Origin of the sequence: Limnobacter sp. (assembly GCF_036405155.1) — a bacterium.
Lineage (GTDB): Bacteria > Pseudomonadota > Gammaproteobacteria > Burkholderiales > Burkholderiaceae_B > Limnobacter.
The window spans coordinates 169,733-283,214 of sequence record NZ_DASWYD010000003.1 but is presented as its reverse complement, the minus strand read 5'-3'; the positions used below and the strand labels follow the sequence as shown (position 1 = coordinate 283,214).

The 113,482-nt window shown below is 56.2% G+C and carries 110 protein-coding genes, 3 tRNA genes and 1 other RNA gene (2 of these 114 cut by a window edge); 52 read left to right on the top strand and 62 right to left on the bottom strand.

The window, feature by feature from the left end:
* Nucleotides 1-925, top strand: the 3' portion of a protein-coding gene (locus VGE55_RS03895) for a hypothetical protein (RefSeq protein ID WP_331130400.1). 245 nt of this gene lie to the left of the window's left edge; the window shows 925 of its 1,170 coding nt (coding positions 246-1,170); its start codon lies beyond the left edge, outside the window; it ends in the stop codon at nt 923-925.
* Nucleotides 926-936: 11 nt separating this feature from the next.
* The gene (locus VGE55_RS03890) at nt 937-3,048 is read left to right on the top strand and encodes an ATP-binding protein (protein WP_331130399.1); all 2,112 of its coding nucleotides are present in this window, start codon (nt 937-939) and stop codon (nt 3,046-3,048) included.
* Here the strand turns inward: VGE55_RS03890 and VGE55_RS03885 are convergent.
* The 4 genes from VGE55_RS03885 to VGE55_RS03870 form a co-directional block, all read right to left on the bottom strand.
* A complete protein-coding gene (locus VGE55_RS03885; RefSeq protein WP_331130398.1) occupies nt 3,045-3,554 on the bottom strand; it encodes a PIN domain-containing protein in 510 nt (169 codons plus the stop codon). The two genes, VGE55_RS03890 and VGE55_RS03885, sit on opposite strands and share 4 nt — an antisense overlap.
* Nucleotides 3,535-4,614 carry an XRE family transcriptional regulator gene (locus tag VGE55_RS03880; RefSeq protein WP_331130397.1) on the bottom strand — a complete coding sequence of 360 codons (1,080 nt, stop codon included), beginning with the start codon at nt 4,612-4,614 and terminating at the stop codon, nt 3,535-3,537. Before VGE55_RS03880 ends, VGE55_RS03885 begins: the two co-directional genes overlap by 20 nt.
* Before the next feature lie 216 nt (nt 4,615-4,830).
* A tRNA-Asn gene (locus tag VGE55_RS03875) sits at nt 4,831-4,906 on the bottom strand.
* A 120-nt stretch (nt 4,907-5,026) separates the two neighbouring features.
* Nucleotides 5,027-6,214 (bottom strand): pyridoxal phosphate-dependent aminotransferase, encoded by a 1,188-nt coding sequence (locus VGE55_RS03870; RefSeq protein ID WP_331130396.1) that lies wholly within the window; start codon nt 6,212-6,214, stop codon nt 5,027-5,029.
* A 276-nt stretch (nt 6,215-6,490) separates the two neighbouring features.
* On the opposite strand from VGE55_RS03870, the gene uvrB reads away from it, so the two are divergent.
* Nucleotides 6,491-8,551, top strand: coding sequence for an excinuclease ABC subunit UvrB (gene uvrB / locus VGE55_RS03865; protein ID WP_331130395.1), 2,061 nt, complete (start codon nt 6,491-6,493; stop codon nt 8,549-8,551).
* An 80-nt stretch (nt 8,552-8,631) separates the two neighbouring features.
* Nucleotides 8,632-9,123 carry a low molecular weight protein-tyrosine-phosphatase gene (locus tag VGE55_RS03860; protein ID WP_331130394.1) on the top strand — a complete coding sequence of 164 codons (492 nt, stop codon included), beginning with the start codon at nt 8,632-8,634 and terminating at the stop codon, nt 9,121-9,123.
* Between the two features lie 595 nt (nt 9,124-9,718).
* Here the strand turns inward: VGE55_RS03860 and dnaJ are convergent.
* From dnaJ to hrcA, 5 genes are all read right to left on the bottom strand, one after another.
* Nucleotides 9,719-10,840: a molecular chaperone DnaJ gene (gene dnaJ / locus VGE55_RS03855; protein ID WP_331130393.1), complete on the bottom strand. Its 1,122-nt coding sequence runs from the start codon at nt 10,838-10,840 to the stop codon at nt 9,719-9,721.
* Between the two features lie 124 nt (nt 10,841-10,964).
* Nucleotides 10,965-12,920 (bottom strand): molecular chaperone DnaK, encoded by a 1,956-nt coding sequence (gene dnaK / locus VGE55_RS03850; RefSeq protein ID WP_331130392.1) that lies wholly within the window; start codon nt 12,918-12,920, stop codon nt 10,965-10,967.
* 111 nt (nt 12,921-13,031) lie between these two features.
* Nucleotides 13,032-13,610 carry a nucleotide exchange factor GrpE gene (gene grpE / locus VGE55_RS03845; protein WP_331130391.1) on the bottom strand — a complete coding sequence of 193 codons (579 nt, stop codon included), beginning with the start codon at nt 13,608-13,610 and terminating at the stop codon, nt 13,032-13,034.
* Nucleotides 13,611-13,730: 120 nt separating this feature from the next.
* A complete protein-coding gene (gene hemH / locus VGE55_RS03840; protein WP_331130390.1) occupies nt 13,731-14,852 on the bottom strand; it encodes a ferrochelatase in 1,122 nt (373 codons plus the stop codon).
* A gap of 108 nt (nt 14,853-14,960) precedes the next feature.
* Entirely contained in the window at nt 14,961-15,977 is a 1,017-nt protein-coding gene (gene hrcA / locus VGE55_RS03835; RefSeq protein WP_331130414.1) for a heat-inducible transcriptional repressor HrcA, read from the bottom strand.
* A 79-nt stretch (nt 15,978-16,056) separates the two neighbouring features.
* On the opposite strand from hrcA, the gene VGE55_RS03830 reads away from it, so the two are divergent.
* Together VGE55_RS03830 and recN are read left to right on the top strand one after the other, a co-directional pair.
* Nucleotides 16,057-17,004 carry an NAD(+)/NADH kinase gene (locus VGE55_RS03830; RefSeq protein ID WP_331130389.1) on the top strand — a complete coding sequence of 316 codons (948 nt, stop codon included), beginning with the start codon at nt 16,057-16,059 and terminating at the stop codon, nt 17,002-17,004.
* Nucleotides 16,994-18,649: a DNA repair protein RecN gene (recN, locus tag VGE55_RS03825; RefSeq protein WP_331130388.1), complete on the top strand. Its 1,656-nt coding sequence runs from the start codon at nt 16,994-16,996 to the stop codon at nt 18,647-18,649. The genes VGE55_RS03830 and recN overlap by 11 nt, the downstream gene beginning before the upstream one ends.
* A 2-nt stretch (nt 18,650-18,651) precedes the next feature.
* On the opposite strand, the gene fur is transcribed toward recN, so the two are convergent.
* The gene (gene fur / locus VGE55_RS03820) at nt 18,652-19,083 is read right to left on the bottom strand and encodes a ferric iron uptake transcriptional regulator (RefSeq protein WP_331130387.1); all 432 of its coding nucleotides are present in this window, start codon (nt 19,081-19,083) and stop codon (nt 18,652-18,654) included.
* 134 nt (nt 19,084-19,217) lie between these two features.
* Here fur and VGE55_RS03815 point away from each other — a divergent pair, with 134 nt between their 5' ends.
* From VGE55_RS03815 to VGE55_RS03795, 6 genes are all read left to right on the top strand, one after another.
* A complete protein-coding gene (locus VGE55_RS03815; protein WP_331130386.1) occupies nt 19,218-19,751 on the top strand; it encodes an outer membrane protein assembly factor BamE in 534 nt (177 codons plus the stop codon).
* Nucleotides 19,752-19,769: 18 nt separating this feature from the next.
* Nucleotides 19,770-20,591, top strand: a complete 822-nt coding sequence (dapB, locus tag VGE55_RS03810) for a 4-hydroxy-tetrahydrodipicolinate reductase (protein ID WP_331130385.1) — start codon at nt 19,770-19,772, stop codon at nt 20,589-20,591.
* A 100-nt stretch (nt 20,592-20,691) separates the two neighbouring features.
* Nucleotides 20,692-20,919, top strand: coding sequence for a hypothetical protein (locus VGE55_RS03805; protein WP_331130384.1), 228 nt, complete (start codon nt 20,692-20,694; stop codon nt 20,917-20,919).
* Nucleotides 20,920-21,246, top strand: coding sequence for a cell division protein ZapA (locus VGE55_RS03800; protein ID WP_331130383.1), 327 nt, complete (start codon nt 20,920-20,922; stop codon nt 21,244-21,246).
* A 5-nt stretch (nt 21,247-21,251) separates the two neighbouring features.
* A non-coding RNA gene (ssrS, locus tag VGE55_RS15050) (6S RNA) lies at nt 21,252-21,434 on the top strand.
* A gap of 128 nt (nt 21,435-21,562) precedes the next feature.
* Entirely contained in the window at nt 21,563-22,375 is an 813-nt protein-coding gene (locus tag VGE55_RS03795; protein WP_331130382.1) for a sulfite exporter TauE/SafE family protein, read from the top strand.
* On the opposite strand, the gene lgt is transcribed toward VGE55_RS03795, so the two are convergent.
* Nucleotides 22,372-23,178, bottom strand: coding sequence for a prolipoprotein diacylglyceryl transferase (lgt, locus tag VGE55_RS03790; protein WP_331130381.1), 807 nt, complete (start codon nt 23,176-23,178; stop codon nt 22,372-22,374). The two genes, VGE55_RS03795 and lgt, sit on opposite strands and share 4 nt — an antisense overlap.
* Nucleotides 23,179-23,494: 316 nt before the next feature.
* On the opposite strand from lgt, the gene VGE55_RS03785 reads away from it, so the two are divergent.
* Nucleotides 23,495-23,803 (top strand): c-type cytochrome, encoded by a 309-nt coding sequence (locus tag VGE55_RS03785; protein WP_256764434.1) that lies wholly within the window; start codon nt 23,495-23,497, stop codon nt 23,801-23,803.
* Nucleotides 23,804-23,893: 90 nt separating this feature from the next.
* Here the strand turns inward: VGE55_RS03785 and VGE55_RS03780 are convergent, their stop codons facing one another.
* Nucleotides 23,894-25,048 (bottom strand): branched-chain amino acid ABC transporter substrate-binding protein, encoded by a 1,155-nt coding sequence (locus tag VGE55_RS03780; RefSeq protein ID WP_414674950.1) that lies wholly within the window; start codon nt 25,046-25,048, stop codon nt 23,894-23,896.
* Here VGE55_RS03780 and VGE55_RS03775 point away from each other — a divergent pair.
* From VGE55_RS03775 to VGE55_RS03755, 5 genes are read left to right on the top strand one after another with little or no spacing between them, the layout of a single operon-like run.
* Nucleotides 24,981-25,235, top strand: a complete 255-nt coding sequence (locus VGE55_RS03775; protein WP_331130379.1) for a hypothetical protein — start codon at nt 24,981-24,983, stop codon at nt 25,233-25,235. The two genes, VGE55_RS03780 and VGE55_RS03775, sit on opposite strands and share 68 nt — an antisense overlap.
* Before the next feature lie 58 nt (nt 25,236-25,293).
* Nucleotides 25,294-26,259, top strand: a complete 966-nt coding sequence (locus VGE55_RS03770) for a branched-chain amino acid ABC transporter permease (protein WP_331130378.1) — start codon at nt 25,294-25,296, stop codon at nt 26,257-26,259.
* Nucleotides 26,259-27,362 carry an ABC transporter permease subunit gene (locus VGE55_RS03765; protein ID WP_331130413.1) on the top strand — a complete coding sequence of 368 codons (1,104 nt, stop codon included), beginning with the start codon at nt 26,259-26,261 and terminating at the stop codon, nt 27,360-27,362. The genes VGE55_RS03770 and VGE55_RS03765 overlap by 1 nt, the downstream gene beginning before the upstream one ends.
* On the top strand, nt 27,359-28,135 hold the full coding sequence (locus tag VGE55_RS03760) for an ABC transporter ATP-binding protein (RefSeq protein WP_331130377.1): 777 nt from the start codon (nt 27,359-27,361) through the stop codon (nt 28,133-28,135). The genes VGE55_RS03765 and VGE55_RS03760 overlap by 4 nt, the downstream gene beginning before the upstream one ends.
* Nucleotides 28,136-28,163: 28 nt before the next feature.
* Nucleotides 28,164-28,883 (top strand): ABC transporter ATP-binding protein, encoded by a 720-nt coding sequence (locus VGE55_RS03755; protein WP_331130412.1) that lies wholly within the window; start codon nt 28,164-28,166, stop codon nt 28,881-28,883.
* On the opposite strand, the gene VGE55_RS03750 is transcribed toward VGE55_RS03755, so the two are convergent.
* Entirely contained in the window at nt 28,865-29,905 is a 1,041-nt protein-coding gene (locus VGE55_RS03750; RefSeq protein ID WP_331130376.1) for a CDP-6-deoxy-delta-3,4-glucoseen reductase, read from the bottom strand. The two genes, VGE55_RS03755 and VGE55_RS03750, sit on opposite strands and share 19 nt — an antisense overlap.
* A 177-nt stretch (nt 29,906-30,082) precedes the next feature.
* Here VGE55_RS03750 and VGE55_RS03745 point away from each other — a divergent pair, with 177 nt between their 5' ends.
* A complete protein-coding gene (locus tag VGE55_RS03745; protein WP_331130375.1) occupies nt 30,083-30,862 on the top strand; it encodes an SDR family NAD(P)-dependent oxidoreductase in 780 nt (259 codons plus the stop codon).
* Here VGE55_RS03745 and VGE55_RS03740 read toward each other — a convergent pair.
* From VGE55_RS03740 to VGE55_RS03730, 3 genes are all read right to left on the bottom strand, one after another.
* A complete protein-coding gene (locus VGE55_RS03740; protein WP_331130374.1) occupies nt 30,842-31,117 on the bottom strand; it encodes a polyhydroxyalkanoic acid system family protein in 276 nt (91 codons plus the stop codon). The genes VGE55_RS03745 and VGE55_RS03740 overlap by 21 nt on opposite strands.
* A gap of 66 nt (nt 31,118-31,183) precedes the next feature.
* Nucleotides 31,184-32,341 (bottom strand): TRAP transporter substrate-binding protein, encoded by a 1,158-nt coding sequence (locus tag VGE55_RS03735; RefSeq protein ID WP_331130373.1) that lies wholly within the window; start codon nt 32,339-32,341, stop codon nt 31,184-31,186.
* Nucleotides 32,341-33,030 (bottom strand): lactate utilization protein, encoded by a 690-nt coding sequence (locus VGE55_RS03730; RefSeq protein ID WP_331130372.1) that lies wholly within the window; start codon nt 33,028-33,030, stop codon nt 32,341-32,343. Before VGE55_RS03730 ends, VGE55_RS03735 begins: the two co-directional genes overlap by 1 nt.
* Nucleotides 33,031-33,198: 168 nt before the next feature.
* On the opposite strand from VGE55_RS03730, the gene fdxA (VGE55_RS03725) reads away from it, so the two are divergent.
* From fdxA (VGE55_RS03725) to VGE55_RS03695, 7 genes are all read left to right on the top strand, one after another.
* Nucleotides 33,199-33,522 (top strand): ferredoxin FdxA, encoded by a 324-nt coding sequence (gene fdxA / locus VGE55_RS03725; protein ID WP_256764114.1) that lies wholly within the window; start codon nt 33,199-33,201, stop codon nt 33,520-33,522.
* Between the two features lie 28 nt (nt 33,523-33,550).
* The gene (locus VGE55_RS03720) at nt 33,551-34,357 is read left to right on the top strand and encodes a ferredoxin--NADP reductase (RefSeq protein ID WP_331130371.1); all 807 of its coding nucleotides are present in this window, start codon (nt 33,551-33,553) and stop codon (nt 34,355-34,357) included.
* A 122-nt stretch (nt 34,358-34,479) separates the two neighbouring features.
* Nucleotides 34,480-35,715 (top strand): polyhydroxyalkanoate depolymerase, encoded by a 1,236-nt coding sequence (locus VGE55_RS03715; protein WP_331130370.1) that lies wholly within the window; start codon nt 34,480-34,482, stop codon nt 35,713-35,715.
* Nucleotides 35,690-36,364, top strand: a complete 675-nt coding sequence (locus VGE55_RS03710; protein ID WP_331130369.1) for an RnfABCDGE type electron transport complex subunit B — start codon at nt 35,690-35,692, stop codon at nt 36,362-36,364. Before VGE55_RS03715 ends, VGE55_RS03710 begins: the two co-directional genes overlap by 26 nt.
* Nucleotides 36,361-36,993, top strand: coding sequence for an endonuclease III (nth, locus tag VGE55_RS03705; RefSeq protein ID WP_331130368.1), 633 nt, complete (start codon nt 36,361-36,363; stop codon nt 36,991-36,993). Before VGE55_RS03710 ends, nth begins: the two co-directional genes overlap by 4 nt.
* Entirely contained in the window at nt 36,990-38,081 is a 1,092-nt protein-coding gene (locus tag VGE55_RS03700; protein ID WP_331130367.1) for a hypothetical protein, read from the top strand. The genes nth and VGE55_RS03700 overlap by 4 nt, the downstream gene beginning before the upstream one ends.
* Entirely contained in the window at nt 38,074-38,505 is a 432-nt protein-coding gene (locus VGE55_RS03695; RefSeq protein ID WP_256764122.1) for a DUF1841 family protein, read from the top strand. Before VGE55_RS03700 ends, VGE55_RS03695 begins: the two co-directional genes overlap by 8 nt.
* A gap of 372 nt (nt 38,506-38,877) precedes the next feature.
* Here VGE55_RS03695 and VGE55_RS03690 read toward each other — a convergent pair whose 3' ends face one another.
* The gene (locus tag VGE55_RS03690; protein WP_331130366.1) at nt 38,878-39,210 is read right to left on the bottom strand and encodes a cytochrome c; all 333 of its coding nucleotides are present in this window, start codon (nt 39,208-39,210) and stop codon (nt 38,878-38,880) included.
* A 29-nt stretch (nt 39,211-39,239) separates the two neighbouring features.
* Entirely contained in the window at nt 39,240-39,569 is a 330-nt protein-coding gene (locus tag VGE55_RS03685; RefSeq protein ID WP_256764437.1) for a c-type cytochrome, read from the bottom strand.
* A 244-nt stretch (nt 39,570-39,813) separates the two neighbouring features.
* Here VGE55_RS03685 and VGE55_RS03680 point away from each other — a divergent pair, with 244 nt between their 5' ends.
* From VGE55_RS03680 to VGE55_RS03665, 4 genes are all read left to right on the top strand, one after another.
* Nucleotides 39,814-40,656: a MoxR family ATPase gene (locus VGE55_RS03680; protein ID WP_331130365.1), complete on the top strand. Its 843-nt coding sequence runs from the start codon at nt 39,814-39,816 to the stop codon at nt 40,654-40,656.
* A 29-nt stretch (nt 40,657-40,685) separates the two neighbouring features.
* Complete coding sequence (locus VGE55_RS03675) at nt 40,686-41,861, top strand: vWA domain-containing protein (RefSeq protein ID WP_331130364.1); 1,176 nt, start codon at nt 40,686-40,688, stop codon at nt 41,859-41,861.
* Nucleotides 41,862-41,967: 106 nt separating this feature from the next.
* Nucleotides 41,968-42,591: a glycine zipper 2TM domain-containing protein gene (locus tag VGE55_RS03670; RefSeq protein WP_331130363.1), complete on the top strand. Its 624-nt coding sequence runs from the start codon at nt 41,968-41,970 to the stop codon at nt 42,589-42,591.
* Between the two features lie 119 nt (nt 42,592-42,710).
* Entirely contained in the window at nt 42,711-43,205 is a 495-nt protein-coding gene (locus VGE55_RS03665; RefSeq protein WP_331130362.1) for a hypothetical protein, read from the top strand.
* Between the two features lie 44 nt (nt 43,206-43,249).
* Here VGE55_RS03665 and htpG read toward each other — a convergent pair whose 3' ends face one another.
* The 4 genes from htpG to rnr form a co-directional block, all read right to left on the bottom strand.
* Nucleotides 43,250-45,148, bottom strand: a complete 1,899-nt coding sequence (gene htpG / locus VGE55_RS03660; protein ID WP_331130361.1) for a molecular chaperone HtpG — start codon at nt 45,146-45,148, stop codon at nt 43,250-43,252.
* Between the two features lie 76 nt (nt 45,149-45,224).
* Nucleotides 45,225-47,546: a DNA topoisomerase IV subunit A gene (parC, locus tag VGE55_RS03655; RefSeq protein ID WP_331130360.1), complete on the bottom strand. Its 2,322-nt coding sequence runs from the start codon at nt 47,544-47,546 to the stop codon at nt 45,225-45,227.
* Between the two features lie 25 nt (nt 47,547-47,571).
* The gene (rlmB, locus tag VGE55_RS03650) at nt 47,572-48,306 is read right to left on the bottom strand and encodes a 23S rRNA (guanosine(2251)-2'-O)-methyltransferase RlmB (protein WP_331130359.1); all 735 of its coding nucleotides are present in this window, start codon (nt 48,304-48,306) and stop codon (nt 47,572-47,574) included.
* An 85-nt stretch (nt 48,307-48,391) separates the two neighbouring features.
* Nucleotides 48,392-50,893 (bottom strand): ribonuclease R, encoded by a 2,502-nt coding sequence (rnr, locus tag VGE55_RS03645; RefSeq protein WP_331130358.1) that lies wholly within the window; start codon nt 50,891-50,893, stop codon nt 48,392-48,394.
* 46 nt (nt 50,894-50,939) lie between these two features.
* On the opposite strand from rnr, the gene VGE55_RS03640 reads away from it, so the two are divergent.
* A tRNA-Leu gene (locus VGE55_RS03640) sits at nt 50,940-51,026 on the top strand.
* Between the two features lie 72 nt (nt 51,027-51,098).
* On the opposite strand, the gene VGE55_RS03635 is transcribed toward VGE55_RS03640, so the two are convergent.
* The 8 genes from VGE55_RS03635 to VGE55_RS03600 form a co-directional block, all read right to left on the bottom strand.
* Entirely contained in the window at nt 51,099-51,590 is a 492-nt protein-coding gene (locus VGE55_RS03635) for a phosphoribosyltransferase (RefSeq protein ID WP_331130357.1), read from the bottom strand.
* A 104-nt stretch (nt 51,591-51,694) separates the two neighbouring features.
* Nucleotides 51,695-52,996: an adenylosuccinate synthase gene (locus VGE55_RS03630; RefSeq protein ID WP_331130356.1), complete on the bottom strand. Its 1,302-nt coding sequence runs from the start codon at nt 52,994-52,996 to the stop codon at nt 51,695-51,697.
* On the bottom strand, nt 52,993-54,195 hold the full coding sequence (locus VGE55_RS03625; protein ID WP_331130355.1) for an ATP phosphoribosyltransferase regulatory subunit: 1,203 nt from the start codon (nt 54,193-54,195) through the stop codon (nt 52,993-52,995). Before VGE55_RS03625 ends, VGE55_RS03630 begins: the two co-directional genes overlap by 4 nt.
* A 165-nt stretch (nt 54,196-54,360) precedes the next feature.
* Nucleotides 54,361-55,230 carry a protease modulator HflC gene (gene hflC, locus VGE55_RS03620; RefSeq protein WP_331130354.1) on the bottom strand — a complete coding sequence of 290 codons (870 nt, stop codon included), beginning with the start codon at nt 55,228-55,230 and terminating at the stop codon, nt 54,361-54,363.
* A gap of 2 nt (nt 55,231-55,232) precedes the next feature.
* A complete protein-coding gene (hflK, locus tag VGE55_RS03615; protein WP_331130353.1) occupies nt 55,233-56,528 on the bottom strand; it encodes an FtsH protease activity modulator HflK in 1,296 nt (431 codons plus the stop codon).
* A gap of 36 nt (nt 56,529-56,564) precedes the next feature.
* Nucleotides 56,565-57,686, bottom strand: a complete 1,122-nt coding sequence (gene hflX, locus VGE55_RS03610; protein ID WP_331130352.1) for a GTPase HflX — start codon at nt 57,684-57,686, stop codon at nt 56,565-56,567.
* Between the two features lie 58 nt (nt 57,687-57,744).
* Nucleotides 57,745-57,978, bottom strand: a complete 234-nt coding sequence (gene hfq, locus VGE55_RS03605; protein WP_008248719.1) for an RNA chaperone Hfq — start codon at nt 57,976-57,978, stop codon at nt 57,745-57,747.
* A gap of 169 nt (nt 57,979-58,147) precedes the next feature.
* Nucleotides 58,148-59,485: a YihY family inner membrane protein gene (locus VGE55_RS03600; protein WP_331130351.1), complete on the bottom strand. Its 1,338-nt coding sequence runs from the start codon at nt 59,483-59,485 to the stop codon at nt 58,148-58,150.
* Nucleotides 59,486-59,533: 48 nt separating this feature from the next.
* Here VGE55_RS03600 and wrbA point away from each other — a divergent pair, with 48 nt between their 5' ends.
* Genes wrbA through VGE55_RS03585 form a run of 3 tightly spaced genes read left to right on the top strand, consistent with a single transcriptional unit; the run spans nt 59,534 to nt 61,953 of the window.
* Nucleotides 59,534-60,139: an NAD(P)H:quinone oxidoreductase gene (wrbA, locus tag VGE55_RS03595; protein WP_331130350.1), complete on the top strand. Its 606-nt coding sequence runs from the start codon at nt 59,534-59,536 to the stop codon at nt 60,137-60,139.
* A gap of 3 nt (nt 60,140-60,142) precedes the next feature.
* Nucleotides 60,143-60,526, top strand: coding sequence for a DUF2069 domain-containing protein (locus VGE55_RS03590; RefSeq protein WP_331130349.1), 384 nt, complete (start codon nt 60,143-60,145; stop codon nt 60,524-60,526).
* A complete protein-coding gene (locus VGE55_RS03585; RefSeq protein WP_331130348.1) occupies nt 60,523-61,953 on the top strand; it encodes an FAD-binding oxidoreductase in 1,431 nt (476 codons plus the stop codon). The genes VGE55_RS03590 and VGE55_RS03585 overlap by 4 nt, the downstream gene beginning before the upstream one ends.
* Here VGE55_RS03585 and VGE55_RS03580 read toward each other — a convergent pair.
* The 12 genes from VGE55_RS03580 to VGE55_RS03525 form a co-directional block, all read right to left on the bottom strand.
* Nucleotides 61,947-62,315: a hypothetical protein gene (locus VGE55_RS03580; protein WP_331130347.1), complete on the bottom strand. Its 369-nt coding sequence runs from the start codon at nt 62,313-62,315 to the stop codon at nt 61,947-61,949. The two genes, VGE55_RS03585 and VGE55_RS03580, sit on opposite strands and share 7 nt — an antisense overlap.
* Nucleotides 62,316-62,374: 59 nt before the next feature.
* On the bottom strand, nt 62,375-63,382 hold the full coding sequence (gene dusA, locus VGE55_RS03575; RefSeq protein WP_331130346.1) for a tRNA dihydrouridine(20/20a) synthase DusA: 1,008 nt from the start codon (nt 63,380-63,382) through the stop codon (nt 62,375-62,377).
* A complete protein-coding gene (gene typA / locus VGE55_RS03570; protein ID WP_331130345.1) occupies nt 63,379-65,199 on the bottom strand; it encodes a translational GTPase TypA in 1,821 nt (606 codons plus the stop codon). Before typA ends, dusA begins: the two co-directional genes overlap by 4 nt.
* Nucleotides 65,196-66,161, bottom strand: coding sequence for a tRNA pseudouridine(55) synthase TruB (gene truB / locus VGE55_RS03565; RefSeq protein ID WP_331130344.1), 966 nt, complete (start codon nt 66,159-66,161; stop codon nt 65,196-65,198). Before truB ends, typA begins: the two co-directional genes overlap by 4 nt.
* Nucleotides 66,162-66,163: 2 nt before the next feature.
* Nucleotides 66,164-66,535 carry a 30S ribosome-binding factor RbfA gene (gene rbfA / locus VGE55_RS03560; protein ID WP_331130343.1) on the bottom strand — a complete coding sequence of 124 codons (372 nt, stop codon included), beginning with the start codon at nt 66,533-66,535 and terminating at the stop codon, nt 66,164-66,166.
* A 36-nt stretch (nt 66,536-66,571) separates the two neighbouring features.
* Nucleotides 66,572-69,403, bottom strand: coding sequence for a translation initiation factor IF-2 (gene infB, locus VGE55_RS03555; protein WP_331130342.1), 2,832 nt, complete (start codon nt 69,401-69,403; stop codon nt 66,572-66,574).
* Nucleotides 69,404-69,500: 97 nt separating this feature from the next.
* Nucleotides 69,501-70,970, bottom strand: a complete 1,470-nt coding sequence (nusA, locus tag VGE55_RS03550; protein ID WP_331130341.1) for a transcription termination factor NusA — start codon at nt 70,968-70,970, stop codon at nt 69,501-69,503.
* 10 nt (nt 70,971-70,980) lie between these two features.
* Nucleotides 70,981-71,490, bottom strand: a complete 510-nt coding sequence (gene rimP / locus VGE55_RS03545) for a ribosome maturation factor RimP (RefSeq protein ID WP_331130340.1) — start codon at nt 71,488-71,490, stop codon at nt 70,981-70,983.
* Between the two features lie 230 nt (nt 71,491-71,720).
* Nucleotides 71,721-73,241, bottom strand: a complete 1,521-nt coding sequence (gene rluB, locus VGE55_RS03540; RefSeq protein ID WP_331130339.1) for a 23S rRNA pseudouridine(2605) synthase RluB — start codon at nt 73,239-73,241, stop codon at nt 71,721-71,723.
* Entirely contained in the window at nt 73,213-73,827 is a 615-nt protein-coding gene (scpB, locus tag VGE55_RS03535) for an SMC-Scp complex subunit ScpB (protein WP_414674948.1), read from the bottom strand. The genes rluB and scpB overlap by 29 nt, the downstream gene beginning before the upstream one ends.
* 466 nt (nt 73,828-74,293) lie before the next feature.
* The gene (locus VGE55_RS03530) at nt 74,294-74,521 is read right to left on the bottom strand and encodes a DUF1289 domain-containing protein (RefSeq protein WP_331130338.1); all 228 of its coding nucleotides are present in this window, start codon (nt 74,519-74,521) and stop codon (nt 74,294-74,296) included.
* A gap of 12 nt (nt 74,522-74,533) precedes the next feature.
* Nucleotides 74,534-75,046 (bottom strand): DUF4442 domain-containing protein, encoded by a 513-nt coding sequence (locus VGE55_RS03525; RefSeq protein ID WP_331130337.1) that lies wholly within the window; start codon nt 75,044-75,046, stop codon nt 74,534-74,536.
* A 124-nt stretch (nt 75,047-75,170) separates the two neighbouring features.
* Between VGE55_RS03525 and VGE55_RS03520 the strand changes: the two genes are divergently transcribed.
* Nucleotides 75,171-75,247, top strand: a tRNA-Met gene (locus tag VGE55_RS03520).
* Nucleotides 75,248-75,371: 124 nt separating this feature from the next.
* Here VGE55_RS03520 and VGE55_RS03515 read toward each other — a convergent pair.
* Together VGE55_RS03515 and VGE55_RS03510 are read right to left on the bottom strand one after the other, a co-directional pair.
* A complete protein-coding gene (locus tag VGE55_RS03515) occupies nt 75,372-75,671 on the bottom strand; it encodes a hypothetical protein (RefSeq protein WP_331130336.1) in 300 nt (99 codons plus the stop codon).
* Nucleotides 75,672-75,833: 162 nt separating this feature from the next.
* Complete coding sequence (locus VGE55_RS03510; protein ID WP_331130335.1) at nt 75,834-77,045, bottom strand: hypothetical protein; 1,212 nt, start codon at nt 77,043-77,045, stop codon at nt 75,834-75,836.
* 231 nt (nt 77,046-77,276) lie between these two features.
* Here VGE55_RS03510 and VGE55_RS03505 point away from each other — a divergent pair, with 231 nt between their 5' ends.
* Both VGE55_RS03505 and VGE55_RS03500 read left to right on the top strand, forming a co-directional pair.
* A complete protein-coding gene (locus tag VGE55_RS03505; RefSeq protein WP_331130334.1) occupies nt 77,277-78,767 on the top strand; it encodes a sodium:solute symporter family protein in 1,491 nt (496 codons plus the stop codon).
* Nucleotides 78,768-78,858: 91 nt separating this feature from the next.
* Nucleotides 78,859-79,488, top strand: a complete 630-nt coding sequence (locus VGE55_RS03500; RefSeq protein ID WP_331130333.1) for a carboxymuconolactone decarboxylase family protein — start codon at nt 78,859-78,861, stop codon at nt 79,486-79,488.
* Nucleotides 79,489-79,538: 50 nt separating this feature from the next.
* On the opposite strand, the gene VGE55_RS03495 is transcribed toward VGE55_RS03500, so the two are convergent.
* From VGE55_RS03495 to VGE55_RS03460, 8 genes are all read right to left on the bottom strand, one after another.
* Nucleotides 79,539-80,315 (bottom strand): putative 4-mercaptohistidine N1-methyltransferase, encoded by a 777-nt coding sequence (locus tag VGE55_RS03495; RefSeq protein ID WP_331130332.1) that lies wholly within the window; start codon nt 80,313-80,315, stop codon nt 79,539-79,541.
* A gap of 87 nt (nt 80,316-80,402) precedes the next feature.
* The gene (locus tag VGE55_RS03490) at nt 80,403-81,695 is read right to left on the bottom strand and encodes a thiolase family protein (protein ID WP_331130331.1); all 1,293 of its coding nucleotides are present in this window, start codon (nt 81,693-81,695) and stop codon (nt 80,403-80,405) included.
* A complete protein-coding gene (locus VGE55_RS03485; protein WP_331130330.1) occupies nt 81,692-82,600 on the bottom strand; it encodes a MaoC family dehydratase in 909 nt (302 codons plus the stop codon). Before VGE55_RS03485 ends, VGE55_RS03490 begins: the two co-directional genes overlap by 4 nt.
* Before the next feature lie 12 nt (nt 82,601-82,612).
* Nucleotides 82,613-83,755 (bottom strand): acyl-CoA dehydrogenase family protein, encoded by a 1,143-nt coding sequence (locus VGE55_RS03480; protein WP_331130329.1) that lies wholly within the window; start codon nt 83,753-83,755, stop codon nt 82,613-82,615.
* Between the two features lie 32 nt (nt 83,756-83,787).
* A complete protein-coding gene (locus VGE55_RS03475; RefSeq protein WP_331130328.1) occupies nt 83,788-84,780 on the bottom strand; it encodes an alpha/beta hydrolase in 993 nt (330 codons plus the stop codon).
* Between the two features lie 71 nt (nt 84,781-84,851).
* Nucleotides 84,852-85,859 (bottom strand): AraC family transcriptional regulator, encoded by a 1,008-nt coding sequence (locus VGE55_RS03470; protein WP_331130327.1) that lies wholly within the window; start codon nt 85,857-85,859, stop codon nt 84,852-84,854.
* 12 nt (nt 85,860-85,871) lie between these two features.
* A complete protein-coding gene (locus VGE55_RS03465) occupies nt 85,872-86,747 on the bottom strand; it encodes an SDR family oxidoreductase (RefSeq protein WP_331130326.1) in 876 nt (291 codons plus the stop codon).
* Between the two features lie 13 nt (nt 86,748-86,760).
* On the bottom strand, nt 86,761-88,905 hold the full coding sequence (locus VGE55_RS03460; protein ID WP_331130325.1) for a molybdopterin oxidoreductase family protein: 2,145 nt from the start codon (nt 88,903-88,905) through the stop codon (nt 86,761-86,763).
* 105 nt (nt 88,906-89,010) lie between these two features.
* On the opposite strand from VGE55_RS03460, the gene VGE55_RS03455 reads away from it, so the two are divergent.
* Nucleotides 89,011-89,463, top strand: coding sequence for an SRPBCC domain-containing protein (locus tag VGE55_RS03455; RefSeq protein ID WP_331130324.1), 453 nt, complete (start codon nt 89,011-89,013; stop codon nt 89,461-89,463).
* 27 nt (nt 89,464-89,490) lie between these two features.
* Here the strand turns inward: VGE55_RS03455 and VGE55_RS03450 are convergent, their stop codons facing one another.
* Entirely contained in the window at nt 89,491-89,757 is a 267-nt protein-coding gene (locus VGE55_RS03450) for a YkgJ family cysteine cluster protein (protein ID WP_331130411.1), read from the bottom strand.
* 212 nt (nt 89,758-89,969) lie between these two features.
* Here VGE55_RS03450 and VGE55_RS03445 point away from each other — a divergent pair, with 212 nt between their 5' ends.
* The 4 genes from VGE55_RS03445 to VGE55_RS03430 all read left to right on the top strand — a co-directional run bounded on the left by VGE55_RS03445 (nt 89,970) and on the right by VGE55_RS03430 (nt 95,221).
* Complete coding sequence (locus VGE55_RS03445; RefSeq protein ID WP_331130323.1) at nt 89,970-92,012, top strand: methyl-accepting chemotaxis protein; 2,043 nt, start codon at nt 89,970-89,972, stop codon at nt 92,010-92,012.
* A 74-nt stretch (nt 92,013-92,086) separates the two neighbouring features.
* Nucleotides 92,087-92,521 carry a hypothetical protein gene (locus VGE55_RS03440; RefSeq protein ID WP_331130322.1) on the top strand — a complete coding sequence of 145 codons (435 nt, stop codon included), beginning with the start codon at nt 92,087-92,089 and terminating at the stop codon, nt 92,519-92,521.
* Between the two features lie 33 nt (nt 92,522-92,554).
* On the top strand, nt 92,555-93,799 hold the full coding sequence (locus VGE55_RS03435) for an MFS transporter (protein ID WP_331130321.1): 1,245 nt from the start codon (nt 92,555-92,557) through the stop codon (nt 93,797-93,799).
* A gap of 162 nt (nt 93,800-93,961) precedes the next feature.
* A complete protein-coding gene (locus VGE55_RS03430; RefSeq protein WP_331130320.1) occupies nt 93,962-95,221 on the top strand; it encodes a hypothetical protein in 1,260 nt (419 codons plus the stop codon).
* Nucleotides 95,222-95,267: 46 nt separating this feature from the next.
* On the opposite strand, the gene VGE55_RS03425 is transcribed toward VGE55_RS03430, so the two are convergent.
* Nucleotides 95,268-96,407 carry a hypothetical protein gene (locus tag VGE55_RS03425; protein ID WP_331130319.1) on the bottom strand — a complete coding sequence of 380 codons (1,140 nt, stop codon included), beginning with the start codon at nt 96,405-96,407 and terminating at the stop codon, nt 95,268-95,270.
* Between the two features lie 326 nt (nt 96,408-96,733).
* On the opposite strand from VGE55_RS03425, the gene VGE55_RS03420 reads away from it, so the two are divergent.
* The 7 genes from VGE55_RS03420 to VGE55_RS03390 all read left to right on the top strand — a co-directional run bounded on the left by VGE55_RS03420 (nt 96,734) and on the right by VGE55_RS03390 (nt 104,853).
* The gene (locus tag VGE55_RS03420; protein ID WP_331130318.1) at nt 96,734-97,900 is read left to right on the top strand and encodes an acyl-CoA desaturase; all 1,167 of its coding nucleotides are present in this window, start codon (nt 96,734-96,736) and stop codon (nt 97,898-97,900) included.
* Between the two features lie 144 nt (nt 97,901-98,044).
* Entirely contained in the window at nt 98,045-100,237 is a 2,193-nt protein-coding gene (locus tag VGE55_RS03415) for a malate synthase G (RefSeq protein ID WP_331130317.1), read from the top strand.
* A 262-nt stretch (nt 100,238-100,499) separates the two neighbouring features.
* Complete coding sequence (locus VGE55_RS03410; RefSeq protein WP_331130316.1) at nt 100,500-101,201, top strand: hypothetical protein; 702 nt, start codon at nt 100,500-100,502, stop codon at nt 101,199-101,201.
* A 3-nt stretch (nt 101,202-101,204) separates the two neighbouring features.
* The gene (locus VGE55_RS03405) at nt 101,205-101,819 is read left to right on the top strand and encodes a hypothetical protein (protein WP_331130315.1); all 615 of its coding nucleotides are present in this window, start codon (nt 101,205-101,207) and stop codon (nt 101,817-101,819) included.
* Nucleotides 101,816-102,331, top strand: a complete 516-nt coding sequence (locus VGE55_RS03400; protein WP_331130314.1) for a hypothetical protein — start codon at nt 101,816-101,818, stop codon at nt 102,329-102,331. Before VGE55_RS03405 ends, VGE55_RS03400 begins: the two co-directional genes overlap by 4 nt.
* 10 nt (nt 102,332-102,341) lie before the next feature.
* Complete coding sequence (locus VGE55_RS03395) at nt 102,342-103,112, top strand: hypothetical protein (protein ID WP_331130313.1); 771 nt, start codon at nt 102,342-102,344, stop codon at nt 103,110-103,112.
* Nucleotides 103,113-103,233: 121 nt separating this feature from the next.
* On the top strand, nt 103,234-104,853 hold the full coding sequence (locus VGE55_RS03390; protein WP_331130312.1) for a hypothetical protein: 1,620 nt from the start codon (nt 103,234-103,236) through the stop codon (nt 104,851-104,853).
* Between the two features lie 30 nt (nt 104,854-104,883).
* Here the strand turns inward: VGE55_RS03390 and VGE55_RS03385 are convergent, their stop codons facing one another.
* A complete protein-coding gene (locus VGE55_RS03385) occupies nt 104,884-106,902 on the bottom strand; it encodes a YhgE/Pip domain-containing protein (protein ID WP_331130311.1) in 2,019 nt (672 codons plus the stop codon).
* A 99-nt stretch (nt 106,903-107,001) separates the two neighbouring features.
* Here VGE55_RS03385 and VGE55_RS03380 point away from each other — a divergent pair, with 99 nt between their 5' ends.
* The 3 genes from VGE55_RS03380 to VGE55_RS03370 all read left to right on the top strand — a co-directional run bounded on the left by VGE55_RS03380 (nt 107,002) and on the right by VGE55_RS03370 (nt 108,321).
* A complete protein-coding gene (locus VGE55_RS03380; protein ID WP_331130310.1) occupies nt 107,002-107,316 on the top strand; it encodes a pyrimidine/purine nucleoside phosphorylase in 315 nt (104 codons plus the stop codon).
* Between the two features lie 100 nt (nt 107,317-107,416).
* Nucleotides 107,417-107,857: a hypothetical protein gene (locus tag VGE55_RS03375; protein ID WP_331130309.1), complete on the top strand. Its 441-nt coding sequence runs from the start codon at nt 107,417-107,419 to the stop codon at nt 107,855-107,857.
* A 32-nt stretch (nt 107,858-107,889) separates the two neighbouring features.
* On the top strand, nt 107,890-108,321 hold the full coding sequence (locus tag VGE55_RS03370; RefSeq protein WP_331130308.1) for a DUF3828 domain-containing protein: 432 nt from the start codon (nt 107,890-107,892) through the stop codon (nt 108,319-108,321).
* 9 nt (nt 108,322-108,330) lie between these two features.
* Here the strand turns inward: VGE55_RS03370 and VGE55_RS03365 are convergent, their stop codons facing one another.
* The 7 genes from VGE55_RS03365 to VGE55_RS03335 form a co-directional block, all read right to left on the bottom strand.
* Nucleotides 108,331-109,107 carry a ferredoxin--NADP reductase gene (locus tag VGE55_RS03365; protein WP_331130307.1) on the bottom strand — a complete coding sequence of 259 codons (777 nt, stop codon included), beginning with the start codon at nt 109,105-109,107 and terminating at the stop codon, nt 108,331-108,333.
* Nucleotides 109,104-109,412 carry a DUF971 domain-containing protein gene (locus VGE55_RS03360; RefSeq protein ID WP_331130410.1) on the bottom strand — a complete coding sequence of 103 codons (309 nt, stop codon included), beginning with the start codon at nt 109,410-109,412 and terminating at the stop codon, nt 109,104-109,106. The genes VGE55_RS03365 and VGE55_RS03360 overlap by 4 nt, the downstream gene beginning before the upstream one ends.
* Nucleotides 109,413-109,444: 32 nt before the next feature.
* Complete coding sequence (locus VGE55_RS03355; protein ID WP_331130306.1) at nt 109,445-110,314, bottom strand: ABC transporter ATP-binding protein; 870 nt, start codon at nt 110,312-110,314, stop codon at nt 109,445-109,447.
* On the bottom strand, nt 110,311-111,315 hold the full coding sequence (locus VGE55_RS03350) for an ABC transporter permease (protein ID WP_331130305.1): 1,005 nt from the start codon (nt 111,313-111,315) through the stop codon (nt 110,311-110,313). The genes VGE55_RS03355 and VGE55_RS03350 overlap by 4 nt, the downstream gene beginning before the upstream one ends.
* A 28-nt stretch (nt 111,316-111,343) precedes the next feature.
* Nucleotides 111,344-112,789 carry an ABC transporter substrate-binding protein gene (locus VGE55_RS03345; RefSeq protein WP_331130304.1) on the bottom strand — a complete coding sequence of 482 codons (1,446 nt, stop codon included), beginning with the start codon at nt 112,787-112,789 and terminating at the stop codon, nt 111,344-111,346.
* A gap of 87 nt (nt 112,790-112,876) precedes the next feature.
* On the bottom strand, nt 112,877-113,221 hold the full coding sequence (gene fdxA / locus VGE55_RS03340; RefSeq protein ID WP_331130303.1) for a ferredoxin FdxA: 345 nt from the start codon (nt 113,219-113,221) through the stop codon (nt 112,877-112,879).
* Nucleotides 113,218-113,482, bottom strand: partial view of a HEAT repeat domain-containing protein gene (locus VGE55_RS03335; RefSeq protein WP_331130302.1) — the 3' portion only. It continues 698 nt past the right edge of the window; the window shows 265 of its 963 coding nt (coding positions 699-963); the start codon falls outside the window, past its right edge; its stop codon occupies nt 113,218-113,220. The genes fdxA (VGE55_RS03340) and VGE55_RS03335 overlap by 4 nt, the downstream gene beginning before the upstream one ends.

Genomic DNA, 113,482 nt, shown 5'->3' with positions numbered 1-113,482 from the left:
AGTCGTGGATAGCAGCAACAATGAGTACTGCCTGGAGGCAGTTTCGCCCACGACACCGGTGCAGAAACTCAACCAACGCCAGTTCGCGTCGGATGGCACGCCAAAAACGGCACTGGGTGAAATGATGGCCTTCCTGGGAGTGAATAGCCTGCAGTCGCTCTCCCACATGATCCGGCCGACGGATAGTGGAAAGCCGGTTTCTCCCAGCTGGGTTCAGGTCTATCGGGAGTTGGTCGAGTGGGCGATCCTATTCAAGATACTCGACAAGGATTACGGCACTGACACTTTGATCATCTGCGATGGACTTCTGCGAAGCAAGGTGTTCGCCAAGGACCTATTCCAGAGGCTGCTCCAAGGGATGAAGGAGCGTATCGATAGGCAATGGAGCAGCAGCCGGCGGCGGGTATATCTCGCGGGTGTGGCCAAGCACAGCAAGGTGCTTTCTCGGTATCGCTTGGCGATGGCTCTGGAAGGCGTCCTTCAGACTGATTACCCCGCCTACGTCGAGGTACCCCGCGAAGTTGAAGAAAAAGCCTACGTCTGGTCGGAGTTCGCACGAGGCGATGACCGAACTGGCGAGGGTGGCGAAATCAACAAGTTTGTCGGTGGCAAGATGTTCCTAGTGAAATTTGGCTCCCACCGCCGCGATCCAGTATGGCCAATCGACATCTTTGTCCCACAAGTTAGCGAGTCCCAGGCAATTCTCGGGTCAATGCTTGCGGATGCGATCAACGGTTTTCCAGTCCCCCATTACCCACGCTGCCTGCAAAAGGCGCATGAAAATGCGGCGCTGGTCGATTTCGACTTCGATATTTTGCAGGACTTCATCTACGAGGGTGTGCGTTCGAGTCTCGGCGGCGACGCGGGTACATTGGATGCGTTTCAGCTACAGGACGCCGATCCTGCGCAGCGTCGGTACGGATAAGGGAGAACAACATGGCAGAGATCCAACTTTTTCCTAGAGATCAGGTCGTCGGGATTTTTCGTGGTTTTCAGCAGGGTGGCATGGAGTTTCATGCTGACCTTGTTTTGCCGTATAGAAACGACTTTCAAAATATTCCTATGCACGGACAGTTCCTTATCGTGCAATTGGAGACCACAGATGAAGCTGTATTAGGACGAATCGCGTCTTTCTCTTCAGAAGGGAAATTATCTTTCGGGTCTGGGGAAGAGTTCAATATTCGTGCGGTTCGGGAAGAACGGCCTATCCCCGAAGATTTGCGTGAGCAGTATCTGAAATACAGAATCAATATCCGCGTGCTGGGGGTTCTGCGCAAGAATGGAAAGGGACTGACCTTTGTTCCTTCGCACCGACGACTTCCTCATGTTGGCAGCAAGGTTGCATTCCCGAGTGATGAGGTCCTGCGTGAGATCGCTGGCCACAATATTGATGGCGCGCCCATAGGGCATCTGGCGTTCGGTGAATACATTTATGCGGCGGGCAACAAGACATTCCAGTCACAAGAATGGATGCAGGTGGTAAATCCGGAGGTGCTGGTTCGCTTCCCGATTGAGTCATTGGTATCTAGGCGAAGCTTCATCTTTGCCAGGGCAGGTTTCGGCAAGTCGAACCTCAACAAACTACTGTTCTCCAAGCTCTACGAAACGACACCATTCGTCACCAAGAGGGCCAACAAGCGGGTTCCGGTGGGCACGGTCATCTTTGATCCTGATGGCGAGTACTTCTGGCCTGATGACAAAGGGCGGCCAGGTCTCTGTGATGTGCCCGCGTTGGAGGATAAGGTAGTGGTGTTCACGGATCGGAAGAATCCGAGTCCGTTCTACCAATCCTTCGTAGCCGGGGGAATCAAGCTTGATATTCGCCGTCTTCGACCTGGTGATGTCATCTCCATTGCGCTGGGCGCTGAGCGCCAAGAACAGCAGAACGTGCGGAAACTGCGAGGGCTTCCTCAGGATCGATGGGAGTCGCTAGTCAACATCATCGACACTAACGGCAACACCACTCCGCTCGACGATATCTGCGCGTTACTAGACCTTGATCCGCAACGACAGGAGGCAGAAGCACTGGCGGCCAGGGGAAACATGACAGCAATCGTGAAGATGCTTCATGACAAAAGCAGCCAGCTTATGGACATGCTGGTTCAGGCGCTCTCAGAGGGAAAACTATGCGTTATTGACGTCTCCCAGATGCGTGGTGGCCAGTCCTTGGTTCTCTCGGGCTTGATCCTGCGGCGAATCTTCGATAGGAACCAACAAGAGTTCACTGCAGCAGACCCAAAAACGATCCCGACAATTGCTGTCGTCGAAGAAGCACAGTCGGTTCTGAACGAGAATGCACCGGCTGCCGAGCCATATATCGCTTGGGTCAAAGAGGGCCGCAAGTACGATTTAGGAGCGCTGCTTATCACGCAACAACCAGGCAGCATTCCAGTAGAGATCCTCAGCCAAGGGGACAATTGGTTCATATTCCATTTGTTGTCCGCTGCAGACCTCACGTCGCTGAAACGAGCTAACGCCCATTTCAGCGACGACTTGTTGAGTTCCCTTTTGAATGAGCCGATCCCCGGCCAAGGCGTTTTCTGGAGTTCTGTAGGTGGCAAGCCTTACCCGGTTAGTCTCCGCGCGCTGTCGTTCGAGAGAATGTACTCAATGCGTGATCCAGATTACAACCAGGGTACTGGTGACACATATGCGCAATCGCTTCGCAGCACATTTTCGGGGATGAGGCAGACGGCGGTAGTCTCTCAAGTCCTAGAACCTACTGGTTCAGGCACCCTCTTCTCGGCAGATACCAGTTTCGAAGAGTCTGAGCCCGTCGACGTAATGGCAACTTTGGAACAGCGAGCAATCGATGCCTTAAGAGGTGATGCCGAACTACGCCAGAAGCTCGCTTCCTCCAATGGCATGCCTTGGTTTGGAGTCCAGCAGTTCCTGATTGATCACTTGCCTGAACAGTTGGAAGACCGACGTCAGTTTGCTTATAACCTTGTTTCGAAGGCAATGAATTCCGTATTTGGCCCACAGCCTACCGCATGGGAAACCTTTAAGAATCCAGCAACAGGTAAGACGTGGATAAAGACCCACTAGCGCAGCGCGTTAAGCTCTTTTTCGGCTTCTTGCCAGGGCAGCCGTCGCTTGCCTGACTTCATTCGGTCAAGTGCCTTGAAGGCGTCGTCGACTGTCAGCAACTGGTTCTCGATCATGGCGCATAGCAAGCCTATGGTGCCCATGACGTTGACCTGTTCCTTGTTGGCAACAGTTCGCAAATTGGTGTCACCCGTGAGTAGGGTGCAGTCCTCCTGCTTCGCAAGCGCCAGTGCCAAGTAGTCGTTGTGACTGGGCTTGGGCCCGTTTTTCGCTGGAAGCAGGTGGTTGTGCTGACCTGGCAACTGCTGGGCATAGGCCACGAAGTCGCCGCTGACCTCCATGACCTGCAAGCCCAGCTCTTCAAGACCCGGACTGCCCGGCTCGATTTCTTCGAAGTACAGCAGATCAGGGATGCCAAACTGCATCGGAAGCTGAAAGAGCGTCTCCATCAACGCTCCCGCTTCCATATCGATCAAGATGTTCGCATCACTGATGAGCAACCGCATCCGATGACTCCAGCTGGCGTTCTTTGTGGAAGCGCATCATCGGGATGCCCAGCAGTTCTGCCGCCTTGCCTTCGGAAATGTATTGCTCGGCCAAGGCGCGGTACACCAACTGATCAAACAGTCGTGGATGCTCTTGCGGCAGTGGTTCGCCAGGCTCGGTCTTACGCCAGCCCTTTGCCGAAAACCGCTTGAACATAGAGAGGTGAGCGGCCTCGGTGATCACGCCACACTGTTTGGCGCGTTGCAGCCATCCGGTCATCGAGAGACCGAACTCGTGCTTGAGCACATACAACTCTTGCCATTCCAGGGCATGGCGTTGTGCGCCAAGCAACTGCAACACCGCAACACGCGGAGCCAGGAATGCACCGGCAAACCGGTCGCAGGCTTTCTCTTCGTTGATACCGTCGGCCAGCCGTCCTTCGAGCAGCAGGTGCCCCAGCTCATGCGCCAATGTGAAGCGCTGCCGATCACCGGGCCAGCGCTTGGAGACAGCTACGACCGGATACTCCCGGCCATCTTCGGTTCTTGCCTTGGCCGTCAAGCCAGAGAAGCCCGGGTTCTCTTCATCGACCACGATGACCAGCAAACCAAGGCCTTCGAGGGTGTCGGTAAGGTCAGCAATCGGATTCAAGCCCAACTGCCAAGCGTTGCGGACCGTATCTGAGAAGGCATCGATCTCATCCAGCGAAGTGATGTGCTCCGACAGATTCGCAGGCGGTGCAAATGCCGGGAACGGTAGTTCGGGAAATGCACCGAGCAACTCCACGCGCTTTTCAACCAACTCGACGACCTTGATCTTCAGGGCATCCTGTGCAGTCTTGCCAAAGGTCGAGAGCTTACGGAACTCGGGCTGGAGCAGTTCAATCGCATGCGTGCGAAAGAAGTATTCGGTACGGATACCGCAGGCGCGAGCCAACTTGAGCAATTGAGTCGACGACGGCGTCAACAGCCCCTTCTCATATTTCTGGATGGCAGTGTGAGAGACCCCAACCTGTTCACCCAACGCACTCAAGGTCAGACCTGCCGCCAATCGTGCTTGACGAATGCGATCTGCAATCATAGTGCCCCCTCAGGTTTGGTTTAAATATACTAAAATTATACCAAATACTTAAACCAAAGAGAACTCCGAATCCTCCTGGCTACCTTGACAAGAATCGTGAAGGACTGCCCCTGGCAGTCAGCTCACCGGACTAATACAAGTCAAATTTTTGCGGGAAAGTACGTTTTCTGCGGGAAAAGAAAAAGGGTTCCGATTTCTCGAAACCCTTTCTGTGTTTGGCTCCCCGACCTGGACTCGAACCAGGGACCTGCGGATTAACAGTCCGTCGCTCTACCGACTGAGCTATCGGGGAAAGAGCCGAGATTATAGCAGCGAAAATTTTTTGTGCAAGCGCGAATCGGTGCGATTCACCAATTTGCGCGACTTTTTTCAAAAAACTGTCGCAAACCTCGAAAACCCTTCACCGAAGCCTTTAGGCCAGGGCTGTGGTAATGCGGTCGCAGGCCTTTTTCAGGTTGTCCATGGACGTTGCAAATGAAATGCGGAAGTAACCCTCAGCACCAAACGCGGAACCCGGCACCACAGCCACGCCGGCTTCCAGCAGGTAGGCGGTCAGTTCCAGGTCGTTGGCAGCCTTGATCTTTCCTTCTGCAGCCAGCTTGGTGATGGCCTTGCGGGCATCCACAAATGCATAGAACGCACCTTTGGCCTTCAGCGTGCTGATGTTGGGGCACGCATTCAGTGCAGCAGTCACAAATTCATTGCGCTCACGGAAGGCTTTCACCATGGGCACCAGGCAACCCTGGTCGCCATTGAGCGCAGCCTCGGCGGCCACTTGAGAAATCGATGTGGGGTTGGAGGTGGACTGGCTTTGCAGGTTGGTCATCACGTCGATCAACTTGGCCGGGCCAGCGGCATAACCAATCCGCCAGCCGGTCATGCTGTAGGCCTTGGACACACCATTCAGCACCACGGCACGGTCTTTCAGGCCGGGGCAGGCATTCACGATGTTGACGAAGGGCTCACCGGTCAGGTTGATGTGCTCGTACATGTCGTCCGTCGCCACAATAATGTTGGGGTGCTTCAACAGCACTTCGCCCAGCGCAGCCAGCTCTTCCTTGGTGTACACAGCGCCCGTGGGGTTGCTGGGGCTGTTGATCATGAACATTTTGGTTTTGGGGGTAATGGCCGCTTCCAGTTGGGCGGGCGTAATCTTGAAGCCCTGCTCAATGCCGGCAAACACCAGCTTGGGCACACCACCGGCAATTTCCACCATGTCGGCATAGCTCACCCAGTACGGGGCGGGAATCACCACCTCATCACCATCATCGATGGTGGCCAGCACCATGTTGAAAATACACTGCTTGCCACCCACACCAACCACCACTTCATTGGCTTTGTATTCCAGGTTGTTGTCGCGCTTCAGCTTGGCGATCACGGCGTTTTTCAGGCCGGGGGTACCGCCCACGTTGGTGTATTTGGTGAAACCGGCATCAATGGCTTTCTTCGCCGCTTCCTTGATGTGATCAGGCGTATCAAAGTCAGGCTCACCAGCACCCAGGCCGATGATGTCCTTGCCCTCGGCCTTCAGTTGGGCGGCCTTGGCTGTGACAGCCAGTGTTGGAGAGGGTTTGATCGTAAGTGCGCGTTTTGAAAGCATGATTTCGGTCTGTCGCTCGTGAAAATTGGAAAAGTCAAGTCTGGAAATAAATTCTATTTCAGACGATAATGCTCGATTGGCATATCACAAATGGCGCTGTCGAAGTGCAGAGTCGCATTCAATGTGGTGTTCAACTCAGTGTGATGTTCAGCGGCCCCGTGTTCCAAACCGTGCAAACCCATGATTCTACGGGAAAGAACATCGCCTTGAAACACCTTTGTTGCAGCACAATAAAAAGCCCGATCAACTGTGGTAGCCCGGCATCACGATTTTAACATGACCCAAGGTTTCGTCTCTTTTCCAGACAGCCCATTCCAGCTGTACCAGCCCTACCCACCGGCTGGCGACCAGCCGACGGCCATCGCCAAGCTGGTAGAAGGCGTCAACGACGGCGAGTTTTTCCAAACCTTGCTGGGCGTGACGGGGTCGGGCAAAACCTACACCATGGCCAACGTGATTGCACAAACCGGCCGCCCTGCCCTGGTGCTGGCACCCAACAAAACACTGGCTGCGCAGTTGTACGCCGAAATGCGGGAATTCTTCCCCAAGAACGCGGTGGAGTACTTTGTCAGCTATTACGACTACTACCAACCCGAGGCCTACGTACCCAGCCGCGACCTGTTCATTGAAAAAGACAGTTCCATCAACGAACACATTGAGCAGATGCGCCTGTCCGCCACCAAAAGCCTGCTGGAACGGCGCGACACCATCATTGTGGCCACGGTGAGCTGCATCTACGGTATCGGCGACCCGTCGGACTACCACGCCATGATTTTGCAGCTGCGCCATGGCGACAAATTCAGCCAGCGGGACATCCTGAAGCGGCTGATTGCCATGCAGTACAAGCGCAACGACCTGGATTTTTCCCGGGGTACCTTCCGTGTGCGGGGCGACACCATTGATGTGTACCCGGCCGAACATTCCGAACTGGCGGTGCGCATTGACCTGTTCGACGATGAAATCGACGGCATTCAGCTCTTTGACCCGTTAACCGGCAAAATTCGCCAAAAAATTCCGCGCTTTACCATTTACCCGAGCAGCCACTATGTCACGCCGCGGGCGACCGTGTTGCGGGCCATCGAGACCATCAAGGAAGAGTTGCGCCAGCAATTGGACTTTTTTGTGAAGGATGCCAAGCTGGTGGAAGCCCAGCGGCTTGAACAGCGCACCCGGTTCGACCTGGAAATGTTGCAGGAATTGGGTTTTTGCAAAGGCATCGAGAATTACAGCCGCCATTTGAGCGGTGCAGCCCCCGGCGAACCGCCTCCAACGCTGATTGACTATCTGCCCAAGGACGCCCTGCTCATCATTGACGAAAGCCACGTCACCATTGGCCAATTGGGCGGCATGTACCGCGGCGACCGCTCGCGCAAGGAAACACTGGTCAACTTCGGCTTTCGTCTGCCATCTGCCCTGGATAATCGACCCTTGCGTTTCGAGGAATTCGAGTCCAAAATGCGGCAAACCGTGTTTGTTTCAGCCACGCCCTCGAATTACGAGAAAGAGCACTCCGGCCAGGTGGTTGAACAGTTGGTGCGCCCCACCGGGTTGATCGACCCTGTGATTGAGGTGCGCCCAGCCACCACCCAGGTCGATGACCTGCTCAGCGAGATCCACGAACGGACCCGCGCTGGTGATCGAGTATTGGTGACCACCCTCACCAAGCGCATGGCCGAAGACCTCACGGATTATCTCAGTGACAACGGAGTCAAGGTTCGCTACCTACACTCCGACATTGACACGGTGGAACGGGTGGAAATCATTCGTGACCTGCGTCTGGGTGAATTTGACGTGCTGGTGGGCATCAACCTGCTTCGGGAGGGGTTGGACATACCGGAAGTGTCTCTGGTGGCCATTCTGGATGCCGACAAAGAAGGGTTTTTGCGCAGTGAACGCAGTTTGATCCAGACCATTGGCCGGGCCGCCCGCAACTTGAACGGCAAAGCCATTCTGTATGCCGACCGCACCACCGACTCCATGGCACTGGCCATGTCTGAAACTGCTCGCCGGCGTGAAAAACAGATTGCATTCAACACAGCCAACGGGATTGTGCCCCGAGGCGTTAGCAAAGAGATCAAGGAACTTATCGACGGTGTGTTTGATCCAAACGCTTCCAAGGCCAAAAAGGCCGAAAAAGCGCTGGAGACCGCCCCGCTGGGAGAAAAGCAGTTGGCCAAAGAGATCAAGCGATTGGAAAAACTCATGCTTGAACATGCCAAAAACCTTGAGTTCGAGAAGGCAGCCCAGGTTCGTGACCAACTGGGGGTATTGAAGGAACAGGTATTCGGCAGCAAGGGAGAAAGCAACATCACCTCCCTTGATGCAAAACGTGCATAGCTTTATTTCATTGAAAAATCTTGAAATAATGGTGCGCGGCTCTATTTATATGTGATGGCTTCAGCGATAGGAAACCAACGATGAAAAGCAAAGTCTTGTTTGTGTGCATGGGAAACATTTGCCGCTCCCCCACAGCGGAAGGCGTTTTCAGGCACATGGTGACAGAAGCCAAATTGGACCATGAAATCAGCGTGGATTCAGCCGGTACCCATGCATACCACTTGGGCAACTCACCCGACCCACGGGCCGTGGCCGCAGCCGCCAAGCGCGGCTACGACATTTCGGGATTGGTATCCCGCCAGGTGACGGCAGAAGACTTCCGTGACAGCGACGTCATTCTGGCCATGGACTGGGACAACATGAGCCTGCTGCAACAGCAGTGTCCACGCCAGTACGCGCACAAAATTCAATTGATGATGCGCTACGCCACTGAGCACGATGAGGCCACCGTGCCAGACCCCTACTACGGCGGCCCGGACGGCTTTGACACTGTACTGAACTACATTGAAGACAGTTGCACAGGCTTGCTGGAAGTGTTGCGCAAGCGTGTGTTTCAGTTTGCTGCGGCTTAAATCGCTGATTTAACTCAGCGAATAGAGGCGTTTTGAGAAGCCGCTGGCTGAAAGGCTGGCGGTTTTTTATTGCCCGTGCACTAGTGAAGCTCTTTTGGCAATAATTGCAGCCTGATCCCGTTTATTCCCCACAGCAACACCGGTAGCCCGTTCCGAACGCCCCCCGAAGGCAAAGGTTGCCCCGCGCTTTCGAACCGTCCCGAGAACTCGCCACTGCGTGGCTCAGACATCTCGGTTCGTGTGTTCGAATGCTGTGCGGGTCAAACCGATCGGGGGGGCTGACTGTTCGGCGCCGGGCATACCGGTATTGCTTGGGGCGTGGCCTGCGCGGTTCACCTCCCCTGCAGCGACAGTCAGGACAATCTGCAAAACCGTGACGAGCAGGCGCGGTGAACTTGCCCACCGGGCAAGTTCAGAGGTCGATTCCCGACCGTTACTTTTGGAGGGTCGACCTCAGCGGTCGCGAGGCTCAGGTTTTGAACCACAGATTGGCCGTCGCCAAGGGTGAGGTAATTGCGCAGTGCCGCATTCCATACACCGCGAAGGCGAGGTAGCTGTGCGCAGTGCCGCTCAGGACACCGCACTTTAAGCACCATCAACCAAAGAAATCCTTGACCTTGTCCATCCAGCTTTTGGCACGGGGTGAGTGTTTATCACCATCAGCCTCGCAGCTTTTATCAAACTCGCGCAGCAATTCCTTTTGTCGGTCGGACAAACGCACCGGTGTTTCCACCACAATGTGGCAGAACAAGTCGCCCTGAATGGAAGACCGCACACCCTTGATGCCCTTCCCGCGCAGGCGGAAGGTTTTGCCGGTTTGAGTGCCCTCGGGAATGTCGAAAGATGCCTTGCCGCCCAGTGTGGGCACTTCAATGGTGCCACCCAACGCCGCTGTCGCGAAGGACACCGGCATTTCGCAATGCAAGTCGTCGCCATCCCGCTGGAACACTGCGTGTTCCTTCAGGTGTACCTCCACATACAAGTCGCCTGCCGGTCCACCATTCACACCGGGCTCGCCCTTGCCGCTCAAACGCACCCGCATGCCGTCATCAATACCGGCAGGAATTTTCACTTCCAGGGTTTTGGTGGTTTTCTTGCGGCCTACGCCGTCGCAATCTGGGCAGGGCGATGGAATCACCTTACCGGTGCCATGGCACTTGGGGCAGGTTTGTTGCACGCTGAAAAAGCCCTGAGTCATGCGCACTGCACCAGCGCCACCGCAGGTGGAACAGGTTTCAGGCTTGGTACCGGGCTTGGCACCTGAACCATGGCATGTGCCGCAGTTGTCCCAGGTGGGCACACGGATTTGCGTATCAAATCCTTTGGCGGCCTGCTCCAAGGTGATTTCCATGTTGTACTTCAGGTCGGAGCCCCGGTACACATTGGACTGACGACTGCGCCCACCGCCAAAAATATCGCCAAAAATATCGCCAAAGGCTTCCGAGAAGTCCGAGAAACCAGCACCACCGCCACCACCGGCACCCATGTTCGGATCGACACCAGCATGACCATAGCGGTCATAGGCAGCGCGCTTCTGCGGATCAGTCAGCATTTCATAGGCCTCTTTGGCCTCTTTGAATTTGGCTTCTGCGTCGGCATTGCCTGGGTTGCGGTCCGGGTGGTACTTCATGGCCATTTTGCGATAAGCCTTTTTCAGCTCATCATCGGTGGCGTTTTTTTGTACACCCAGAATGTCGTAAAAATCCCGTTTTGCCATGTCTGTCTCGTTGGGGAGAAGGCTCAACCCATGAGCCTCCAATTACACAAAAAGGGCGGAACCGAAAAACGGTGGTCGCCCTTTGAACAAGGCGGGCTTTCCGAAGAAAACCCGCTGTGCCGCATCACTTGTCTTTCACTTCCTTGAAGTCGGCATCGACCACATCGTCGGCGTCAGCCTTGGATGAAGACTCGGCACCACCACCAGCCGCGCCGCCCGCTGCACCCGCGGCGGCACCAGCCGCTGCTTGCTCAGCCTGCATGTCGGCGTACATTTTCTCACCCAGCTTTTGGGCGGCCTCAGCCAATTCTTTGGTTTTGGCATCAATGGTGTCTTTGTCTTCACCCTTGGCAGCCTCTTCCAAAGCCTTGCAAGCAGCCTCAATTTTTTCCTTCTCACCGGCTTCCAGCTTGTCGCCGTATTCACCCAAGCTCTTGCGAGTGCTGTGTACCAGTGCATCGGCTTGGTTCTTGGCTTCGGCCAGTTCACGGCGCTTTGCGTCATCGGCAGCGTTGGCTTCTGCATCCTTCACCATTTTCTGGATCTCGTCTTCCGACAATCCGGAGTTGGCCTTGATGGTGATTTTGTTCTCTTTGCCGGTGCCCTTGTCTTTGGCCGACACATGCAAAATGCCGTTGGCATCAATGTCAAAGGTCACTTCAATTTGTGGCACACCACGGGGTGCGGGTGGAATGCCTTCCAGGTTGAACTCACCCAGGCTCTTGTTGTCGGCCGCCATTTTGCGTTCGCCTTGGTACACCTTGATGGTGACTGCAGGCTGGTTATCATCGGCGGTGGAAAACACCTGGCTGAACTTGGTCGGAATGGTGGTGTTCTTGGAAATCATGGTGGTCATCACACCACCCATGGTTTCGATGCCCAGGGACAATGGGGTTACGTCCAGCAGCAGCACATCTTTGCGGTCACCGCTCAACACCGAACCCTGGATGGCTGCACCAGCGGCCACGGCTTCGTCTGGGTTCACGTCTTTGCGGGGTTCCTTGCCAAAGAAGTTTTTAACCGCTTCCTGAACCTTGGGCATGCGAGTTTGACCGCCCACCAGAATCACATCATCAATGTCGGCTGCAGATACACCCGCGTCTTTCAGCGCAATCTTGCAAGGCTCGATGGTGCGGGCAATCAAGTCTTCCACCAAGGCTTCCAGTTTGGCACGGGTCAGTTTGGTGGTCAGGTGAACGGGTGCACCGTTGGCCATCGCGATGTAAGGTTCGTTGATTTCGGTCTGCTGCGACGAAGACAATTCAATCTTGGCGCGTTCGGCCGCAGCCTTGATACGCTGCAGCGCGATCGGATCTTTGGACAAATCAACGCCGTTGTTCTTCTTGAACTCGTCAATGATGTGGTCAATGATGCGCTGGTCGAAGTCTTCACCACCCAGGAATGTGTCTCCATTGGTAGACAACACTTCAAACTGCTTTTCGCCATCAATGTCAGCAATTTCAATGATGGACACGTCGAATGTACCGCCGCCCAAGTCGTACACAGCAATCTTGCGGTCGCCCTTCTCGCTCTTGTCCATACCAAACGCCAGGGCCGCCGCCGTGGGTTCGTTGATGATGCGCTTCACGTCCAAACCGGCAATGCGACCAGCGTCTTTGGTGGCTTGGCGCTGGCTGTCGTTGAAGTAAGCAGGCACCGTGATCACGGCCTCGGTCACTTCCTCGCCGAGATAGTCTTCAGCGGTTTTTTTCATTTTGCGCAGCACTTCGGCAGACACCTGGGGTGGTGCCAACTTCTGGTCACGAACTTGCACCCAAGCATCACCGTTGTCAGCCTTGATGATGCTGTAGGGCATCAATCCGATGTCCTTCTGCACTTCGGCATCGCCAAATTTGCGACCGATCAAACGCTTCACCGCATACAGCGTGTTCTTGGGGTTGGTCACGGCTTGACGCTTGGCCGGCGCACCCACGGTGATTTCACCGTCTTCCATGTACGCAATGATGGAAGGGGTTGTGCGGGCGCCTTCCGAGTTTTCGATCACCTTGTAACCGCCGGCTTCAAACACGGCCACGCAAGAGTTGGTGGTCCCCAAGTCGATACCAATGATTTTTCCCATGATTTCTCCGTATTCCAGAATGTCTGTTGAATGTCTGCTTAAGCCTGATGTGGGGTTTTACCCAGTCAATTCAAGCCCTTGTCAATTTAAAAACTGCGATGTGTGCGCTGGTTATTGCGCCACCGACACCAAGGCCGGGCGCAATACACGTTCATTGAGCAAATACCCTTTTTGCAGCACCGCCACCACATGGTTGGCAGCCACTGGCGGCTCCACCGAATTGCCGGGCACCATGGCCACGGCCTGGTGCTGATTGGGGTCAAACTTCTCGCCCACCGGATTCATCAACTTCACCTTGTTGCGATCAAATGCCGCCTCAAGCTGACGCAACGTGGCTGAGACGCCTTCTTTGAGGGCTTCAAAAGTTTGGTTTTCGACAGTCAGCGCCATTTCAAGCGTGTCACGCACAGGCAGCAGGCTTTCGGCAAACCCTTCGATGGCAAATTTGTGGGCCTTGGCCACGTCTTCTTGGGTACGGCGGCGGAGATTTTCCATGTCAGCGGCCAGGCGAAGGTACACCTCTTTGGCTTTGGCGGCCTCATCCTGTGCGGCGGCCAACTGCGCACGCAGTTGATCCATTTCGGAAGTTTCAGGTTGATCGGCAGCTTCTGTGGACTGCTGAGGCTGCGACACAGCGTCGTCCTGCCCAACGTGTTCTTCGGGAGTCGGCTTTCCAGTCGGCTCTGACATCTTTTTTTCCTCCGAATCAATAACTTGGGGCGAGGTTCCGCCCAACATTGTCCGGAGGTGGGGATAGACCCTGTTATTTCAAGGGTCTTTGATTGAATTTTTTAAGGCAATTTCACGGGTTTAGGTGCTTTGGCCGTCCCGGGCACCCATGGCCAGCGCCAAGCGGCGGCTGGCAGCCAATTCAGCGGCCATGGCTTCTTCATAGCCCATGTCCACCGGCCAACCCTGAAGGTGCTGGGCCACAATTTCCGACAGCATGGCGGCTGCACCGTCGCTGTCGTTCAAGCAGGCAATGTAATGAAACTCGCCACCCCCGGCATGCAGGAAATCTTCGCGGCCTTCCTGGTTGATCTCCTCCAGGGTTTCCAGGCAATCGGCCATGAAGCCGGGGCAAATCACATCAATGCGTTTGGTGCCCGCCTGCCCCAGGGCTTTTAAGGTGGCATCGGTGTAGGGTTCCAGCCATTTGGCCTTGCCAAACCGGCTTTGAAAGGTCACCCGGTAATTGGATTTCTCCAAACCCAAGGCTTCTGCCAACAGGCGCCCGGTTTTGTGGCACTCGCAGTGGTAGGGGTCGCCTTTGAGTAGAGCAAACTCGGGCACACCATGAAAACTCATGAGCAGCACATCGCCGCCGTCAAAATTTGGGCGACCGTGCGCACGCCAATGGGCCAATACACTGTCAGCCAGGGCGTGAATGTAGGCCGGGTGGTCATGGTAGTGCTTGACGAAGCGAAGCTCGGGCAGGTTGCGAACCGGCGCAGCCCATTGAAACACCGCATCCATCACGGATGCCGTGGTTGCCGCAGCATATTGGGGGTACAGCGGGAACACCAACACCCGGTCATAACCAGCCGCCCGCAATTCGTCCATTTTGCTGGCCACCGAGGGGTTGCCATAACGCATGGCCAATTCAACCTTGACCTCCCAGCGGCGGTCTTTAAACCCCTCACACAGGCGCGCCACCTGTTGGTGACCAATGGCCAACAATGGTGAGCCTTTCTCGGTCCACACGGTGGCGTATTTGGCCGCCGACTTCTTGGGCCGGAAGGGCAGAATGAACAGGTTCAGAATCATCCACCACACCAAGCGGGGAATTTCCACCACACGCGGGTCCGACAGGAATTCCCGGAGGTATCGCCGAAGTGACGGGGCGTCCGGGGCGTCGGGCGTGCCGAGGTTGACCAGCAGGACAGCAGTTTTTTGGGGTGTACCGTGACGAAATGGGGCTTCAGTGCGCATGGGGATGAACTGCGGAACAGGATGACAACAAGTCAACGAGTATACGCAAAAAGCGCAACAGGTGAGCCTGCCCGCTTTGCACGCCCAAGCAAGGTGATTGGATAACCTTTAGTTGGGGTCCGACAACGCCGAAGACACCAGTTTGGCGGTGATGTCCACAATCGGAATCAGCTTTTCGTAGGCCATCCGGGTGGGCCCGATCACGCCCAAGGTGCCAACCACCTCGCCATTGATGGAGTATGGCGACGAAATCACGCTCATTTCCTCCATGGGCACCAGGCTGGAATCACCCCCGATAAAAATCTGTACACCTTGGGCGCGGTTGGAGCTTTCCAGCAAACGCATCAATGCCGTGCGTTGTTCGAAAACGCCAAACAATTTTCGCAAGCGGTCCATGTCCGTGGACAGGTCCTGCACATCGAGCAAGCGGTGTTCGCCCGACAGCAACACATGCTCCTGCTGGCTCTGCTCTGCTTCCGTGCCTGCATTCACCGCAGCCTGCATCAACGCACTGATGTCTTGGCTGATCTGGTGCAGCTCTTCGGTCAAACGTTCCCGGGCCTGCGCAAAGCTCAAGCCAGAAAAATGCTGATTGAAAAAATTGGCTGCCTGGGTCAACTCAGACTGTGTGTAAGGCTTGTCGACAATCAGGATGCGGTTTTGTACATCGCCATCGGGCGTTACGATGATCAGCAGCACCTTTCGGTCTGACAACCCCAAAAACTCCACCTGACGAAACAAAGCGGAGCGCTTGGGCGAGGTAATTACCCCGGCAAAGGAGGACAGGCTGGACAGCAAGTTGACCGCTTTGCTCAGCACTCGACTGGGGTCATCACGCTGAATACCGCCAGACAGCACCTGTTTGACGTCCTGCTCCAAAGGCTTCACCGTGAGCAGCGAATCCACAAACATGCGGTAGCCCTGCGGTGTCGGAATGCGGCCTGCCGAGGTGTGCGGCGAGGCCACCAGTCGCAGCTCCTCAAGATCGGACATCACGTTTCGAATGGTGGCCGGGCTCAAATCCAGGGTTGAATACTTGGACAGCGCCCGTGAGCCCACCGGGCTGCCCTCGGCAATGTAGCGTTCAACCAGGGTTTTCAGGAGGGAACGTCCCCGTTCGTCAATCATGGGTGTCACTTCAAATGCACGTTGCGATACGATTAAGCCTATTTCGACACTTTACGACAAATTCGGGACCTTCAGAATGCCAAAAACACCAGGCAAGTGCATTGCAGTGTTTGCCAAACATGGGGCCTCCCATCGCCAGGACAGCTGGCGCAATGTCGTGGAGCTATTGCTGAACAACCAGTTCAAGGTGCTGGTGAGCGACAGCATGCTGAATGCACGCAACATGACAGCGGCCAAACAGCAGGCTGTTGGTTTCAAGTTTGCGAGCATTGAAGAGATCCGGAAGAAAGCAGACTATGCCGTCATCATGGGTGGCGATGGCACCTTTTTGGGCAACGCCCGGAAGCTGGCCGACACCAACATTCCGTTGCTCGGGATTAATCAAGGGCGCCTGGGTTTCCTGACGGACATTCGGTCCGACGACATTGACCCAACCCTGATTGATACATTGAATGGCGACTCCATCGCTGAAAGCCGCCATTACCTGACCGGGCAAGTGTTGAGAAATGGAAAAGTGATTGCGGACCACATCGCCTTGAATGATGTGGTGATTAGCCGCGGCATTGTGGGTGGCATGGTGGAGTTGCGGGTGGAAGTGGATGGCCACTTCATGTATGACCTTCGGGCCGATGGCTTGATTGTCTCGACCCCCACCGGCTCTACCGCTTATGCCCTGTCGGCCGACGGCCCCATTCTTCACCCCAGCCTGGCTGGCATCGTGATTGTACCGGTTGCACCGCATGCACTCACCAACCGCCCCATCGCCTTGCCGCAACATTGCAGCATTACCATCACGGTCACGGGTGGCAAACAAACCGGTGTGCACTTTGACATGCACACCAATGAGCGGGCCAAGGTGGGCGACCAAGTGCGCATTGAAGTGTCGGAGAAACCCATTCACCTGCTACACCCGGGCCGTTACGATTATTTCGCGATGCTGCGCCAAAAACTGCACTGGAGCGCCACCCCCACGGAAGTAGGCCATCGCACACGAGGACTTCGAGACAGCGGACATGCTAAGTAGTTTAACCATTCAAGATTTTGTCATTGTCGACAAACTGGACCTGCAATTTGACGCAGGCATGTCGGTGCTGTCTGGCGAAACCGGGGCGGGCAAATCGATTTTGATTGATGCCCTGTCACTGTGCCTGGGTGCCCGGGCTGATGCCTCACAAGTTCGCGAAGGCAGTGAACGCGCCAACATCACCGCTGTGTTTGAGCTCAACCCGGCTGCACAGGCCATTTTGGATGAGCAAAGCATTGACTGCAGCGAAGGTGAATTACACCTTCGCAGGGCTATCGACAGTGCGGGCCGTTCCAAAGCCTATGTGAATGGCACCCCGGTGCCTGCCTCCTTGCTGAAACAACTCTCTGAAACCCTGATCGACATTCACGGTCAGCATGCGTTTCAAACCTTGGCAAAACCCGGTGAGCAATTGCGCTTGCTGGATGATTTTGCGCAGTTGGGCTCACTGCTTGAGCCTGTCAATCAACGTTACAAAATTTTGCGACAGGCGGAAAAGCACCTCCAGCAAGCGCAAAGCAGTCAAAACGAGCGTGCGGCGCGGCTGGAAAACCTGCACTGGAAATTGGACCTGCTGGACAAAGTCGGCCCCAAAGCAGGGGAATGGGAAACCTTGAGTGCCGACTTTGACCGCTTGAGCCATGGCGCAGAGTTGATAGAAGGCACGCAGGCCGCCAACGCAGCGTTGACCGACAACGAAGGTGCAGTGCTCGACCAACTGTCACACCTTATTCAGCAATTGGGCGCGCTGGCCAGTCGCGATGGACAACTCGAATCGGTGGTCAAAAACCTGACCGACGGCGAAATATTGTTGCGCGAAGCCAGCTATGAACTGGCCCACTACATCAAACACACCGACCTGGACCCAGACACCTTGGCCGAGGTGGAAAGCCGCATGGCGCTGTGGCACGACACCGCCCGAAAACTGCGCCTTCCACCCGAATTGCTGCACGAGGAACTGGCGTTGGTGCGAGCGGAAATTCAAGGGCTTGAAGAAGGCTTTGACGTGGAACGCCTGCAACTGGAATTGAAAAAAGCCGAGGACGCCTACACCACCGCAGCCCATCAACTGACCCAGGCACGCTTGGGTGCGGCCAAGGCGCTGTCGACCGCAGTGACGCAGTCCATGCAATCCCTCAACATGCAAGGTGGACAATTCGTGGTGGAGGTTCAGCCGGGCCCTGCCTCAGCCACCGGCAGCGATGTGATTGAATTTCGCGTGGCAGGCCACCCGGGCGTTACGCCACAGCCCATCCAGAAAGTGGCGTCGGGTGGCGAATTGGCCCGCATCAGCCTGGCCATCACGGTCAACACCGTCACCAGCACACCGGTGCCCACGCTGATATTCGATGAAGTCGACAGCGGGATTGGTGGCGCCGTGGCTGAAACGGTGGGCAAGTACCTGCGTCAATTGGCAGGAAACAAACAGGTGCTGTGTGTCACACACCTGCCCCAAGTGGCCGCCCAAGGGCATCACCACTTCAAGGTGTCCAAAGACATTGCATCGGGCACCACACGCTCGCAGATTCGTCGCCTGGACAAAAACGAAAGGGTTCAGGAGGTGGCGCGCATGTTGGGCGGCGTCAGCATTTCAGAGGCCACCCGCACTGCAGCCTCGGAAATGATTGAATCGGCAGGCGCTTGAGGCTAGGGCTTTCGGCGGTTCTCGCAGTCTTTTTTCGTGCATGACCCATACAGCGCCAAAGCATGGTCGTGCAGGTCGAAACCGCGCTCTTTCGCAATGGCTTTTTGGCGCTTTTCAATTTCAGCATCAAAAAACTCCACCACTTTGCCGCATTGCACGCACACCAGGTGGTCGTGATGCTCACCCTCATTCAACTCGAACACCGACTTACCCGTCTCAAAATGCTGACGCGCCAACAGGCCAGCCTGCTCAAACTGGGTCAACACGCGGTACACCGTGGCCAAGCCAATGTCCAGGTCTTCTTGAAGCAAGAGCTTGTAGACGTCTTCCGCGCTGAGGTGACGGTGTTGGCCGCTTTGAAACAGCTCCAGAATTTTCATTCGGGGCAGGGTTGCCTTCAGGCCCATGCTTTTAAGGTCGGTGGCTGTTGTCATGAGTTTGGGTCCGTCTCGTCTTTTGTTGCGTGCAAGTAGCTTATGATAACGTCTTTGGCGGGCGGGTCGAGTGGGCTTTGTTGCTCCCTTGCATTCAGGTCCGGTTTCATCCTTTCTATGATGATTTGACCACCATGGGTATTTTACGTCTGAATCGGCTCGCCGGTATTGCGCTGTGTCTGTCGGCCTCCGCCTGTTCTTACCTCAACACCAGTTACGTGCCGCAGTTCATCAAACCCTACAAGGTTGACATTCAGCAAGGCAACTTTGTGACCGAACAGGAAACACAACGCCTGCAAATCGGCATGACGAAGGACCAGGTGAGATTCATCATGGGGACCCCGCTGTTGAACAGCCCTTTTCACGCCGACCGCTGGGATTATGTGTATCGCCTGAACCGGGCTGATGGATCGTTTGCACAGTTCCGTTACACCTGCATTTTTGAAAACGATAAGCTGGCTCGCCATGGTGGCGAGAACCTGCCAACCGACCAAGCGGAGTTTTTGACGGGCCCTTCCAGTGGCATCAAACGTCCGATTGCACCGGTTAGCCCTGCATCAAAACCAGAGCAGAAGCCGAGCCCAACCAGCACCCAACAACAGGAAACACCAGCGGCCTCGGGCTCTGGCAATGTAACGGGCACCGAAAAAGCCCCTGTCCTCAACTGACTTGCATGCTGACTATTTATGACTGAAGCCATTCGAATTGCCATCGCCGGCGCCACAGGCCGCATGGGCAAAACATTGATTGAAGCTGTATTGAACCACCCTGCCTGCACCTTGGCGGGTGCATTCGACATGGCCGGTTCGCCCGCGCTGGGCAGAGATGCCGGCGACTTCATGGGCATACAAACAGGCGTGACCATCACGGACCAGATCGAGACCGCCTTGTCCAAGGCGCAGGTGATGATTGATTTCACGCGCCCGGCGGGCACCCTTGAGCACCTCAAGGTGTGTACCAAACTGGGTGTGAAAGCGGTCATCGGCACCACGGGTTTTGAAGGTGAACAAATGGATGCCGTCAAAGCCGCGGCACAGAAGGTGTCCATGGTGTGGTCGCCCAACATGGCCGTTGGCGTGAATGCCACATTCAAATTGCTGGAAGTGGCTGCAAAAATACTGTCGCAAGGCTATGACATTGAAATCATCGAAGCGCACCACAACAAAAAGGTGGATGCGCCATCAGGCACTGCCCTGCGCATGGGCGAGGTGATTGCCAAGTCTTTGAACGTGAAGCTCAACGAGGTCGGTGTGTTTGCGCGTGAGGGCATTACCGGTGAACGCGAGGCTGGCACCATTGGATTTTCCACCATTCGGGGTGGGGACATTGTGGGTGACCACACCGTGTTGTTTGCAGGCATGGGCGAACGCATTGAAATCACCCACAAATCGTCCAGCCGCATGACCTATGCCCAAGGCTCGATTCGCGCAGCCCAATACCTGATGGACAAGCCCACCGGTCTGTACGACATGCAGGACGTGCTCGGATTGTCACAATTTAAGGTCTAAGATCAATTTTCTATCGGAAGACCTTGCCCAATCAGGGTTTTCCGGTTGTATAGTCATGGTCATGGCAGTTTGAGACCCAACATTCGATGGAGTGAGCCCAATGGCGCAATCTCTGCTTGCAAAACTGGATGAACTACAGGACAAGGTAAGCACCTTGGCAAAGGCCCTGGAGCAAAGCCGGCATGAGCAGCACAAATCCCAAGAACGAGTCCAGCAATTGTCCCGCGAGAATGAGCAACTACGCCGAAAGGTGGACCATGCCCAGGGGCAAATCAACCAGATGCTGAACCAGTGGTTTCCTGAACTCGAACTGAACTCGGAGAAATAAGTGGACACTCTTCTGCTGAAGCTGATGGGCCGGGAATTTCGCATTTCCTGCAAACCCGAAGAGCGTGCCGCCTTGCAGCAAGCTGTGAATATCGTGGAAACCAAGATGACCAGCATCCGCAATTCAGGCCGTGTGGTGGGCTTGGACAATATCGCGGTGATGGCTGCCCTGCAGATCGCGCACGAATCCCTCACAGGAAGTAATCAAGACAAACCTGTTTTAGGGCTGGACATTGAATCGATTGAGCGTAAAATCGAGGCTATTGAACAACTGGTGGACGCAAGCCTGACACCCGGCGAAGCCCCAAAGAATGCCAGCCTGTTCTGATTGTTTCATCTCTGCCGTGTCTGTGTTGGTCAGCATTCCGTGAACCAATATCTGTGATCCCGGTTGCGGATTTTTTACGAGTCGGTGTGATTCCCACTTCTGTCTGGGAAACCTGAAGACTCTGACACTGCGACCCACTTGAACCTTAGGTTCAGGGATCGGACCAGCGCACCACTGGCAGAGACCCTAATACAAAAAAAGCGCCAACCCTTCAAGGTGGCGCTTTTTTTATTGGACAATGACCGTTGGGCAAACTGACCAATGGCAAACGGACAAATGGGTCAGTCTCTTTCATTCTTCAAATATCCAACACTCCATGATTGATCCTATTTTCATCGCTGCGCTGCTGGTGCTGGGCGTATTCAGCGGTGTACTGGCCGGCATGCTGGGCATCGGCGGCGGCATGATTCTTGTGCCGTTCCTCAGCTTTCTTCTGCACAAACAGGGCGTGCCTGCAGACCATGTGGTGCATGCATCCATTGCAACGTCGCTGGCCATCATTGTGTTCACCAGCATTTCCAGCATGCGGGCCCATCACCAAGCGGGCGCCATTCGCTGGGACATCGTTAAATTCCTCACCCCGGGGATTTTGATCGGTGGATTTATCGGCTCCAAAATTGTCTCGTACCTGCCGACCAAAGAGCTGGCGCTGAGTTTTGGCGTTTTTGTGATTTTTTCGGCTTACCAAATGTTTGCTGACAAAAAACCCAAACCGTCTCGCACCCTACCGGGTGCTGCTGGCATGGTGGGTGTGGGCAGTGTCATCGGCGGGGTGTCCAGCATAGTGGGCGCTGGCGGCGGGTTTCTCTCCGTCCCGTTCATGGTGTGGAGCAATGTGCCAGTGCGCAACGCGGTGGCCACATCCGCTGCGCTGGGTTTTCCCATCGCGGTGTTCGCCAGCATGGGCTACATCATCAACGGCCTGCACCTTGAGGGCATGCCGGCTGGTTCATTGGGCTACATCTACATGCCGGCAGTGGCCTGCGTGGCCGTGATGAGCATGCTCACAGCCCCACGGGGTGCCAAGCTGGCCCACAGCCTGCCTGTGGGGCGTATCAAGCGGGTGTTTGCTGTGCTGCTCACCTTTGTGGCCTTGTCGATGATTTACAAGGCCATCACCGGTTTTTAAGATTGGGGCGCCATGGTTTGGAGCGCGGTGGGTTTGCCGCGCGACCACACCAGCAAGGCCAAGCCCAGCAAAATCATGGGCAGACACAACCACTGCCCCATCGACAGGCCGAGGGACAAGGTGCCCAAGAACCGGTCGGGTTCACGGGCATATTCCACAATAAAACGGGCGCCACCATACCCCATCATGAACCAGGCTGAAATGGCTGCGCGAGACCGGGGCTTGGACGAAAACCACCACAGCCAGGCAAACAAGGCAAAACCTTCCAGGCTCATTTGATACAACTGGGAGGGGTGACGGGGCAACAAATCACCGGCCTGCGGAAACACCACGCCCCACCAGCCATCGGTGGGGCGTCCCCACAATTCACCGTTGATGAAGTTGCCCAAGCGGCCAAAAGCCAAGCCCAGTGGAACCGAGGGTGCTACAAAATCCATCAAGTCAAAAAAATTCCAGCCTTTGACTTTGCAGTAAATCAGGCAGGTCAGCAAAACGCCCAGAAAGCCCCCATGGAAAGACATGCCGCCTTCCCAAATCGCCAAAATTTCGGTGGGGTTGTGAAGGTAGTAGTCGGGCTTGTAAAACAACACATAGCCCAAGCGCCCGCCGAGAATCACGCCCAGAACACCCCAGGTGAGCAAGTTGTCCACGTCGAGCTCCTTGATGGCCGGGAAGAACTTGAGACGGCGTTTGGACAAGGTGATGAAGGCAATAAAACCGGCGAGGTACATCAGGCCATACCAACGGACGGCCAAGGGGCCGATTTGGATGGCGACCGGGTTGAACTCTGGATGAACAAACATTGGGGATCTCGTTGAACAGGGTCGGAAGGCAACGCGTTGGCGTCATTGTACCCTCTGACCTTGCAAGTGCCGTTTGGTGCCCGTCAGGCCTGTGTCAATTCATCAGGCCACACTGCGCCGCGAACCGGTTTTGGCACGCCCGTTCACAAACCGGGAACTTTTCCTGATTTTGCCGGTATTGAGCCATACACGGGCAATTCATTGAACAGGCAGCAAAAAATCCAGTTTGCCGCATGACAAAACAGACCAATGTCTGCCAGAATACGTTCCGAACCGTTACTAGAAATGAAAACCGTCACAGAGTGAGGAGTTGATGATGAAGAAGCAAATGGGTGTGTTGGCCGTGGCCGCTTTGGTAGCAGCGCTGCCGTTGACCGCGAGTGCAGACGAAGCGCTGGCCAAGAGCAAGGCCTGTTTGTCTTGCCACCAAGTGGACAAGAAAGTGGTAGGCCCTGCATTCAAGGATGTGGCCGCCAAGTACAAGGGTGACAAGGCTGCGCCTGCCGCACTGGCCGAGAAGGTCAAGCACGGTACAAAAGGCACTTGGGGTCAAATCCCAATGCCCGCTCAAAACGTGACCGACGAAGAAGCCAAGAAACTGGTGGCTTGGGTTCTGTCCCTGTAATACCACAGCGCAGTACCGAATAAAAAAAACCCCGCAGTGGCTTGGGCCCTGCGGGGTTTTGTTTTACACCAAACGTTGATCAACCAACCATTATTGAATGATGGTGAGTGGTGTTTTGCCCTTGGGACCATAGGTGTTCACGGTCACCGGAGCGTTTTTCACATCGCCATTTTCATCAAAGGTGATGGTGCCAATCACGCCTTTGTAGCTGATGGTTTTCAACTTGGGCAGATATTTTTTGGGATCAGCCGACTTGGCCTCTTTCATTGCCATCCCCATGGTCATGGTGGTATCGTAAACAAACGGTGCATACACCTGGATGTCTGACTTGAATTTATCCTTGTAACGCTTTTCGAATGCGGGTCCACCAGGCATTTTGGACAAAGCCATGCCACCTTCGGCACACATCACGTTGTCACCCACATTGTCACCCCCCAGCTTGCTCAACTCGGTGGTGCAAATGCCGTCGCCGCCAATCAGCTTGGCCTTGATGCCCAACTGCTTCATCTGGCGCAACATGGGGCCGGCTTGTGCATCCATGCCACCGTAAAAAATTACATCGGGGTTTTTGGCTTTTACCGAGGTCAAAATGGCGGCGAAGTCGGTGGCTTTGTCGTTGGTGTATTGGCGCTCCAGCACCTGGCCCCCACCCGCTTGTACCTGCTTGGCAAAAATATCGGCCAGAGGCTGGCCATAGCCAGTGCGGTCATCAATCACCACAAACTTCTTGGCTTTCAAATCGGTGGTGGCAAACTTGGCCAGGGCAACGCCCAACACACCATCGTGCGCAATCACGCGGAACACAGAGTCAAAGCCCTGCTTGGTGATTTTGGGCGTGGTGGCCGAGGGTGTGATTTGTGGAATGCCACAGTCGTGGTAAATGCGGGATGCTGGCACCGTGGTGCCGCTGTTCAAGTGACCAACAATGCCATTGACTTTCATGTCGCACAATTTCTGCGCAACGATTGCACCGGTTTTGGGATCGGCTGCATCGTCTTCAGCCACCAACTCGAACTTGGCAGTGCCGCCATCCAGTTGAATTTTCATGGCATTCAAATCGTCGATGGCCAACCGTGCACCCTGCTCGTTGTCTTTGCCGTAGTGGGCCTGTGGGCCTGACAGCGGCGCAATGTGGCCAATCTTGACGATCACGTCTTTGGCTTGTGCTGTGCCAACCATGGCCAAGCTGCCGATTGCTGCCAATACTGCCGAGCCGATCAGTGTGGGTTTGTTCAAACTGCGCATTCTGCTTCCCCCGAATTTGTGTGTTGTGAATGGAATCGAATTTGCTTCTTCTTTCAATGTAGCATCAAAGGCGGTACTGCTGGCAAGGGTCGAATTAACTGGCCCGTTTCTGATTGGCTTCTCGCAGCAAATGCATCCTTTGTACTATCCTTCAAAAAAAGCACACCCTTCCGGAAGCAAGGTTTAAGCCACTTTGCACGGTTATCCGGTTGAACATCCAGTGGTTGGGGACACGCATCGGATTCATGGACACACTCATACAGCAGATCATCAACGGCTTGGTATTGGGCAGCATTTATGCGCTGGTGGCCTTGGGCTACACCATGGTGTATGGCGTGCTGGGGCTCATCAATTTTGCCCACGGTGAAGTGGTGATGGTGGGCGCCATGGTGGCGTTCAGCGCCATCTCTGCGATTGCAGGCGTCAATCCCGATTTACCGGGCTGGTTGCTGTTGTCCTTGGGCATGGTGGCGGCCATCCCGGTGTGCATGGCCGTCAGCTTCACGGTGGAAAAAGTGGCCTATCGCCCACTGCGAACAGCCCCTCGGCTGGCCCCCCTGATTTCTGCCATTGGTGTGTCGATCACCTTGCAGACGTTGGCGATGATCATTTGGGGCCGCAATTACCTCATCTTTCCCACCACGCTGTCGCAAGACCCGATCACCCTTTTCACCTTTCACAACGCTGTGGCCGACGCGCCCGCGCGAACCATTTCACTCACGCCCGTTCAACTCACGATTGTGGTGCTATCGTCCCTGTTGATGGTGGGGCTCACCACACTGGTGAACCGCACCAAACTGGGCAAAGCCATGCGGGCCACTGCAGAAAACCCGGCCATTGCCAGCCTGATGGGCATCAACCCCAATGCCATCATCTCGGCCACCTTCATGATTGGTGCTGCACTGGCTGGTGTGGCCGGCGTCATGGTGGCCGCCAATTACTCGGTGGCGCATTTCTACATGGGCTTTTTGCCGGGCCTCAAGGCTTTCACAGCGGCTGTGCTGGGGGGCATCGGCAATATTTATGGCGCCATGCTGGGCGGTTTGCTGCTGGGCTTGGTGGAAAGCCTGGGCGCTGGTTACCTGGGCCAATTAACCGGCGGGTTTTTGGGCTCGAACTACCAGGATATTTTTGCCTTCGCAGTGCTGATTTTGGTGCTCACCGTTCGGCCGTCCGGGTTGTTGGGTGAAAAGGTGTCGGACCGCGCATGATGAACAAAAACCTTGGCAAACAAATCGCTGGCCTCTTGTTGGTGACTGTTGCACTGCTTGCCTTGCCGTGGGTGGTGGGCAACATGGGCAACAGCTGGCTGCGTATTGTGAACGTGGCTTTGCTGTACGTGATGCTGGCACTGGGCCTGAACATTGTGGTGGGCTTTGCTGGCCTGCTGGACTTGGGCTATATCGCGTTTTACGCCGTTGGGGCCTACCTGTACGGTTTGCTCAATTCCCCCCACCTCACCGACAACTTTGAATGGATTGCCGCCCTGTTCCCCAACGGCCTGCACGTGTCCCTGTGGCTGATTATTCCCATGGGTGCTGCAGTGGCTGGATTGTTTGGTGTGTTGCTGGGCGCACCCACGCTCAAACTGCGGGGCGACTACCTGGCCATTGTCACCTTGGGGTTTGGCGAAATCATTCGCTTGTTCATGAACAACCTGAATGCACCGGTGAACATCACCAATGGGCCTCAAGGCATTTACATGATTGAGCCCGTTCGCATCGGCACCATCCGGTTTGAAAAAACCGTTCACCTGTTCGGCATCGACATCCCCGCCCTGCACTTGTACTACTACCTTTTTCTGGTCCTGGTGCTAATCATCATGGTGGTTAGCCTGCGATTGCAGGACAGCCGCTTGGGCCGTGCCTGGACAGCCATACGCGACGATGAAATTGCTGCAAAGGCGATGGGTATCAACACCCGCAATGTGAAGCTGTTGGCATTTGCGTTGGGTGCATCTTTTGGTGGCGTTTCCGGCGCCATGTTTTCAGCGTTTCAGGGTTTCATCAGCCCCGAGTCGTTTGGCTTGATGGAATCCGTCATTGTGCTGTGCATGGTGGTGCTGGGTGGCATGGGTCACATACCCGGCGTTATTCTGGGTGCGGTGTTGCTGTCGGGTTTCCCGGAGATGCTGCGCCACGTGGTGGCCCCGCTTCAAGAGCAGTTGTTTGGTGAGGTGTTGGTGGATGCGGAAATCATTCGCTCGCTGATATACGGGCTCACCATGGTGTTGGTGATGTTGTACAAACCCCAAGGCTTGTGGCCGGAACGCAAGGGGCGCAACAGCCCCTCACATGCGGAGGCTGCTGCATGAACAACACGCTATTGAGCATTCGCGGGTTGACCAAACGGTTTGGTGGTTTAACCGCTGTGGATGCGGTGAACCTGGACATTGCTCAGGGCACCATCACCGGCTTGATCGGGCCCAACGGTGCTGGCAAAACCACGTGCTTCAATTTGATCACCGGTTTGTACACACCCGATGAAGGGCACTTCGAATTCAAGGGGCACCGCTTTTTTCCGCACAACCCCAGTGATGTGGCCAAACTGGGTATTGCACGCACATTCCAGAATATCCGCCTGTTTCAAACCATGACTGTGCTTGAAAATGTGATGGTGGGTTTTCACACCCAGAGCAAGGCAGGCGTGCTGGGTGCGGTGTTGCGTTTGCCTTCACAGCGTGCCGAAGAACGGCGCTTGAAGGAAGAATCGCTTCGGTTATTGGATTACGTGGGCATTGCGCAATATGCGAATTACCTGGCCTCGGAGCTGTCGTATGGGCACCAGCGTCGGCTTGAAATTGCGCGGGCCTTGGCCATGAACCCCAGCCTGTTGGCGCTGGATGAGCCGGCAGCGGGCATGAATGGATCGGAGAAAGTACAACTGAAAGAACTGCTGCTGCGCATTGCCAAGGACGGCAAAACCCTGTTGCTGATTGAGCATGATGTGAAACTGGTGATGGGCATTTGCAGCACGGTGACCGTGCTGGATTATGGCAAGGTGATTGCGCAAGGCCAACCCGCCACCGTTCAAAAAGACCCTGCCGTGATTGAGGCTTACTTGGGAGGTACACACCATGCCACTTGAGTCCGCAGAGCAAGGTCAGGCGCATGGCATGAGCCCGATTTTATCGATTGACCAATTGACAGTTCATTACGGTGGCATTCAAGCCGTGAAGGGATTGTCGTTCGAGGTGATGCGCGGCGAACTGGTGTGCCTGATTGGCTGTAACGGTGCAGGCAAAACCAGCACACTCAAAGCGCTGGCTGGGCTACTGCCCTTTCAGGCACAGCGTGCTGTTTACAACAATTCAGTCGACTTAAAAGCGTTGGCTGCGCACCAACGCCTGGCTTTGGGCATGGCGTTGGTGCCGGAAGGCCGCGGCGTTTTTGCCCGCATGACGATTGAAGAAAACCTGGACTTGGGGGCCTACTGCCGCCACGACAGTGCAGGCATTCAAGAAGACAAAGAACGCGTGTTTACGTTGTTTCCCCGTTTGAAAGAACGCCGCAAACAATCCGCAGGAACACTGAGCGGTGGAGAGCAACAAATGTTGGCCATGGGCCGGGCCATCATGGGGAGGCCAGACTTGTTGCTGTTAGACGAACCCAGCATGGGCCTGGCACCCATCATGGTTGAGAAGATTTTCGATGTGGTGAAGTCCATCCACGCGCAAGGCTTGACGGTGCTGCTGGTGGAACAAAACGCCAACATGGCACTTCAGATTGCCGACCGGGCCTACGTGTTGGACTCAGGCCTGATCGACTTTCACGGAAAGGCCAGTGACTTGATTCGGGACCCACGCGTGCGTGAAGCTTATTTGGGCGAGTCCTGAACGTGATTGTCGGCTTCTGAGGTGAATGCGTCGGCGTAAAACTCATCCTCGGGCAGACCGCACACGGTCGTGAAGTCTTTCAAAGCCGATTCCACCATGATTGGCACGCCGCAGGCATACACCTGGTGACCGGACAAATCCGGAAAATCCTGCATCACCGCGTGATGAACAAAACCCGTTCGGCCAGCCCAGTTGCAAGCGGGTGTGGCGTGTGACAACACCGGCACAAAGGTGAAGTTGCTGTGCTCTTTGGCCCATTGTTCGGGCAGCTGCGCCATGTACAAATCGGCCCGCGTGCGTGCGCCCCAATACAACGTAAACTGCCGTGTGTTGTTTTTAAAAAACGCCTGTTCCAGCAACGACTTGATGGGTGCAAAACCAGTGCCGCTGGCCAAGAGGATGACTGGCTTGCTGGGGTCGTCGCGCAAAAAGAAGGTGCCCATCGGGCCTTCAAAGCGCAATATTTCCCGCTCTTTCATCGCGCCAAACACATGGTCTGTGAACAGGCCACCGGGCATGTGGCGAATGTGCAGTTCAATGCCGCCTTCCTGATAGGGTGCGTTGGCCAATGAGTAACTGCGACGCGACCCATCCCGCAAAATGAATTCAATGTACTGCCCAGCCAAAAACTGCAGCACCTCGTTGGCAGGCAACTGAAGTTTGAGCACGGCCACATCGGCAGCAGGCTTCTCGATGCTCTGCAAGCGGCACGGCATTTTTTTCACCGGGATATCGCCCAAGCCTGACAACTCGCGAACCTTGAGTTGAACCGGACCCAGCGGTTTTGCGCAACAGGTGAGGACTTTGCCGCGAACCTTTTCTTCATCGGGCAGCGCGCGCAACTGGTAGTGGCCATAGTCCACTTTGCCATCCACCAGCTCGGCTTTGCAGGAGCCGCATGCGCCGTCCTTGCAGCCGTATGGCAAAATAACACCAGCGCGCAGGGCGGCGGTGAGGATGGGCTCATCGGCCTCACACTCAAACTGCCGTTGACTGGGAACAATACTCACGCTGTGAATCATCAAACTGCTGCCTTCAAAAAAAACCATGCACCCAACGGGTTTTTCAGCCGGGTCAAGCCACGCCTGTTTCGCCGACAACGACTATTGATCGCCGGGTGTGGCCAGGTGGGTTTTGCGCTGTTGAACCATGACACCAGGCGGCATTTTATCGCGACTTGCAGACCTGGGGAGGCTGGTGTGGACAAGCGGATGCGCATTCGCCAGCATCGCGCACAGGCCCTGCCCTGCGACTTGAACAACACACGTGACCTGCTAAAGGCACTCAGCATTGCCCACCGAGTGTTGTGGATGGCTGCACCCGACACATCGCAACCCGTGGACACCACGCTAAAGCGGCTGGCCTTGTACGCTGCAGCCCGGAACCAGGCCTGGCATAAACCGCGCCTGCACCTCACCTACATTTCAACAACCGGCGTGTATGGAAACGCTGCGGGCCAATGGATTGATGAACGCACACCCGTCAACCCGCAATCGGACAGGGCCCGCCGACGGGTCCACGCTGAACAGCAGGTTCGCCTGGCCAGCCTCTTGGGGCACAGTGGGCACATTCTGCGTGCACCAGGCATTTATGGGAACACCCGTTTGCCACTGGACCGCATTCGTGCCGGCACACCGGCGATTGTGGACACGGAAGACTCATGGTCCAACCACATTCATGAACTGGACTTGGGACGCTTGAGTGTGTGGTGCAATTTCAAGGGTGGTGCGTGGCGGGTGGTCAATGCCTGCGACAGCGAGCCCTGCAAAATGGGCAACTATTTTGATGCGGTTGCAGACGCCTACCACTTGCAAAGGCCACCACGCTTGTCCAGGCTTGCTGTGAAAGAACGCGTGAGCCCGATGATGTGGAGCTTCATGGCCGAGTCACGCCGTATTCGTTCCATCGAACGGGCCAAACTGGGGTTCTGGCTGCTGTACCCCAGTGTGAACCACTTTTTAAGCAAACATACTGCTTAGGTTTTTGTCGATTTCGGCTTGAATTTTGGACTTGAATGCCTTCAGCATGAAGCCCAAGGAAATGTCCAGCGTCACGTCTTTGTCCGTCACGTCCAGGGTGCCTTTGACCCCAGACCGTGTGAAGTTCAAGGTATTGCCCACCCAGCGGCTTTCCAGCTGAAATTCTTTTTCAAGTTGGTCCACCAGCTTTTGCGCCACTTTTTTTGCCTCGTCCAGCGACAGGTTGTGGGTGCGATGGGCGTGAATGTCAGACATGGTGCACTCTTCGTGGTGTTTAACAAGCCTGTAGTTTACTGCACTGCCCGTTGGAATTGGCGAATTTCAGGTAGCCCTGAACCAGAAGTCATAAGCCATTTTTGAAGACGGGGTGACATCGTTTTCAAACCCAACCACTCTTTTTGCAAACCGCATTTGCGAATCGATGATGCGTTTGAAAATAGGGCTGGCTGCAGACTCTTTTGCAATGATTTTCCGCCACGCATTCAGTTGGGCTTTCAGAATGTCTTCGGGTGTGTAGTAGTAACGCACACCCTGCTTGCGGCGCATGTCTTCATAGTCGTTGGAAAAACGGTCCGCCGCTTTCCAGCTCAGGTCGGAGGAAGACGCCTGCAACGCATAGCGGATGATGGACCGCAGGGGGAACGAGAGGCTGTCAAACCGGCTTTTGTTGAAAATCACCTCAAACACTTCGCAACTTTGGTGGAAGCTGCGAATCATGCACACTGGCGTGACATTTGGAAAACCCAATGCACGGTCCGAGCTCGGGTTGTTGAACTCTCCGGCATCGATCAGACCTTTGTCCAGCCAGGGCACAATGTCAGCTGGCTGCAAGGCAGTGGGGTTTGCGCCCAACTCGCGGTACACATCAGCCGCCAAACCCACCGCACGAAAGCGCAGGTGCTCCATGTCCTTCAGGGCGTCAATCCGCTTTTTGAACCAACCCAAGGGCTGTGCAGTCAATGGGCCGTACAGAAAACCCTGAATGTTCAGGTTCATTTCTTTCTGAACCAGCTCGTCGTAGAGCTGCTGACCGCCGCCGTATTGAAACCAGGCCAGCACCTGATTGGAGTCCATGCCGAAACTTGGGCCGCTGCCGAACAATGAAAATGCCGGGTGGCGATCGTGCCAGTAGGTGGGAACGCCGTGGCCTCCATCCAACTGGCCTTTGTGGACCGCATTTTGAATGCCGAAAGCTTTGACAATGCTGTTGGTGGGGTACACATCGATGCGCAACTCGCCGCCAGACATGTCGTTGACCTTCTTGGCAAAGTCCTGCGCAAACTCGTTGAAAATATCCCGTGTGGGCCACGTACTTTGAAACTTCAGCACGGTGGGCTTGATGGTTTTGACCACGGCAGGCGCTGCCGTTTCAGCCTGCGCTGGGGCCTGCGCCTGCGCCGGGGCTTGTGCCCCCACCAGAAGACCTGCACCCAAACCCAAACTGTTTTGAACAAATTCACGCCGGCTGCGGTTGCTCATCAGGCTTCCTTGATGATGACCAGGTGAACCCGGTACGGACCATGTGCGCCCAACACAATCGTTTGCTCAATATCGGCGGTGCGAGACGGCCCGGATACGCAGTTCAGAGCGCGTGGCATGGCCATGCCTTGGGCCCGCATCCGGGCAAACACATCTTCGAGGGTGTGTGCAATTTGATGTTCATGCACCAGGGCGATGTGGGTCTCGGGCAGCAAATGGGTGCTGGTCGGTGTTTCGGGGCTGCTGGCCAACACCAGCGTGCCGGTTTCAGCCACAGCAAATGCGGTGCCGCTAATGCCCACACGGTCATCACCCGTGGGCGCCCCCCATCGCACTGGCATGCCCAGTGCGCTCCAATCCAGGTGCTTCAATGAGGGCCATATCACCGCCTCCCCCTGTGCAACCAGTCCTTGGTGCGCCAGGTAATCCCGGCAACTGTTGACGGCCTCTTCAAGGGTGGCAACCCGGTCCACCGAGCACAGCATGGCTTTGGACTTTTCAACGAACAGGGCCACCACGTCATCCACAGGCGACGGCTGGGGGCCCCGACGGTGCTGTTCCATGTATTCCCGGGCCAACTGGGCTTCATGGGGCTTTCGGGTGTCTGGCCTGCCCTGCAAGGCACGGGTTCGCTTGAAAATGGCCTCGCGGGCTGCACTGGTGTCAAATTCGTCAGCGGGATGGGTCACAAGCGAATCCAGAAATAGTGAATATGCTTGGATTATAGGAAATAGACTGCGGCTCTGCGCTTGGGGTTTCCCCACATGCCTTAGATGAATTTGGAAACCTTTCTCGCTGCAAGCGCTTGGGGATGGATTACAATGCAGCCTTGATTTTTCACCTGTTGATGTTGCGCCATGACACACGTTGTTACCGAATCCTGCATCAAGTGCAAATACACGGATTGCGTGGATGTTTGCCCTGTGGATTGCTTCCGTGAAGGCCCCAACTTTCTGGTCATTGATCCGGACGAGTGCATCGATTGTGCTGTGTGCATCCCGGAATGCCCAGTGAACGCCATTTACGCCGAAGAGGATGTGCCAGCCGACCAGGTGAAATTCATCCAAATCAATGCCGATCTGACCAAAGACTGGCCCAGCATCACCCGGATGAAAGCGCATTTGCCCGATGCCGACGACTGGAAAGACGTCAAGGACAAACTGCAATACCTGGAAAAGTGACCCGCGCATTCATGCTCGGCCACCAACCATGACATCGCCCGACGAGAAGTACACCCGAGAAACCATCACCGGTATCCGGGTGTGGGTCCCGGGAAAGCTCTTCTCTTTCACCTGCACGCGGCCAAACGGCTTTCGCTTCACAGCGGGCCAATTCGCACGGCTGGGCGTTGACAACACACTGAACATCCCTGGCGAACCCGACATCATCTGGCGCGCTTATTCCATGGTGTCCGGGCCATTTGACGAGCATCTGGAGTTTTTCTCCATCGTGGTGCCCAACGGGGCATTCACCTCGCACCTGAGCAAGCTCAAGGTAGGCGACACCGTGTGTGTGGACAAAACCAACTTTGGTTTTTTGACCACGGCGCGTTTTGAGTCTGGACGCCATTTGTGGTTGCTGGGCTCGGGCACCGGGCTCGCACCATTCTTGTCCATTCTCCACGACCCTGCCACTTGGGACCAATTCGAGAAAATCATCCTGGTGCACAGTGCACGCACAGCCGAAGAACTGGTTTACCAAGCAGAAATTCAGGCGTTCACGGATCACCCATTGATGAGCGAACTGGTGCCAGACCTGAACAGCCGATTTGTCTATGTACCGGTGGTGACCCGTGAGCGGGTGGCCAATTGCCTCACGCAACGCATCACGCAACTGATTGACAACGGAGAATTGGAACAGGTGACTGGACTGGCTTTTGAACAGACCGACAGCCGTTTCATGATTTGCGGCAACCCAGAGATGGTCACAGATATACGCAAGTCACTAAAAAACAAAGGGTTTTCTCCAGCAAGACGCAATTCACCTGGCGAAATTGCGGTTGAAAACTACTGGTGAACCAAGCCCTCCGGGAACTTGTTGCATTGCAGCAATAATTGTTCGATAATCGACAGACTGCCGTCAGCTTGACGGTCTACCTTGTCGATTCATTCATATCCTGGCCAAGTACCGGAGGTTGCATGCTGTATCAATTGCACGAGTTTCAACGCGCATTGCTCAACCCAATGACCATTTGGGCCGAAGCCGGCGCAAAGATGTACAGCAATCCGTTCAGCCCCCTGGCCCATTCGCCTTTTTCACGCCGCATTGCCGCTGGTTTTGAGTTGATGTACCGGTTGGGCAAGGAATACGAAAAACCCGAGTTCGGTATCAAAACCGTGAAATGCGAGGGTCGGGAGGTTTCCATCGCCCAAGAAATCGTGGTGACCAAACCCTTCTGCCACCTGATTCATTTCCGCAAACTGATCCCCAGCGAAACCAAACCGTTGGGCCCACAGCCCAAAGTGCTGGTGGTCGCCCCCTTGTCGGGTCATCATGCAACATTGCTGCGGGATACAGTGCGCACCCTGCTTCAAGACCACGATGTGTACATCACCGACTGGGTAGACGCGCGCATGGTCCCGTTGTCTGAGGGCGCCTTCCACCTGGATGACTATGTGCATTACTGCATTGAATTCATCCAATTGCTAGGCCCGGACGTCCACCTGATCTCGGTCTGCCAACCCACAGTGCCGGTGATGGCGGCTGTGTCGCTCATGGCCAGCAACAAGGACCCGAAACAGGCCCGCACGATGACGATGATGGGCGGCCCCATTGATACGCGGGAAAGCCCCACCTCGGTGAATGACCTAGCCACCAAGAAGCCCTACTCCTGGTTTGAAAACAATGTGATTTACTCGGTGCCGCACACCTACCCGGGTTACCTGCGCCGTGTATACCCCGGGTTTTTGCAGCATTTGGGGTTTGTCAGCATGAACCCCGACCGCCACGTGCAAAGCCACTACGACTTTTACATGCACCTGGTTGAAGGCGATGGCGAAAGCGCCGAAAGCCACCGCCAGTTTTATGATGAATACAATGCGGTGCTGGACATGCCCGCGGAATATTACCTGGACACCATCAAGACGGTGTTTCAGGACCATGCACTGCCCAAAGGCCAGTGGACGGTTCGGGATGAATTGGTGAAACCATCCGACATCAAAACCGTGGCTTTGTTTACCATTGAAGGCGAACTGGACGACATTTCCGGCCCCGGCCAAACCAAAGCAGCACACAAGCTGTGCACCGGTATTCCAGCAGCCAAGAAGCAGCATTTTGAAGCGCCCGAATGCGGACATTATGGTATCTTCAGCGGTCGCCGTTGGCGCGAAATGATATACCCCAAGATCCGTGAATTCATCGCTTCAAACGCCTGACAATCTGGCTGGGCAGCTCGACGATTGCCTGCCCCAAACCCAATGCACCCAGTGTGGATACACTGGGTGCTTGCCATACGCGCAAGCCATGGCAGCAGGCGAAGCTGACTTGAACCGTTGCCCGCCCGGCGGTGAGCAAACGGTTGTGAAACTGGCCCGCATATTAAACAAACCCGCCAAACCCATCGACCCAAGCTGTGGCATTACCCTTGAACGCCACATGGCGGTGATTCAGCCCGAACATTGCATCGGCTGCACGCTGTGCATCAAGGCCTGCCCGGTCGATGCGATTGTGGGCAGCAGCAAACGCCGACATGCCGTGATTGCCGAGTTGTGCACCGGCTGTGAACTGTGCATACCCCCCTGCCCGGTCGACTGCATTGACATGGTGTTTGTGCCAGCCTACGCCACCTGGACCACTGAACAGGCCCACGCGGCGCGGGCTCGCATGAATCAACGGGCTCAACGACTGGTTCGGCAACGTGCAGAGCAAGCCGCGCGATTGGAGTCCAAGGCCATTCACAAGCTGGATGGATTGGCACACAGCGACGACCCGGATGCAGCCAAGAAAAAAGCCATTGTGGAGGCCGCGCTGGCTCGCGCCCGTGCTCGTCGACAGCAAGGCAACAACACCGCGCCCAAACCATGAACAAAGCCAAACGCACCGAAATTTTTACCCGCTTTCGCGCAGCCAACCCTGAGCCCAAAACAGAGCTGGAATATTCAACACCCTTTGAATTGTTGGCAGCGGTGTTGCTGAGTGCGCAAGCGACCGACAAGGGTGTCAACCTTGCCACCCGCAAACTGTTTCCGGTGGCCAACACGCCAGCCGCGATTGCTGCGCTGGGCGTGGAAGGCGTCGAAAAATACATCAAAACCATTGGCTTGTTCCGCTCAAAGGCCAAACACCTGGTGCAAACCGCTGAAATACTGCGTGACCAGTACAACGGTGAAGTGCCAGAAGATCGGGAGGCGCTGGAAAGCCTGCCCGGTGTTGGTCGAAAAACAGCCAATGTGGTGCTGAACACAGCGTTTGGTCACCCCACCATGGCGGTGGATACCCATATTTTCAGGGTTTCGAACCGGACGGGCATTGCACCGGGCAAAGATGTTCTCGAGGTTGAAAAGCGCCTGCTGAAATTCATTCCGGAAGAATTCATGCTCAATGCCCATCACTGGCTCATCCTGCATGGCCGTTATGTCTGCAAAGCCCGCAGCCCAGAATGCGGACGTTGTAGTATCGTGGACCTCTGCGAATACAAAAAGAAAACCCAATGAGCCACGCCATCTGTGTCCGCCGATTCGAGATCGCCACACTGGACAATGCATCGTCCGTCATCGACGAAGCTTTGGCGAACGCCGGGCTGCGCCGCCACAGCGACTACGTCAGCCGGGTTTGGGTGTTGTGCACGCCCCATTTTGCCCAGCTGATGCATGAAGTGGCTCAAGCTGCAGTGGCCAAAACCCAATGCATGAATGTGTGGGGCGGTTGTGTGTCCGGACTGGTTGTTGATGGGACAGTGACAGGCAATGAACCCGCCATTGCAGTGGCTGTGTTTGGCCATGCATTCGAGACGGCTGGCCAAGAAGGCGAGACGTTCGACAGCGTTCGTTTGCAGTTGTGTGAACAAGACCCGTCGACCCACAGCGTGGACTTTGCGCATGTGAATGAACCCGGTGCTGTCGTGTTGAATGCAGATTGCCTGGGCATGCTGTCCTACGGTGCCAATTACGCAAAAATGCCCAGGGTTCACCACGGGCGGCTGGCGGGTGATGCCACGGCAGAGATGGTTCTCAAGGTGTCCAAACCACTGGTGCTGAATTCAGAGGGTCTCGAGTTTTTGACCGGGCCTCAACGTGTGGATGAATCGAACGGCTTGTTCCTGATTCAAGTGGATGGCCTTCCAGCAGCGCAGGCCTTGCAATGCCCTGCAGAACAGACCAAACCAGTAGGGCTGAGGCTGCAGGTCTGTCATGACCATGGCGAGAGTTGGATCCCGGTGATGGACATTCATGCAGACGGCACCCTGGGACTGGCCGCGCCTGTGGTCAAAGGCCAACTGGTACGCTTGGCCCGCCGCACCACGCAAGCCATCGAGCAGGACATTCCAGCCTGGCAGACGGCAGCAGCCATTCGATTTGACCATCGACCACCAGCGATTGGCGTGTTGTTTGCTGGCTTTGAACGCAGTGCACTGTGCCATGAAACCGATAGGGACATCAGCGCTGTGCTCAATGCCTTCCCCGACACCCTGTGGATTGGTGCTTTGGGCCAAGCAGCGTGGCTGAGCGAAGGCGCAACGCTGCTAACCCCGCCACGCAACAACCGCCTGAGCATTTGCCTGTTTGACCCTGCCCATGTTTAATCCCACACGCGACCAAGCCCGACTGTTTTTCCTGAACACCTGGAAAAAATACCATCAAGAGCAGCCTATCTCCGAAGCGGAAAGTTTGGCCTTGCAATGGATGAGCCGTCACCCGGAATATTTCCCCACCTTCGATGCAGACCTGGAAGAAGTACTGGCCAGAGACTATTCCGTTGAGGGTGGAGAGGGGAACCCGTTTTTGCATTTGTCCATGCATTTGGCCGTGGCCGAACAGGTGAGCATTGATCAACCACCAGGCATTCGGAGCGCTTTTGCCAAGCTGTGCGAAAAAATGGGTGACGAGCACCAGGCTGCGCACCAGGTGTTTGAATGCCTGGCAGAGCAAATCTATCAACAGCAGCGAAATGGCGTGCCGTTTAGCAGTGAGCGGTACATTAACTGCATCATTGACCATTGCATGTAGGCGGCAGCTTTAAAGTACCACTGGTTGAGCTTCCCGGAGCCATGCCAGCAGCCATTGTTTGTTTATTGCCCTCCCCCAAGCAAAACCGGCAGCCCGGTCCGAACGCCCCCCGAAAATAAAGGTTGCCCCGCGCTTTCGAACCGCCCCGAGAACTCGCGCCAGTGGCGCTCAGACATCTCGGTCCGTGTGTTCGAATGCTTTGCGGGTCAAGCCAATCGGTGGGCTGACTGTTCGGCGCCGGGCATACCAGTATTGCTGGGGGCTCGGTGCAGGCCGCCATACAGGCTGCGACCACATAGAGGGGTTCAACCCTGCACCACCAACAAAAAAGCCACCCGAAGGTGGCTTTCTCTCAGCTCAACACACTGCAGCTTACTTTCGCAGGTACAAATCGCCATTCAGCGATGCAAAGTAGGCCGTGAGGTTGTCAATGTCGTCCTTGCTCAACGCCGCGGCCATGCCAGCCATGATGGCGTTTTTACGACCACCACTCTGGTATTCCTTCAGTGCATGGGCCAGGTAGTCTTTGTGTTGACCAGCCAGCTTGGGGTAGGACGGGTCAACAGGCTTGTTCCAGTCGTTGTTGGCTGCGTGGCAAGCCGCGCACTGGGCTTCAGCCTTGGCTTTGCCAGCGGCAATGTCGGCTGCTTGAACAGATGCGCAGGCCAGCAACAAGGCGGCCGCCAATGCGAATGTCTTCTTCATGGTGCAAAAATCCTTGTGATGTCCGGTGATTATTTGGCTTGGGAGTAATACGCGGCCAAGTCAGCAATGTCCTGATCGGTCAGGGTCTCGGCAATGCCTCGCATGGTGGGGTGGCTGCGGTCGCCCTTCTTGTAACCTTGCAGGGCCGCCTCAATGTATTTGGCATTTTGGCCGCCAATGTAGGGCACGCTGTACACTGTTGGGAAACTGGCTTTGTAGCCAGGAATGCCATGGCAACCGATGCACATGGAATTTTTGGACTCCGCTGCTTTGGCGTTGCCTTCCACTGCCTGGGCGGGCGCAGCAAAACAAACAGCCAACAGGCCACCCGCGGCCAAGGCACGTGCTGCAGAACTCATCAAACCGATACGTTTCATCACACTCTCTCGTCACTGTCGTTGTTATTCGATGGAGGCCAGCACCGGCTTGACTCGTTGGCACTGGACAAACTCTGGCATTTTACGATCGAACGGGGTAGGCGTCTATGCGCCAAACGCGAAAGCCCTGTTTTGGATGGATTATTCGACAAATTCCTGTGCAATTTGAACCACATTCCAACGTACACTTAGACAAATCCCCGACGTATTACAAGGAATTGCAAAAATGCGATTTGAAGGTAGTAAAACCTACGTAGCCACCGATGACTTGAAACTGGCCGTGAATGCCGCCATCACCCTGCAACGCCCGCTGTTGATCAAGGGTGAGCCCGGCACCGGTAAAACCATGCTGGCCGAGGAAGTGGCGGCTGGCCTGGGTGTCGAGCTGTTGCAATGGCACATCAAGTCCACCACCAAAGCGCAACAAGGCCTGTATGAATACGATGCGGTGAGCCGCCTGCGCGACTCACAACTGGGCGATGAACGGGTCAAAGACATCAAAAACTACATTGTGAAAGGTGTGCTGTGGCAGGCCTTTGAGGCCGACAAGCCTGTGGTGCTGCTGATCGACGAAATCGACAAAGCAGACATCGAGTTTCCCAACGACCTGCTGCGGGAAATTGATCGGATGGAGTTTTACTGTTACGAAACCCGCGAATTGATCAAAGCCAAACACCGTCCGATTGTCATCATCACGTCCAACAATGAAAAAGAACTACCCGACGCTTTCCTGCGTCGCTGCTTCTTCCATTACATCCAGTTTCCTGACAAAGCGACCATGGAAAGCATTGTGGATGTGCACTTCAAAAACCTGAAAAAAGAGTTGCTGGATGCGGCCTTGTCCAGCTTCTTTGGCATTCGCGCCCTGCCAGGCCTGAAGAAAAAGCCCACCACCTCCGAATTGATTGACTGGCTGCGCCTTCTGCTGGCTGAAGACATTCCAGCCAGCGCGCTCCAGGCCAAAGACGGCAAAGACGCCATTCCCCCGCTGCATGGCGCACTGCTGAAAAACGAGCAGGACATTGAGCTCTTTGAGCGGCTGGTGTTCATGGCGCGCCAAGGTCGATAACGCGAGAATGGCCCAAGGAATATTCAACCGTGTTGCTTGATTTTTTCTTTCAGCTGCGTGATGCAAAAATCCCGGTCACGGTGAGGGAATACCTCACCCTGCTGGAAGGCATGAAGGCCCAGTTCATGGCACCCAGCTTGGACAATTTCTATCACCTGTCGCGCCTGACACTGGTGAAGGATGAGCGCTTTTTCGACCGCTTCGACCAGGTGTTTGGGAATTATTTCAAGGGCATGGAAAAGAACATGGATTTGTTCGCCCAGCTGCCCAAAGACTGGCTGGAGAAACGCTTCAACCGGGAATTTACGCCGGAGGAAATGGCAGCCATCGAAGCCATGGGGGGGTTGGACAAGTTGATGGAACGCCTGAAGGAGTTGCTCAAGGAACAAAAGGAGCGGCACGAGGGCGGCAACAAATGGATTGGCTCGGGCGGCACATCCCCCTTTGGCAACAACGGCTACAACCCGGAAGGCATCCGGATTGGTCAGGAGGAAAGCCGAAACCGGAAAGCCGTGAAGGTGTGGGACCAGCGCTTGTATCAGGATTATGACGACGATCTTGAAATTGGCACCCGCAACATCAAAATGGCCCTGCGAAGGCTTCGCCGCTTTGCGCGGGAGGGGGCTGAAGAGGAGTTGGACCTGGACAGCACCATTGAGTCCACTGCCCGCAATGCCGGTTGGTTGGACCTCAAAATGCGACCTGAGCGGCACAACTCGGTCAAGGTGCTGCTGTTGATGGATGTGGGCGGCTCGATGGATGACCACATTCGCCGCACTGAAGAGTTGTTCTCTGCCGCCAAAAGTGAATTCAAACACCTGGAGTTTTATTACTTCCACAATTGTGTGTACGACTTCCTTTGGAAGAAAAACCACCGCCGCCACAGCGAACGCACCAAAACCTGGGACCTGCTGCGTACCTACAACAGCGATTACCGCCTGATATTTGTGGGGGACGCCACCATGAGCCCTTACGAAATATTGCAGCCCGGTGGCTCGGTGGAGTACAACAACAAAGAGGCGGGTGCGGTGTGGTTGCGGCGTTTTCTGGACCGTTTTCCGAAGGCTGTGTGGCTAAACCCCGAACCGGAAGGTTTGTGGCAATACCGGCACAGCATTGAAATCATTCAGAATATTCTGGAACACAAGATGTACCCGCTGACAGTAAAAGGCCTGGAACAGGCCATGCGGACCCTGAGCAAGTAAACGCTGAGCAAAGGCTCTAATCCAGCAGTCAATCTGTCAACGTGTACACCAAGACGAGGGGCACCGCGTTATTGCCTCACAAACACCCTTTTGAGTGGAGATCAACATGGAAGGCAAACGCACACACCCTTTATTCATTACCGCTGCTGCTGCGGTTATTTTGACCTGCGGTATCGCCATTGCCTCAATGACGGGATTATTGCCCAGCAGCAAGGCGGAAAACCCCTTGCCGGAAGATGTGGCTGCTGTGGACAACAACACATCCGCAAAAACCGCCGAGGCTGACAAAGCCGGTAGCAAACCAGCCACAAGCCACAAAACAACCACCACACACCACAGCACATCGCCTGCATACAGCGGCGACTCCAGCCCAGCGCCTGCACAAGTGGCGGCCGTTTGCCGTGATTGTGGTCGCGTGTCGGATGTTCGTGCCATCAAGGTCGAAGGTGAAGGAACCGGCCTGGGAGCCATTGCGGGCGGTGTCGCCGGTGCCTTGCTGGGCAAGCAGTTTGGCAATGGTCGGGGCCAAACAGCCATGACCGTTGCAGGTGCCGCTGGTGGTGCCTATGTGGGCAACAAGATTGAAAAAGATCGCCGGTCTTCCACCGTGTATGACGTGGTGGTCACGTTCGACGATGGCACCACACGCACCTTCCGCGAAAACAACAGCAGCTGGCAAGTGGGTGACCGTGTGAAAGTGGTCAACGGTCAGATCGCCTCAGCCTCCTGATTCGACCTCCGCGGAAAAAAGCCACCCATGCGGTGGCTTTTTTTATGGGGGCGATAACTCGTGGAACCGAACAGCGCCGCAATGCAACCTAGTGGGTCAAACACAACAGGAATGTTTGCATGACCATCGGCCTGAACCCACAAGCACTGATCAAGACACTGGCTGGCTGGATCAACCAGCAGCGTAACCCCTACAAGCCCAGTGTTGATGCATCAAACGCGTCTTCAAACACAAACAGCCCCCACATCCACAAAGTGGCGGTTCCATCCAGCCAACACACGGCCTGGGCCGAGTTTCAATGGAGCAGTCCAAACGTCGTTGAACTCACCTGCGTTCACCAGCTGTATGCCTTGTCGGCACTGCCGGAATCCTTTCAATTGGACGAGGAAATGCACCAATTCAACCGCTTGATGGAAAACACCCAGTTGCCGGTGTGGCTGTGGGCCAATGCGCACTCAGACCAGCTTGAATTGCGCTGGCAAGAGCGTTTGGTACACCCTTTCCAGTTGAGCTGTATCGAGCGGGTGTTCTCGCACAGCGTCATGATGGCCAATGCCCTGTGCACACGCTATTGTGAAAAATTGCCTCGCCCAGCCAACCAGGCACTGCATTAAAAAACCCCGCACAGGGCGGGGCTTTTTGAACAGCAGTGGTGACTTCAGGCTTTCACGGTCAACAACAGCATGTTGAGTCGCCGCACAAATCCTGCCGGGTCTTCCAAGGTTCCGCCTTCGGCCAACACCGCCTGGTCCAGCAGCACATTCACCCATTCGTCGAAGTGGTCTTTCTCAATCTTCAAACGCTGAATGAAGGGGTGCTCCGGGTTCAACTCCAGAATCGGTTTGCTGTCTGGGGCCTTTTGACCAGCCTGCTTCAGCAGGCGCTTCAAATGCTCGCTCATGCCCATTTCATCGGCCACAATACAGGCCGGACTATCGGTCAGGCGCAAGGTCACACGGGCTTCCTTGATGCGGTCTTTCAGCAGTTCTTCCACGCGCTTGATCACGTCCTTGAACTCGCCCTCCACTTTTTCCCTGGTTTCCTTGTCCTTCTCGTCTTCCAAGGCACCCAAGTCAAGCCCACCTTTGGCGCAGCTTTGCAGGTCTTTGCCCTCAAAGGCTTGCAGGTAGGACAGCATCCACTCGTCCACACGGTCGGACAGCAACAGCACCTCGACACCCTTCTTCTTGAACACTTCCAGGTGCGGGCTGTAACGCGCAGCTGTGTAGGTGTCAGCGGTCACATAGTAAATTTTGTCCTGCCCTTCTTTCATGCGGCTCACATAGTCTGCCAATGACACGGTTTGCGCATCGGAATCGGTGTGGGTGGACGCAAAGCGCAGCAATTTGGCAATGCGGTCTTTGTTGGCCGGGTCATCGCCCATGCCCTCTTTCAACACCTGGCCAAACTCGGTCCAGAAAGTGGCGTATTTCTCAGGCTGGTTGCTGGCCAAGTCTTCCAGCAGGCCCAGCACCTTTTTCACCGACCCTTCACGAATGGCCTTTACATCGCGGCTTTCCTGAAGAATTTCACGCGACACGTTCAGTGGCAGGTCTGCTGAGTCAATCACGCCCTTCACAAACCGCAGGTAGGGGGGCAGCAGTTGCTCAGCATCGTCCATGATGAACACGCGCTTCACATACAGCTTGATGCCTTTCTGCTGGTTGCGGTCCCACAGGTCGTAAGGGGCCTTGGCAGGTACGTACAGCAGCGAGGTGTATTCGGAACGGCCGCCCTCTACACGATTGTGGGTGTAGGCCAATGGGTCGGCAAAGTCGAAGCTGATGGACTTGTAGAACTCGTTGTACTGTTCTTCCGTGATATCGCTTTTGGAACGGGCCCACAGGGCATTGGCCTTGTTGACGGCTTCCCATTCGCCAGTGGGCTTCATCTGGCTTTCTTTTTCATCCCACTCCTCTTTCACCATCTGAATGGGCAAGGAAATGTGGTCGGAATACTTGGTCAGAATGGACCGCAGCTTCCAGGCAGACAACAACTCATCTTCATCGGCTTTCAAGTGCAAAATGATTTGAGTGCCGCGGCCGGCTTTCTCAATGTTTTCCACCGAGAATTCGCCATCGCCTTTGGACTCCCATTCAATGCCTTCTGCCGCTGGCAAACCGGCCTTGCGGGAACGCACGGTGACTTTGTCGGCCACGATAAACGCCGAGTAAAAACCCACACCAAACTGACCGATCAGCGCAGCATCTTTTTGCTGATCACCACTCAGTTTGCTGAAAAATTCTTTGGTGCCCGACTTGGCAATGGTGCCGAGGTGGTCGATGGCGTCCTGGCGGCTCAGGCCTATGCCGTTGTCTTCAATCGTGATGGTGCGGGCGTCTTTGTCGAAGCTGACGCGGATTTTCAACTCGCTGTCGTCTTCAAACAGGCCAGCATTGTTGATGGCTTCAAAGCGCAATTTGTCGCAGGCATCCGAGGCGTTGGACACCAGTTCGCGCAGGAAAATTTCTTTGTTGGAATAGAGTGAGTGAATCATCAGATGCAGAAGCTGTTTCACTTCTGTCTGAAAACCCATGGTTTCTTTCATCGCACCCATCGCGTTCTCCTGAAATTGGCGGTTTTGCTTGGAATACCGCAGGAGTTGGGGATGGGTGCGTGATTTTCAAGGGGTGTTAAACCACCTTCAACAGGATTTCTGCCTTGAACTTGATGTCCAGTTCGCGGCCTTTGCGACCGCGTTTGCCCATGCGCTCGGCCAATTCTGCAGGCTTCAGGATTTCCTCCCGCTCCTTGCCGCCCCGGCCAGTACCGCGCACCGTCAAACTGTCGTTGGGCCCGTAGGCCACGCAGGCCAGCAAGGCATCGCCATCGTCCAGGGGCAATAGCTGCACACCCCGGCCTCCACCGGCCAACTGCTTCATCTCATCCAGCATGAACACATGGAAACGACCCGACTCGGCCAGCACTGCCACGCGGTCATCGGTTGCGCTCAGTAGTATCGGTGGCAACAAGCGCTCACCGTCATTCAGGCTGATGAACTGCTTGCCCGCCTTCACACGGCTGTCTAGGTTGGCAGCTTTGCAAATAAAACCATAGGCACCGCTGCCAGCCAGCATCACGGCCTGTTCGGCATGCGCTGCAAAGGCATGCACCAGCGTACCACCGTTGAGGTCCACCACGCTGGGGGCTGGAATGCCATCGCCGCGCCCTCCCGGCCACGTGGCCACCGGTACGGAAAACACCTTCCCACTGGCTGCACCACCGCCAAACAAATAGCTGTTGTCCGTGGTTTTGCATTCAAACGCGCCGTACAGGGCATCGCCTGTTTTGAAGCTGAACTGCGCAGCATCATGGCCATGGCCTTGCCGGTTCCGGATCCAGAATTTCTGCGACACAATCACGGTGGTGGGTTCTTCCGGCACCTTCAGGTCAATGCTGGCCTTGGCGGCTTCCTCAATCAGGGTGCGGCGGTCATCGCCATACGTGTCCGCATCTTTGCGAATTTCCTGAATGATGCGGCTTTTCAATTTCCCTTCATCGGCCAGCAAACCTTCAAGGTCGGTTTTTTCTTCCGCCAGCTTCTCCAGTTCCTGCTCGATCTTGATTTTTTCAAGACGTGCCAACTGGCGCAGGCGAATTTCCAGAATGTCTTCTGCTTGCCGCTCACTGAGCTTGAACGCCTCAACCAAGGCGGGTTTCGGTTCATCGCTTTCACGGATCACCTTGATCACTTCGTCAATGTTCAGCCAGGCAATCAACCGGCCTTCCAGCACGTGAATGCGGTCATTCACCTGCGCCAGGCGATGTTGGCTGCGGCGGGTCACGCAAACTTTGCGGAATTCAATCCAGTCCAGCAACATGGCCACCAAACCGCGTTGGCCGGGTCGCCCTGCATTGTCGATGCTCACCAGGTTGATGGACACATTGGTCTCAAGGCTGGTGTGGGTCAGCAGCAGGTTGGCGAATTCATCAACCGACACATTGCGGCTTTTGGGTTCAAACACCAAACGCACCGCATGTTCCTTGCCGGACTCATCCCGAACCGCGTCCAGCACCGACAACACCTGCGCTTTCAGGTTTTGCTGCTCGGTGCTCAGGCTCTTCTTGCCGGTTTTCACCTTGGGGTTGGTGAGCTCTTCGATTTCTTCCAGCACCTTGGCCGAGCTGGTGTTGGGCGGCAATTGGTTGACCACCAGCTGCCATTGCCCACGGGCCATTTCTTCAATGGTCCAGCGCGCGCGTACTTTGATGGAACCGCGACCACCCTCATAAATTTCCCGCATCACCGTGGGGCTGGAAATGATTTGCGCGCCGCCCGGAAAATCGGGGGCAGGCAACAAATCCATCAAAGTGTCCAGGCTGGCATTGGGGTGCTTGATGAGGTGCACCGTGGCCTGCGCCACCTCGCGCAGGTTGTGCGGGGGAATGTCGGTGGCCATGCCCACGGCAATACCGGATGCACCATTGAGCAATACAAATGGCAGGCGTGCCGGCAACAGCTTGGGCTCTTGAAAGCTACCGTCATAGTTGGGCACAAAATCCACCGTGCCCATGTCCACTTCGTCCAGCAGCAGCTTGGCAATGGGGGTGAGTCGGGCCTCGGTGTACCGCATGGCCGCTGCACCATCGCCATCGCGACTGCCAAAATTGCCCTGCCCGTCAATCAGCGGGTAACGCAGCGTGAAATTTTGCGCCATGCGGACCAGGGCCTCGTAGGCGGCCTGGTCGCCATGCGGGTGGTATTTACCCAGCACATCGCCCACCACACGGGCTGACTTCACGGGTTTGGCATTGCCCCCCAGGCCCATTTCATTCATGGCGTACAAAATGCGGCGTTGTACCGGCTTTTGCCCATCTGCACATTCAGGCAAGGCACGGCCTTTCACCACCGACACAGCGTAATCCAGATAAGCCCGCTCGGCATAAAGCCCCAGCGTGATGGTGTCTGCGTCTTCCCCGCCCGGCGGGGTGGCATCCAAACTCAGTTGTTCCATGGTTCTATATGATCGAAATGGTTGATTAAGCCGAAAACTGCCGCTGCCGGAGGGTTTCAAACAGGCACACCGAGCTGGCCACCGACACGTTCAGGCTTTCCACGCTGCCCACCATGGGGATTTGGATCAGCTGATCGCATTTGTCACGGGTCAATCGGCGCAGGCCATCCCCCTCAGCACCCATCACCCAGGCCACCGGGCCTTTCAAATCCACATCGTAGAGGGTGTCCGTGGCCTCACCAGCCGCACCAATGCACCACACGCCGGCCTCCTGAATCTCCTCCAGCGTTCTGGCCAAATTGGTCACCATGATGACGGGCAAGGTTTCAGCTGCGCCGCAGGCCACTTTGGACACCACCGGTGTAATGCCCACGCTTTTGTCCTTGGGAATGACCACGGCCTGCACACCGGCTGCATCGGCACTGCGCAGGCAAGCACCGAGGTTGTGTGGGTCGGTGACGCCGTCCAGCACCAACAGCAAGGTATTTTTTCCGTTGCGCTCAATGATCTCGAACAAGTCATTGCTCTTGGAAATTTCCTTGGCGAACGCCACCACGCCCTGGTGTTGGCGATGCCCCGCTGCTTTCTCCAGGCGCTCAGCGTCTGCCCCGGTGGCTTTCACACCACTGGCTTTCACCTTGTCGATGAATTGCTGCATGCGCTTGTCTTTGCGGGACTGCTCATACAACACCTCGTCCACACTGGACGGCGCCGTTTTGAGGCGCGCCAGCACTGCATGAAAACCATACAAAATGGCCACGGGATACTCCGGAATCAGGATTCAATAGGGAACGTCGACCAGCCTTGGTGTGCGCCCCGGCATTTCACCGGTGCGCACACACCGCTTATTTTTTACGGCCAGACCGCATTTTAGACCCTGAAGCGGGTTTGGCTTGGGCCGTGCGCTTGGCTTTCTGGATTTCTTCCTTGCGCTTTTTCTCGGCAGCCGTTCGGCTGCGACTTTCGGTGGCGGCGCGTTTTTTATTGCTGCCACGGCTGCCAGCACCGGCTTTGTCTGCCTCCGGCGGAAGCACCGGGGCTTTTCGTCCGCTCTCTTCGACGGCCGCGGACAGGGCCTCAGTGTTGTTGCGCCGCCCACCTTTCTGGGCCTTGCCAGCGGGCTTGCTGGCGGGCTCCTTGAACAGGGTTTCAAACTTCACACCCTGAACCAGGCGAAACTCAATTCGCCGTGCATCCAGATCAACCCGGGAAACCTGAACATGAATCGGGTCGGTCAAGCGGTAACGAATGCCACTGCGTTCGCCGCGCAACTCATGCAGGCTGTCGTTGTACTGGAAGTACTCGTTGCCCAGTTCGCTGACATGCACCAAGCCTTCCACGTACAAGGCGTTCAGGGTGATAAACAGGCCAAAAGAGGTCACACCCGTCACATGGCCCAGAAAGGTATCGCCCACCCGTTCTTTCATGAAGAAGCACTTCAACCAAGACAACACATCCCGCGAGGCTTCATCAGCGCGACGCTCAGTGGACGAAAACCAAGTACCGCACTGGTCCCAGCGCGCCATTTCCTCGACTTTGTCAACTTTGCGCTTGGGGTTGAAATCTTCAAACTCGCGGTCGTCCAGTGGCATGGGCACATAACGCTTGCCCGCCAGCAAAGCCTTGATGGCCCGGTGCACCATCAGGTCCGGGTATCGGCGAATGGGCGAGGTGAAGTGTGCGTAGGCCTCGTAGGCCAAGCCAAAGTGCCCGCTGTTGTGCGGTGTGTAAATGGCCTGCTGCATGCTCCGAAGAATCATGCTTTGCAGCAGGTCCTGGTCGGGCCGACCAATCACCTTTTTCATCAGTGTGGCGTAGTCCATGCTGGTTGGGTCGTCTCCGCCCTCCAGCGTAAGGCTCACCGACCTCAAAAATGAACGCAGGTTTTGCAACTTTTCAACCGTGGGGCCCTCGTGCACGCGGTACAGGGCCGGGTGTTTGCTGCGTTCCAGGAAGTCGGCTGCACACACGTTGGCGGCCAACATGCATTCTTCAATCAGCTTGTGCGCGTCGTTTCGGCGCTTTGGAACAATCTTGTCGATCTTGCCCTCGGCATCCAGCATCACCTGCGTTTCCACGGTTTCAATTTCCATGGCACCGCGCTTCTGCCGGCTTTCCAGCAGCACTTTGTACAGCGTGTACAGGTTGTCGATGTCGCCCAACAAACCGTTCAATGATTTTGCAGTGAGGCTTTGCGGGTCGCTCAGCGCATCCCACACCTGCGTGTAGGTCAGTCGCGCAGCCGAATGAATCACGCCGTTGTAAAACTGATAGGCCTTCAACGCACCTTTGGGGCCGATGATCATGTCGCAGACCAGCACCAGGCGGTCTACCTGTGGATTCAACGAACACAGGCCGTTCGACAACTTCTCGGGCAACATGGGAATGACCCGACGCGGGAAATACACCGACGTACCACGCTTCACGGCTTCGTTGTCGATGGGCGTGCCGGGCTCCACATAGTGGCTAACGTCGGCAATGGCCACCAGTAAACGCCAACCGCCTTTGATGCTGTCTGCCGGGGTGCAATACACCGCATCGTCAAAGTCGCGCGCGTCTTCACCATCAATCGTGACAAAGGGCACATCGCGCAAATCGACCCGGCCCTTCAAATCCTTGTGCTCCACCACATCGGGCAGGCTCTCTGCCTGGTTGATGGTGAGGTGATCAAATTCATACGGCACATCAAACTTGCGCACGGCAATTTCGATTTCCATACCGGGGTCGTCGAGGTCACCCAGCACCTCCACCACGCGGCCAATCGGCTGCGAGTGCCGTGTGGGTTGCTCCACGATTTCAACCGTGACCACCTGCCCAGGTATGGCTTGGCCCACATCCTTGGGGCTCACCAAAATGTCGTGCTTGATGCGCTGGTCCTCGGGCACCACAATCAGAATGCCGCGCTCGGACACCAATCGTCCCACCAGCTTGTTGGTGCGTCGCTCGGTCACCTCCACAATCGTGCCTTCCGGTTTGCCACGGTGGTCGGTCCCCGTGATGCGAACCAGCACGCGGTCGCCATGCAACACTTTTTGCATTTCGCGTGGACTGAGGAAAATATCAGGACCGCGGTCGTCGCGGTTGAGGAAACCAAAGCCATCGCGATGGCCCAACACCTTGCCCGCCACAAAATCCAGCTTGGTCGACAACAATAGAAGGCCTTTTCTATTGGGCATCAGTTGACCATCCCGCTCCATGGCGGTGAGGCGCTTCTCAATCACAGGTATCTGATTCTCTGTGAGTTTCAGGTGTTCGTAGACCTGTTCACGGGTGAGGGGATTGGGGCTTTGCCGCAACACGGCGAGGATGTCTTCACGACTGGGAATTTTTATTTCGTATTTATGCATTGACAAAAGTTTTTAATTCATTAAAATTCACGGCTCATCACCTGTTGCCCAGGTGGCGGAATTGGTAGACGCGCTAGGTTCAGGTCCTAGTGGTGGCAACACTGTGGAGGTTCGAGTCCTCTCCTGGGCACCAAGCAACAACATTCAAGTTGCTCATCAACTGCGTGCAGTGTACAGCACAAAATCATTTTCCCCCGAATCATTTTCAATTCAAACCATCGAAATCGCGCACTTCGAACGGCTGGACTATCCATGCGTCGTCGGTCATCCAGTGCGCGGCAAAGTCGGGCTTGAACACCGAGTGCGGCTTGACCCAAACCACGGCCGTTTTTAAGGCATGAACAGCTGGGTAATTGGCTCGCACGTGGTGAACCAATGCTTCCAGGGTGTGGCCAGAATCGGCCAAATCATCGACCAGCAGCACGCGGCCTGCCAGGTGCCCCACACAGGCCACTGAAGCAGACACGCGCAACACACCCTGCACCGTGCCCTCCCCGGCCTCACCAGCGCCGTATGAAGTGGCTGCAATGACCGCCATGGGGCAACGCAAAGCACGCGACAATCCATCGGCCAAAAAAAGGCCGCCACGCGACACACCCAACACCCAATCCGGCTGGAATCCATCGTCTTGAACGTTTGCAATCACCTGATCAATCAGCTGGTGGTATTGCGCGTAATCAACGTAAAGCTTGCTCATCAATCTCGATCGTTGAAATAAAAAATGCACGTGGATTGAACAATCGCACGTGCATCTTCAGTGGACCGTTCACGCCTGGCCAATTGGCACAGGCGCACCATCCATTAGACCTTAAAGGGGTGACGAAGAACAATCGTTTCGTCACGGTCAGGGCCAGTGGAAATCATGTCCACAGGCACACCACACACCTCTTGCATGCGCTTGAGGTAAACCTTCGCTTCTTCGGGCAAGCCTTCATAGGTTTTCACACCGAAGGTGGTGCCGGTCCAGCCCTTGAATTCTTCAAAGATGGGCTTGCAGCCTTCCACCTTGTCGCTGCCAAAGGGAAGAATGTCCGTCCGCGTGCCGTCGGCCAGTTCGTAGCCCACGCACAGCTTGATGGTTTCCAGGCCATCCAGAACGTCCAGCTTGGTGATGCACAAGCCACTGACGCCATTCAACTGAATGGTTCGGCGAAGTGCAGCCGCATCAAACCAGCCGCAGCGGCGTGGGCGACCGGTGACCGACCCAAACTCATTGCCCTTCTTGGCCAGGTACATGCCCGTGTCGCAAAACAGCTCTGTCGGGAATGGGCCGGAACCCACGCGCGTGGCATAGGCCTTGGTGATGCCCAGCACGTACTGCAGCCGCTGCGGGCCCACACCGGCACCCGGTGAAGCCGCACCCGCGATGCAGTTGGAGCTGGTCACATACGGGAAGGTGCCATGGTCGATGTCCAGCAACGCGCCTTGCGCGCCTTCAAACAACAGGTTCTTGCCTTCGTCATTGGCTTTTTGCAGCAGGCTGGGCACATCGGCCACCATGTTCTTGATTCGGGGGGCCAGCGCCATGGCCTTGTCAAACACCGCTTGCGCGCTCACAGGCTCGGCGCCCAAGTATTGGGTGAGTACAAAATTGTGGTAATCCAAAACCTCAACCAGCTTGGCCATGAATTTTTCAGGATTGAACAGGTCCTGAACACGCAAGGCCCTGCGCGCCACTTTGTCTTCATAGGCAGGGCCAATGCCGCGGCCAGTGGTTCCAATTTTGCTCTCGCCGCGCTTGGCCTCACGGGCTTTGTCCAAGGCCACATGGTGGTCCAAAATCAGTGGGCAGGCCTCGCTGATTTTCAAGCGGCTTTCAACCGCAATGCCACCAGCCTGCAACTCGTCAATTTCAGACAACAAAGCCTCGGGGGACAACACCACACCGTTGCCGATAAACACCTGTACATCCGGACGAAGAATGCCCGAGGGAATAAGGCGCAACACTGTTTTCTTGCCACCAATCACCAGCGTGTGGCCTGCATTGTGGCCGCCTTGGAAGCGCACCACACCTTGGGCGTGGTCAGTCATCCAGTCGACGACTTTGCCCTTGCCCTCGTCACCCCATTGGGTACCGATCACCACCACATTGCGAAAACTCATTGCACTTTCTCCTGACTTGCACCCATGGGTGCGACTGTCCACGTCTGGTTGACCAGCACCAACTGCCGGTCACACACAAATTCTTCTTCCTCGGGCGCAGCGCCGGGCAGCGTCTGCAACACAACCTCGCCTTGGCTGCGCAACTGGCGAATCACCGCCATCAGCGCGGTGTCGTACATCCAAGGTGCACGGATGGCCTTTTTGGGATTGACCTGCGCACGCTGCAAAGCCACCAGTTCACGCAAATCCACCGAAAAGCCCGTGGCTGGCCGCGCGCGACCAAACACAGCCCCCACGTCGTCATAGCGCCCACCACGCAACACGGCATTGGGGCATGCCTCGACATACGCCGAGAACAAAAGGCCGCTGTGGTAATCAAAATTGGCCAGGTCGGCCAGGTCGGCCAGCACGGTGGGCATGGCGCTCACCGTCTCGGACAGACGGTCCACCAACAACACCATGTCATCCAGAATGCGCTGTACACCCGGCTTGGCCGGCAGCGTGGCTTTGGCGCGCTTGAGCACACACTGCGCACCACCCACCGCGCCGTACAAGTTCAACATCGCCAACACGGCACTTTGAACACTGGGCGATGCGTTGCGCAACAACACCTTTAAGCCAGGTTGGTCCTTTTGGGCCAAAGCATGATGCACATGGCGCACGGTGGCTTCGCACAAGCCCTCGCCGTCCAGCACCGCAGCCAACAAGCCGGCGTGGGACAGTGCCAGGCGATAGTTTTTCAGGCCGGACAGGTTCAATGTGTCCACAGCCAGGTTCAACATTTCCAAGTCGGCCTCAATGCCGCCACAGCCATACAACTCGGCGCCACACTGAAGCGGCTCGCGGGTGGTGTGCAATCCCAAGGCCTGGGTGTGCAACACCGGCCCGCAATAACACAGTCGGGTCACGCCCTTGCGGTTCAAGATATGGGCATCAATGCGAGCCACCTGAGGTGTGGTGTCAGCGCGCAAACCCAACATACGGCCACTGGCCTGGTCCAACAACTTGAATGTCTGCAGGTCCAGCGATGCATCGGCTTTGGCCAGCAGCGACGTGGTGTATTCCAGCATCGGCGGCATAACCAGCTCGTAGCCGTATACACGGAAACGGTCCAGCAGAATTCTCCGCAACTCTTCGATGCGACGGGCCTCGGAAGGCAATACATCGGCAACAGACTCGGGCAACAGCCAGGCAGACATGGTAATTCCAACGCTTGCGCGTGTTTGTAGTTTCAATGAAGCCAAACGGCAAAAAGGGGCCCCATCCGCCATTCAAGGCGGTGAGCCCACGTGCACCTGAGGTCTACTCTGGTTGCGGCTTGGGCAGGTTGCGGGCCTGTCAGAGACCCGAAACCCGCACTGTCTTCACTTGCCCTGCGATTGCATGAAGCGGAAGAAGTCCGACTTGGGATCGACGACCATCACATCCTGCTTTGAGGCGAGCGACTTTTTGTACGCCTCCAAGCTGCGATAGAAAGAGAAGAACTCCGGGTTTCGACCAAAAGACGCATTATAAATCGAAGCGGCCTTGGCATCACCCTCCCCTTTGATAGTTTGTGCTTCTCTGTACGCTTGGGCGAGGATCACCTCGCGCTGGCGATCTGCATCGGCGCGAATTTGCTCAGCCTCAGCCCCGCCCGTGGCCCGCAAATCGTTGGCGACGCGCTTGCGCTCCGCTTCCATGCGACGAAACACCGACTCACTGACTTCCGGCAGCAAATCCACCCGTTTCAGGCGCACATCCACAATTTCAACACCAATTTCCCTGGCCTCATCCTTCACTTTTTCAACCACAGAACTCATGACCTGGGTTCGCTCACCAGAGATCATCTGCGCCACGGTTCGTTTGGTGATTTCTTCGTTCAAGGCGGACTTGACCACCTGCGTCATGCGACTGGCCGCCAGGCGAGAATCGCCACTGAGGCGAACGAAATACAGGCGAGGGTCCACGATGCGCCACTTGACGTACGAATCCACCAACAGGTTTTTCTTTTCTGAGGTGATGAAACGCTCGGCTTCGGGTGTGTCGATGGTTTGAATGCGTTTGTCGAAAAACGCCACATTCTGGAACGGTGCAGGCAGTTTGAAATACAAACCAGGTTCGGAACGCACCTGGTCCACCTGCCCCAGCGCGAACACAATCGCGTACTGGCGTTGGTCCACCACATACAAACAGGTGTTGGCGAAAAACAGGCCAAGCAATGCCGCGGCAATGACTACAAAAATTCTGGGCATGATTAACGAACTCCTCGATCACGGTTGCGCAATGCATCGCGCATGGCATCGACATCCTGGGCGGCCCGCGTGCTTTCGGCAGACTCCCCTCTGGACGGCGCGCTGGAGGCATTGGCACCGTAGTTGCCTGTGTTGGCTGTGGGTGCAGACGGCGTGGTTTTCTCCATCAACTTGTCCAAGGGCAAATACAGCAACTGGCTGTTGCTCTTGGTGTCCACAATCACCTTGGTCACATTCGAGTAAATTTCCTGCATGGTATCGATGTACATGCGGTCGCGGGTCACCTTGGGCGCTTTTTCATATTCACCCAACACGGCCTTGAACCGGGCAGCATCACCTTCAGCCTGCGCCACAACACGCTCACGGTAACCCTGCGCCTCTTCCTTCAGGCGCGCAGCCGCACCCTTGGCCCGTGGAATCACGTCGTTGGCGTATGCCTGGCCGTCATTCTTCAACCGTTCACGGTCTTGTCCGGCCTTCACCGCGTCGTCAAATGCAGCCTGAACCTGCTCCGGTGGCTGGACGTTCTGAACCGTCACGCTGGTCACCAAAATACCCGTCTGATAACGGTCCAGGATGGTTTGAATCACCTTGGTGGCAGCCAGCGCGATTTGCTCGCGCCCTTCGTAGAGCACAAAGTCCATCTTGTTGCCGCCCACCACTTCACGGATGGCTGTTTCGGCAGCCATTTTCACGGTCTCATCGGGGTCAACGTTGTTGAACAGGTACGCACCAGGGTCTTTCAGCCGATATTGAACGGCAAACTGGATGTCGATGATGTTTTCGTCTTCGGTCAACATCAAGGATTCGCGCGGCACCTTGCTTTTGACATCGTTGCGATAACCCACCTCAATGATTCGCACCTGCGAGCTGTTCACGATTTGGTGGGACTGAATGGGGTACGGCATGCGCCAGCGGAAACCGGGCGGCTCGGTGTGGCTGTATTTGCCAAACTGCAATACCACGCCTTCACTGCCTTCCTGCACGATGTGAAAACCACTGGCCAGCCAGACCAACACGCCAGCAACAATACCAAACACGATGCCCCTGCCCGGGTTGGGCATATTGGGCGTTGAACCGTTGCCACCGCCAAACGGGCCCTGAGGCCCACCACCCTTTTTTCCAAACAACCGGTTCAGGCGATTATTAAAGTCACGCCACAATTCATCCAGGTCGGGCGGGCCATCCTGCCGGCCACCTGGGCGTCGATTGTCCTGATCATTCTGGTTGTTGGGCTGTTGACCATCACGGCCTCCGCCCTGAGAATGTCGCCCCCAATCCGGATCATTCATTGACATGCTGGTTCCTACTGCTCAAAAATTGTTGTTGTTTGATCAGGCCCATTGCGGCTTGTCGGCCTCGGCACCCAAATCCCGGGTTTGAGCGTAAAACCCGGTGGCCAGTTCCGTCAAAACCTGTCTCAATTCAGTCAAGCCCAGCCCATAGCGTGCACTGACTGCGACCGACAAAATCTTACCATCCTCGTCCCGCTCCACTTCCACAGCCCGCTCGCAGGCATCGATTTTGTTCCAGACAATGATTTGGGGCACATCGGCGGCATCAATTTCCGCCAGCACCTTGTTGACCTCGGTAATCTGACTGTGACGCACAGGCGAACTCACATCGACAACATGCAACAACAGATCGGCATGCACAGTGCTCTCTAGCGTGGCCTTGAAGGCCTCCACCAGCGAATGGGACAGATCGCGGATAAAACCCACTGTGTCAGACAAGGCCATGTCGATTCGGGGTGCCAAATAAACGCGTCGGGTGGTTGTGTCCAGCGTGGCAAACAGTTGGTCGGCCGCGTAGGCCTTGTCGCTGGAGATGGCATTGAACAGGGTGCTTTTCCCGGCGTTGGTGTAGCCCACAATGGCCACAGTGAACTGCCCGCGGCGTTCTCGCTGACGACGCTGGGTTTGCCGCTGTTTCTGCAGTTTGTCCAAGCGAGTTTTCAGTTGCTTGACCTTGACGCCAATCAGACGGCGGTCGGTTTCCAACTGGGTTTCACCAGGACCGCGCATGCCAATACCGCCCTGTTGACCGGTCAGGTCAGAACGGCTACGCACCAAGCGGCTGGCGAGGTATTGAAGCTGCGCCAACTCCACTTGCAGTTTGCCCTCATGGCTTTTGGCGCGAATGGCAAAAATGTCCAGGATTAGGCCGGTGCGATCAATCACCCGCACATCCAAAGCGCTCTCGAGATTTCGTTGTTGCGCGGGGCTTAGGCCGTGGTTAAAAATCACCAACTCAATGTCATTGGCAAGGCAATAATCCCGAATTTCTTCGGCCTTACCAGACCCGATGAACAATGCAGAGTCCGGGGTGCGGCGTTTGGACGTGAAAACACCCACCACCTCTGCCCCTGCCGAGGAGGCCAACAGCGCGAGTTCGTCAATACTTTCCCGAAATTCGTCTTGGCCCAGGTCAAGGGCCACCAGTGTGCTGCGCGTCATTCAATGCCTTGAGAAATTTCGGGCAAAGCGCAGCAACACCGGACAGCGTGCAAGGTGCTTATTCTTTGACCTCGGGGGTAAACGTCACTGAGCGGCCGGGCACCACAGTGGAAATGGCATGCTTGTAAACCATTTGCGTGACTGTGTTGCGCAACAGCACAACGTACTGATCGAAGGACTCAATTTGACCCTGCAGCTTGATGCCGTTGACCAAATAAATGGACACGGGAACGTGCTCTTTGCGCAGCAGGTTGAGGAAGGGGTCTTGTAACAGTTGCCCTTTATTACTCATAACAGCTCCAGACTGTGTTGTGATTATTAAATGTCAGAGCTTTTGGCTCGTCACGCTTAGTTTACAGAAAGCATGAACGGGTGCCAAATTCAAGCCCGTATTTTGCTGGTAGTGACACCTGTTTTGGGTATTTGGTTCCACATTTGGTCAAGAAACGGTCAAAAAACGGTCAGGTGTCCGGGTTTTCGAGCCAATCGGCCAAGCGGGGGCGATCAATAAACTCGCTTTGCAGTTTCATCATGCGGGCAGTGCCCTGCGGCAAACGCTCGGCATAGTCGTCATTCAAGGTGGTGTCCAGCCACAAGGCCTTCACCACAACCGCTGCGCTAATGCGGGCTGGGTCGCAAATCAGGGCAAACCGCTCCGACCCTCGACTGTTGGCCAAAGGGCCCACCACGCCGTGCTGGATGAGCGCACTCAGGATGTGGTCCAGTTGGTCGGGCGGCACCTTGGTGAATACGCGCAACTCCTCCAGGGTCATGCCGGGCAAAGCCTGTTGGCGCGACTTTTCAAGCTCGGCCAGCACAGCCAACCCTTGGTACCAGTCCTGCCCGGGGCGAACAGCATTGTCCCAACAGCCTGTGCGGGCCACAGGCAGGGCTGCTGCGGTACTGGCCCCCAGAAGGACAATAATCCACGAAACGTAAATCCACAGCAGGAAAATGGGAAACGCCGCCAAGGCGCCATACACTGCCGTGTAGCTGGGAAAATGGGTGATGTAGGCGGCAAATGCGCGCTTGGTCACCTCAAACAACACCGAGGCCACCACGCCCCCGGCCAGCGCATCTTTCCAGTGGACCGCCCGGTTGGGCACCACCCGGTAAATAAACGCGAACGCCACAGCCGTGACCAACATGGACACCAGGCTTAGCACCGGTAACCAGCCCCCCTGGCTGGAGTCGATGCCTTTCAGGTTTTGACCGATCACCGCGGTGGACAGGCTTAGACTAAAACCAATCAACACCGGTGAAAAACTGATGACCGTCCAGTACAACACCACCTTGTTGGCCAGTGTGCGCGGCCGCTTGACGTTCCAGATTTGATTGAACACCCGGTCAACCGTGAACATGGTGGTGAGCGCTGTCAGCACCAAAAACAGCGTACCCACTGCACTTAAACCCTTGGCCTTGGCCGAGAACTGGTTCACATAGGTCAAGATGGTGTCGGCGATGTTTTCGGGAAAAAAACTTTCCAGCATGTAGCTCTGCAAGGAGGTCTGCATGCGTTCAAACATGGGAAAGGCCGTGAAAATCGCCAAGGCCACGGTGATCATCGGCACCAGTGACAACACCGTGGTAAATGTGAGGCTGGCGGCCACTTGGGGCAAATTCTGGTACTTGATGCGACTCCAAACCAAGCGCGTAAACGCCACCCACCAAGCTGGATTGACCGGTGTCAACTCGGCCTTTTTGGCCAACAAGGCCATGCGGGCGGCACCGATAAAACCGGTTTTCTTTTTGTCCAAACTCTTGAGTTCGGTTGGGGGCTTGGGCAAAGCAGCAGTCATTGGCTTCAGTACAATGGGGTCTTGAAGCCTGATGATACCCCTTTCAGCATGATCGACATATTGGTTTTGTATTACAGCCGCCACGGTGCAACCGAGCAATTGGCCCGGGAAATTGCCATGGGCATTGATTCGGTCAAAGGTGCGTGCGCCCGCATTCGCACCGTGCCGCCGGTGTCAACCACCTGCGAGGCCACAGCGCCAGACATTCCAACCGATGGTCCGCCCTATGCAGAATTGAGCGACTTGAAAGAATGCGCCGGCCTAGCCGTGGGCTCACCCACGCGGTTTGGCAACATGGCCGCAGCACTAAAATACTTCATCGACGGCACCGCTGGCGCCTGGCTGGCTGGCGACCTTGAAAACAAACCCTTTTGCGTATTCACCACCACATCCACGATGCATGGCGGCCAGGAAAGCACGCTGCTGTCCATGGCACTGCCATTCATCCACCACGGCATGTTGTGGATGGGCATTCCCTATTCCGAACAAGCGCTGAACGACACTGAAAGTGGCGGTACGCCTTATGGCGCCAGTCACCGGTCTGGCCCCAAAGGTGGCTTGCCGCTGAGCGAGCATGAACGTCAATTGGCCCGGGCTCAAGGCATGCGCCTGGCCAAAGCCGCTTTGGCCCTTCAAACGTTGAATGAAGGCTGAACCATGCTGGACATCAATACTCGACGGCAACACATGCACCGCACCGCAAGCGGACTGTTGATTGCGCTGATTGCACTGTGTGTGGTGTGGGAACTTTTTGCAGCACCCCTGCGGCCCGGTGGTTCGTGGTTGGTGCTCAAGGTATTGCCACTGCTGTTGGTTCTACCGGGCCTGCTGAAGCAACGCGTGCGCACTTACCAGGCCACATCGCTACTGCTGTGGATTTATTTTGCCGAGGGCGTGGTGCGCGCCACCTCTGACCCAGCCTGGCCGTCCCGCAGCATGGCCGTTCTGGAAGTGTTGCTGTGCCTGGGCCTGTTTGCCAGTGTCAGCCTGTATGCACGCACCTTCAAAAAGCCCAAGGTGGAGTTGAACAGCGCACCATGACCGAATTGTTGCAAGCCTTGACCAGTGCAGTGCCTGGCCTGAATATCATCACCGACCCCGATCGAATTGCTCAGGCCTGCACCGACTGGCGCAAGCGGTATGCGACCACCGCGCTGGCTGTGGTTGAACCCCACACCACGGCACAGGTAGAAGCATTGGTCAGACTATGCAGCCAACACGGCGTTGCGGTGTGCACGCAAGGCGGCAACACCGGGCTGGTGGGTGGTGCCGTGCCCGTGGCCGACGGCGCACACGCCACACGCCCCCACGTGGTGCTCAAAACCCATCGCCTGCGAGAAACCCTGACGCTGGATGAAGCGAACCTGACCCTCACCGCCAGCGCTGGATACACCCTGCATGACATTCAGGAATTTGCCGCCGCCCACGGCTTGCTGTTCCCCCTCAGCCTGGCCTCAGAAGGCACATGCACGCTGGGCGGCAATTTGGCCAGCAATGCGGGGGGCGTGGCTGTGCTGCGCTATGGCAACACCCGTGAATTGTGCCTTGGGCTGGAGTTTGTGAATGCCCAAGGCGAACGCTGTGGCGACCTTCGCGGTTTGCGCAAAAACAATACCGGTTATGACCTGCGACACTTGCTGATTGGCTCGGAAGGCACATTGGGCATAATAACGACCGCTTGCATGAAGCTTTACCCCGCCCCCAACAGCCGTTGTGTGGCCTGGCTGCACGTGCGGCACATTGACGCGGCTGTCCAGGCCTTGAACCATGTCCAGCAGCATGCCTTCAATGAGCTCACCAGTTTTGAATGGATGAACGCAGCCGCGATTGAGTTGGTGCAAACGCACTTCCCAGCGAAGGCGCCTGTGGGGCCATCAGGCTGCGACCATGTGTTGGTGGAGTTTTCCTCACTGGGTTCCGAGGATGTATTGCAGGAGCGCGTGACCAATGTGTTGGGTGAGTTGATGAACCTGAACCCGGCTGTGTTGAATGTCACCCTGGCCAAGAATGACAAAGAGGCTGAACGACTGTGGGCCCTGCGTGAAAACATTTCAGAGGCCCAGGCCAAAGAAGGCCTGAATGTGAAACACGATGTGGCTTGCCCGGTGTCAAGGCTTCCGGAGTTTCATCACCAGGCGTTGGCTGCGATGGATGAGGCAGGCTTGGCCATGCGACCCATTCTGTTTGGTCACCTGGGTGACGGAAATCTGCACTTCAACCTGTCTGCGCCCAGAGGCACGGATGCCAAGGCCTTCCTGGCGCAACACCAAGCAGCGCTCAACGACATGGTGCACACGGCCATTCAGGCCTGTGGAGGAACAGTGTCGGCTGAGCATGGCATTGGTCAACTGAAACGAGACCTGCTCAAAGAAATTACAGCAAGCCCCAATTACCGGGCTTTTCAGGCCATCAAAGCTGCACTGGACCCTCACAACCTGTTCAACCCTGGCAAGCTGGTGGATTACTGAAACAGTGGAGCCGGGGTCAGGACCACTTTTTCTGGGAGAGGTACCCCCTGTTTCAAAGCCTCGCGTTGGGTATCGGCCCAACGCAACTTATCCTGCAGGCAGGCCTTGGTTAGCTTGTCACCTCGATCCAAAATCCGGTTGATCTGATGGGCTGTTTCGAGACTGCCAAGACGATCAAACAAGCTGGATGACGCTCCATCATCCAGTTCCATCAAATGGGTGGACAACACAGAGACGGCCCGCTGAATCGCGGGTAATTCGGGAGCCGAGGAATGTGTTTGCTGGGGCTGGCTTGATACGGTGCGCGTATCACACACGACCGGCGTTGATGTACAGGCATTGGAAAACGGACTGGAAAACATGAATGTCTCTAAAGGTCTTATTTACAAGAAACCTTTAGTAACGGGATATCCGTTGAAGTTCAGGCAAATTGACTGACCTGTTGAAGTGCCTTTTCAACCACAGACCAACTGTTGGCTTTGAGCTGAGCCGCATCCGACAACACTTGGCGATACAACCTTCCGCCCGCTTGACCGTGAAACAGGCCCAACCACGATTTGGTCAGGTTTCGAATGCTTTCGCCCTGGGCCATTTCCGCTTCAACATAAGGGCGCATCGCTTGAATAACGTCCGTGCGGGAGCGATCAATGTCAGGCTCATTGAATGAGCCCGATCCAACACCAGTATGCTTTTCAATGAGTGCGTCGAAACTGGCCAGCAACCAAGGGTTGGTGTAAGCCTCGCGGCCAATCATGCAGCCGTCGGCCCATTCCAGATGCGACTCAATATCTGCCAACGTCTGAATGCCACCGTTCAGAATGATCTGCAGGTGTGGAAACAGGGTTTTGAGTTCTTTCACCACCGCATAGCGCAGGGGTGGAATTTCCCGATTTTCCTTGGGAGACAAGCCTTTGAGTACTGCATTGCGGGCATGCACAATGAAGGTTTGGCAACCCGCTTCGCTGACAGTGCCCACAAAGTCGTGAAGCTGCTGAGTACTCTCGATGTAATCCAGACCAATGCGGTGCTTCACCGTCACATCCAGTGCGCACGCATCGCGCATGGCTTTCACGCAATCGGCCACCAGTTGAGGTTCGGCCATCAGGCAGGCACCAAACGCACCTTTCTGAACACGCTCGCTGGGGCAACCACAGTTCAGGTTTAGCTCATCGTAACCCGCGGCTTCCACCCACTTGGCACACTGGGCCAAATCGTCAGGATCGCTGCCACCAATTTGAAATGCGACGGGATGTTCTACGGTGCTGTAGGCTAGAAAACGTTGTCGGTCCCCGTGAATCAGCGCACCGGTGGTGATCATCTCGGTGTACACCCAGGTGTGGCGCGATATTTCCCGGTGGAACCGCCGGCAGTGCCGGTCGGTCCAGTCGATCATGGGCGCAACGCTGAGTACCCGAGGCTTCACGATCATGCAGCTTCGCGGCTGGCCTTCTTGCGCTCGTGCTCTTTCAGGTAACGCTTGCGAATCCGGATGTTCTTGGGGGTAATTTCCACCAGTTCATCGTCAGCAATAAATTCAACCGCGTATTCCAGATTGAGCGCAATGGGCGGTACCAGGCGAACCGCTTCGTCCGTGCCGGAGGCACGCACGTTGGTCAGCTGCTTGCCCTTGATGGGGTTCACCACCAGGTCGTTATCACGGCTGTGGATACCAATCACCATGCCTTCATACAGGGCCTCACCGGGGCTCACAAACATGCGACCACGGTCTTGCAGCTTCCACAGGGCGTAAGCAACCGCGTCGCCATCGTCCTGGGAAATCAACACGCCGTTGTGGCGCTCGGCCACGCCACCTTCACGCACAGGGCCGTATTGGTCAAACACGTGGCTGATGAGGCCAGTACCGCGCGTCATGGTCATGAAGTCGCCCTGAAAACCGATCAGGCCACGGGCTGGAATTTTGTATTCCAGGCGAACACGGCCTTTACCGTCCGGCTGCATGTCCAGCAAGTCGCCCTTGCGGCGGCCCAACTCTTCCATCACAGCGCCCTGGTGGCTGTCTTCAACATCCACGGTCAGGTTCTCATAGGGTTCGCACTTCACACCGTCAATTTCCTTGTAAACCACGCGCGGGCGGGACACGGCCAGCTCATAACCTTCACGGCGCATGTTTTCCAGCAAAATGGTCAGGTGCAGCTCACCACGACCAGACACTTCAAACACCGTGTCGTCGTCGGTCTGCTTGACGCGCAAAGCCACGTTGGACTTCAGTTCGCGTTCAAGGCGGTCGCGCAGTTGGCGGCTGGTCACAAACTTGCCTTCACGGCCCGCCAAAGGCGATGTGTTCACCATGAAGTTCATGGTCAGGGTGGGTTCATCCACGCTCAACACGGGCAGTGGGTCCAGGGCGTCGGCCGCACAAATGGTGGTACCAATGCCAATTTCTTCAATGCCGTTGATCAGGCAAATATCGCCGGCTTCGGCCTGGTCCACCAAAACGCGCTCCAAGCCACGGAACTTCAACACTTGGTTGATTTTCCCGGTGAACGGAGTGCCTTCCGGGCCGTTGGCGCAAATCACTTGCTGACCAGCGCGCACGGTGCCGCGCTTGATACGGCCAATGCCGATCTTGCCCACGTAGCTGTTGTAGTCCAGCGAGGTGATCTGGAATTGCAGGGGTCCAGCGGTGTCGTCGTCCCGCACGGGCACGTACTGCAGAATCGCTTCGAACAGCGGGCGCATGGTGCCTTCGCGCACATCGGGTGTGAGGCCAGCAAAACCGTTCAAGCCCGATGCGTAAATAATCGGGAAGTCGAGTTGTTCTTCGTTGGCACCCAGCTTGTCGAACAGGTCGAAGGTTTGGTCAATGACCCAGTCTGGACGTGCGCCCGGACGGTCAATCTTGTTCACCACCACGATGGGCTTCAAACCCAGGGCCAGGGCCTTGCGGGTAACGAAACGGGTTTGCGGCATGGGGCCTTCCACGGCATCCACCAGCAGCAACACCGAATCCACCATCGACAACACACGCTCCACTTCACCGCCGAAGTCGGCGTGTCCTGGGGTGTCCACGATGTTGATGTGGGTGCCTTCGTACTCCACCGCGCAGTTCTTGGCCAGAATCGTGATGCCACGTTCCTTTTCGATGTCGTTGCTGTCCATCACCCGTTCTTCGAGCTTTTCATTCTCGCGAAAGGTGCCGGATTGGCGAAGAAGCTGGTCCACCAAGGTGGTTTTGCCATGGTCCACGTGGGCGATGATGGCGACGTTGCGTAGTGCGCGGGTCATAGTGTTACCTGAATAAGTCGTTCTGGCCTGAGCAACACGCCCTTGCCGTCGGTTTCTAAATTTCCTGTGCCCAAAAAGGTCGGTTGCCCGCCCTGGGTCGTGTTGTTCTGTACTGCATACACCCGGACGCGTCCCGGTGTTTCCCCTGCGGGTGGCAAGGCCAAACGCTGGCCATGCAAAAATCGTTTTGCCAGGTCCTGTTCCAGCATCAAGACAGGCAGACTGCTCAACAAGCTGTCGACCGGCTTTAATACAGCATCCAACTGGTCAAACTGCCCGTCCAATGACTGCAACTGCTCGACATTCAACGCCTGCCCGGTGTGCAGACCACCGATGGCTGTACGCCGCAAAGCAGTCAGGTAACCACCAGTACCCAAGGCCTTGGCAAGGTCTTCGGCCAGCGTGCGAACATAAGTTCCTTTACTGCAGCACACGGCAAAGCCCAACTCGGTGGCATCCGCATGGTGCTTGAGGCACATGACATCCAGTCGATGGATGACGATCGTTCTGGCCTCGCGCTCCAGCTCAATGCCTTGGCGTGCATATTCATACAGCGGTTTTCCGTCCTTCTTCAAGGCAGAAAACATGGGCGGAGTTTGCGCCACTTCACCCAAAAATTGTTGGCAAACCCCTCGAACTTCCATCTCGGTCAGTTTTGCCGGGTCTACACCGTCCACAGGGGTGATTTGCCCCTCCGCGTCGCCCGTCGTGCTCACAAAACCCAAGCGGACGGTGGCCTCGTAGGTTTTGTCTGCATCAATCAGGTCTGCCGCGAATTTGGTGGCTTCACCAAACATCAGCGGCAATAATCCACTGGCCAATGGGTCGAGCGTACCGGTGTGGCCGGTTTTTTCAGCCCGATACAAGCGTTTGATCTGTTGCAAGGCCTGGTTGGACGACAACCCGGTGGCTTTGTCGAACAGCAGCACGCCCGACACCGGACGACGGCTGGCTTTCACCATGGTCAGGCCGAGCCCTCTCCGCTGTCCTTCAACACACGGTCAATCAATTGGGACATTTCGGCGCCCCGCTCCACCGACACATCGTGCTTGAACCGCAAGGTCGGCACGGTGTGGATGTGCATTTTCTTGAAAATCAGGTTACGCAGGTAACCCGCAGCCTCATTCAAGGCTTTTTCACTGTCTTCGGCGCTGCCGGTGAGGACTGAAAAGTACACGGTGGCATACGCATAGTCGGGCGTGAGCTCGATGTCCGTCAGAGTCACAAAACCCAGACGAGGATCCCGCAACTCCCGGGGAATCAACTCGGCCAGGTCTTTCTGAATTTGCTCAGCCACGCGAATACCGCGGGCTGGTGCTTTCTTTTTGTGACGCATACGTTCTCTCGATGCCCTGTCTGCAAGCCTTGCGGCTTACAGGGTACGGGCCACTTCCTTCACTTCAAAGGCTTCCAGAATGTCGCCGACCTTGATGTCGTCGTAGTTGGCCAACTGCAGACCACATTCAAAACCTTGACGCACTTCTTTGGCATCGTCCTTGAAACGCTTGAGCGAGGCCAGTTGACCTGTCCAGATGACCACGTTGTCGCGCAGGAGGCGGATGCCGGCACCGCGACGCACCAAGCCTTCGGTAACCATACAACCCGCCACGGCACCCACTTTGGAAATTTTGTAGACCTCGCGGATTTCCACGTTGCCGATGATTTCCTCTTTCTTGTCCGGGGTCAGCATGCCGGTCATGGCCGCCTTGATTTCGTCCACAGCGTCATAAATGATGTTGTAGTAGCGAATGTCCACACCGTTGTTCTCAGCGGTTTTGCGGGCACCTTGGTCAGCACGGGTGTTAAAGCCGATGATGACCGCCTTGGATGCAACCGCCAGGTTCACGTCGGATTCGCTGATACCACCCACGGCCGCGTGAACGATTTGGACCTTCACCTCGTCGGTGGAGAGCTTCAACAGCGCATGGGCCAGGGCTTCCTGAGAACCCTGAACATCGGACTTCAACACGATGGCCAGTGACTTGACTTCGCCCTCGGTCATTTGCTCGAACATGTTTTCGAGCTTGGCAGCCTGCTGTTTGGCCAGCTTCACATCGCGGAACTTGCCCTGGCGGAACAAGGCAATTTCACGGGCCTTGCGTTCATCGGGCAATACCATGACCTCTTCACCAGCGGCGGGAACGTCGCTCAAACCCTGAATTTCAACGGGAATGGAAGGGCCTGCGCTGTCGATGGAGCGGGCATTTTCGTCCAACATGGCGCGAACACGGCCGTAGACGGAACCTGCCAGAACCACATCACCCTTCTTGAGGGTACCGCTCTGAATCAACACAGTGGCCACAGGGCCGCGACCCTTGTCCAGACGGGATTCAACCACCAAGCCTTTGGCCGGTGAGTCCACGGCTGCTTTCAATTCCAGCACTTCGGCCTGCAACAGGACGTTTTCCAGCAAGTCATCAATGCCCTGGCCAGTTTTGGCAGACACAGCAATCATGGGTGACTCGCCACCGTATTCTTCCGGCACCACTTCATGGGTAATCAGTTCTTGCTTCAGGCGCTCTGGGTTGGCATCGGGCTTGTCGATTTTGTTCATGGCCACCACCAACGGTACACCAGCCGCCTTGGCGTGGTGAATCGCTTCAATGGTTTGTGGCATCACGCCGTCATCGGCCGCTACCACCAAAATCACAATGTCGGTCGCCTTGGCACCACGGGCACGCATGGCGGTAAAGGCCTCGTGACCTGGGGTGTCCAGGAAGGTGATCATGCCGCGCGGTGTTTCCACATGGTAGGCACCAATGTGCTGGGTAATGCCGCCTGCTTCGCCAGAAGCAACCTTGGTGCGGCGGATGTAGTCCAGCAGCGATGTTTTACCGTGGTCCACGTGACCCATCACGGTCACCACTGGAGCGCGAGGCAACAGTTCAGCCTCGGCGTGGTCAGTGCCCATTTCGTCGATCAGGGCTTCCGGGTCATCCAGCTTGGCAGCAATCGCCTTGTGGCCCAGTTCTTCGGTCACGATCATCGCTGTGTCTTGGTCCAGCACCTGGTTGATGGTCACCATCTGGCCCATTTTCATCAGGCACTTGATGACTTCAGCCGCTTTCAAGCTCATCTTGTGGGCCAATTCGCCCACAGTGATGGTCTCGGGCACATGCACTTCCTTCACCACGGGTTCAGTGGGTTGGTTGAAGTTGCTGGACTGGTCCTGCTGGTGACGGCTGTTCTTGCCTTTGGGGCCTTTCCAGGCGGCTGCACCACCACGCCCCAGGCTGGTGGTGTCACCGCGGGTTTTCAAACCTCCGCCACGGCGCTTGCCCACTTCTTCCTTGGCGACCAAGGTGCGGGTGCCTTTCCGGTTGCGATCATCATCGCCGCCAGCATCAGCGGCTTTTTCAGGCTTTTTGATGGTTTTTGCGGGTTCTACAGCCGCGGGAGCGGCCTCTTCCGGCGCTTTCATCACGCGGGCGGGCTGTTGCATCATGCGGTTAATGGCTGCAACTTCAGCTTCGGCCGCACGACGGGCACGTTCTTGCTGTGCACTGGCCTGCGCGGCAGCCTCAGCGGCTTTTTTGGCTTTCTGTTCGGCCTCCAGGGCTTCCGCGGCACGCTTTTCGAGGGCTTTGGCTTGCTCGGCTTTGGCTGCCAAGGCAGCTTCGTCTGCGCTGGCATCGGCATCGGCTGTGTCAGCGGCAGCGGTTTCCTGCTGGGCCTTTTCAGCGGCTTCGTGTGCCAGGCGTTCTTCTTCGGCACGCTGACGGGCTTCTTCCTGAAGCTTCAATTCACGCTCGCGCTCCTGCTCAAGGCGAGCCTGTTTTTCTTTCAGCTCAGCCTCCTGGCGTGCCAGCAACTCGGCTTGGCGCTTGGCCTCAGCCTCACGACGGGCTTGTTCGGCCGCGTCGATCATGGGCTCGGCAGCCGCCTCGGTACCTTCGCCGGGAACACCGTCGCGCTGAACAAACACGCGCTTTTTACGAACTTCAACCTGTACCGTGCGCGCACGACCACCCGGACCCGCTTGCTTGATTTCGCTGGTCTGTTTTCGAGTGATAGTGATCTTTTTCTGGCCACCTGCAGAACCGTGGGCCTTGCGCAGGCTGTCGAGCAGCATGCTTTTGTCGGCCTCAGTGACTGCATCGGACTCGGATGCTTTGTTCACACCTGCAGACTTCAACTGCTCCAGCAATACATCGGCTGGCATTTTCAATTCGGCTGCAAACTGTGCAACGGTGGTACTGGTCATCTACGCTTTTCCTTCAAATTCCCTTTGCCAATCACGCACCGCCTTGTGGACGGCGCAGACAGTTCTCGCAGTGCCTTGGGTGCGAGCCCCCTTCCGTTCAGTTAAACCAGTGCGCTCGGGCCTTCATGATCAGGTCTCGTGCACGCTCGTCGGATACACCAGTCATTTCCATGAGCTCGTCCACAGCCAATTCCGCCAGGCTGTCCCGATCGGAAATACTGTGTTCAGCCAGCTTGGCGATCAGTTCCGCGTCCATGCCTTCGAGGGATGCCAAATCAGCAGCACCTTCCACCATTTCTTCGCGGGCGATGGCCTCCGTCAACAGCGCATTGCGGGCGCGTGTACGCAGCTCCTCAACGGTTTCCTCATCGAACGCTTCAATGTCCAGCATTTCAGCCAAAGGCACGTAGGCCACTTCTTCCAGGCCGGTGAAACCCTCTTCAATCAGAATATTGGCCACTTCTTCATCCACGTCCAGCTTGGACGTGAAGAGTTCACGCAGTTTTCCGATTTCTTCCTCGGAGCGTTTGGCGGACTCTTCGGGGGTCATGATGTTGATCTGCCAACCGGTCAGGTCAGAGGCCAAGCGAACGTTCTGCCCACTGCGACCAATGGCCTGGGCCAACTCGGCTTCATCCACCACCACTTCCATCACGTGTTGGTCTTCATCCACCACAATGGACTGCACGGTGGCTGGAGACAAGGCACCAATCACAAACTGGGCTGGGTCTTCGGACCACAACACGATGTCCACACGCTCGCCACCCAACTCCTGGGTTACAGCCTGAACACGGGAACCCCGCACACCCACGCAGGTGCCAATGGGGTCGATGCGGCGGTCATGGGCCAGCACAGCAATTTTTGCGCGCATGCCAGGGTCGCGGGCTGCCGCCTTAATCTCCAGGTTGCCCTGTTCAATTTCAGGCACTTCCATCGCAAACAATGCCTTGATGAACTCGGGTGAAGTGCGGGACAGAATGACTTGCTGACCACGCGCATTGCGGTCCACTTTCCACAGGTAAGCACGCACGCGATCACCTGGACGCAGACTTTCGCGGGGAATCATCTGGTCGCGAGGCAGGCGGGCCTCAATGCGGCCGCTTTCAACGATGGCGTCGCCACGTTCCATGCGCTTGACCTGACCAATCACGATTTTGTCACCGCGGTCGAGGAAGTCGTTCAGGATTTGCTCGCGCTCGGCGTCGCGAACCCGCTGCAAAATAACCTGCTTGGCCGCCTGGGCGCCAATGCGACCAAATTCGATGGGCTCGAGCTCTTCTTCGACAAACTCACCCAGTTGAATATCCGGATTTTGTTCGCTGGCGCGCTCCAACAGCACTTGGTAGGCGGGATCATAAAAATCTTCCTCGCTGACCACTTCCCAGCGGCGGAACGATTCATAGTCGCCCGTGACCCGGTCAATCGACACGCGCACGTCCACTTCTTCGTCGAAGCGTTTTTTGGTCGCAGAGGCCAAAGCCAATTCAAGCGCACCGAAAACAATGTCTTTGTCCACATTCTTTTCACGCGCCAGGGCGTCAACCAACAAAAGCAACTCACGGCTCATCACAGGGCTCCTAAAACTTGAGATGGGGGACCAAACGGGCACCGGCCAGATCGGCGATTTCGAAGTCGAGCAGATAGGGCTGGGCTTTCTTGCCTTCGGGCGTGACCAGCAGGCCCCAGGCTGTTTTTTCCCCTTTCTGCAGCAACCCTTTGAACTGCTTCTGGTTGTCGATGGCGCGCTTGAATTTCAAGGACACCTCTTCACCCAGAAAACGGTTGAAATCGCGCACACGGCGCAACACCCGATCGACACCTGGGGAAGAAATCTCCAGGCGCTCATAATTCACGTTCTCAACAGTGAACAAGTGACTGAGCTGGTGACTGACCTTTTCGCAATCTTCAACGGAAATACCATCAGCGGAGTCGATCATGATGCGCAAAAGGCCATTGCCCTCGCGTTCAATGTCTGCAATTTCAAGACCCAGCGAGACGATCACCGCCTCTGCTTGGTCGACCCAGGCCTCGGACCACACGCCCGACCAGGTATTGCCGACAAATTCTTCCGGATTAATGACACCCATTGCTTTCCCAGTGCACTCACTATTTCGTTGGCAGGCAACTCACTTTGAGCGGCACAAACCCTCGTTCAACAGTTTGATTCAAATCGCAAAACCAAAAAAAAATGGGCTGAAAAGCCCACTTCATTTGAGACACCCATTGTTGTGTTGGGGCTCAGGCAGTCCAAAATTGTAATGGAAACCGCCTTAATTTTCAAGCATTTTCGCTGGTTTGGCCCCAGCGATCGGCGTTCTCAGCCTGCCATGGGAGGACGCTTGCGTCGGCGCTGACCACCACGGGCATCACCATTGCCGGACGAACCGCCAGCCACATTACCCGCTGCATTGCCCGAGCGGTTACCTGAACCGCCGCCACCAAAGCCAGCCGAGGCTGGCTTGCCGCCCCGCTTGGGCCCAGCCGATGCTGATTTGTTGCCATTGGGTGCACTATTGCCGTTGGGCGCACGATTTCCGTTCACATTGCCATTGGTATTGCCGTTTGCGTTGCCGAAACCGGCTCGATTGGCGCCAGGACGGCCTGCATTGCCACCAGAGCGACCCACACGGCCACCATTGGCACCCCGCATACCGGCTGTGGCGCTGGACAAGAGGTTGGAGTTGGAGCGGGATGCAGCTGCATCGGCACCCGACACCGTGAGGTAATTTTTGGGTTGAGAAATGGCCAAACCGGGATCAATCAGCGGTTGCTGGCTGCGGCGCTTGCCGTTTCGACCCTGCTGGTTTTTGATGTCACGGCGCACGGCACCTTCTTTGGCAGACTCGTCCACTTTCAGGCCCAAGGACTGGACCCAGGACATGGCTTCCAAAGCCTCCATTTCCATCCACTTGCCCCGCTTCAGCGTGGACGGCATGAGGATGTCGCCAAACCGCGTGCGAATGAGGCGACTCACGGTGAGGTTCAATGCCTCGAACATGCGACGCACTTCACGGTTGCGCCCTTCTTTCAGGCCAACACGGTACCAACGGTTGACACCTTCGCCGCCGGCCGGCTCGACATACAGAAATTGTGCAGGACCATCGTCCAGCGTGATGCCATCCAGCAACTGCTGACGCTGCTCATCGGACAACTCACCCAGAATGCGCACAGCGTATTCACGCTGAACCTCATAGCGGGGGTGCATCAGCCGGTTGGCCAACTCGCCAGAGCTGGTGAAGAGCAACAGACCTTCGGTGTTGAAGTCCAGGCGCCCAACCGCCAGCCACTTGGCATTGGAAATTTTTGGCAGGCGCTGGAAGACCGTTGGGCGACCTTGCGGGTCGTCCATGGACACAATTTCACCGGCTGGCTTGTGGTAGATCAACACTCGGGGAGGTCTGGACTTGTTTTTGCGCTGAACCATTTTGCCGTTCACGCGGACCATGTCGGTGGGTAGAACACGCTGGCCGAGGTGTGCAGGCTCACCGTTGACCGATACCCGACCAGCCGTGATCAATTCTTCCATTTCGCGGCGGGAGCCCATGCCACTGTCGGCCAAGACTTTGTGCAACTTGGGGGCCAACTCGGGATCCAGCCTGACGTTCAGTTTGCTGCGGTTTTTTCCGGCCTTGGACTCAAAACCTGCTTTCAAGCCCTCGACCTGGCTCAACACCTCGGCCCATTCCGGTTCATTGTCCTGGGCAATGGCAGGGGCTGCCTCCATTGGTGCATCCTGCACCTCCAAAGGCATGCGCTCAGCTTGCTCGGAAGGCTCTGCTCCCTCCAACCAGGCGGGCTTGGTGGTGGGGTCAGCCTTCTTGCGTCGTGGTGTTCTCATCATCGTTTTCTGTGGTGGGGCCATCGCCTTCAAAGGGAATGACTTTTTGCAATTCATCGGCCATCAACTGGTCTTTTTCACTGTCCAGTGGTGGTAGGTCGGCCAGGCTCATCAAATTCAGGTCGGCCAAAAACTGGCTGGTGGTACCCCACAGCGCGGGGCGTCCAGGTGCGTCTCGATGGCCAATTGCCTCGATCCAGCCGCGGTCTTCCAAGGCTTTCATGACCTGCGAAGACACCGTGACCCCCCGGATGGATTCGATATCACCCCGGGTCACGGGTTGCTTGTAGGCAATGATGGCCAAGGTCTCGAGTGTTGCCCGGGAATATTTGGGCGGTTTCTCGGGATTCATCATCTCGAGATAACGCTTCACGTCATCTCGGGTTTGAAAGCGCCACCCTGTTTTGAGTTGAACCAATTCAAGGCCACGGTGAGTCCAGTCCCGGCGCAAGTCCTCCAGCAGGGTATTGAGGACGGCATTGTCCAGCGTGTCTTCAAACAGGCGTGACAATTCTTTCAGGGCGATGGGCTCTACTGCACACAGCAATGCCGCTTCTAATATGTTTTTAGCGCGCTGGGGATCCATCCACGCGGACTCTCTTCAAGATAGATTGTGAACCAAAGGTTGGGAAACACTGCCGGGTGACCCGACCGCCGGGGAAGTAAAGGTGCGGAAGGGGAGCGCTTTGATAATTCTTGCTGCGCTGCTGGGCATTTAAAACCGATGGCGCATTGTAACCACGTTATGAGCCGAGTAGCAACAGGGATGTTGGACTGGCCCCCATGCAAAAAAATGCGGCGCCTGCACAAGGCTGGCACCGCGGTCTGAAAAGCCCCGACAGGACTGGAGACCTCTTTAGTGTATGACTGCATGCGCGCCAACACATCCCCAATTGGCGGTAACAGTTATCCACACAAAGCGGGGAAAACGTTCTTCATTTTTTGTGGATAAGAATTTCAGTCGATTGATTTCGCGGTGTTTTTACTAACTTGATTAAAAACTGAGCAACACCTCTAACCCCTTGAAGTGGGTGGAACACCCAGCCGTCAACTCAATTTTTTTGCCAGCGATAACCCACGCCCGCGGCTTGAATGCGAGCCCAAACCGCTTCTTTCTCTTGGTCTGACTTGAACAGCCACCCATCCACCTCGTCGAGCGTTCGACCGCACCCCATGCAGACATCGTCGCCGAGGTTGGTGGAACAGAAACCGACACAGGGGGTGTCGGCCTCGGGCCAAACAGGGAGGTGGGCGTACTCGGAAGAATTTGACTGCGACATGTTCAAACCCCGTTATGAGCGGTTATTGGAAGATGGATGACCCGGTCTGAACTCGGGTTTAAGCCGAATGTACAAAACCTTTTGAACCTCGGCCACCACGCTGCCATCGGCATGGGTGATTTGGGCGTGGAAAGTGTACAACACCTTCCGACCATCAGCGGCTTGCGCCGCGATCTCACTCAGCTGGGCCTCAGTGATTTCGTAGACGCCACGCACCAGGCCTTTGCCCGGTGCCACAAACCGAATGGTGGCCTCTTGATCCCACACGAGGTAGCGATTGCCCAACCGCTGCATCAGCAACAACATGTAAAACGGGTCCGCCATGGCATACAGTGAGCCACCAAACTGAGTACCCACTGCGTTTTTGTTGCGGCGGGTGAGCGGCATTTCAACCACCAGGCGAGAATAATCGGGTGCGATGTCTTTCACGCGAATGCTCGCGCCCCGCAAAGGCGCATACAGATTCATGAGGTGCTTGAGCACCACCGGGGACATCAGGGTTTTCTTGAGCGCTGAACGAAGCACGATAAAAATTTTTTGTGGAAAAGATTCAAGAGGATAGCGGACTTGAGCAGGGATTTATTCACATTTCCGGACATGTGCACTTGCAACAAACTTGGAAACGCGCTATAGTTTCGTTCTCAACAGACGCGGGGTGGAGCAGTCTGGCAGCTCGTCGGGCTCATAACCCGAAGGTCGTAGGTTCAAATCCTGCCCCCGCAACCAAATACGAAAAAGCCCGGTTTTAAACCGGGCTTTTTTATTGTTCTGCGGCAACACGCTTCATTACTGCTGTGGAATTTGATTGGCCAAGACATGGGGAACTGCAAGTTATTCCCAAAAACCGGCGTCAATTGCAGCCTTTGATGACTAAAAGCTGCCGCAGTGCTTCCTGCCGCTTTGAAACCCCTTGTTGGTGAACTGCAGCCTGCGCCTGCGCATTCTCTGTCTGCGCGGTGCTCAACGCGTTGGACTTGTTGGTCTCTTGGTATATGCTGGCCATCGAAGGGTCAACCACGCTACCCACGGCGGTCAGCGCCGTTGAAAAAACATCCAATGTGCGCATGAACGATGCCTGATCTTCCATATACGCGTTCATCTCCGTGTGGTGCCGTTGCCAAGCTGTGACTGTCTCCAACTCGGCACGCATTTGGGGACAACCCATACCCGCATACGTCTCAATCGATCCCATTTGAGTAGATGGTGGAGGTGGCGCCGTGGCACAGCCAGCAATAACGGCTGACGCAATCGGCATAAGTCGACAGAAAAATTTCATAGTGGATGCCGTCCTTTGGAATGGCTGGGTTCAAATTCAGTAATGACGAGTCGGCTTGCAGGCAAGGCCCGCGTTTTTACAAGCCTGCGCAGCGGCCTCATAGTCACGCGTCAAGCTGGCTCGGGTTTCTTGAGTGGATGTGCCGGGGCACTGTCTGTCCATTAGGTCGAGTGCGGTACTTTTCAGATAAAGGACTGTCTCCAGGCGAGGCTGGACTGGGGCATCGGCAGGGATACGAATTTGCGCAAGTTCCTTGCTCAGGCGGCTACAGTCGTGCCCTGAACTGACCCCACTGCTATCGCCCAGATTAACGCTGCCGTTGTTTGAAACAGATCCTGACGATTGAGGATTATCCCGACTTCGCCTGTACTGCACACCGGACGATTCCGGTGCGGTGGTCTGTGCGTCGGTTGCCTGCGCGAGGTTTTCAAGTGTGACTGTGCTACGAACCTCGCGCGCAGCACTTGAAATGCGTGCCTGCTCAGCACGGGCCGCTTCAATGATGCGCGCCAGGTCGCCAGATTCCTTTTGATAGTCAACGGCCGCTTTGTTGGTTTGCGCAACAGCCTCGCCGAGACTTTGTTCTTGGCCTAGGCGAGAACTTCGGGTCATATCCGCAACTGAGCTCACGGTATTGTTCCAGTCCTGTCGGCTTTGTTGTGCGGTTTCAGCCGACGCTCTGCGCGCAGACTGCTGCCGCTGGTATTCGGCCTGTTGATTAGCAGCTTGTTGAGCTTGGAGTTGAGTAGCACGGCGATTGTAGGCCTCTCGTTCGGCGTTGCCTTTTGCCATGTCCTGCTGGTATTTTTCAACGCGCAGGTTTTGTTGCTGCTGCTCTGAACGACGGTTCAATTCGGCCTGAATGTTGGCACGTTTTTCATCGGTGTCACGCTTGTTTTTTGCGGCGACAACACAACGTCGCGCCTCATCTTGGTGCCGGGCACCCTCATCCTCTATTTGTTTGAAGTGCGGGCGATATTTGTCATTGATGTTGACCACACAGTGCTTGTGCCAGGCAAAGGTGTTGTTGATCTGGTCGATTCTTGCAGCGCATGCATTGTATTCGGCATCTTTCTGGCTTTGAAGCGCTCGACGTCTGTTATCAAAACTCTTGTCATTGACTCCGCACGCCAATTCGTCTGCGGTCATGGCATGCGCACTTTTCGCACACGCCCCAAGCGTAACGGCAAAACAGGACACCAGCAGAAATTTGGCCACTTCCAACCGCGTTTGAAGCCCGAGGCGCATGGTGCTCCTTGTGGTATTTATTAAAAAATAGGGTGAGTATGGGGCGTGGAATATTCAGCCGAAGCCGTCGCGGAGTTGCCTAAATTTGCGCCATGTACACATTTAGTGTATGAACTGCATCCACCAGAAGTCAAGCACTGAACACTGGAAATCACGATGCGAGTTGAGTGATAATCCTGACCTTCAGGTCAGTTGCTCATTCATCGACTTCTTCATCGGATTTTGCCCATCATGCTGTTTTGGTTCGTTATCGGATACTGGGTTATCTCGGTTGCCATTGGGTTGTGGGCAGCAACACGCGTCCATAACACCAAAGATTTTGCCGTAGCTGGTCGGCATCTGCCCTTTTACATGGTCACAGCCACGGTGTTTGCCACATGGTTCGGATCAGAAACGGTGCTGGGCATACCGGCCACATTCCTAAAAGATGGGCTGAACGGCGTCGTCGCCGATCCATTTGGCTCATCCATGTGCCTCATCATCGTCGGCCTTTTTTTCGCAGCCCCACTGTACCGAATGAACCTGCTCACCATCGGTGACTATTACAAAAAGCGTTTTGGGCGTGGCGTTGAAGTGACCACCACCATTGCGGTTGTGGTGTCATACCTGGGCTGGGTTGGCGCGCAAATCACTGCGCTGGGCCTGGTGTTTAATGTGGTGTCAGGTGGCTCCATCGACAAAGTCACGGGCATGTGGATCGGCTCGGCCACCATTCTGATTTACACCTTCTTCGGCGGTATGTGGGCTGTGGCCGTCACCGACTTCATCCAGATGATCATCATCGTGATTGGGATGTTATGGATCGGTGGCGAAATTTCCGGCATGGTGGGCGGTGTGGGTGTGGTCATTGACCATGCGCGCTCGGCCGGGAAGTTCGAATTCTGGCCCAATCTGGATTTGAAAGCGATCATTGCCTTCGTGGCGGCGTGGACCACCATGATGTTCGGTTCAATACCCCAGCAAGACGTTTTCCAGCGGGTTCAATCCTCAAAGACCGAGAAGATTGCGGTGTGGGGCTCCGTGCTGGGTGGCAGCCTTTATTTTCTGTTTGCCTTCGTGCCGATGTTTCTGGCGTATTCAGCCACGCTGATTGCACCCGACATGGTCGCGTCGCTGATCAACACCGACCCACAGCTGATTTTGCCTACACTGGTCATGGATAAAGCACCGCTGTTTGCGCAAGTGATGTTCTTTGGTGCACTGCTGTCCGCCATCAAGAGTTGTGCATCGGCCACGCTGCTGGCGCCCTCCGTCACCTTCACCGAGAACATTCTTCGCCCCATGGTGGGCCAAATGACCGACCGAAAGCTGCTGCTGTCGATGCGAATCGTGACCTTGGTATTCACGGTTCTGGTGACGCTCTACGCCATCAACTCCAAAGCCAGCATCTTCAAGATGGTTGAGAACGCCTACCAGGTCACACTGGTGGTCGCGTTTGTTCCACTGACTTTGGGCTTGTTCTGGAAACGCTCGACCAACCAAGGGGCTTTGTTTTCGATTGCCTGCGGGCTAATGGTCTGGCTGCCCTTGTCCATCTTCGGCCCGGAAGACCCCTTCTGGCCACCCCAATTCGCTGGTCTGTTGGCCAGCATGCTGGGCATGCTGGTGGGCTCGCTGGCGCCGCAATGGATAAAGCACCATACCATCGACCGAGATGGCCATGCCCATCACCACGCCGCCATTGAACCCCATCACATTCCACAACACCCGCATGCCCGCTAGAACTTAACCTGCATGAATACCCTGATGGATCTTCAGAACAGGCCGGGTAGTATGAACCGGCAGTTCACAACAACGAGTTCAGGAGACATTCATGCGGGCATCCATCAAAAGCGCTTTGACCACACTGGCCATCGCACTCACCTCCGTCACAGCGTTCCAGGCGGCCCACGCAGCGCAGCGGCTTCCAAAAATTGATCCAGCCAATTACAACGACGCGCAGAAAGCCGAGGCTGAAAAGTTTTTGGAGGCCCGAAAAACACCTGTGTTTGGTCCGTTTGAACCATTGATGTACTCGCCGGACTTGATGACCCTGTCCCGCTCCATGGGGGACTACCTTCGATACAAACCGTCGATTGGAACCAAACTGAGTGAGTTGGCCATTTTGGTGACTGCCAAAAACTGGGATCAGGATTATGAATGGTATGTACACCAACCCATCGCGCTCAAAGTGGGCATTAGCCAGCAAACCACCGACGCCATTGCCAAGGGCGTGAAACCCAAGGACATGGATGCTGACCAAGCGCTGGTTTACCAGTTTGCATGGGAATTGAATCACAACAAATCAGTGTCGGACAAAACCTATGCAGCGGCCGAAGAGCGCTTTGGTCAACAGGGCGTGGTGGATTTGGCGGGCATTTGTGGGTACTACTCTTTTCTGGCCATGGAACTGAACATGGCGCAATATCCATTGCCTGCGGGTGGAAAAGGCATTCCCCGCTGACATTACGCGGAGAGCTGTGTCGATGGGCTTTGCCGATAAGGCAAAGTCCATCACCGCCGCTTCCACACAGTGACTTCACTCAGGGTGTGCTGGTGTTTCCGACGAGTTTCCCGAATCACAAACGGCACGGCTTGCGGCCCCTGAACAAGCTCAAACTGTGAGCCCAGAATGTCTTTCAAGCCATCCAGCGTGGTGTAGGACTCACCATCTTTTTTAAACCCGCCAATCCACTCGGCACGCGGTGTGTAGTCTTCCATCCAGGTGTAGGGTGACCCCAGCACCAGCAAGCCGCCCGGGTTAAGGCGTGAGGCCACATCGTCCAGGAATCGTCTAGGCGAATACAGTCGGTCAATCAGGTTGGCCGCAAGAATCAAATCAAAACCGGTGAAGTGGCCTTTCAAGTTGCAGGCATCCCCTTGCCAAAACTCGACCCGCTTGGCGGCATCGGCCAGGCCCAAGTCATCGAGGCGGCGCTCGTGGTAGCTCACCAACTCACCTTCGTCGGGCATGGTGTAGCGAACAGAACCCGTTTCCAATAGCCGTGTACCCACCTGGATCAGCATGGCCGAAAAGTCGATGCCGATCACTGTGTTGAACACCTTGGCCAATTCAAAACTGGAGCGCCCGGTGGCACAACCCAGGTCCATGGCCCTGCCGTTGCTGCCATTGCCATGGCGAATATGCGCAGCAGCAGCAAGGTCGGCCATGGCCTTGGCGAAATTGGGAACACCAAACGCCGGGTCGCCGTAATGGAACTCCGCATATTGCGACACCAGTGTGTCGTTTTCGTAGGTGGACAAGGGGTTGATGGCTGGGGCGTTGCTCATGATTTAGCGGACCTGGGTACGAAAGAATTTCAGTGTTGCGTCTGCACAGTGTAATCAAATCAACAACTCTGCACGGACAATGCCCCACTACGCGTTGGGATTCTTGAGCAAAATGGCCGCACCCAGACCCCCACCAGCACAACTGGACACCACCGCATAGCGCTGCCCCTCGGCCTGCAGTCGATTGGCAGCCGTGCTCAACAGGCGAATGCCAGTGGCTGCAAACGGATTGCCCAACGCCAAGGAACCACCCCAGGCATTCAATCGATCCAGCGGCAACTGGCCCGGGACTGTGCCTGAATGGTATTCGTCGGCAAACTCAGGCCGGGCCATGCAGGCCACATTTACCAGAATTTGGGCCGCAAAGGCCTCGTGCAATTCCCACACGCCAATGTCGTCCATGCGCAAACCATGGCGTGCCAACAACTTGGGGATGGTGACTGCTGGGCCGAGTAACATTTCGGTTTCCAGGTCTTTAACGGCGGAAAACTGGTAATCGACGACCACGGCTTTGGGCGTCAGGTCCATGGACTGCGCAGCCTTCTGGCTGGTCACCAACACGGCGGCTGAACCGTCGGTAAATCGCGATGAACCAGCCGCTGTAATCACGCCCTGTGCTTTGTCAAAGATGGGTTTCATCTTGACCAACTTTTCCTGTGTGCAGTCTGCACGAGGGGTGTCATCGTGGGTCACCGTGGTGTTCAGGCTGGGCACATGAACCGGCACAATGTCGTCTGCATATCGCCCTTCCGCAATGGCTGCCAAGGCCCGTTGATGACTGCGCTCAGTGAACGCATCGCAGTCAGCGCGCGACACTGAAAACTTTTTCACCATGGCTTCGGCACACACGCCCATCACTTTTTTGGTGGTGAAGTCGGTGCCCTTGGGCATTTCCGGAAGCAGATCGCGAGGGCGCAAGGCGGCCACCAGTTTGAGAATATTTTTGGCAGAGCTGTCCTGCCGCACTTTCATGGCGGCACGGCGAATGGTTTGGGAGAAACGAATGGGAATATCCGAAAAACTTTCCACACCACCTGCAATGCCTGCTTCGATACGTCCCAAGGCAATCATGTCGCACAAATTGGCAAACCCCACACTGGCCGACAAGCCCGCCATGGACGTGGTGTACGCCGGAATGGTGGCCGGCAATCCGGCGGTGAGCATGCTTTCGCGAGCCACATTGGAGGTTTCGATTTCATGCAGCACCGTGCCCATGGTCACCATGCCGATGCGGCCTATATCCACGCGGGTTTTGGCCACCAAGCCTGCAATCGATTGAGCGGCCAGCTCATACGTCATGAGGGGCGAATAAGCACCACCAGAATCCAGAAACGGGGTGCGTGCACCCGCCACCAACACCACGGTATTGGGCGTACTCATGCGCGCTGCTCCAGGCTGCGTTCCAAAAAGCGGCCCACCATGTGCAGGCTTCCATCCTGGGCCATCAGCCGAAGGCTGCGCCAGCCCTCAAAGTCAGCCTTTGTGCCCACCTGCACGGCCAGGTCGGCATTGGGCAGGGTGAGCGGTTTAATCCAGCGCACATCCAGCGCAGCAATCGTGTAGCCTGCGTTTTGCACACACTCATGGGTGCGGGCGAGTTGCCCAAAGCCATGCAAAATGAGGGTCTTGAAGCGGCTGCGCCGCCCCACTGCGGGCCAGGTGTGAATGGGGTTGAAGTCACCGGTCAACATCGCAAAGTTCAAGCCATCGTGAAACTCGGCGCTCCAACGGCCCACCGTGGTGAACGCTTCCTCATCGGCCGGTTTGCTGGTGGGCTTTTTGGACTTCGATTTGCCTTGGGGCACGGTGGAATAACTGTCGATGACCATGGCCATTTCGCGCGCGGCAGTCGACACCCGCACCTGGGTGTGAATGCGCACACGGTCTGGTTCCACACTCACATCCATCAAGCTGCCCGACAAGTGCAGGCCTTGCCCGCGCGGCAATGGTTGGTGGATTTCCATGCGCAAACCCTGGTTCAACAAAGCCAGCAAATTGTAGGGCGCCAAGGAACCCAAATTGGCCAGCATGGGCATGGCGAAGTGGCTGCAAAAATGGGGGGGAATTTCGCCATCGTAGCGGTCCGTGTCGGCACCGCTCCATTCCACATAGCTGTTAACCAGCGCGTCGGACATGGGCCGTACGCTTTGCTCCAAATGCACCGGCAATGCGGGTAACCGGGAGGGCCGCGTAACGGGATTGGCATTGCGAACAGCCGCCATGCCCATGCTGCGAATGTTCGCCAGGTGATGCACAAGGTATTTGACCGGGTAATCCAGTTGCATGGGGTTTGCTCCTTACAGGCCCAATTGTTTGCCAATGATCTCGTTCATGATTTCATACGTGCCGCCACCAATGGAGGCAATTCGGTTGTCGCGATACAAGCGCTCCACCAGTGATTCACGCATGTAGCCCATGCCACCAAAAATTTGAACCGCTTCGTAGGTGATGAAGTCTGAGGTTTTGGTGGCAAAGTTTTTCGCCATGGAGACTTCTTTCAATGCATTTTTTCCAGCGTGCATGCGGGCTGCCACGCGATACGTGAACTCGCGGCTGGCTTCCAGTTGGGTGGCCATGTCGGCGATTTTGTGGCGAATCACTTGGTGCTTGGACAAAGGCTTGCCAAAGGTGGTTCTGTTTTTGGCATAGTCGATCGCAGCATTCAAGGCGAGCTCGGACATCATGTTGGCATAACACGCCAAGCCCAAACGCTCACTTTCAAAATTGTTCATGATCATCAGAAAGCCACAGTTTTCCTGACCAATCAAGTTGCTTTTGGGCACCACCACATTGTCGAAAAAAAGCTCGGCAGTGTCGCTGCACCACCAGCCCATTTTTTTCAAAGGCTGGCCCGTGGTGAAACCGGGCATGCCTTTCTCCATCAACAACATGCTCACCCCGCCATACCCTTCCCCGCCGGTGCGTACGGCCACAGTGTAGTAGTCCGCGCGAATGCCCGAGGTGATGTAGGTTTTTGAGCCCGACACTTTGTAATGGTCACCACAGTCCACCGCACGGGTGGTCAAATTGGCCACATCCGATCCACCGCCCGGCTCAGTCACAGCCAGCGAAATAATTCTTTCACCGCGCAACACCTCAGGCACAACCCGCTGCTTCATGGCGTCACTGCCCCACTTCGCAATGGGTGGCAATGCTATGCCATGGGACATCAGGCTGGAAAAAAAACCGCCCGAGCCTGCGCGCAGCAGTTCTTCGGTCACCACCAGCATCATGAACACATCGCCTTCGGAGTTGCCACCCAATGCCTCGGGGTAGCCAACACCCAGGATGCCAGCCTCACCGGCCAGTGTGTACAGCTCGCGCGGAAAGGTGCCAGCCTCCTCCCAGTCCTGAATACCAGGGCTGACATGGCGCTCGACAAAACGGCGCACGTTGCGGCGAACTTCCTCGTGGGTTTCATTGAAATAAGTGGTGTACATGGTGGTCTCGTGGGGCGATGAAATGCTGGGGGTTAGGGATGAACAGTGGGCAGACTGCTGAGCTGGCGGATGCGATGCAGGTATTCCGGTGGTCGTTGTATGGTGCCCTGCCCCAGCCAACTGGCGGCAGCCTTCAGGGCACTGCGGCCTTCAGGCAAGCGGGGGGCAAACAGCAAAAAATCATGAAACATGTCCAACCACACATCAACGTGGCATTCATGCCCTGCGCTGCGCGCCTTTTGCACCAGTTGCAAACTGTCGACCATGAACAACTCGCGAGCACCGCATTGCACGTACACCGGTGGAAATGATTGCAAGCTGCCCAACAAGGGGGACACCTTGTTTTGCTGTCGATCGACGTTGCCCACATACGGGTCGGCGAACATGCGTTTTAACCACGCCCGGGCTTTGATTTCGTCCGCACCCAAAAATGCATCAACCACTTCCGGGCGGGTATCGCTCATGGCCAGTGATGGGTCCAGCCACGGTGAGCTGAGAAATACACGGCTGGGCAATGGCAAGCCTTGCTCAATCAATGCATGGCACAGGGCCATGCTGAGGTTGCCACCGGCAGAGTCCCCGGCCAATACCAAGTCCTCGGGTGCGTGTTGTTCCAGCAAGGCTTTCCACACCGCGACAACATCGTTCAAACCGGCTGGAAACGGCGATTGGTCCATCAAGGTGTAGTCGGGCACCCAGGCTGTGGCAATGCCAGCCCGCTGACACAAACGGCCAACAAAATGGCGGAAATCCCGCGCACTGCCAAACGCAAAACCACCGCCGTGCAGGTAGAGCAATACCAGACGGTCGTTGGCCACTGGCCGGTGGTTTTCTATCACCTCCACCGGAATGTGCTGCACTTGAATGGCGTGGTGCGTGCACTGCGCCGGTGGCTTGGACAGGGTGTGCAACAGGCGGGTCATGAATGCACCCACCCGCCACACCACATGGGGGTTGGTGGCTTGCAAGAGGCGACGCTGGCACAAGCGAAGAAACAGGGTGATGACTTTGGCAAACAGGCTCATGCAGCCATGTTGGCGTGGTGGTCGTCAAAGGCCAAGGGCAAAGCTCGACAGCATGGGGGTAAATAGCGACATTACTGCCGATATTGAGCCTGGTATTCCTGGGGTGACATGCCGAACCAGCGCTTGAACGCCCGGCGGAAATTGGACACCTCCTGATACCCCAGGCTGAGGGCCACCGACTCCACCGTGTGGTTGCCTGTCTGCAAACTGATTTGCGCTTGACGAGCCAGTTCAGCATCACGCAACCGCTGGTAAGTGGTGCCCTCCGAACGCAGATTGCGCATGAGGGTTCGCGATGAAGCGTGAAAGTGGCGGGCGACCTGCTCACAGGTCCAGATTTGACCTGGATTGGAGCGAAGAATTTCGGTAACCCGTGCAGACCAGCCTTGAGGACGCTGCTGTTCCAGCAACAGTTGCTCACAGCGCGCCAGTGCCAAGGCGTAGGTTTCCAGGTCCGCCATGGGGTTGGGCATCAGTGCCAGGCCTGCCGGCACCACAATCTTGGTTTGAGGCCGATCGAACTGGCAGGGTGCACGCAGGTAATGCACGTATTCTGCTGTGTAGGCGGGTGCCGGATAGGCCAATTCAATCCGAATGGCCGGGCTGGGGCGACCAATGATCATGCCCAAGTGATTGACCATGGTGGCCAACACAGCCTCACAGAAAAAGCGCCCCACTTCATCCAGGGGAACCGCCATGCGGACGATGACCGCGAAATGGTCGTTGCCCACATGGCCTTCCATACGGGCAAAGCCGCCGCGTATGTCGTGAAATTTCTCGGTGGCTTTCCAGGCTTGGCCCAGGGTTGGCGATGAGGCAATGGCAGTGCCCAAAGGGCCATGGGCTGCCAAATGCAGGTTGGCCCCCCAACGCAACCCCAGTGCGGGGTTGCCACTCAGTTGCAGCGCATTGCGCACAATCGTGGCCTGCGTATCCGCATCGATGTGGGTGTTGAGTTCCACCAAGTCACGGGGCGTGAGCCGCGTGCCCCGAAGCAACGCCAATTGCCCTTTGTGGTCCAGGCCTTGTTCCCGCGCCAACGTGCGTGTGTAGGTGATGGGAAAAACCACTTCACTCACAGCCTGCAGCCCTCAAACGGTGGTGTATTGTGCAACCCAGGCTTCGGACTCGGCCCACAACCGTTCAACCAGCGCTTCGTCGTCGGCTGCCTGAGAATACCTTACCGGCTTGCAGCGGTCGTAATACAAACCGGACTGCCCCGCTGCTTGCGGGCTGGTGGCGCAGTACAAGGTGGTTTGCGCGCCGTCCTCGGGCGAAATCATGAACAGCTTGATGAGCGGCTGTAAAAAACCGGGAACACTTCGCCACACCTCGGTTGCAACCACGCCGGGGTGCAATGCATACGCCGTGATGCCCGTGCCCTTTAAGCGTTTGGCCAGCCCTTTGACAAACAGCATGTTGGCCAGTTTGGCCTGACAGTACTCCTTCAAGCCACCCGGGCTTTGCGTGGGCTGCCTTAGGCTGTCAAAGTCCAACCCCTTAACCCGCAAGTGCGCACGGCTGGACACCACCACGATGCGGGCTGAGGGGGCTGCTTTCAATGCAGGCATCAGCAATTGGGTCAATAAAAAATGGCCCAAATGGCACACGCCGAAGGTGAGCTCAAATCCTGAGCTCGACAAGCCCTTGTTGCCCGCCAACCCTGCATTGTTGATGAGCAGGTTCAGGGGCATTTTCTTGTTCAAAAAATGCTGTGCGCAAGCCTGTACCGAATTCAAATCTCCCAGGTCCAGCGATACAAATTCCGCCTTGGCGGTACCGCCGCTGCGCTGCTGGATATCCCGCAGAACCTCCTCAGTTTTCGACTGGTTTCGGCAGGCCAAAAAGACATGGTAGCCCTGCAAAGCGAGCGTGGTGGCGGTGACACGGCCTATGCCGGTGTTGGCACCGGTAATCAATGCAACCTGACCATTGGGCGTCACCATGCGACTGGCTGGGTGAGTCATTGTAGAAATTCCTTCAAAGGGTGGGGCTGTATTCATCAGCGAGCAATACGGTCACTGGCAAACCATTGAGCGCGGCGTTGCCCGACAATTCATCGAGCCAGCGCTCGTCGGTGAGGTCGTTACAACTTTCACCGGCATGGGCCTGTGCAATGCTTTGCCGTACACCCGGCCGGTCGTGACCCCAACCGTGCGGCACACTGACCACACCGCGCATCACGGTGTCGGTGATTTCAACCGGCAGGCGAATTTCGCCCACTCGGCTCACAATGCGCACCGCGCCGTCTGTACCTACACCCAACTGCTTTGCATCATCCGGGTGAAGCATGGCCGTGCAACGGTCGCGCCCCTTCACCAAACGTTCGCTGTTGTGCATCCACGAGTTGTTGCTGCGAATGTGCCGTCGACCAATCAAGCGGTGCGTGCCCTGAAGCACTGTCTCACCGCCCTGCCCTTGGTGCGCCAGTGCATCCACATAGCTGCGGGCCGCCTGCATCACAGGCTCGGGCGCTGCATCAATGTGCTTGTGCGGTGTTTGCAAACGGTCGGGAAAGCTGGGCTTCAACGGCCCCAAATCAATGCCGTGTGGGTTGGCCTTCAATGCAGCAAAACTGAGCTTGTGTTCGCTGTTCATGCCATACGGGCCCATTTGCAAGCCCATGTCGAGAATCATCTGGGGAGGCATGGAAGGCCGGCTGGGCTTGCCCGACTTGGCTGCAAAGCAGCTGGCCAAGCGGTCCATCAACTCCCAATCGTCCAGCGCTCCCGTTGGCTTGGGCAAGGTGGCCTCGCTGTATTTGGCCTGGTTTCGCACACCAAAGATGTTGAAAATCAGGTCGTAATGGTCGTGCTCCAACGGTGACGTGGTTGGCAAAATCAAGTCGGCATGCCGTGTTGTTTCGTTGATGTACAGGTCTATCGACACCATGAAATCCAGACTGGCCAGGGCCTGGTCCAATTGCCGACCATTGGGTGTGGACAACACCGGGTTGCCCGCCACGGTCACCATGGCTCGAATTTGGTCTGGGCCCTCGGTCAGTATTTCCTCGGCCATGATGGAGCATGGAAACTCGCCCAGAGCCTCTGGCCTTTGACTGACACGGCTGTGCCAACGGGCGTAGCTGCCAGGCTTGCTGTTGGGGGCTGCAATCAAGTCCAGTGCAGGGTGGGTGACCAAAGCCCCACCCACTGCATCCAGATTACCGGTGACGAGGTTTAAAACTTGAATGGCCCATTGGGCCAGCGAACCATGGCGCTGGGTGCAAGCCCCCATGCGCCCATAGGCCACGGCCCGGGGTGCTGCAGCAAACTGGCGGGCGATGTTCACGATCTGCTCGGCCGGGATGCCACAGTCGGCCGCAGCCATGGCCGGTGTCACCGTGCAAATCACTGCCAAGGCCTCATCCAGACCCTTGGTGTACGGGCTCAAATGGTGAGCCCGAACCAGGCCTTCTGAGACAATGGTCTGGATAACGGCGAACAAGAACGCAGTGTCGCCACCCGGCTGGATGGCATGGTATTGGGTGGCCAGTTCGGCGGTTTCTGTTTTTCGGGGGTCCACCACCACCAGTTGTCCACCCCGTGCCTTCAAGGCTTTCAAGCGGTGCGTCACATCGGGCACGGTCATCAAGCTGCCGTTGCTGGCCAGGGGGTTGGCACCCAGCATCAAGAAATAATCGGTGTGGTCGATATCGGGAATGGGCAACAACAGTTGGTGACCGTACATCCAGTAGGCCATCAACTGGGCTGGCAACTGGTCAACCGACGTGGCTGAAAACCGGTTGCGGGTTTTGAGCAGACCCAGAAAATTGGGACTGTGCGTCATCAGGCCCCAATTGTGTACATTTGGGTTGCCCTGGTACACACCCACCGCATTGGGCCCATGTTGGGTTTGAACTGCCAGCAGGCCTTCACAGGCGCGTTCGATGGCCTCATCCCACGAAATTTCAACCCACTGACCGTTTCGTTTCAAGACCGGTTGTCGCAAGCGATCGGGATCCTCATGGATGTCCTGCAAGGCGACAGCCTTGGGACAAATGTGCCCACGGCTGAATGGATCGTTTTCGTCGCCTTTGACTGACACCACACGGCCGTCGTTGACCTCGATCTTCAGGCCGCAAATAGCCTCGCACAAATGGCAGGCGCGGTAGTGGGTGCTCATGGGGGTCTCCTGTGTGGGTGTGGACACTGCGGTGTCTCTACTATCATTGTTGCATGAAATAATGCACCATCGTGACTAGCCGTATTCCACCAAACCAAAAGCACCATGCGTGAAATCAGAACCGACATTCTCATCCAAGCCAGTAAAAAAGCCATTTGGTCTGCACTGACAGACTTTGAGCACTTCCCTGAATGGAACCCGTTCATCACGAGAATTCGCGGAACCGCCACGTTGGGCGATACAGTCCGCTTCCATGCCCACGTGAATGGACGGCTGTTTAAATTTGCAGCGAAAGTTCGACGGTGCGATGAGGGGAAGAACCTGACTTGGGGCGCACCCGACAACCCGTTGCTGGCGGCGCTGTTTGCAGGTGAGCACTATTTCACCATTGAGGAGTTGTCACCGGAACAGTGTCGTTTCATTCACGGCGAACGGTTTTCCGGGGTAGTGGCCCATGCCATGTGGTCACAAATTCGCCTTGCTAAACAGGCTTACCTTGCCATGAATGAGGCGCTCAAGCAGCGGGTGGAGTGTCCGATACAAACCATTCAAGACTAGGATCACCCTTCATGCGCGCATGGTCAATCATGCAGCGCTCTGTGGCTTGGTCAACCGCTCCAGGTCACCCAACCAGCGCAACGCGAATTCGCGTTCATCCCCACACATTTCCACACTGGGTTGCAGCCCCCCACAACATGCAGGGCGCTCGGGTTTGCCAAACAATCGGCATTGCATGGCCTCATCCAGTTGCACACAGGGCACCCCTGCAGGTTTGCCCTGAGGCATGCCGGGTATGGGGCTCGTGATGGACGGTGCGATACAGCAAGCACCGCACCGGGCGCGGCATTCCATGGGCAGGTTCATTAAAAAGTGGGGGAGCCCCAAAATAGCGGGGGGTGGCATTCAAGGCTGCACTGTAGCCCAAAACTTGTTCAATTTTAAGGCTTTATTCAACCGATTGGGTTAACTCTATTTCACATACAGTGACTCAAAACCGGGCATGACGAACCCATCCAATCCAACAATTCCGATCCCGGAACTCTCGACACTGGGGAAAAAACACCATGATCATTCTCTCTCGGTCATCGTTGACCAAACAGATTTCCGTCTTTTCAGCCGGCGTGATTCTGACCACCATGGCTGTGCTGACGACCGTGGTGACCATCACCGGTCATCAGGACGCCATGGAAGGGGCGCGAACCGACCTGAAACAACAATCCCAAACAGTACAAAAAGTGCTGGATGGTTACTTTGATGCGGTCAACACCCGCGCAGAACGACAGTTTCGATTGCTGGAACAATGGCTGCCTGGCGACCTGATCGAACAAGCGCAACTCATCAACACGAACGGACGTGACTTGCCAACATTGATGATTGCGGGTACACCAGTGAACGGCAACACCGACCTGTTGAATTCGTTCAAATCACTGACAGGCGATGAAATTGCCTTTTTGTCGGTATACAACGGCAAGGTTTACCGGGCCAGCACCTTGCTGCGCAAGGACGGCAAAGCCATGCATGGCAGCGAAATTTCACTGACCGACCCCGTGGGTGCAGCATTGTCTGCCGGCAAGGACTACAGCGGCTTGACCGTGCGTGGTGGCAAATATTTCTTCAGCAAAGTGAAAGCCATTCGCGATCCTCAAGGTCGCGTGTTTGCAGGCTTGTCGATCCGCATCTCCCTGGACAGTGAACTGGGTCAAATCCGCGAACTGTTTGGCAACCTGCACATTGCAGACACCGGCATGGTCGGCATCGTTCGCGTGGGCGGTGATGATACTGGTGGCGGTGAGTGGGTTCTTCACCCATCCCTGGAATCCAAAACCATTCTGGAAATGCCCAAGGATTCGAGCTGGGCAGCCAGCACGCTGGACACCATCAAAAACCAACCCGAGGTGGGTGAACTGGCCGTGAACCTGCAAGATGGCTCTGCCACCGACACCATGCTTTCAACCGCATTTTCCAAATCCTGGAAATGGTTGGTGGTGGTCACTGCACCCAAAAGCGAATTTCTGGCCAGCAGCAACCACACGCGTAACCAGATTATTCTGGCTGGTATTCTCGCCTCGCTGGTGTGTGCCGGTGCCATGTTCTGGTTGTTGAAAAACCGCCTTCGTCCCCTGACAGAGGTGGCCGATGCATTGCACCGCCTGGGTCAAGGCGACCTGAGTGCGCAAGTGAAAAACGCCCAGAATGACAGTCGCAACGAAATCGATGTGATTGGGGTCTCCCTGAACAAAACCAGCGAACAGGTGCGCAACCTGATCCGCGGTGTGGAGACAGCTTGCGACGAAATCGCCCAGTCCTCAGAGGCCCTGGTTCAGCAAGCACGCGTGGCGAAAGATTGCTCCGAGCAACAATTCGATGCGTCGTCCAACATGTCGGCCACGGTTGAAGAAATGCACGCCACCGTGTGCCAAGTGGCCGACAACGCCGCTGAAGCCGCAGCAGCCAGTGGCCATGTGATTGAAGAAACAGCTCGTGGCCGTCAAATGGTGGGCGGTACTGTGAACGACATGAGCACGATCTCTGCACAGGTGGAGCAATCCGCTGCAGTCATTCAATCGCTGGGCTCCAGCTCCCAACAAATTCTGAACATCGTGAATGTGATTCAGGAAATTGCCGACAAAACCAACCTGCTGGCACTGAATGCCGCCATTGAAGCGGCGCGCGCCGGTGAACAGGGTCGAGGTTTTGCCGTGGTGGCCGACGAAGTGCGCAAACTGGCTGAGCAAACCAGCCAATCCACACAGGAAATTTCGAGCACCGTCGGTAACATCGTTCACCAAACTGAACAAGCCGTTGAAAAAATGGCTGCGGTGCGCCTGGGCGTGTCCGAGGGTGTTGAACGGGCCCATCAGGCAGGCTCGGCACTTGACGAAATCGATACCTTGATTGAACGCTCTGCCGTACGAGCAAACGACATTGCCCACAGCACCGGGGAGCAGAAGATTGCCACCGAGCGTTTTGCCGAGGCGGTCATGAAAATCACGGAACTGGCACAACGAAACAACTCGGCCTCCGAAAGCAGCGAACAAGCCGCCCGCCAAATGACCGAGTTGTCTCAGCGATTGAAAGCAGCACTGCAAAAGTTCAAGACAGCCTGAACCCTTCCCCCATGACCTGTTCCTGCCCTGCAATCGCCCTATAATCGGGCGATTGCACTGTTGGGACGGACACCATGAATTCAGAATTAGCCAGCCAGACCTTGGTGCTCAGCGCCGGTCTGGCGATTACTTTTTCATGCCTGCTGGGCTTCGTGATGCTGGGCATCCTTCAACGCCTTCATGACAAGCCAGGCTCTGTCAAAGTGAATCTTCGCCAAATTGGCGCGGCCCATTTGGACTGGATCATGCTGGCACTGATGCTGGGGCTCATCACCCTGTACATTCAAGTGTTCAAACTGCCACAGGTGCCGCACTGGATTGTTTGGGCCTTCGTCTTCGGTGCCTGGGTCAACCCACTGTCCTACCTGTTTCGCGCCTTTGGCGTGAATGCCTTTGTTTTTGCTGGCCCACCGCTACAACGCCTGAGTGCAGCCTTGGGCGGTGTTTCCACGGCGCTGGTGGTGTCGGCTTGGCTGGGTCTGTTCTGGCAAACCTGGATCACGCGCTAACACAACCCATCGCTGCACTCGAAGAGCCCTTGCATGACTGCCCCTCGTCGATCACCCCTGGCCGATTGGCCCTTTCTCGCCCTGATGGCCTTTCGGATTGGCATCACCCTGAGCTATCAAATCGTGACAGTTGCCGTGGGTTGGCATGTGTTCAGCCTGACCAACAATGTGCTCACCCTGGGCTGGGTGGGCCTGGCCGAGGTCGTGCCGTATTTCGCCACAGCCCTGCTGGCTGGCCACTATGTGGATACCTACTCTCGCCAAAAACTGACGGTGTTGGCCGCGGTCATTCATACCCTGCTGGCGGCTGGCATTGCCTTCTTCACCCACACCCCGCACAGCTGGACAGTGGCTTTTCTGTATGGGGCTGTGGGGGTGAGTGGTGTCAGCCGGGCGTTCGTGCGGCCCTTGTACCAAGCCTTGATGGCCTCGGTTCTGCCCCGTGAACTGTATGCCCGTGGCAGTGCGGTCAGTGCCACCGCCTTTCAGGCTTGCCTGGTGCTGGGCCCCGCCGCCAGTGGCCTGGTGATTGCCGGGTTTGGCGTCACTGCCGCGTATGGCTTGGCCGCTGTGTTGGCAGCCTTGTCCCTGCTGGCCTGCTTGTTCATGAAAACCGTGTACGAACTGCCGCAAGCAGCACCGGCACCCGTGTTCAGCAGCATTCGGGAAGGGCTTAAGTTTGTATTTGGCCACAACATCATTCTGGCAGCGCTTTCACTGGACATGTTTGCCGTGCTGTTTGGTGGCGCAGTGTCGATACTCCCCGCCTTCATTGCCCAAGTGTTGCACGGCGACCCAGCCATGCTGGGCTTGCTGCGGGCTGCACCCGCCATTGGCTCCACTGTGGTTGGCGTGGCCTTGGCACGCTTCACCATCGATCAAAAGGCGGGCGCCATCCTGCTGTGGTGTGTAGCCGGCTTTGGGGTTTGCATTATCGGGTTTGGACTGTCCACCACGGTGCACATGGCTTTTGTGTGTCTGCTGCTGTCTGGGGCTTTCGATGGTGTTTCGGTCGTGGTGCGTTCTACCATTCTTCAACTGAGCACGCCCGATGACATGCGGGGCCGCGTGTCGGCCATCAATGGCATCTTCATTGGCTCATCGAATGAGCTTGGGGCGTTTGAGTCGGGCATGGCGGCCAGTGCGCTGGGGCTGGTTCCCTCCATCGTGGCTGGCGGCGTGGTGACGTTGCTGGTGGTGTTGGTCACCGACCGCCAATCACCGGGACTACGGCGACTCAACATGGCTGACCTGGTGGGTACCCACGTCCGCCACTGACGTGCAATCGCTGCCAGAAACCAGCCGAAAATCCGAAAAATCAAACCATTAAAAAATTTTACACACTCACTTGATTGTAGTAATTTCCTCCGATACCATGTCAGCGTTTTACCTACAAATGATTAACCATAATTAGGTAATGTTTCTACAGGAACAACCACAATGACAACAGACATCGGTACACAAGGCAGCATCGCTCAGGCATCGGACGTTCGGGGCAACGTCACCCTGGTTCGTGAAGGTCAACCTCCAATGCAACTGACCAGTGGCATGGAAATTCGCAGCGGGGACGTGCTGCGCTCAACCCCTGGATCCATCGCCATGGTCAGCATACCGGGCACTGTTGGACAAATTGCCTCCGTGCTGGAAGTGTCCAGCGGTGCGGAGGCCCAGTTGCACCTCGAACGCAGTCCAGGCCAAGATGGCCATGTGGTGGTGGAACGCGTGAGCCCGGACAATGTGGGTGATTTGGCCCTCACTCAAGACATGGCTGGCGACAATCAGGCAGCCGTGATTGCAGGGGAAGATGGCGCAGACGGTATGACGGGCCTCGTGGGCGCTGGCTTGCTGGCAGGTGCTGGTGGTGGCCTGCTCTTCCCTGCGGCGGGCGCAGCAGCCGCATTTGTAGCGCTGGGCGACGGTGGTGGTTCAGACACCCCGGTGGACAATCCGCAAACAGCCGACCCCATTATCACGCCTGCCGATAGCGCAGGCGGTTTGACCGCCACGGTCGAGAATCTGAGTGAACACCTTGACGCACTCACTGCCCCAGTGCCGGTGGTGGGCACGCTGGTGGACACAGTCACCGACGTGCTCGCCGGCAATGGCGGCAGCGACAGTCTGATTGGCCTGTCGGTGGGCGGTGTGACCAATACGCTCCTGAATTTGAGTGATCAGTTTGCCAGCGCAACCGACGGGGTTCCTGTGGTCGGAGACGCGGCCGACATCCTTCACGCCATCATCACCGGCAGCAACGATGGTGGCCTCGCAGGCATCGCATCCGGGCTTGGTGGCGGTCTGGATGGCGCGTTGCACAGTACACCGCTTGCACCGCTGGGCGACGCACTCAACCTGGTGCTCAACGGGGGCGATGCAATTCCGGTTGAACCGCTCAGCGGTGGTTTGGTGGGTGGGCTGCACGTGGTGGCCGATGGTGTCGATGGCCTGGCCACAGGAACACCTGCAGAACCTCTGGCCCACATGGTGGCCGATTTGCTGGGCACATCGGGGGTTGCGACACCTGAATTGATCGGTGGGGGCACGGTTGGACTGTTAACCGGCGCAGGTGGCGCAGAGGCCTCTTCGGCATTGTCGTCGCTGCCCGTGGTCGGTCAATTAACCTCGATTGCATCTTCGGCCGCTGCAGAATCCCCTTTGGGCGGCGCACTGGATTTGAACCACTTGCTGCACCCCAGCGTTTGACCACCCTGGCCCGGTGAACCTGCTCCGTTGGGACTCGTTCACCGGGTTAGGTCAACGCAATCCTGCAGACTTGGTCCATTGACACCCAATAGACATCCCGATTCCAACCAGGACAGGGAAACACAACACCTTGCATGTGCCCCGGCGTTTTGATGCGGGCCAGCTCATGACCGCTCTGCAGGTCCAGTGCAACCACGTGCTCGGTCAAATACCGATAGTCATTGATCCACAACACGCCCGACCGGTCCATGAGCAGCATGTGGCTTGCGCAGCCAAAACCAGACTTGCTCCACAACAGTTCGGGAGCTCTCACGGAATCGGCCTGAAAGCGCCAGGCTTTCAACACTGTGTTGGCAGAGTCGTAGCCCAACACCACGCCGTGGAGCGGACTCACCAGTGGCGGGTTGGTCACACTACCCCCCATCAAGCCCGACACATCACTGCGCCACACCTGATCGGGATTGCTCAACGAGACGCGCACCAGCCGATTGGCCGTGGGAGACACCCCTGCACCCACCATCTTGAACAGGTAGCGGTGATGACCATTGTCCATCAACCAAGCGGAGTGTCCATCCAGCACCATGTCCCAACCAAAGGTATTGATGGACGTGCCCATGTAGTCTGGAATCCAGTCTTTGTCCAGGCTCAAACCCTGAGCCTGATCATCCACACGGTAACGGTACAAATGGCGCATGCCAGCCACGTACACGGTGTTGCCGCTGGCGCTCAGCCGGGCAATCGATGGTTCAGCGCATTGAATGGGCCGGCAGACGGGCAGCAAGGTGTCGGGGTGCAACACCTGAATGCAGGCTGCAGTGGTTTGCGACAGGTTTTTGGTGACAACCCAGCCATTGTCCAAGACCACAAACGAATTGTGTGGCTCATCGATCATCAACTCACGGTGGGCGATGACCTGCAGCTGCCGGTTCAACAAATGCGCATGGCGACCATACACCACCAGGATGTTTCCGGAAGCCAGCATGGCCAGGCCACCCGGCCACATGGGGCCACCGGGCAAGCGCGGCGACTGGCGAATGGTTTTCAAGGTGATCGGGTCAATCTGATCCACCCGTGCCGTGGTTGGCAGCCCGAGCTTTGCCCGCAAGGCCGAATGGGTCAGCAAAAAAACTTCCCCGGGTTCGCCCAACACCACCATCGTCGAGAGTTGGGTTCGTCGATGGGTCAATTGCAACCGTGCATTTTCTGGCCAACCAAACCCAGGCCAATTTTGTAAACGCGCAGGGCCAGCATCTTCAGTTGGCCAAGGGCTGTTGAAGTAACCGGGAAAGACAGGATGACTCGACATATTGTCAATATGTAAATAATTTTGGGCAGTTTAACTCAAATACCCTACAAACCGATCGGTAACTTGCTGACAAATCACCGCTTCCCTGTTCAGGAAATGTTGGATTCTGGCAATTGAGGCCCATTATTTGAGGTGTTTGTCCGATGAACGTCACAGGAAATCCGTATGATTCGGTCTGACTTCTCAACATTCATGACGAACACTCCATGACCACACGCGTTGACCCCAACAGCCCCAAAAACTGGGCTGCCATCATTGTGCTGTTTGGCACAGCCATTGCCGCTCTCACTGTCATTCCTGCATATGCCTGGTTTCACGACTTTTCGACCGCAGCTTGGGTCAGTTTCGTGGTGTTGGCCATTCTGAATGGCATGTCCATCACGGGGGGGTATCACCGGCTGTGGGCGCACCGCACTTATGAAGCCCATTGGCTGGTGCGGCTGGTGTTCATGGTGTTTGGCAGCATGACGCTGCAAAACAGCATTCTGATTTGGGCCTCTGGCCACCGCACCCACCACCGCCACGTGGACGACCCCGAACATGATCCCTACTCTGCCAAGCGCGGTTTCTGGTTCTCCCACATGGGCTGGATGCTGAAACGGTATGAATCCGGCGCAGACAACTTCAGCAATGCGCCAGACCTGTTGAAAGATCCACTCGTGATGTTCCAGCACAAGCACTATTACGCGCTGGCTTGGGGCACCAACCTGGGTATTCCCCTGCTGATCGGCTACTTGGCCGGTGACGTGTGGGGTGTATTGCTGCTGGGCGGCTTGCTTCGCCTGGTGTGGTCTCACCAAACCACCTTCTTCATCAATTCGCTGGCCCACATTTGGGGTCGTCGCCCATACACCGATGAAAACACAGCCCGTGACAATGACCTGCTGGCCATCTTCACCTACGGCGAGGGTTATCACAATTACCACCACCTGTTCCAGTATGACTACCGCAACGGCGTTCGCTGGTACCAACTGGACGCCACCAAGTGGCTGATCGCCAGCTTGTCCTGGGTTGGCTTGACGAAAAACCTGAAACGCTGCCCCAAATTCGCGATCGAAAAGGCCCGTGCCAGCATGCAGTTCAAGCGGGCGCAGGAAAAACTCGACGCACAACCCTCCACCGTTCAAGCCCAGCTGGAAGCCTTCAAAGAACGCCTGAGCCTGGAGTATGACCATTTCAGCAAGGCACTGCAGGATTGGGCCAAACTGAAAGAAGCTTGGTATGAAGACACCAAGAATTCACTCAAAAACGGCGACACACTGAAAGCCTACAAAGCCCGGTTCAAGGCGCTGGAACGCCAAATGAAAGCCCAGCGCAAGCGCCTGCAAGCGCTGGTGGCCGAAGTGCCCAGCCCACGCCTTTCCATGGCCTGAGGCCCAAAGGTCTGCACTCGGGGGCTGTTCTGGTTAGCCCCCATTCGAGTGAACCCCTAGTTTCCTTTACAATAGTCGGTTTCGGCGCTCTGCCCTGTATCGGGCAGGGTGCGCCCAATTTGATCCATTGCTGAGGTTCTAGACATGACAGAACGCACCACCGTTCATGGCCTGAAAGTGGCCACCAAGCTGTACAACTTTGTGAACGAGCAAGTGTTGCCCGGCACAGGCATTGAATCCGCCAAGTTCTGGGCTGGTTTTGACGCCATCGTCAAGGAACTCGCGCCCAAAAACATTGCCCTGCTGGCCGAGCGTGATCGCATCCAGTTGGAAATGGATGCCTGGCACAAGGCCAACCCCGGCCCCATCACCAACATGCCCGCTTACCAGGAATTCCTGAAAAAGATTGGCTACCTGGTTGAACAACCCGCCAATGTGAAAGCCACCACCACCAACGTGGACGACGAGCTGGCCACACAAGCAGGCCCCCAACTGGTGGTGCCCATTCTGAATGCCCGTTACGCACTGAACGCCGCCAACGCCCGCTGGGGTAGCTTGTACGACGCCCTGTACGGCACCGACGTGATTTCTGAAGAAGGCGGTGCAGACCGCGCGGGTGCATACAACCCGGTGCGTGGCGCCAAAGTGATTGAATTTGCCCGCAACTTCCTGGACCAGTCGTTCCCCTTGCAAGGCGGTAGCCACAAAGATGCAGCCGGTTACGCTGTTGAAGGCGGCGCACTGAAAGTGGCCCAGAAAAACGGTGGCGTGGCCACACTGGCCAACCCTGCCCAATTCGTGGGCTATCAGGGCGATGCAGCCAACCCATCCTCCGTGCTGCTGAAGAACAACGGCATCCACTCCGACATCATCATCAACCGCAACACGCCGATTGGCGCATCCGACGCAGCCGGCGTGGCCGACGTGGTCATGGAAGCAGCCCTGTCCACCATTCTGGACCTGGAAGACTCGGTTGCTGCAGTGGATGCAGACGACAAGGTTGTGGCTTACAGCAACTGGCTGGGCATTCTCAAAGGTACGCTGACCGAGTCCGTCAGCAAGGGCGGAAAAACATTCACCCGTGGCTTGAACGGTGACCGCAAATACACAGGCGCAAACGGTGAGCCTGTGACCATGCATGGTCGTTCGCTGCTGTTCCTGCGCAACGTGGGCCACCTCATGACCAACCCTGCCATTTTGTACGACGGCGACAAGGAGATCCCCGAGGGCATCATGGATGCGGTGATCACAACCACCATCGCCCTGCACGACCTGAAGGGCAACGGAGCCAACGGCATTCGCAACAGCCGCAAGGGCTCGGTGTACATCGTGAAACCCAAAATGCACGGCCCCAAGGAAGTGGGTTTTGCGGCCGAACTGTTCAGCCATGTTGAAAAGCTGCTGGGCCTGGCCGACAGCACCGTGAAGCTGGGCATCATGGACGAAGAGCGCCGCACATCGGTCAACCTGAAGGCCTGCATTGCCGCTGCTGCCAGCCGTGTGGCCTTCATCAACACCGGTTTCCTGGACCGCACTGGCGACGAAATGCACACCGCCATGCAAGCCGGCGCCATGATCCGCAAGGCCGACATGAAGAGCAGCGCCTGGATTGCGGCGTACGAAAAGAACAACGTGCTGGTGGGTTTGAGCTGTGGCTTGAAAGGCCGTGCACAAATCGGCAAGGGCATGTGGGCCATGCCCGACCTGATGAAAGCCATGCTGGAACAAAAAATTGGTCACCCCAAAGCCGGTGCAAACACCGCCTGGGTACCCAGCCCGACGGCTGCGACACTGCACGCCCTGCACTACCACCAGGTGAGCGTGGCTGCCGTTCAAGCCGAACTGGAAAAGATTGATGCCGATGCAGAGCGCCCAGGCATTCTGGCCAACCTGCTGCAAGTGCCCGTGGCCACCAACACCAACTGGTCGGCCGCTGAAAAGCAGCAGGAGCTGGACAACAACGCCCAAGGTATTTTGGGTTACGTTGTTCGCTGGGTTGATCAGGGTGTGGGTTGCTCCAAGGTGCCCGACATCAACAACGTGGGCCTGATGGAAGACCGCGCCACGCTGCGTATTTCCAGCCAGCACATCGCCAACTGGATTCACCACGGTATTGTTACGGAAGCCCAAGTGATGGAAACCATGAAGCGCATGGCTGCCGTGGTGGACCAGCAAAACGCTGGTGACCCCCTGTACAAGCCCATGGCTGGCAATTTTGAAAACAGTGCTGCGTTTAAAGCCGCTTGTGACCTGGTGTTCAAGGGACTGGAACAGCCTGCTGGCTACACAGAACCCCTGCTGCACGCCTGGCGCCTGAAGGTAAAGGCCGCTGCATAAATTTTGGTTGGTGGGCGCCCCACCGGGCGCTTGTCGTGACACGAAAAACCCGACCCACAAGGTCGGGTTTTTTTATGCAATAATCCAACACAGCAAGCGAGCGCCCACCGGGGCTTTTGCACCCACACACAGAGGCGCCGCTGCACATAAAAAATCCAAGGGTTTGGCCGACGCATCCAGACCCATGCCACAGGCAGTTGAGGATATTGTGAAAGCCACCATTGCTGGAAAATTCCAGGGTCGCCTCGCGCCCCTTGGAAACATGCGTCAAACAGAACCACTCTTTGAATTGTGGCTTGCATTTGCCGGGCTGTTGTTGTTTGCGGCTTATTTGCTGCTCGACAAAGGCATCTGGGCAGCCCTGCTGCAAGCCGACCCCACTTACCTCACCGCACTCATCGTGATCCTGTTCACTGCCGCCACAGTGTGGGCAGGCGTGCGGGCTCATGAGCTGGCGCGACAACGCCGGGCCTTTGACGAATTTGAACAGTCACTGGACCAGGGCATTGAACCCGCGCAGCGGTGGCTCGATGCTCAACCCACGGGCGTATGGGCCCAGGCCTTTGTCAACGGTGCCTTGGCCAAAGGCCCCCACTGGCGCGACCATGGGAAGATGACCGACCTGCTGGCCGAGCAAGCTGCAGCGCCACATGAAATGGCATGGTGGTTGAATGGCATTTTGCTGAAGCTCGGCCTGCTGGGGAAGGTGATCGGCTTTTCCATACTGGCTTTACAACTGGGCGCCATGGACAGTTTTGATGCTGGCCAAACAGCCACGGTGCTCAAAACACTGACCGGTGGTTTGGGCATTGCGCTGCTGACCACCATGACAGGCTTGGCCGCCAACATGTTGCTGGGGCTTCAGCTGATGCGCCTGGACCGTTTTGCAGACAGCCTCACCGCCAAAGCCATTCACATCGCTGAAACCCGGCTGCAATACCTGGCTGACCCCGCAGGACGCTAAACCGTGGGCATCTCCAGAAAAAAGCCACGGGAGCCTGAGGCCGACCCGTTCTACGACATGTTGTTCAACATGTTGATCGCTTTCGTCTTCTGCTTTGTGATCGCCTTGCTGGCCTTCAACCCGAAATTTGCCAAGACCGGCGATATTCCGGCGCACGCAGAATTCATCATCACCATGACCTGGCCCGACTTAAACCCAAACGACCTCGACACCTGGGTGGAAAACCCGGCGGGTCAGGTGGTGTGGTTTCGCAACAGGGACGCCGGACTGATGCACCTGGACCGGGACGACCGGGGCATGGTCAATGACGTGATCATCGTCAACGGCAAGGAAGTGGTGAACCCACTGAACCAGGAAGTGGTGACCATCCGCGGCTTTGAAGCCGGGGAATACACCGTCAACGTGCATTACTACGACTCCAAGGATCGACAACCCGTGCAGGCCAGCGTCTCGGTGGTCAAGGTCAACCCCCGTGCAGAAGTCATCTTCTATGGCACGGTGGACCTTGAACGCAAAGGCGATGAACGCACCGCGGTTCGATTCAACCTCGGCCCCAATGGCGAAGTACTCGGCATCAACACCTTGCCCAAAACACTTGTAGAAAGGACAGAAAAATGAATTCCACCGTGGTCTTGGCCCTCAGCATCCTGTTTGCCGTGCTGGCGTTTCTGATGCTGTGCATGTGCCTGTACAGCAACATTCGCCCGCGCTACAAACTGTTATTGGTGGTGGCTGTTTCTGCCGCTTACTTCGAAGGTTATGGCCTGTTGAAAAACAGCCAGGGCTGGGCGTCGGCCGATGACCTTCCGCCGCGTTTCGTCTTGCTGGCCACGGTGATTGAAGAGCCCAACAAGAACAAGGAAAAAGGCGAAATTTTTGTGTGGGTCCAGGAAATTGCAGGCAATCGGCCAGCCGGTGAACCCCGGGCCTATCGATTTGCCTACGAGAAGGGCTTGCACAGCCTGTTCTCAGAAGCCATGAAAAAAGCCCGCAACGGCAACTCGCAAATGGGCACCGTCAAGCCACGCAAAGGGCCGAAAGGCAACAATTTCCTGAGTGGCAATGCCGCAGCTGAAGCGGACCGCATTCGCCTGTCCGACCTGCCATCCCCCCAGTTGCCCGAGAAGTGAGAACCCGACCATGACGACGTTGAAATTGGCCGCGAAGTTGAAATTTGCTGCATTGGGCACCGTGCTGGCGGCAGGTCTGGGCTATTGGACCTGGCTACACATGGGCCCCACAGCAGGCTTGGCAGACCGGGATGACCCAACCCTGGGATACTTCCCACTGACCGTGGGGCGCAGTTGGACCTACCAGGTGGAAACGGACATGACCGACAGCGACATTGATCCGGAAATCACCCTGAGTGTGGACCGCAAGGTGGAGCTGGACGGTAAAGCCACCTGGGTACGGCGCAGCATTCAGGGGGCGGAGTATTACATACAACGAGATGCCAAATCGGTGTACCGCGTGGCCAGCCGAACCGATGTGGAGGAGCAAGCCACTCTGGATAACTCACCCCGCACCATCCTGAAAATGCCGCTCAAGCCGGGTACTCAGTGGGATGGCGGCTTTACAGCGCCCTTTCTGCTGCGCAGAACCAGCGAGTTTCCCAACAACCTGGTGCACAGCCACAAGGCACTGATGAGCTTCAGCGTGGTGGCTGTTAACGAAACCGTGGAGGTGCCCTATGGCACATTCAAAGGCTGCATTCAGGTGAAAGGCGAGGCGTCCCTGCGCCTGTACACCAGCCCAGTGACGGGCTTCACCGATGTGCCACTCATCACACACGAGTGGTACTGCCCCAACGTGGGCCTGGTGAAATTTGATCGGGAGGAAAGAGTGGCGGGTGGTGGCGCATTCATGACGGGCGGCAAGGTGAGCTATCAACTCACTGACATGACGGAATAAATATTGCGGAATCCGTGTCTGGAGCCAAAAACCGACATGAACGCCTGTCGGTTTGAATCTTTTTGCACACTTGGCGAGTAAACCTTTCATTGAGTTTGAATGATGCGATTCGCCAAACGCCATGACCCCTCTGCCCACCCCCGTTATTCGCCGTGCAGCCTTACCCGCCCTGTTCCTTTCATGGCTGGTGCTGTTGGCCGGCTGCAATGGCAGCGATACCCCTGCGACCGACAGCCGCACCAGTGCAGCGGGTTCCACGGTCAACAGTAACCAGGTGAACCCAGCCAACCAAAACCTGAAGCTGGACCTGAGTTGCGACGACGCTGCTTACCCGTCCACCCTGTTTGCGCAATGCGAGGCCACCAATGTGGCCCACACCTATGAGGCCAACCGGGAACAACTGAACCCCGCCTTTTTGCAACGCCTGCAGGCCCAAAACCAGGCCAACCTGCAAAACCTGCTGCAACGCTCCATCAGCGACCCCAGCTGGGTACTGCCACCCGCATTCGGCAACACCGGGGTAACGCCTTTGTGTGCAGCAGGGTTTGGGCCCTGCGTGGGTGACCCCTTCCGCTACCCCGGTGTGGATGGGCCCGATGGAAAAAATTTCTATGAACAAGAAGCCGAGGTGCAACCCGTGGTGTATTACGACCAGGGTTGCGCGCGGATTTCCGGCCATGTGTGGCGGCCCCGCAATGCAGGCAACGCTCGCCTGCCGGCCATTGTGATCAAAAACGGCTCGGTACAGGCCAGCGAGCAACTCTACTGGTGGGCCGTGCAAGCCTTTGTGCGGGCGGGCTATGTGGTGCTGACCAACGACCCACGTGGGCAAGGCTTGTCGGACGCATCCACCCCCACGGGCGAACAGGGCGGAAACTTCAACGGTGCCGTGTTTTTTCAAGGGCTGGTCAATGACATTGATTTCTTGCTGTCCAGCCCCAGCAAACCTTACCCGCATGAAGCCACTTGCAGAGGCACTTACCCCACCAAAACAGCATCTTTCAACCCCTTCAATGCGAACGTGGATGCGGACCGAATCGGGATTGCCGGACACTCCTATGGCGCCGGTGGCGTAACCTGGGTGCAAAGCTATGGTGCTGCAGACTCTCTGCCCTGGCCTGGCTTGGTGACACCCACCAACCCCGTGAAGGTCATCGTGGCTTGGGATGCACTGGGCTCACGCAGTGCGCCCAACTCAGCCACCCTGACCAGCCTGGCGCCATCCAGTGGTGCGTCCGCATTGCCGGTGGACAATCCACTGACAGGCCCAAGCGGCGCACCACCCGTCAGCGCCCGCGTGCCCGCTTTGGGCTTTACCTCAGAATATGGTTTTACCCCAGTGCCCTTTGTACGCAACCCGGCCCGGGATGAACACCTCGGTGGATATAAGCAGTGGAGTGCCGCCAATGTGCCGGTGATGCAAGTCACCATTGCAGGCACCACACACCTGGACTACTCACCCGGCCCGGTGCTGCCCGCCAGCTCCTGGTGCCCCAAGATTGAGAACAACGCCTGCGTGGGTGGCTGGGCCAAGCCGATGATTCTGCATTACACATTGGCCTGGATGGACCGCTTCCTGAAAAACCCGGGCGAACCGGGTTACGACAGCGCAGACCAGCGTTTGCTGGACGATGCGCAGTGGGCTCAACGCATGAGCTTCCACTTTGCCAGTGCCCGCAAATTTTCAACCCGGGACGGGCTGCCCATTCAGAGCGACGACATTCGCGCGCTTTATCGATAAGCCGATGGTCTGCTCACCGGCTGGGTGTGCTTACACCACATCCAGCGCCGGTACATACTGCTCATCGGGCACATGCACCCACCGCCCGGTGTAGGTTGCGATGGGCCACAACACCAACGGCGTGAGCAGCATGTGGGCATACATCCACAACCACTGGCCGTCATAGGCATCAAACAGCGCTACCTTGGTGGCCTTCACCACCCAGGTGAACGGCAGGTACGGGTGCAACCATTGGAACAGCTCGCCACTCAACTGAATGGGCACAATGGCACCCGACGAACTGAGCTGCAAAATAAGGAACAGCACGGCCATCACCTTGCCCGTGTCGCCCAACCAACGCACCAGGGCCATCACGATGCTGACAAACACAATGGATGCCGTGAACAGCGTGATGGTGAGCAATGCCGGGTGTGCAATCGAAATGCCCAGCACCAAGCCCACCGTCAGCAACATGATGACCACCTGCCCCGCCACAATGAAAGACGGAATCAACATTTTGCCGATGCACTTGGACCAGTTTCCCTGTGCCGCCAAACTGAGTGGCAATTTGCGGTAGTGAAACAGAAAGGAGGTCATGACCGCCCCCACCCACAGCGACAACGGAATGAAATTGGAGCCGAACGCACTGCCATTGTTTTGCACGGGTGCAGCCACCTCAACCCGGGTTTGCACCGTTGCCGAAAAACCAGCCGGGTTAATGGTTGGAATGTTGAGCTTGGCTGGCACCGCTTCGTCGAGCAGGTTCAGACCATTGGACAGTTGGCCGGCCCCATCGGCCAATTGCGCCAAGCCATTCTCAAGTTTGCCCGAGCCTTCTTCCAGTCGATTCAGGCCTTGCGACAACTGGCCTGTGGCGCCGGCCAAGGTGTTGAGTCCATCACCATAGCGGTCCAGGTCGCTGGCGGCGGGCATTTTGCTGTGCATGGTGCGAATGCCACCGGCCAATTGCCCCATGCCATCGGACAACTTCACCACCCCATCGCGCACCCGCGCGCTGCCATCGGCCAGGCTGTCGCTGCCCCCTTTGGCCTTGCCCAAGCCATTGCCCAGCTTGATGGAGCCCTCTTCCAGCTGTGCAGCGCCGTTGGACACTTTGGTGCCAAAAAATGGAATGCTTGCAGTTTTGGTTTTGAGCTCCGTGAGACCATCCGTCAATCGCACAGAGCCTGCTTTCAACTCGCCCAAACCCTGGCTGAGTTGGGCATTGCCCTCGGCCACTTTGGTGGCACCCTCCTTCAGTGCAGCAAGGTCGGCGTCTGCAGGCAGCTTGGCATTCATTTGGGCAATGCCGCCGCCCAACTGCTTCATGCCGTCGGTGATTTTCAAGCCCGAGTCGCGCAACTGCCCCGCACCGGCACTGATTTTTACACCCGCATCCCGCGCTTTGCCCAAGCCTGCATTCAGCTGGGTAGAACCCTCCGAGGCCTTCTCCAGACCCGCCTTCAAGCGTGCCGCCCCCGCATTCAGTGCGCTCACCCCTTCCTTTAATTTGGCCACCTTGATTTCTGAATCGGCTGCAATTTCCGATACCTTGGTCCAGCGGCGTTCATTGAGCAATTCGTTCAAACGGCGCGACACCTCGGGCGCAAACTTTTTGGCCACATTGGCACCGGTGTAATTGTTGCCCTCGGACGTAAATACCACCAGTTCGCCAGCGCCACTGCGGCTGGCCCCCACGGCCTCTGCGCTGAAGTTCTCGGGAATGATGAGTGCAAAATCCACCTCGCCGTCCCGCACCATGGCGCGCGCCTTCTGCTCATCCGGTTCCAGAATAAAACCCAGTTTGCGATCCGTCTGCAATTTGTCCGTCAGGGATTTGCCCACATTGATGGGCTCGCCTTTGTAGGCAGTGCCTGCATCGTGATTCACGATCAGCACCGGCAACTGGGGCGCTTTGGACTCCGGGTCCCACATGCTGGAAATGTAAATGGTGGCATACAGCGCAGGGATGAAACACACCCCAAAAGCCGACAGCCGAAGCCGTGGATAGCGGCGCAGCAAGCCCCAGTCTGCGCGCACAACCGATTGAATTTGCCGGACAAAGCCCATGGTGCGCAAGCTCCTGCCTGAATTGTTCAGGTCTGTGTGTTGTGGCCTGAATTTTCAGGCATTATTTCGCCATTCTAAATGCACACACAGGATTGCAACATGAGCCAATTTGAAAACGTGACCGTGGTGAAGGCCGCCAACATCTACTTTGACGGCAAAGTGAGCAGCCGCACCGTGTTGTTTGCCGATGGCAGCAAAAAAACACTGGGCCTGATGTTGCCAGGCGAGTACGAGTTCGGTACATCCGAGAAAGAAATCATGGAAATTCTGGCTGGTGAGCTGGATGTTTGCCTGCCCGGCACAGGCTGGCAAACCATTCAGGGTGGTCAGTCCTTTGAAGTACCCGCCGATGCCAAGTTCCAGTTGAAGGTGAAAACCCCCACCGACTACTGCTGCAGCTATTTGGGTAAATAAGCCCCTAGGAATCAAAAAGACCGGCTAATTAGGCCGGTTTTTTTTCGCTCAACAGAGGTAGCTTTTGACGGATTAATGAACTGAGTGATAGCTTGCATGCTTGGAATGGATCTTCAATAAATTCAAATATGGCTGGTTCCTTAGATTCAACCCTTCAATATCTCCGCAAAAATGCAGAAGCCGGTTCGACCGGGAAGTGTGCCAAATTTATTCGATTAGCCCAAAAGCAGGCAACTTCAATTTAGACCACCCCCCTGTTTCCGCAAAGGACTACGGGCCTACACTTGCTGCTGCTGGATTCGTTGAACATCAATTATCCGGTGACATGTTGGTTGGCCGTTGGGCTTGCAAAGTTTATCAGCCTAGTCGTGGGGATATCGCTGTTATCCCTGCTGTCCCCGGTGGCGGACCTCATGGACATATCGCGATGTTTGACGGACAAGACTGGTATTCAGATTTCAAACAGAATGATATGTGGGGTGGTCCGAAATATCGTCAGGCTAAACCATCAGTCCAATTGTTCAAATACGCCCCACAATGACTTTCATAACATTACGTAGCTACTTAATTCTCGTGACATGTTGTCTGCTCGGCTTGGCTGCATGTTCAGCAACCACACCCAAGGCGCAGGCACAGGCACTGGTAGACAGATACCTGTCAGCCAAAGCAGACAACTCCAGCATCAACCGTGCAGACACCGTTTATTCCAAAGCCCTCAGCACCTTGATCAAAAAAGACCAAACATCGGCTGGCCCCGGTGAGCTGGGCCGATTGGACTTTGAACCCCTGTGCAACTGTCAAGACACGGGCGCCATTCAAAGCGTGACCATAACCGATACAGACGGCAAACCCCCGCAGTGGTTGACGCTTCAGATTAAATGGGAAGACCGCTCGCCCACCACACCCATACTGCTGCACTTCATTCAGGAAGATGGGCAGTGGCGCATTGATGATGTGGTGTCCAATGACATCCCCAGCCTGCACACCTTCCTATCGGCACCCTAGTTCATCACCTCATTTCTCCACAAAAGCCCGTTCAATCACATAATCGCCCCGTTCGCCTTGCCGGGGGCTAATCTTGAACCCACGCTCATCCAGAATACGGCAGCTATCTTGCAACATGCTGGGGCTGCCGCATATCATGGCGCGGTCTTTCGCGGCGTCCAAGCCATCGAGCTTCAGGTCGTCAAACAGTTTGCCGCTCACGATCAAGTCCGTGAGGCGCCCGCGGTTTCGATAGGGTTCGCGGGTCACGGTGGGGTAATACAACAATCTTTCTTGCACCAATTCGCCAATGAATTCCTGGCGGGGCAACTCTTGCTGAATAAAGTCTGAATAGGCCAGCTCGCTCACAGTGCGCACCCCATGAATCAGTACCACCTTTTCAAAACGCTCGTAGGTGTCGGGGTCACGAATAATGCTCATGAACGGGGCCAAACCAGTGCCTGTTGCCAGCAGGTAAAGGTTCCTACCATCATTCAGGTCGTCAATCACCAGCGTGCCCACCGGCTTTTGGCCCACAATCAATTGATCACCGGGTTTTAAGTGTTGCAATTTCGACGTCAAAGGCCCATCAGGCACCTTGATGCTCAAAAACTCCAAATGCTCTTCGTAATTGGCACTGGCAATGCTGTAGGCCCGCAGCAGCGGCTTGCCATCCTGCTCAAGGCCAATCATCACGAAGTGCCCATTGCGAAACCGCAGGCCCGGGTTGCGCGATGTTTTAAAGCTGAACAAAGACTCATTCCAGTGGTGCACTTCCAACACGGTTTCTTTAGCCAAACTGCTCATGGTGTTTCTCCTGTGTGTGCAGGGCTTGTTTGCTTGGCCAACTCGTGGAGATAGGCCCAAGGGTAAATGCCCCGCTGATGTCCATCATCAAAAGTAAAAGTGAGCGCATAGTGCCCCACCACATCCAGGTACTGTATTCGCACAGCAACATTCGACTTAAATTCGGGCTCAAGTGTTGAGCCTTTACGTTGAGCAGCCACACATGCTGCACAGCGGCAAGCGCGCCTCAGCGCAGCATGCGGTATTTCGCTCTGTGTTCCATCCGCCCAACTCAGCATCAGCAAACCCGCTTGTTGGTGGTTCACCACCTTGGTGGGTGGCAAGTTGTGCAGGCCACTCACCGCAAGGCCTCCACACCCTCTTCACCCAAATGCCAATTGGCCGACAAGCTACTGGCATCCAGCTCACCCCCCATGGCGGCTAGGCTTTCCTCCCGAATCAGGCTTTTGAGTTGACGGTGCAAGGCCGTGAACACGGGGGAAGCCGTCATGGCTGGTGTTCGGGGGCGTGGCAAATCCACAGGGATTTCCGCCTTGATTCGACCTGGTCTGGCTGTCATGACATACACCCGGTCGGACAGAAAAATGGCTTCTTCAATGTCGTGGGTAATGAACAGCACCGAGATTTTCCATTGCTGCCACATGTGGGTCAGAATTTCCTGCATCACGACCCGGGTTTGGGAATCGAGTGCCCCAAAAGGCTCGTCCATCAACAACACCCGGGGGCCAGTGGCCAGTGCCCGCACAATGCCCACACGTTGCTTCATGCCACCGGACAACTGGTCGGGGTAGTGGTTCTCAAAAGGCAGCAGGCCCGCCAAGCCCAACAGCGTTCGTGCTTTGGTTTCACGCTCATGGCGCGACATGCCCTGAAGCTTCAAGCCAAACTCCACATTTTCACGGACCTTCAACCAGGGGAACAGGGAATACTGTTGAAACACCACGCCGCGCTCGGCCGCTGGCCCGGCAATCGGTTTGCCGTCCATGGTGACCACACCGGCGTCGGGTTTAAGAAAGCCCGCCACAATGTTGAGCAAAGTGGATTTACCACACCCGGATGGGCCCACCACCGACACAAACTCACCGGGCTCCACATGCAGCGACACATCCGACACCGCTGTGAACTGGCTGCCCTGCTGGGTAAACGTCACCTGAATGTGCTGCAAGTCAATGTGGCCTGTGGCCACCGAATCATCCCGTGCATTCATCGCTCACTCCCTTTTCCAGCCAGGCTTAACCAAGGCATCAACAAGCGTGACACCCACACAATGGCGCCACTGCACAACAGGCCCAGTACACCAATCACCACCATGCCCAACACAATGTTGGGATACTCAATCAGCGAATAGGCCTCCCAGGTGAAATAGCCCACACCAAACTGGCCGGAAATCATTTCCGCAGCAATCAGCGATACCCAGGCCACCCCCATGCCCACCGCCAAACCGGTGAACACACTGGGCAACGCCGCTGGCAACACCACTTTGGTCAACACCGTGAACTCGCTGGCACCCAAGGCCTGTGCGGCACGTAGCAACACCGGGTCCACGCCCTTGACCCCTGCCATGGTGTTCATGAAGATGGGAAAGAAAGCACCAATAAAAGTGATAAACACAATGCTGGTCTCGGTGGTGGGCCACAACATGATCGAGATGGGCACCCAGGCAATGGCTGGAATGGGCCGCAACACCTCAAGGGCTGGAAAGAGCAAACCCCGAAGAATTTTGAAGCGACCACACACCAAGCCCAAGGCCACACCCAGCAGGGTTGCAATCGCAAAGCCTTCCAGAATGCGCTTCACACTCATGCCAATGTTGGTTTGAAACCGGTGGTCGCCCGCCATGCTCACGAAGTTGCTGAACACGGCTTCGGGCGAAGGCACATTCGTAAAACGAATATAGAAGTTCCACTTGTACAAGGTGGCAAAGTGCCAGAACAGCAACAGGGCTGAGATGGACATGATGGCCAACAACACACCCGGCAATTGCTTGCGACCAACCATCAAAAACCGTGCCCGAAAGCCCAAAGGCTGCACTAGCGCACTGGCCGTGCTGGCTTTCAAACCAAGGCTGGAACCTGCACCACCCCCTTCTACCGCCACCAGTGCAGGTGTATTCTCACTGCCTGCCTCATTGGCCCCGGTGGCCTCGACCGCCGCCACCGGGGCATACTCCTTCGCGGCTTTCGCCTGAATTCCAAGAATGCTCGCCATCATCATTTCTCCGCAGGGTGGATGAATGTTATTTCTCGGCCAGTGCCAAGGCGTCCGGGTACAAGCCAACCTTTCCGCCCACTTTGGCTGCGTAGGCTTCGGCGTCTTTCTTCAACAAAAAGGGTGTGATGTCCGCACCGCCCTTGCCACCTGCCTTCAAGGCGTAATAGGCCTTGTCTGCAAACACCTTGATGCGCATGCTTTGGTCATACACATAGGCCACACCAATCTTCTTGCCTGCACTCTCTGCTTTCTTGATGGCTGCCAGCGTGCAATTGGCCGACTTGTACGCGGTAATGGCACCGCCTTCAATCCACACCTCACCCGCCTGTCGTGGATTGAGGATGTCACCGCCGCAGAGTGGGTCCTTTCCGCTGATTTCGTAATTGCTCTGGCTCACCTTCTGTTTGTCGTAATCCAGCTTCAGGTCGGCAAAAGCCTGCTTCAAGTAACTTTCATCCACCCAGGCATCGGCGTCAAAGTCCTTCACACGCCCCATGCGCTTTAACACGCCATGGTCGTACTTCACGGTTTGAACCCAGCGTGGCTTGATGGTGGGGTCCAGCGTGTGAATGCCACCTGGGCCTAAAAACATGTAGACCACTTCTTTCTCAACCCGGGTCCACTGCTCAATTTTTTCTGCGGCTTGCACCGGGTTTTTGCGTACCCAGTTGTTGGCTTCCATCAAGGCCTTCAAATACGCCACCACAAACTCGGGGTATTTTTTGGCGAAGTCCTCGCGCACCACCACACCGTGAAATGTGGGCACCCGGGTTTCAGCACCATCGAAAATTTTGCGGGCGAAACCGCGATACGGCAGCAACTCGGCAAAGGGCACAAAGTCGGCGTGACCATCAATGCGCTTTTCCTGCAAGCTGGATGTACCCACCTCCGGGCTTTGGCTCGACAGCTCAAAGTCCTCGGGTTTCAAACCACGGTCTTCCATCGCCTTCAGCAACATGCCATGCGCTGCAGAACCAAACGGCACCGACACCTTCTTGCCTTTCAGGTCCATCAGGTCGTAATACGGCGAGTCTTTGTGAACCACGATGCCATTGCCGGCCCCGTCGGCGTTGTAGGCAATGATGGCAATCAAGCGGCTGCGGGTTTCGTTGCTGGCCTGAAAGGTTGCACCATTCACCAGCAGTGGATAATCGCCCATCATGCCAATCTGCAAGGTGTTGGCCACCATGCCATTGGTCACGGGCGGGCCAGAGGTAAAGTTCTGCCACTCAATCTTGAACTGGGTGTTTTTGTATTTCGGAATTTTGGCCAGCTCTTTCTCCAGCAAGCCCAATTCCTTGATGACCACACCGCCTGTCACAGTGTTGGTGGTGGTGTTTTGGGTGCCAATACCCACGGTGACCACATCGGCCCATACAGTCAGCGGAATGGCGCACGCCAGCACCATGGCTGAAGTGGCTTTAACAAGGCCGCGCAATGCGGCAGTGCGTGTATCTGTTCCTGGTTTCATGTCAACTATCCTTGTGTTGCGTTTGTTGTTGAACACTGCGTTGTGTGGTGGATGACAGTTGAATGAATGGAAGAATGTGCACGGTCTTCAAGATTGGGTTTGTGGACACTCCTCTTCCAGGTACTGCAGTTTTCCTTTGACATCGGCCCATTGCTCTGCATCGGCCATGGGCTCTTTGGCAGCGCTGATGACCGGCCATTGCTGCGCAAGCCGGGCATTGATGGCCACAAAGGCCTGCTGATCGGCTGGCAAGTCCGTCTCTTCGTAAATGGCACTGGCCGGGCATTCGGGCACACACACACCGCAGTCGATACAACCAGTAGGGTCAATCACCAAAAAATTGGGCCCTTCATGGAAACAGTCCACCGGGCACACCGACACGCAATCGGTGTATTTGCAACGTATGCAGGCTTCGGTAACGACAAAGGTCATGTGCGTTCTCCCGAGTTGTGTTGAAGGGTGATGTTGGTCAACGCCAAGCGAGCCAGCTTGCGCACATCGGGGTCGGTATCGTCCAGCGCTTTTTCCAGGGCAGGAATGGCCCGGGTATCACCGATTTCCCCAAGGGCAATGGCCGCCTCTTTGCGCAGGTTGCTCACGGTGTCGGTCAGGGCCTCCACCAACGCTGGCAGTGCCGATAAGGCTTTAAACCAACCCAGGGCCCGCGCAGCACGCACCCGAACCTGCCAGTAA

What these genes read in the sequence shown, in the direction of transcription:
- dapB (WP_331130385.1), top strand. Translation starts at nt 19,770, where the DNA reads ATGACTGAAGCCATTCGAATTGCCATCGCCGGCGCCACAGGCCGCATG.
- rimP (WP_331130340.1), bottom strand. Translation starts at nt 71,490, where the DNA reads ATGGGTGTCATTAATCCGGAAGAATTTGTCGGCAATACCTGGTCGGGC.
- lgt (WP_331130381.1), bottom strand. Translation starts at nt 23,178, where the DNA reads ATGTTTGTTCATCCAGAGTTCAACCCGGTCGCCATCCAAATCGGCCCC.
- VGE55_RS03445 (WP_331130323.1), top strand. Translation starts at nt 89,970, where the DNA reads ATGATCATTCTCTCTCGGTCATCGTTGACCAAACAGATTTCCGTCTTT.
- VGE55_RS03500 (WP_331130333.1), top strand. Translation starts at nt 78,859, where the DNA reads ATGCGGGCATCCATCAAAAGCGCTTTGACCACACTGGCCATCGCACTC.
- VGE55_RS03625 (WP_331130355.1), bottom strand. Translation starts at nt 54,195, where the DNA reads ATGTCTGCCTGGCTGTTGCCCGAGTCTGTTGCCGATGTATTGCCTTCC.
- VGE55_RS03490 (WP_331130331.1), bottom strand. Translation starts at nt 81,695, where the DNA reads ATGAGTACGCCCAATACCGTGGTGTTGGTGGCGGGTGCACGCACCCCG.
- rnr (WP_331130358.1), bottom strand. Translation starts at nt 50,893, where the DNA reads ATGCATAAATACGAAATAAAAATTCCCAGTCGTGAAGACATCCTCGCC.
- VGE55_RS03720 (WP_331130371.1), top strand. Translation starts at nt 33,551, where the DNA reads ATGACATCGCCCGACGAGAAGTACACCCGAGAAACCATCACCGGTATC.
- VGE55_RS03505 (WP_331130334.1), top strand. Translation starts at nt 77,277, where the DNA reads ATGCTGTTTTGGTTCGTTATCGGATACTGGGTTATCTCGGTTGCCATT.
- nusA (WP_331130341.1), bottom strand. Translation starts at nt 70,970, where the DNA reads ATGAGCCGTGAGTTGCTTTTGTTGGTTGACGCCCTGGCGCGTGAAAAG.
- VGE55_RS03390 (WP_331130312.1), top strand. Translation starts at nt 103,234, where the DNA reads ATGACCCCTCTGCCCACCCCCGTTATTCGCCGTGCAGCCTTACCCGCC.
- dnaK (WP_331130392.1), bottom strand. Translation starts at nt 12,920, where the DNA reads ATGGGAAAAATCATTGGTATCGACTTGGGGACCACCAACTCTTGCGTG.
- typA (WP_331130345.1), bottom strand. Translation starts at nt 65,199, where the DNA reads ATGACCCGCGCACTACGCAACGTCGCCATCATCGCCCACGTGGACCAT.
- infB (WP_331130342.1), bottom strand. Translation starts at nt 69,403, where the DNA reads ATGACCAGTACCACCGTTGCACAGTTTGCAGCCGAATTGAAAATGCCA.
- dnaJ (WP_331130393.1), bottom strand. Translation starts at nt 10,840, where the DNA reads ATGGCAAAACGGGATTTTTACGACATTCTGGGTGTACAAAAAAACGCC.
- VGE55_RS03415 (WP_331130317.1), top strand. Translation starts at nt 98,045, where the DNA reads ATGACAGAACGCACCACCGTTCATGGCCTGAAAGTGGCCACCAAGCTG.
- VGE55_RS03785 (WP_256764434.1), top strand. Translation starts at nt 23,495, where the DNA reads ATGAAGAAGCAAATGGGTGTGTTGGCCGTGGCCGCTTTGGTAGCAGCG.
- VGE55_RS03395 (WP_331130313.1), top strand. Translation starts at nt 102,342, where the DNA reads ATGACGACGTTGAAATTGGCCGCGAAGTTGAAATTTGCTGCATTGGGC.
- fur (WP_331130387.1), bottom strand. Translation starts at nt 19,083, where the DNA reads ATGACAACAGCCACCGACCTTAAAAGCATGGGCCTGAAGGCAACCCTG.
- wrbA (WP_331130350.1), top strand. Translation starts at nt 59,534, where the DNA reads ATGATCGACATATTGGTTTTGTATTACAGCCGCCACGGTGCAACCGAG.
- VGE55_RS03780 (WP_414674950.1), bottom strand. Translation starts at nt 25,048, where the DNA reads ATGCGCAGTTTGAACAAACCCACACTGATCGGCTCGGCAGTATTGGCA.
- VGE55_RS03715 (WP_331130370.1), top strand. Translation starts at nt 34,480, where the DNA reads ATGCTGTATCAATTGCACGAGTTTCAACGCGCATTGCTCAACCCAATG.
- VGE55_RS03440 (WP_331130322.1), top strand. Translation starts at nt 92,087, where the DNA reads ATGAATTCAGAATTAGCCAGCCAGACCTTGGTGCTCAGCGCCGGTCTG.
- VGE55_RS03515 (WP_331130336.1), bottom strand. Translation starts at nt 75,671, where the DNA reads ATGCGTGCCGAGTTGGAGACAGTCACAGCTTGGCAACGGCACCACACG.
- VGE55_RS03485 (WP_331130330.1), bottom strand. Translation starts at nt 82,600, where the DNA reads ATGCAACTGGATTACCCGGTCAAATACCTTGTGCATCACCTGGCGAAC.
- dusA (WP_331130346.1), bottom strand. Translation starts at nt 63,382, where the DNA reads ATGATCGTGAAGCCTCGGGTACTCAGCGTTGCGCCCATGATCGACTGG.
- VGE55_RS03690 (WP_331130366.1), bottom strand. Translation starts at nt 39,210, where the DNA reads ATGAAGAAGACATTCGCATTGGCGGCCGCCTTGTTGCTGGCCTGCGCA.
- VGE55_RS03795 (WP_331130382.1), top strand. Translation starts at nt 21,563, where the DNA reads ATGATTGATCCTATTTTCATCGCTGCGCTGCTGGTGCTGGGCGTATTC.
- VGE55_RS03670 (WP_331130363.1), top strand. Translation starts at nt 41,968, where the DNA reads ATGGAAGGCAAACGCACACACCCTTTATTCATTACCGCTGCTGCTGCG.
- VGE55_RS03465 (WP_331130326.1), bottom strand. Translation starts at nt 86,747, where the DNA reads ATGACTCACCCAGCCAGTCGCATGGTGACGCCCAATGGTCAGGTTGCA.
- VGE55_RS03685 (WP_256764437.1), bottom strand. Translation starts at nt 39,569, where the DNA reads ATGAGTTCTGCAGCACGTGCCTTGGCCGCGGGTGGCCTGTTGGCTGTT.
- VGE55_RS03880 (WP_331130397.1), bottom strand. Translation starts at nt 4,614, where the DNA reads ATGATTGCAGATCGCATTCGTCAAGCACGATTGGCGGCAGGTCTGACC.
- VGE55_RS03750 (WP_331130376.1), bottom strand. Translation starts at nt 29,905, where the DNA reads ATGATTCACAGCGTGAGTATTGTTCCCAGTCAACGGCAGTTTGAGTGT.
- fdxA (WP_331130303.1), bottom strand. Translation starts at nt 113,221, where the DNA reads ATGACCTTTGTCGTTACCGAAGCCTGCATACGTTGCAAATACACCGAT.
- VGE55_RS03430 (WP_331130320.1), top strand. Translation starts at nt 93,962, where the DNA reads ATGACAACAGACATCGGTACACAAGGCAGCATCGCTCAGGCATCGGAC.
- VGE55_RS03870 (WP_331130396.1), bottom strand. Translation starts at nt 6,214, where the DNA reads ATGCTTTCAAAACGCGCACTTACGATCAAACCCTCTCCAACACTGGCT.
- uvrB (WP_331130395.1), top strand. Translation starts at nt 6,491, where the DNA reads ATGACCCAAGGTTTCGTCTCTTTTCCAGACAGCCCATTCCAGCTGTAC.
- nth (WP_331130368.1), top strand. Translation starts at nt 36,361, where the DNA reads ATGAACAAAGCCAAACGCACCGAAATTTTTACCCGCTTTCGCGCAGCC.
- fdxA (WP_256764114.1), top strand. Translation starts at nt 33,199, where the DNA reads ATGACACACGTTGTTACCGAATCCTGCATCAAGTGCAAATACACGGAT.
- recN (WP_331130388.1), top strand. Translation starts at nt 16,994, where the DNA reads ATGCTAAGTAGTTTAACCATTCAAGATTTTGTCATTGTCGACAAACTG.
- hemH (WP_331130390.1), bottom strand. Translation starts at nt 14,852, where the DNA reads ATGCGCACTGAAGCCCCATTTCGTCACGGTACACCCCAAAAAACTGCT.
- VGE55_RS03585 (WP_331130348.1), top strand. Translation starts at nt 60,523, where the DNA reads ATGACCGAATTGTTGCAAGCCTTGACCAGTGCAGTGCCTGGCCTGAAT.
- VGE55_RS03380 (WP_331130310.1), top strand. Translation starts at nt 107,002, where the DNA reads ATGAGCCAATTTGAAAACGTGACCGTGGTGAAGGCCGCCAACATCTAC.
- grpE (WP_331130391.1), bottom strand. Translation starts at nt 13,610, where the DNA reads ATGTCAGAGCCGACTGGAAAGCCGACTCCCGAAGAACACGTTGGGCAG.
- VGE55_RS03890 (WP_331130399.1), top strand. Translation starts at nt 937, where the DNA reads ATGGCAGAGATCCAACTTTTTCCTAGAGATCAGGTCGTCGGGATTTTT.
- parC (WP_331130360.1), bottom strand. Translation starts at nt 47,546, where the DNA reads ATGGAACAACTGAGTTTGGATGCCACCCCGCCGGGCGGGGAAGACGCA.
- hfq (WP_008248719.1), bottom strand. Translation starts at nt 57,978, where the DNA reads ATGAGTAATAAAGGGCAACTGTTACAAGACCCCTTCCTCAACCTGCTG.
- VGE55_RS03350 (WP_331130305.1), bottom strand. Translation starts at nt 111,315, where the DNA reads ATGGCGAGCATTCTTGGAATTCAGGCGAAAGCCGCGAAGGAGTATGCC.
- VGE55_RS03355 (WP_331130306.1), bottom strand. Translation starts at nt 110,314, where the DNA reads ATGAATGCACGGGATGATTCGGTGGCCACAGGCCACATTGACTTGCAG.
- VGE55_RS03530 (WP_331130338.1), bottom strand. Translation starts at nt 74,521, where the DNA reads ATGTCGCAGTCAAATTCTTCCGAGTACGCCCACCTCCCTGTTTGGCCC.
- VGE55_RS03680 (WP_331130365.1), top strand. Translation starts at nt 39,814, where the DNA reads ATGCGATTTGAAGGTAGTAAAACCTACGTAGCCACCGATGACTTGAAA.
- VGE55_RS03600 (WP_331130351.1), bottom strand. Translation starts at nt 59,485, where the DNA reads ATGACTGCTGCTTTGCCCAAGCCCCCAACCGAACTCAAGAGTTTGGAC.
- VGE55_RS03860 (WP_331130394.1), top strand. Translation starts at nt 8,632, where the DNA reads ATGAAAAGCAAAGTCTTGTTTGTGTGCATGGGAAACATTTGCCGCTCC.
- truB (WP_331130344.1), bottom strand. Translation starts at nt 66,161, where the DNA reads ATGGTGAAAGCCAGCCGTCGTCCGGTGTCGGGCGTGCTGCTGTTCGAC.
- VGE55_RS03385 (WP_331130311.1), bottom strand. Translation starts at nt 106,902, where the DNA reads ATGGGCTTTGTCCGGCAAATTCAATCGGTTGTGCGCGCAGACTGGGGC.
- rluB (WP_331130339.1), bottom strand. Translation starts at nt 73,241, where the DNA reads ATGAGAACACCACGACGCAAGAAGGCTGACCCCACCACCAAGCCCGCC.
- VGE55_RS03435 (WP_331130321.1), top strand. Translation starts at nt 92,555, where the DNA reads ATGACTGCCCCTCGTCGATCACCCCTGGCCGATTGGCCCTTTCTCGCC.
- VGE55_RS03455 (WP_331130324.1), top strand. Translation starts at nt 89,011, where the DNA reads ATGCGTGAAATCAGAACCGACATTCTCATCCAAGCCAGTAAAAAAGCC.
- VGE55_RS03755 (WP_331130412.1), top strand. Translation starts at nt 28,164, where the DNA reads ATGAGCCCGATTTTATCGATTGACCAATTGACAGTTCATTACGGTGGC.
- VGE55_RS03510 (WP_331130335.1), bottom strand. Translation starts at nt 77,045, where the DNA reads ATGCGCCTCGGGCTTCAAACGCGGTTGGAAGTGGCCAAATTTCTGCTG.
- VGE55_RS03765 (WP_331130413.1), top strand. Translation starts at nt 26,259, where the DNA reads ATGAACAAAAACCTTGGCAAACAAATCGCTGGCCTCTTGTTGGTGACT.
- VGE55_RS03775 (WP_331130379.1), top strand. Translation starts at nt 24,981, where the DNA reads ATGGCCAAGCTGCCGATTGCTGCCAATACTGCCGAGCCGATCAGTGTG.
- VGE55_RS03695 (WP_256764122.1), top strand. Translation starts at nt 38,074, where the DNA reads ATGTTTAATCCCACACGCGACCAAGCCCGACTGTTTTTCCTGAACACC.
- VGE55_RS03460 (WP_331130325.1), bottom strand. Translation starts at nt 88,905, where the DNA reads ATGAGCACCCACTACCGCGCCTGCCATTTGTGCGAGGCTATTTGCGGC.
- VGE55_RS03400 (WP_331130314.1), top strand. Translation starts at nt 101,816, where the DNA reads ATGAATTCCACCGTGGTCTTGGCCCTCAGCATCCTGTTTGCCGTGCTG.
- VGE55_RS03770 (WP_331130378.1), top strand. Translation starts at nt 25,294, where the DNA reads ATGGACACACTCATACAGCAGATCATCAACGGCTTGGTATTGGGCAGC.
- VGE55_RS03635 (WP_331130357.1), bottom strand. Translation starts at nt 51,590, where the DNA reads ATGAGCAAGCTTTACGTTGATTACGCGCAATACCACCAGCTGATTGAT.
- VGE55_RS03630 (WP_331130356.1), bottom strand. Translation starts at nt 52,996, where the DNA reads ATGAGTTTTCGCAATGTGGTGGTGATCGGTACCCAATGGGGTGACGAG.
- VGE55_RS03475 (WP_331130328.1), bottom strand. Translation starts at nt 84,780, where the DNA reads ATGAGCCTGTTTGCCAAAGTCATCACCCTGTTTCTTCGCTTGTGCCAG.
- VGE55_RS03450 (WP_331130411.1), bottom strand. Translation starts at nt 89,757, where the DNA reads ATGGAATGCCGCGCCCGGTGCGGTGCTTGCTGTATCGCACCGTCCATC.
- VGE55_RS03365 (WP_331130307.1), bottom strand. Translation starts at nt 109,107, where the DNA reads ATGAGCAGTTTGGCTAAAGAAACCGTGTTGGAAGTGCACCACTGGAAT.
- VGE55_RS03815 (WP_331130386.1), top strand. Translation starts at nt 19,218, where the DNA reads ATGGGTATTTTACGTCTGAATCGGCTCGCCGGTATTGCGCTGTGTCTG.
- hflC (WP_331130354.1), bottom strand. Translation starts at nt 55,230, where the DNA reads ATGCCCAGAATTTTTGTAGTCATTGCCGCGGCATTGCTTGGCCTGTTT.
- rbfA (WP_331130343.1), bottom strand. Translation starts at nt 66,535, where the DNA reads ATGCGTCACAAAAAGAAAGCACCAGCCCGCGGTATTCGCGTGGCTGAG.
- hflX (WP_331130352.1), bottom strand. Translation starts at nt 57,686, where the DNA reads ATGACGCGCAGCACACTGGTGGCCCTTGACCTGGGCCAAGACGAATTT.
- VGE55_RS03590 (WP_331130349.1), top strand. Translation starts at nt 60,143, where the DNA reads ATGCTGGACATCAATACTCGACGGCAACACATGCACCGCACCGCAAGC.
- VGE55_RS03580 (WP_331130347.1), bottom strand. Translation starts at nt 62,315, where the DNA reads ATGTTTTCCAGTCCGTTTTCCAATGCCTGTACATCAACGCCGGTCGTG.
- VGE55_RS03665 (WP_331130362.1), top strand. Translation starts at nt 42,711, where the DNA reads ATGACCATCGGCCTGAACCCACAAGCACTGATCAAGACACTGGCTGGC.
- VGE55_RS03805 (WP_331130384.1), top strand. Translation starts at nt 20,692, where the DNA reads ATGGCGCAATCTCTGCTTGCAAAACTGGATGAACTACAGGACAAGGTA.
- htpG (WP_331130361.1), bottom strand. Translation starts at nt 45,148, where the DNA reads ATGGGTGCGATGAAAGAAACCATGGGTTTTCAGACAGAAGTGAAACAG.
- VGE55_RS03420 (WP_331130318.1), top strand. Translation starts at nt 96,734, where the DNA reads ATGACCACACGCGTTGACCCCAACAGCCCCAAAAACTGGGCTGCCATC.
- VGE55_RS03830 (WP_331130389.1), top strand. Translation starts at nt 16,057, where the DNA reads ATGCCAAAAACACCAGGCAAGTGCATTGCAGTGTTTGCCAAACATGGG.
- hflK (WP_331130353.1), bottom strand. Translation starts at nt 56,528, where the DNA reads ATGTCAATGAATGATCCGGATTGGGGGCGACATTCTCAGGGCGGAGGC.
- VGE55_RS03740 (WP_331130374.1), bottom strand. Translation starts at nt 31,117, where the DNA reads ATGTCTGACATTCACGCCCATCGCACCCACAACCTGTCGCTGGACGAG.
- scpB (WP_414674948.1), bottom strand. Translation starts at nt 73,827, where the DNA reads ATGGATCCCCAGCGCGCTAAAAACATATTAGAAGCGGCATTGCTGTGT.
- VGE55_RS03700 (WP_331130367.1), top strand. Translation starts at nt 36,990, where the DNA reads ATGAGCCACGCCATCTGTGTCCGCCGATTCGAGATCGCCACACTGGAC.
- VGE55_RS03480 (WP_331130329.1), bottom strand. Translation starts at nt 83,755, where the DNA reads ATGTACACCACTTATTTCAATGAAACCCACGAGGAAGTTCGCCGCAAC.
- VGE55_RS03760 (WP_331130377.1), top strand. Translation starts at nt 27,359, where the DNA reads ATGAACAACACGCTATTGAGCATTCGCGGGTTGACCAAACGGTTTGGT.
- VGE55_RS03735 (WP_331130373.1), bottom strand. Translation starts at nt 32,341, where the DNA reads ATGAGCAACCGCAGCCGGCGTGAATTTGTTCAAAACAGTTTGGGTTTG.
- VGE55_RS03495 (WP_331130332.1), bottom strand. Translation starts at nt 80,315, where the DNA reads ATGAGCAACGCCCCAGCCATCAACCCCTTGTCCACCTACGAAAACGAC.
- VGE55_RS03345 (WP_331130304.1), bottom strand. Translation starts at nt 112,789, where the DNA reads ATGAAACCAGGAACAGATACACGCACTGCCGCATTGCGCGGCCTTGTT.
- VGE55_RS03885 (WP_331130398.1), bottom strand. Translation starts at nt 3,554, where the DNA reads ATGCGGTTGCTCATCAGTGATGCGAACATCTTGATCGATATGGAAGCG.
- VGE55_RS03410 (WP_331130316.1), top strand. Translation starts at nt 100,500, where the DNA reads ATGCGTCAAACAGAACCACTCTTTGAATTGTGGCTTGCATTTGCCGGG.